82 protein-coding genes and 3 pseudogenes (1 of these 85 running past the window's edge) are annotated in these 115,343 nt (G+C 68.6%); 31 read left to right on the plus strand and 54 right to left on the minus strand.

Features of this window, described 5'->3' with window-relative positions; genetic code table 11:
- Positions 1-852: 852 nt before the first annotated feature.
- The 3 genes from ABZ919_RS32870 to ABZ919_RS32880 form a co-directional block, all read right to left on the minus strand.
- Positions 853-1,017 carry a hypothetical protein gene (locus ABZ919_RS32870; RefSeq protein WP_361254994.1) on the minus strand — a complete coding sequence of 55 codons (165 nt, stop codon included), beginning with the start codon at positions 1,015-1,017 and terminating at the stop codon, positions 853-855.
- 165 nt (positions 1,018-1,182) lie between these two features.
- Positions 1,183-2,910: a hypothetical protein gene (locus tag ABZ919_RS32875; protein ID WP_361254997.1), complete on the minus strand. Its 1,728-nt coding sequence runs from the start codon at positions 2,908-2,910 to the stop codon at positions 1,183-1,185.
- 27 nt (positions 2,911-2,937) lie between these two features.
- Positions 2,938-3,789, minus strand: coding sequence for a Swt1 family HEPN domain-containing protein (locus ABZ919_RS32880; RefSeq protein WP_361254999.1), 852 nt, complete (start codon positions 3,787-3,789; stop codon positions 2,938-2,940).
- 188 nt (positions 3,790-3,977) lie between these two features.
- Between ABZ919_RS32880 and ABZ919_RS32885 the strand changes: the two genes are divergently transcribed.
- Positions 3,978-4,154, plus strand: coding sequence for a hypothetical protein (locus ABZ919_RS32885; RefSeq protein WP_361255002.1), 177 nt, complete (start codon positions 3,978-3,980; stop codon positions 4,152-4,154).
- Positions 4,155-4,273: 119 nt separating this feature from the next.
- On the opposite strand, the gene ABZ919_RS32890 is transcribed toward ABZ919_RS32885, so the two are convergent.
- The 4 genes from ABZ919_RS32890 to ABZ919_RS32905 all read right to left on the minus strand — a co-directional run bounded on the left by ABZ919_RS32890 (position 4,274) and on the right by ABZ919_RS32905 (position 8,832).
- Entirely contained in the window at positions 4,274-5,068 is a 795-nt protein-coding gene (locus ABZ919_RS32890) for a hypothetical protein (protein WP_361255005.1), read from the minus strand.
- Entirely contained in the window at positions 5,065-5,898 is an 834-nt protein-coding gene (locus tag ABZ919_RS32895; RefSeq protein WP_361255008.1) for a hypothetical protein, read from the minus strand. The genes ABZ919_RS32890 and ABZ919_RS32895 overlap by 4 nt, the downstream gene beginning before the upstream one ends.
- Before the next feature lie 426 nt (positions 5,899-6,324).
- The gene (locus tag ABZ919_RS32900) at positions 6,325-6,945 is read right to left on the minus strand and encodes a hypothetical protein (protein WP_191878417.1); all 621 of its coding nucleotides are present in this window, start codon (positions 6,943-6,945) and stop codon (positions 6,325-6,327) included.
- Positions 6,946-8,832 carry a DnaB-like helicase C-terminal domain-containing protein gene (locus tag ABZ919_RS32905; RefSeq protein ID WP_361255011.1) on the minus strand — a complete coding sequence of 629 codons (1,887 nt, stop codon included), beginning with the start codon at positions 8,830-8,832 and terminating at the stop codon, positions 6,946-6,948.
- A gap of 2,067 nt (positions 8,833-10,899) precedes the next feature.
- Here ABZ919_RS32905 and ABZ919_RS32910 point away from each other — a divergent pair.
- Positions 10,900-12,882, plus strand: a complete 1,983-nt coding sequence (locus ABZ919_RS32910) for a hypothetical protein (protein WP_361255014.1) — start codon at positions 10,900-10,902, stop codon at positions 12,880-12,882.
- 101 nt (positions 12,883-12,983) lie between these two features.
- Complete coding sequence (locus ABZ919_RS32915) at positions 12,984-13,196, plus strand: hypothetical protein (protein ID WP_361255017.1); 213 nt, start codon at positions 12,984-12,986, stop codon at positions 13,194-13,196.
- Positions 13,197-13,269: 73 nt separating this feature from the next.
- On the opposite strand, the gene ABZ919_RS32920 is transcribed toward ABZ919_RS32915, so the two are convergent.
- The gene (locus tag ABZ919_RS32920) at positions 13,270-14,154 is read right to left on the minus strand and encodes a PIN domain-containing protein (protein WP_361255020.1); all 885 of its coding nucleotides are present in this window, start codon (positions 14,152-14,154) and stop codon (positions 13,270-13,272) included.
- 123 nt (positions 14,155-14,277) lie between these two features.
- Between ABZ919_RS32920 and ABZ919_RS32925 the strand changes: the two genes are divergently transcribed.
- On the plus strand, positions 14,278-14,868 hold the full coding sequence (locus ABZ919_RS32925; protein WP_361255023.1) for a hypothetical protein: 591 nt from the start codon (positions 14,278-14,280) through the stop codon (positions 14,866-14,868).
- Positions 14,869-15,000: 132 nt separating this feature from the next.
- Here ABZ919_RS32925 and ABZ919_RS32930 read toward each other — a convergent pair whose 3' ends face one another.
- Positions 15,001-15,954 carry a hypothetical protein gene (locus ABZ919_RS32930; protein WP_361255026.1) on the minus strand — a complete coding sequence of 318 codons (954 nt, stop codon included), beginning with the start codon at positions 15,952-15,954 and terminating at the stop codon, positions 15,001-15,003.
- Positions 15,955-16,499: 545 nt separating this feature from the next.
- Between ABZ919_RS32930 and ABZ919_RS32935 the strand changes: the two genes are divergently transcribed.
- On the plus strand, positions 16,500-17,609 hold the full coding sequence (locus ABZ919_RS32935; protein WP_361255029.1) for a three-Cys-motif partner protein TcmP: 1,110 nt from the start codon (positions 16,500-16,502) through the stop codon (positions 17,607-17,609).
- A gap of 47 nt (positions 17,610-17,656) precedes the next feature.
- Here ABZ919_RS32935 and ABZ919_RS32940 read toward each other — a convergent pair whose 3' ends face one another.
- The 5 genes from ABZ919_RS32940 to ABZ919_RS32960 form a co-directional block, all read right to left on the minus strand.
- Positions 17,657-18,415, minus strand: a complete 759-nt coding sequence (locus tag ABZ919_RS32940) for a phage Gp37/Gp68 family protein (protein WP_361255032.1) — start codon at positions 18,413-18,415, stop codon at positions 17,657-17,659.
- Between the two features lie 303 nt (positions 18,416-18,718).
- Entirely contained in the window at positions 18,719-20,083 is a 1,365-nt protein-coding gene (locus ABZ919_RS32945; RefSeq protein ID WP_361255034.1) for an AAA domain-containing protein, read from the minus strand.
- Entirely contained in the window at positions 20,080-21,582 is a 1,503-nt protein-coding gene (locus tag ABZ919_RS32950) for a hypothetical protein (RefSeq protein ID WP_361255037.1), read from the minus strand. The genes ABZ919_RS32945 and ABZ919_RS32950 overlap by 4 nt, the downstream gene beginning before the upstream one ends.
- On the minus strand, positions 21,579-22,724 hold the full coding sequence (locus tag ABZ919_RS32955) for a hypothetical protein (protein WP_361255040.1): 1,146 nt from the start codon (positions 22,722-22,724) through the stop codon (positions 21,579-21,581). Before ABZ919_RS32955 ends, ABZ919_RS32950 begins: the two co-directional genes overlap by 4 nt.
- Before the next feature lie 50 nt (positions 22,725-22,774).
- Complete coding sequence (locus ABZ919_RS32960) at positions 22,775-23,614, minus strand: hypothetical protein (protein ID WP_361255043.1); 840 nt, start codon at positions 23,612-23,614, stop codon at positions 22,775-22,777.
- Between the two features lie 433 nt (positions 23,615-24,047).
- On the opposite strand from ABZ919_RS32960, the gene ABZ919_RS32965 reads away from it, so the two are divergent.
- The 6 genes from ABZ919_RS32965 (at position 24,048) to ABZ919_RS32990 (ending at position 32,986) form a co-directional block, all read left to right on the plus strand.
- On the plus strand, positions 24,048-25,292 hold the full coding sequence (locus ABZ919_RS32965; RefSeq protein ID WP_361255045.1) for an exonuclease SbcCD subunit D: 1,245 nt from the start codon (positions 24,048-24,050) through the stop codon (positions 25,290-25,292).
- A complete protein-coding gene (locus ABZ919_RS32970; RefSeq protein ID WP_361255048.1) occupies positions 25,289-25,525 on the plus strand; it encodes an AAA family ATPase in 237 nt (78 codons plus the stop codon). Before ABZ919_RS32965 ends, ABZ919_RS32970 begins: the two co-directional genes overlap by 4 nt.
- Complete coding sequence (locus tag ABZ919_RS32975) at positions 25,522-28,734, plus strand: SMC family ATPase (RefSeq protein WP_361255051.1); 3,213 nt, start codon at positions 25,522-25,524, stop codon at positions 28,732-28,734. Before ABZ919_RS32970 ends, ABZ919_RS32975 begins: the two co-directional genes overlap by 4 nt.
- Positions 28,735-29,235: 501 nt before the next feature.
- The gene (locus ABZ919_RS32980) at positions 29,236-30,831 is read left to right on the plus strand and encodes a Mu transposase C-terminal domain-containing protein (protein ID WP_361255054.1); all 1,596 of its coding nucleotides are present in this window, start codon (positions 29,236-29,238) and stop codon (positions 30,829-30,831) included.
- Positions 30,828-31,601, plus strand: a complete 774-nt coding sequence (locus ABZ919_RS32985) for an ATP-binding protein (protein WP_361255057.1) — start codon at positions 30,828-30,830, stop codon at positions 31,599-31,601. The genes ABZ919_RS32980 and ABZ919_RS32985 overlap by 4 nt, the downstream gene beginning before the upstream one ends.
- A 122-nt stretch (positions 31,602-31,723) precedes the next feature.
- On the plus strand, positions 31,724-32,986 hold the full coding sequence (locus tag ABZ919_RS32990; RefSeq protein WP_361255060.1) for a hypothetical protein: 1,263 nt from the start codon (positions 31,724-31,726) through the stop codon (positions 32,984-32,986).
- Here the strand turns inward: ABZ919_RS32990 and ABZ919_RS32995 are convergent.
- The 5 genes from ABZ919_RS32995 to ABZ919_RS33015 are packed head-to-tail and all read right to left on the minus strand — an operon-like array spanning position 32,920 to position 39,776.
- A complete protein-coding gene (locus ABZ919_RS32995; RefSeq protein WP_361255063.1) occupies positions 32,920-34,338 on the minus strand; it encodes a Wadjet anti-phage system protein JetD domain-containing protein in 1,419 nt (472 codons plus the stop codon). The two genes, ABZ919_RS32990 and ABZ919_RS32995, sit on opposite strands and share 67 nt — an antisense overlap.
- Entirely contained in the window at positions 34,331-37,402 is a 3,072-nt protein-coding gene (locus ABZ919_RS33000; protein ID WP_361255066.1) for a hypothetical protein, read from the minus strand. The genes ABZ919_RS32995 and ABZ919_RS33000 overlap by 8 nt, the downstream gene beginning before the upstream one ends.
- Positions 37,399-38,049, minus strand: a complete 651-nt coding sequence (locus tag ABZ919_RS33005) for a hypothetical protein (RefSeq protein WP_319697809.1) — start codon at positions 38,047-38,049, stop codon at positions 37,399-37,401. Before ABZ919_RS33005 ends, ABZ919_RS33000 begins: the two co-directional genes overlap by 4 nt.
- A gap of 4 nt (positions 38,050-38,053) precedes the next feature.
- Positions 38,054-38,617: a hypothetical protein gene (locus ABZ919_RS33010; protein ID WP_361255069.1), complete on the minus strand. Its 564-nt coding sequence runs from the start codon at positions 38,615-38,617 to the stop codon at positions 38,054-38,056.
- Positions 38,610-39,776, minus strand: a complete 1,167-nt coding sequence (locus ABZ919_RS33015) for a hypothetical protein (RefSeq protein WP_361255071.1) — start codon at positions 39,774-39,776, stop codon at positions 38,610-38,612. The genes ABZ919_RS33010 and ABZ919_RS33015 overlap by 8 nt, the downstream gene beginning before the upstream one ends.
- A gap of 412 nt (positions 39,777-40,188) precedes the next feature.
- Between ABZ919_RS33015 and ABZ919_RS33020 the strand changes: the two genes are divergently transcribed.
- Entirely contained in the window at positions 40,189-40,497 is a 309-nt protein-coding gene (locus ABZ919_RS33020) for a hypothetical protein (protein ID WP_361255074.1), read from the plus strand.
- A 19-nt stretch (positions 40,498-40,516) separates the two neighbouring features.
- On the opposite strand, the gene ABZ919_RS33025 is transcribed toward ABZ919_RS33020, so the two are convergent.
- A complete protein-coding gene (locus ABZ919_RS33025; protein WP_361255077.1) occupies positions 40,517-41,098 on the minus strand; it encodes a hypothetical protein in 582 nt (193 codons plus the stop codon).
- A gap of 66 nt (positions 41,099-41,164) precedes the next feature.
- Entirely contained in the window at positions 41,165-41,557 is a 393-nt protein-coding gene (locus ABZ919_RS33030) for a hypothetical protein (RefSeq protein WP_361255080.1), read from the minus strand.
- Positions 41,558-41,720: 163 nt separating this feature from the next.
- Here ABZ919_RS33030 and ABZ919_RS33035 point away from each other — a divergent pair, with 163 nt between their 5' ends.
- From ABZ919_RS33035 to ABZ919_RS33060, 6 genes and pseudogenes are all read left to right on the plus strand, one after another.
- Positions 41,721-41,984 (plus strand): helix-turn-helix transcriptional regulator, encoded by a 264-nt coding sequence (locus ABZ919_RS33035; protein WP_361255083.1) that lies wholly within the window; start codon positions 41,721-41,723, stop codon positions 41,982-41,984.
- 160 nt (positions 41,985-42,144) lie between these two features.
- Positions 42,145-43,032, plus strand: coding sequence for a DUF6083 domain-containing protein (locus tag ABZ919_RS33040; RefSeq protein ID WP_361255086.1), 888 nt, complete (start codon positions 42,145-42,147; stop codon positions 43,030-43,032).
- A 650-nt stretch (positions 43,033-43,682) separates the two neighbouring features.
- Complete coding sequence (locus ABZ919_RS33045) at positions 43,683-45,638, plus strand: hypothetical protein (RefSeq protein ID WP_361255089.1); 1,956 nt, start codon at positions 43,683-43,685, stop codon at positions 45,636-45,638.
- Positions 45,635-46,048, plus strand: coding sequence for a hypothetical protein (locus ABZ919_RS33050; protein ID WP_361255092.1), 414 nt, complete (start codon positions 45,635-45,637; stop codon positions 46,046-46,048). Before ABZ919_RS33045 ends, ABZ919_RS33050 begins: the two co-directional genes overlap by 4 nt.
- Before the next feature lie 654 nt (positions 46,049-46,702).
- Positions 46,703-46,840 (plus strand): annotated as a pseudogene (locus ABZ919_RS33055) (IS5/IS1182 family transposase); the annotation flags it as partial.
- 248 nt (positions 46,841-47,088) lie between these two features.
- Positions 47,089-47,838 (plus strand): transposase family protein, encoded by a 750-nt coding sequence (locus ABZ919_RS33060; protein WP_361255094.1) that lies wholly within the window; start codon positions 47,089-47,091, stop codon positions 47,836-47,838.
- 22 nt (positions 47,839-47,860) lie between these two features.
- On the opposite strand, the gene ABZ919_RS33065 is transcribed toward ABZ919_RS33060, so the two are convergent.
- Positions 47,861-48,793 (minus strand): hypothetical protein, encoded by a 933-nt coding sequence (locus ABZ919_RS33065; protein ID WP_361255097.1) that lies wholly within the window; start codon positions 48,791-48,793, stop codon positions 47,861-47,863.
- A 104-nt stretch (positions 48,794-48,897) separates the two neighbouring features.
- Between ABZ919_RS33065 and ABZ919_RS33070 the strand changes: the two genes are divergently transcribed.
- Positions 48,898-49,035, plus strand: a complete 138-nt coding sequence (locus ABZ919_RS33070; protein WP_361255100.1) for a hypothetical protein — start codon at positions 48,898-48,900, stop codon at positions 49,033-49,035.
- Positions 49,036-49,137: 102 nt separating this feature from the next.
- On the opposite strand, the gene ABZ919_RS33075 is transcribed toward ABZ919_RS33070, so the two are convergent.
- The 8 genes from ABZ919_RS33075 to ABZ919_RS33110 all read right to left on the minus strand — a co-directional run bounded on the left by ABZ919_RS33075 (position 49,138) and on the right by ABZ919_RS33110 (position 61,269).
- Positions 49,138-49,491 carry a DEAD/DEAH box helicase family protein gene (locus ABZ919_RS33075; protein WP_361255103.1) on the minus strand — a complete coding sequence of 118 codons (354 nt, stop codon included), beginning with the start codon at positions 49,489-49,491 and terminating at the stop codon, positions 49,138-49,140.
- A gap of 119 nt (positions 49,492-49,610) precedes the next feature.
- Positions 49,611-50,645, minus strand: a complete 1,035-nt coding sequence (locus tag ABZ919_RS33080) for a hypothetical protein (RefSeq protein ID WP_361255106.1) — start codon at positions 50,643-50,645, stop codon at positions 49,611-49,613.
- Entirely contained in the window at positions 50,642-53,995 is a 3,354-nt protein-coding gene (locus ABZ919_RS33085; protein ID WP_361255109.1) for an SMC family ATPase, read from the minus strand. The genes ABZ919_RS33080 and ABZ919_RS33085 overlap by 4 nt, the downstream gene beginning before the upstream one ends.
- A gap of 38 nt (positions 53,996-54,033) precedes the next feature.
- The gene (locus ABZ919_RS33090; protein ID WP_361255112.1) at positions 54,034-55,203 is read right to left on the minus strand and encodes an exonuclease SbcCD subunit D C-terminal domain-containing protein; all 1,170 of its coding nucleotides are present in this window, start codon (positions 55,201-55,203) and stop codon (positions 54,034-54,036) included.
- Positions 55,204-55,279: 76 nt separating this feature from the next.
- Complete coding sequence (locus ABZ919_RS33095) at positions 55,280-57,022, minus strand: ATP-binding protein (protein WP_361255114.1); 1,743 nt, start codon at positions 57,020-57,022, stop codon at positions 55,280-55,282.
- Positions 57,023-57,825: 803 nt separating this feature from the next.
- The gene (locus ABZ919_RS33100) at positions 57,826-58,332 is read right to left on the minus strand and encodes a hypothetical protein (RefSeq protein WP_361255117.1); all 507 of its coding nucleotides are present in this window, start codon (positions 58,330-58,332) and stop codon (positions 57,826-57,828) included.
- A 103-nt stretch (positions 58,333-58,435) separates the two neighbouring features.
- A complete protein-coding gene (locus ABZ919_RS33105) occupies positions 58,436-58,807 on the minus strand; it encodes a hypothetical protein (RefSeq protein ID WP_361255120.1) in 372 nt (123 codons plus the stop codon).
- Positions 58,807-61,269: an AAA family ATPase gene (locus ABZ919_RS33110; protein ID WP_361255123.1), complete on the minus strand. Its 2,463-nt coding sequence runs from the start codon at positions 61,267-61,269 to the stop codon at positions 58,807-58,809. Before ABZ919_RS33110 ends, ABZ919_RS33105 begins: the two co-directional genes overlap by 1 nt.
- A gap of 488 nt (positions 61,270-61,757) precedes the next feature.
- Between ABZ919_RS33110 and ABZ919_RS33115 the strand changes: the two genes are divergently transcribed.
- Positions 61,758-64,541 (plus strand): ADP-ribosylglycohydrolase family protein, encoded by a 2,784-nt coding sequence (locus tag ABZ919_RS33115; RefSeq protein ID WP_361255126.1) that lies wholly within the window; start codon positions 61,758-61,760, stop codon positions 64,539-64,541.
- 109 nt (positions 64,542-64,650) lie between these two features.
- Here ABZ919_RS33115 and ABZ919_RS33120 read toward each other — a convergent pair whose 3' ends face one another.
- Both ABZ919_RS33120 and ABZ919_RS33125 read right to left on the minus strand, forming a co-directional pair.
- Entirely contained in the window at positions 64,651-66,282 is a 1,632-nt protein-coding gene (locus ABZ919_RS33120) for an RNase H family protein (protein ID WP_361255129.1), read from the minus strand.
- 174 nt (positions 66,283-66,456) lie between these two features.
- A complete protein-coding gene (locus ABZ919_RS33125) occupies positions 66,457-67,200 on the minus strand; it encodes a hypothetical protein (RefSeq protein ID WP_361255132.1) in 744 nt (247 codons plus the stop codon).
- A gap of 233 nt (positions 67,201-67,433) precedes the next feature.
- Here ABZ919_RS33125 and ABZ919_RS33130 point away from each other — a divergent pair, with 233 nt between their 5' ends.
- From ABZ919_RS33130 to ABZ919_RS33155, 6 genes are all read left to right on the plus strand, one after another.
- On the plus strand, positions 67,434-69,572 hold the full coding sequence (locus ABZ919_RS33130) for a hypothetical protein (protein WP_361255135.1): 2,139 nt from the start codon (positions 67,434-67,436) through the stop codon (positions 69,570-69,572).
- 17 nt (positions 69,573-69,589) lie between these two features.
- The gene (locus tag ABZ919_RS33135) at positions 69,590-71,212 is read left to right on the plus strand and encodes a class I SAM-dependent DNA methyltransferase (protein WP_361255138.1); all 1,623 of its coding nucleotides are present in this window, start codon (positions 69,590-69,592) and stop codon (positions 71,210-71,212) included.
- On the plus strand, positions 71,209-72,408 hold the full coding sequence (locus tag ABZ919_RS33140) for a restriction endonuclease subunit S (RefSeq protein ID WP_361255141.1): 1,200 nt from the start codon (positions 71,209-71,211) through the stop codon (positions 72,406-72,408). The genes ABZ919_RS33135 and ABZ919_RS33140 overlap by 4 nt, the downstream gene beginning before the upstream one ends.
- Positions 72,405-75,671 carry a type I restriction endonuclease subunit R gene (locus tag ABZ919_RS33145; RefSeq protein ID WP_361255144.1) on the plus strand — a complete coding sequence of 1,089 codons (3,267 nt, stop codon included), beginning with the start codon at positions 72,405-72,407 and terminating at the stop codon, positions 75,669-75,671. Before ABZ919_RS33140 ends, ABZ919_RS33145 begins: the two co-directional genes overlap by 4 nt.
- An 870-nt stretch (positions 75,672-76,541) precedes the next feature.
- The gene (locus tag ABZ919_RS33150) at positions 76,542-77,117 is read left to right on the plus strand and encodes a hypothetical protein (protein ID WP_361255147.1); all 576 of its coding nucleotides are present in this window, start codon (positions 76,542-76,544) and stop codon (positions 77,115-77,117) included.
- 153 nt (positions 77,118-77,270) lie between these two features.
- Entirely contained in the window at positions 77,271-78,581 is a 1,311-nt protein-coding gene (locus ABZ919_RS33155; protein WP_361255225.1) for a hypothetical protein, read from the plus strand.
- 413 nt (positions 78,582-78,994) lie between these two features.
- Here ABZ919_RS33155 and ABZ919_RS33160 read toward each other — a convergent pair whose 3' ends face one another.
- A complete protein-coding gene (locus tag ABZ919_RS33160) occupies positions 78,995-79,441 on the minus strand; it encodes a hypothetical protein (protein ID WP_361255150.1) in 447 nt (148 codons plus the stop codon).
- A gap of 27 nt (positions 79,442-79,468) precedes the next feature.
- On the minus strand, positions 79,469-80,104 hold the full coding sequence (locus ABZ919_RS33165; RefSeq protein ID WP_361255153.1) for a restriction endonuclease fold toxin-2 domain-containing protein: 636 nt from the start codon (positions 80,102-80,104) through the stop codon (positions 79,469-79,471).
- A 92-nt stretch (positions 80,105-80,196) separates the two neighbouring features.
- Here ABZ919_RS33165 and ABZ919_RS33170 point away from each other — a divergent pair, with 92 nt between their 5' ends.
- Both ABZ919_RS33170 and ABZ919_RS33175 read left to right on the plus strand, forming a co-directional pair.
- Positions 80,197-81,033 carry a hypothetical protein gene (locus ABZ919_RS33170; RefSeq protein WP_361255156.1) on the plus strand — a complete coding sequence of 279 codons (837 nt, stop codon included), beginning with the start codon at positions 80,197-80,199 and terminating at the stop codon, positions 81,031-81,033.
- A gap of 258 nt (positions 81,034-81,291) precedes the next feature.
- On the plus strand, positions 81,292-85,473 hold the full coding sequence (locus ABZ919_RS33175; RefSeq protein ID WP_361255159.1) for a hypothetical protein: 4,182 nt from the start codon (positions 81,292-81,294) through the stop codon (positions 85,471-85,473).
- Between the two features lie 6 nt (positions 85,474-85,479).
- Here the strand turns inward: ABZ919_RS33175 and ABZ919_RS33180 are convergent, their stop codons facing one another.
- The 7 genes from ABZ919_RS33180 to ABZ919_RS33210 all read right to left on the minus strand — a co-directional run bounded on the left by ABZ919_RS33180 (position 85,480) and on the right by ABZ919_RS33210 (position 96,958).
- Positions 85,480-85,629 carry a hypothetical protein gene (locus ABZ919_RS33180; protein WP_361255162.1) on the minus strand — a complete coding sequence of 50 codons (150 nt, stop codon included), beginning with the start codon at positions 85,627-85,629 and terminating at the stop codon, positions 85,480-85,482.
- A 222-nt stretch (positions 85,630-85,851) separates the two neighbouring features.
- Positions 85,852-86,352 carry an ATP-binding protein gene (locus ABZ919_RS33185; RefSeq protein ID WP_361255165.1) on the minus strand — a complete coding sequence of 167 codons (501 nt, stop codon included), beginning with the start codon at positions 86,350-86,352 and terminating at the stop codon, positions 85,852-85,854.
- Positions 86,353-86,775: 423 nt separating this feature from the next.
- Entirely contained in the window at positions 86,776-88,101 is a 1,326-nt protein-coding gene (locus ABZ919_RS33190; RefSeq protein WP_361255168.1) for a Wadjet anti-phage system protein JetD domain-containing protein, read from the minus strand.
- Positions 88,085-92,299, minus strand: a complete 4,215-nt coding sequence (locus ABZ919_RS33195) for a TIGR02680 family protein (protein ID WP_361255171.1) — start codon at positions 92,297-92,299, stop codon at positions 88,085-88,087. Before ABZ919_RS33195 ends, ABZ919_RS33190 begins: the two co-directional genes overlap by 17 nt.
- Complete coding sequence (locus ABZ919_RS33200; RefSeq protein WP_361255174.1) at positions 92,296-93,519, minus strand: TIGR02678 family protein; 1,224 nt, start codon at positions 93,517-93,519, stop codon at positions 92,296-92,298. Before ABZ919_RS33200 ends, ABZ919_RS33195 begins: the two co-directional genes overlap by 4 nt.
- Positions 93,516-95,042 (minus strand): TIGR02677 family protein, encoded by a 1,527-nt coding sequence (locus tag ABZ919_RS33205; RefSeq protein ID WP_361255177.1) that lies wholly within the window; start codon positions 95,040-95,042, stop codon positions 93,516-93,518. The genes ABZ919_RS33200 and ABZ919_RS33205 overlap by 4 nt, the downstream gene beginning before the upstream one ends.
- A gap of 446 nt (positions 95,043-95,488) precedes the next feature.
- A complete protein-coding gene (locus tag ABZ919_RS33210; RefSeq protein ID WP_361255179.1) occupies positions 95,489-96,958 on the minus strand; it encodes an AAA family ATPase in 1,470 nt (489 codons plus the stop codon).
- Between the two features lie 185 nt (positions 96,959-97,143).
- On the opposite strand from ABZ919_RS33210, the pseudogene ABZ919_RS33215 reads away from it, so the two are divergent.
- Positions 97,144-97,476 (plus strand): annotated as a pseudogene (locus ABZ919_RS33215) (XRE family transcriptional regulator); the annotation flags it as partial.
- Positions 97,477-97,959: 483 nt separating this feature from the next.
- On the opposite strand, the gene ABZ919_RS33220 reads toward ABZ919_RS33215, so the two are convergent.
- Positions 97,960-98,442 carry a hypothetical protein gene (locus ABZ919_RS33220; protein ID WP_361255182.1) on the minus strand — a complete coding sequence of 161 codons (483 nt, stop codon included), beginning with the start codon at positions 98,440-98,442 and terminating at the stop codon, positions 97,960-97,962.
- Positions 98,443-98,528: 86 nt separating this feature from the next.
- Here ABZ919_RS33220 and ABZ919_RS33225 point away from each other — a divergent pair, with 86 nt between their 5' ends.
- Positions 98,529-99,407, plus strand: coding sequence for a hypothetical protein (locus ABZ919_RS33225; RefSeq protein ID WP_361255185.1), 879 nt, complete (start codon positions 98,529-98,531; stop codon positions 99,405-99,407).
- A gap of 71 nt (positions 99,408-99,478) precedes the next feature.
- Here the strand turns inward: ABZ919_RS33225 and ABZ919_RS33230 are convergent, their stop codons facing one another.
- The 6 genes and pseudogenes from ABZ919_RS33230 to ABZ919_RS33255 all read right to left on the minus strand — a co-directional run bounded on the left by ABZ919_RS33230 (position 99,479) and on the right by ABZ919_RS33255 (position 108,212).
- On the minus strand, positions 99,479-100,309 hold the full coding sequence (locus ABZ919_RS33230; RefSeq protein WP_361255188.1) for a hypothetical protein: 831 nt from the start codon (positions 100,307-100,309) through the stop codon (positions 99,479-99,481).
- Positions 100,306-104,373: an AAA domain-containing protein gene (locus ABZ919_RS33235; protein ID WP_361255191.1), complete on the minus strand. Its 4,068-nt coding sequence runs from the start codon at positions 104,371-104,373 to the stop codon at positions 100,306-100,308. Before ABZ919_RS33235 ends, ABZ919_RS33230 begins: the two co-directional genes overlap by 4 nt.
- Positions 104,374-104,953: 580 nt before the next feature.
- Positions 104,954-106,423, minus strand: a complete 1,470-nt coding sequence (locus tag ABZ919_RS33240) for a UvrD-helicase domain-containing protein (RefSeq protein ID WP_361255194.1) — start codon at positions 106,421-106,423, stop codon at positions 104,954-104,956.
- Positions 106,420-106,900 (minus strand): annotated as a pseudogene (locus ABZ919_RS33245) (hypothetical protein). Before ABZ919_RS33245 ends, ABZ919_RS33240 begins: the two are co-directional and overlap by 4 nt.
- Complete coding sequence (locus ABZ919_RS33250; protein ID WP_361255197.1) at positions 106,897-107,772, minus strand: DUF6083 domain-containing protein; 876 nt, start codon at positions 107,770-107,772, stop codon at positions 106,897-106,899. Before ABZ919_RS33250 ends, ABZ919_RS33245 begins: the two are co-directional and overlap by 4 nt.
- A 176-nt stretch (positions 107,773-107,948) precedes the next feature.
- Complete coding sequence (locus ABZ919_RS33255) at positions 107,949-108,212, minus strand: helix-turn-helix transcriptional regulator (RefSeq protein ID WP_361255200.1); 264 nt, start codon at positions 108,210-108,212, stop codon at positions 107,949-107,951.
- Positions 108,213-108,386: 174 nt separating this feature from the next.
- Between ABZ919_RS33255 and ABZ919_RS33260 the strand changes: the two genes are divergently transcribed.
- The gene (locus ABZ919_RS33260) at positions 108,387-109,403 is read left to right on the plus strand and encodes a hypothetical protein (protein ID WP_361255203.1); all 1,017 of its coding nucleotides are present in this window, start codon (positions 108,387-108,389) and stop codon (positions 109,401-109,403) included.
- Positions 109,404-109,845: 442 nt separating this feature from the next.
- Here the strand turns inward: ABZ919_RS33260 and ABZ919_RS33265 are convergent, their stop codons facing one another.
- The 6 genes in view from ABZ919_RS33265 to casB are tightly spaced (at most 50 nt apart) and all read right to left on the minus strand, a layout consistent with a single transcriptional unit that may run on beyond the window.
- Positions 109,846-110,622 (minus strand): ATP-binding protein, encoded by a 777-nt coding sequence (locus ABZ919_RS33265; RefSeq protein WP_361255206.1) that lies wholly within the window; start codon positions 110,620-110,622, stop codon positions 109,846-109,848.
- A complete protein-coding gene (locus ABZ919_RS33270; protein WP_361255209.1) occupies positions 110,606-112,249 on the minus strand; it encodes a Mu transposase C-terminal domain-containing protein in 1,644 nt (547 codons plus the stop codon). Before ABZ919_RS33270 ends, ABZ919_RS33265 begins: the two co-directional genes overlap by 17 nt.
- 50 nt (positions 112,250-112,299) lie before the next feature.
- Positions 112,300-112,971, minus strand: coding sequence for a type I-E CRISPR-associated protein Cas6/Cse3/CasE (gene cas6e, locus ABZ919_RS33275; RefSeq protein WP_361255211.1), 672 nt, complete (start codon positions 112,969-112,971; stop codon positions 112,300-112,302).
- Positions 112,968-113,759 carry a type I-E CRISPR-associated protein Cas5/CasD gene (cas5e, locus tag ABZ919_RS33280; RefSeq protein WP_361255213.1) on the minus strand — a complete coding sequence of 264 codons (792 nt, stop codon included), beginning with the start codon at positions 113,757-113,759 and terminating at the stop codon, positions 112,968-112,970. The genes cas6e and cas5e overlap by 4 nt, the downstream gene beginning before the upstream one ends.
- Complete coding sequence (gene cas7e / locus ABZ919_RS33285; protein WP_361255215.1) at positions 113,756-114,958, minus strand: type I-E CRISPR-associated protein Cas7/Cse4/CasC; 1,203 nt, start codon at positions 114,956-114,958, stop codon at positions 113,756-113,758. Before cas7e ends, cas5e begins: the two co-directional genes overlap by 4 nt.
- Positions 114,958-115,343, minus strand: partial view of a type I-E CRISPR-associated protein Cse2/CasB gene (casB, locus tag ABZ919_RS33290; protein WP_361255218.1) — the 3' portion only. The gene runs 223 nt beyond the window's last position; the window shows 386 of its 609 coding nt (coding positions 224-609); its start codon lies beyond the right edge, outside the window — the gene reads right to left on this strand; it ends in the stop codon at positions 114,958-114,960. Before casB ends, cas7e begins: the two co-directional genes overlap by 1 nt.

A 115,343-nucleotide genomic window follows, 5' to 3' on the forward strand; every position in this document is an offset into this window, starting at 1 on the left:
CGCGCCGTCTCCTCCGGAGACATGACGCGCCGTCACTACGTGACGGAACGTTGCACCGTCGCTCCGCGACGATTTTGTAACGTCGCTCCGCGACGTTACAGGCTGGTAGGGAGGACGGGCGCCGGCCCTTCGTCACCGTTACATAATTGAAGTGCCGGCATCGTTTGGCTTTGGGTGCTCGTATTGAGTGCCCTGGCCTGCGAATATAATCTCTTGGGGCGCTCGAAGTCAGCTCCACCTTGCCACCAGTATGCGTTGAAGCGCCCTCCGGGCGCCCTTCCTACCTCCAATGTGTACCCACTTATGTAACGTTCTCGAAGATCGGTACACATTATGTAACGGCTACTCTTCGTGTTTGGAACAGTGGTCTGGACCTGTTGGGAAATTCGACGCCTGCAAGGGGCAGCTCCCAGAAGATCCTGCACTCGCCGAGAGAGTGCATTCACTCTCTTACATTTCCTGTTTTTGGGGGTGTTGGTTATTCTGTATCGATTCTCTCTGGACGGTGTTCTCCAAAGGGGTGAAATCGTTGTGTGTGAAGCAGAATATCAGGACCTAATTCGGGGCTCGTTTTTCGTGTGTGTGGGAGCTGGTGGGAGGCTTGTAGGACTTTTGTGTCTTCCGCCGGTTCGTCGCCGTGGTACCGCCCAACAGTGCTTTCAAGCAGTCTGGCGGTCGGCATGAGACGGCACCATCAGCCAGCCCCTGACCCCTGACCACGCTCGCGTCCCGGACGCGTTACTGGCCCGCGTCGACGAGTTCGTCGCGGGCCACGCCGAGCGACCGCCCCTTGTCGGCTTGGGCCGTGAGAAGCGCGGCCACCGCGGTGTCGCTCGCGAAGGCCGGTCCCAGCTAGGTGGCTGGAACCGGCGCCGGCTCCAGTTGCACGTCGCTCCCGAATGTCCGGGCCGCGTCGAAGAGGGTCTGGAGCGTGTGGATGCTTGCCACGTCGAACGCGCCGATGAAGGTGTTCCAGGTCTGAATGGCGGGGTCGTACTCGGACACGTGGCGCAGCACGGCCAGCTGCTCCTACCAACCGGAATCATCGGGGCGCGCCGCCCGGATCGTGACCTGGAGCAGCCAGCGGTCGTTGGGGGGCAGGGTCGGTAAGGAGGTCATGTTCCGACCGTAGAGCGTGCCTGTGACAACGGGAGCCACCGCGGCAGGCAGTCTGGTCTGGGGTCATACAGGCGCGACGGCTCCCTCTTCCTCTCGCGGCTCGCGTCCGGTGATCGTCTGGACTAGAACGAGAGCGGCCTGCAGGACCAGGGCGATGCGGTGGCGGGGCGGGCAATCGGCCAGGTCGTGGAGGACGTTGTTGCGCAGATTCATGCCTTCGTTCGGGTCGGCAAGCAGGAGGCGGAAGACGGTCGGCCACGGTGCTTCGAAGCCTGCGGCTTCCATGTCAGCGATGAGTGCGCCGAGTTGGCTGACCTGGCCGGGCCGCTCCCCTTGGGCATGTTGGATCACGGGGACGTCTGCGGCCCTGAGATGGCGGCGCAAGAGGCCTTCGATGCGGGTCAGGGAGAGGGCGATGGCGACGTCGTCGTCGTGTTCGAAGTAGGCCTGAAAGGCGCGGGCGAGACCGCGCATGCGCTCGTGCGGTGCCACGGGGGGACGGGTGAACAGGGCGAGCAGCTCGTCGATGGTGGGGGTGAAACGCTCCTGGATGCGGTCGAGCTGGGCTTCGGCAAGAAGGCCGTACACGTCCATGGCGAGGGTGCGAGTGTCGGTCCCGACAGGGCGTGTGGCGTCCTGCGTGGGGGGCGTGGTCACGACGGGACCGTTCATGTTGATCTTTGCTGTCGGTAGGCGCAGGAGTCCGCGGAGCGTGCCGTCCGGGAAGGGCGTGTCCGCTGTCTCGGGCAGCGTGGGAGCGTTCGCGGCGAGCGTCCACAGCGCCTCACTGAGGTCGTGTGCGGTGTCAACGGCCGCAAGGGCGGGAGCGAAGAAGTCGGCGGACACGTGTATCGGGATGCCGATCCGGGCCATATCGAGGTCCTCACGGTTGAGGCGCTGCTGCTGGCGGCGGATCTCCTCCAACGCCGCTGCGAGGCCCATCTTCTGGGCGTAAGCGGCGGCTTCCTCGAGACACATCAGCTGGGCCACACCGCCGAGCTGCTCGGCGCGGTCGGTGTAAGCGTCGACGATGCGCTCGTCGAGTCCACGCCGCTCGTCGTCGCCCGCAATACGCCGGAGGTCGGTCAGGAAGAACACGTGGTTGTGGAGGTCGGATCGGTACAGGTCCGCGGCCCGCTCCAGCAGCGGGCGCACCCTGTCGTGGTACTCCCGGTGTTCAAGCAGCGGCTCGGTCAACGCCGCAATGACTCCTGGGGCCGGCTCATCCCATCCCAGAGCGGTGTCGGACAGGGCGAGCATCTCGGTGACGACGTCCTCCAGTACTGGCTGTCGGGTCGTGACGGCCAGCTTGTATGCCGCGACGAGCGCATCGGCGGCCTGCATCCGGCCGATCGAGGCGAGTGGTTCTGATTCGTCCAGGAGTGCGGGGGCGGCTTGGCGGTACGCGTCGACTGCCGAGCGCAGGTGCTCGATCGGTCGCGCGCCATGACGTGCCTCCCACAACAGGTGGTGCAGGCGTGCCCGTACCGTCGGGTGGCCGGCGGCCTGCGCGTAAGCCGCCCAGACCTCACGTGCTTCATCCGGTATCTGGCCGAGTTCGCGCGGCCAGGGTTCAGGTCCGGCGCCTTGGTATTCGCCCTGGAGCGTGCCGTCGGGCCGGGTGAAGAAGAGCATCGCGGCGCGCAGCGCCTCCAAGTGCTGTCTCTGCGCCTCGGCCCAGGTGTGCCGGTCGGCCGCGGCCGCGAGTCCCTCGGCCACGACCGAGTGCGAGGGATAGGACGCCGACGCGGCGTCCAGCGCCGCGAGCACGGCACTGTGCACCTCTGTCATCTTTTTTCCTGCCTTCCGCCGTCGTCCTTATGACGCCTCGCGCTCGCAGTTCTCGCGGGGCAGGACGGTGTAGACGAACGATGCGCAGTGATCGAAACTCGCCAATCCGTTGACCCTGTGGTGAGGGCCGGAGCTCTCCATGTAGATGTGGATGTCGGTGCGGGCAGCGACGTCGAAGTCGCTGACGTGCCAGGTGAGCTCGACGTTGCATCCCGTGTGGCGGGAGAGTTCGGTCTCGTGATTTGGCAGCATCCACCAGGTGAGTTCGCGGCCCTGGGGATCGGTTCCGCGGCAGCGGAATGCCACAGTGTCGCCGGGGTGCAGGACCAGCCCGGTGCGCAGCAAGGTGCCGTGTTCCATCGGGTCCTGCGGGAAGTTGTCGATGCAGTTGCCGAAGCTGTCCGTGACGCTGTCGATGCGCGCGAAGAAGTCGCCGACGGGGTCCTGGCTGCTCATGTAGATGGTCACCTTGTTCCGCATCTCGCCCGCGATGCCGCTGAGGAGTTCTTCTTCGAAGGGCAGCAAGTCTCGGCTGTGTGCCACAGAGTTCCGCAGGGCCTCGAAGCGGCTGAGCAATCCCATGGTCTCGCTCCGGTCGCCCAGCGCGGGCTTGAAGTCCTCCCAGTGCTTCTTCAGAAGCGTGAGGACGTCGAAGAACTGGGCGTACGCCAACTCATTGCTCGGCACTGCGGCGACGCCCCGCCGCATACGGCGACCAGTCTCTTCGTCTCGGATCTCTCGCAGCCGCTCCACCTTCTCGGCGGTGAACACCTGGGAGACCCAGTCCTTGCCCAGCTTCCTCGTGAGCACCGTGGTGATGAGGTTCCTCAGCGCCTGCTCGCACGCCGCCAACGCTTCCGCCGGCGCCATCTGCGGCATTGCCTCGCCCCCTTCCTGCACAGGTCCCGGCAGGTCATCATCCCCGTCACTCACCGCGCACGTCACCGGGTTATCACCATGAGGAGTTCAGGCCAGGAGCCGTGCTACGAACCTCGCCGGCGCTGTCGCCTTCGCCGTCGACTACACCGTCTGCGCCCACTGCCAGCTCGGGTGAGTCGAGCAGCCCTATGGAGAAGTATCAGCGGTGCGGGATGGCCACCGCGGGCCTGGAGCACCCCGGCCTGTCCTGGCACGCCCTGGGCGGCCACTTCCAGGACTCCCGAGCCTTCTGGGCCGCTGTGGGCGCGGGCGTGTCGGGCAGGTATCAACAGCGCGACACCTGCCACCACACGCCCGACGGATGATCCCGACCAGGCCGCCCGGCCCGGGGAGGTTGCTGGCTGCCCTCCTTCGCCAGCGCCCCAGCACGCGTTGCGGTCGGTCATTTGGGGCGGCGCCGGCCGTCCAGCAGTGACGGCGTCGATCAACTGGGCCAGAACCACGTCACCCAGGCGGTCACAGCGGCTGCCGTCACAAGAGCGGCCGAAGCGGTCCACACGACCAACATCCACGGGAAGGCCCGCTGCGCCGTTTCGCCGATCTCGGCACGTGCTGATCCGCGTCGGTGCGCGACGGCAACGGGCGCAGTGACCGTCACGGAGGAGTTGTCGCCTGTGACGATGTTGATGTTCTGGAGTGCTTGAGCGACCTGGTCCGGTGTCGGGTCCTGTTGGCCGTGCGGCATGGCGGCTCGCAGCTCCCCGACCAGCTGGACCAGCCGGGTACGGACCTGGTCCAGGACCCCCTCCATGGCTGACGGGTGTACAGCCCAGTACAGCCTTAGCACCTGCCGGGGAGAGTTCTGGCTCATGAATACGGCTACTTCGGCAGCCAGAGCCGGAGCGAGTTGCACCGTCTGACCTGGCTGCCGGGCGATGAGCGACTCGATCTGGCCGACACTCTGCCCGAGGCGGAGAACGTCGCCCAGGCTCTCACGGGCGAAGTCCGGCAGGTCGAACATGCTGACCGGCTGTTCCCGGAACTGGAACCTCCCTGCGAGGCCGTCCATCACCAAGGGTGCCGAGATCCTGCGGTAGTCGGGGATCGGTACATCCGTGCCCTCGTAGCCCTGGAGTTCCCGCAGTGCCCAGGTGCGTAGCGGTTCGGAGTGGGCATGCCCGCCCAGGGCGATCACCTGGCGCAGGATCGGGGCGAGCGGGCGGCTCTCGTTGAGGACGTCGTCCTCCAGCCGATCCAGGCGGCTGCGGCTGAGTCTCACTTCGCCACGATCACGGTGGCGATGACGCCGGCGATCGCCGCGACTGCCGCGACGGCGGTCCAAATGACCGAGGTTCGGTGCCACCAGGGCTGGGGCGTCGCGGGCGCGGGTTCGTTGACGTTGGCGCTCGCGGTGCCGCCGCGGTCCGCCTTCGCGTGCGGGGCGGAGATGTGGAAGGTGGAGCCGTCACCTCCCGTGATGTTGAGGGCCTGTTGCGCGGCCGAGTCGATCTGGTTGGGGTTGGGGTTCGGCTGGCCGGCGGGCATGGCTGCTCTCACTTCCGCGACGAATTGGGTCAGACGGGTTCTGATGTGATCGAGGACGCCCTCGATGCTTGGTTTGGCGATCGCCCAGTACAGAGACGTGACGTTGGTGAACTCCTGACCGCTTTGCTGCTGCTGCCGTGTCATTGCCAGGGCGTACTCGGCTGATCCAGGTGGGCTGAGATGCACCGTCCTGTCGCTGGTGGCGATCAGAGCTTCGAGTTCCCGGACTCCTTGCCGGATCGGTGCGTTCTCCTCGATGCCGCGCTCACCAACGCCTTGGGGCAGCCGGTGAACACTGACCCGCTGGGTGTTGACCTGGTTGCTATAGCCCGGCAGGTTAACGACGAACTCCGCTTCGAGCGGTGCCGGCACCTTCCGGTAGGAGGGCAGCTCATCGGCCGCCGGGTACCCCTGCAGTTCCTTCAGGGCCCAGGCGCGCAGTTCCTCATGGTGAGCGTAGCCAGCCAGCAGGAGGCAGTGCCGGAGGGCAGAGGCGAGAGAGGCAGTGTCATCCAGTACGGCGCGCTCAAGCTGCTCCAGGCCCCGAACGTCGGAAGTCGTCACAGCGTCCAGTCTGCCCTGCCCCACTGACACCCCGGTCACCTTCGTCATGCCGCGACCCGAGGATGGCTGGCCTCTCGAGGTCGGTGGTCCCGGACGCGGCGCGAGGCCGGTTGCAGGCCCACTTCTTGAGGTCGCCGACGCGGTAGAGGAGTTCGGCGCCGCGCTTGTCGACCGGCTTGGGGAAGGTCCGGTCGTTGGCGTAGGCGTAGCGCAGGGCGGCTGGTGGTCGCGTGAGAATGACATGGCCCTTCGTCACTCATTTCAGCAACGAGTGAGCATCACCCGTCAGCGTCAACGACCAGGTCACCGCACTGCGCCACTGACGCCCCGACGACGACATGCGACCGCCGCTCCCCCGCAGACCATCAGTCTTACGGGGCGCCGAGCGCCGCTTTGGGCCGGTCAGGTCGGCTGCGGGCGGTCGTGTCAGGCGCCGATGCCGATGTAGGAGACGTAGGTGTAGGCGCCCCAGTCGGAGTCGAGTTCGGCAATGATGTCGTCCCAGAGGTCTTCCATGGTGTCCAGGTCGCCGGCGACGAGGGCGTCGACGGCGTCGTCCCAGATGTAGCGGACCTGCCGGTGTTGGATCCTCAGGTTGTCGCGGCGGCGTGGCTCGTCGACGGCGGCCTGGTTGACGGGGTGGATCTCGATGCGGGTGCCGCGGCCGTTGCGGTTGAGGTGCTGCTTGAGGGCGCCGGGATTGGTGAGCACGTTGTGGGCTCGCAGGTTCCAGTAGGCGGTGTCGATCGCTTCGAGGTTGGCCGGGCGCGGGCGCTGGGTGCCGCGGGTCCAGGCGCGGATCGTGGCGGGGGTAGCGGTGATGCCGGCGTCAGCCAGGGCTTGGGGGCCGCCTTTGGTGGTGGTGAGGTAGCGCATGCGGGCTTTCAGGCCACGGCGGGTGTCGACTGGGGATTTGATTCCGCCGTCGATGATCATGCGTTCGAGGGCGTCTTCGAGGGCGCGGGCGAGGGCGATTTTGCCGTGGACGTTTCCGGGGTCGCGGTCTGCGCCGTAGGTGCCGAAGTTCTTCCATCCGTCGGTCGACATCTATCGGGCGCTCTTCCTCGGCAGGGTGTACTGGTCTTTTTGTTTCATCTGGGTGGTGAGGCGGCCTTCGGTGAATACCGTGCGCCAGTCGCCAGCGACGTGAAGTTCGTCGGTGCCGCGGACGCGGACGACGGTCAGGCCGTTGCTGTGGGCCCGGTGGGACTTATACCAGAGGTTAGCGAATGCCTGGGAGCGGATGATGTGCATCCAGTCGGGTCGGCGGATGTCTCGGTTGACGCTTGATTCTCCGATGGTGGAGGTGAATTTCGAGTACATGGCTTTGATGTATTCGACGGTCACCGTGTCGTCGGCTTCGATGGCGTTTGCGCGGGCCTCGGTCAGAACGCGGCGGAATTTTTCCAGAAGGCCTTCGCTGGCGCCGGAGGTCCAGCGCTCGGTGATGTGCGGGGCCTCGCACAGGCCGAGGCGGGCGCAGCGGATGAGGAGGCGGATGGTGGCGTCGTCGAGGAGGACAGGGCCGTCTTCGCGGCGGTTGCCGATGGGATCGGGCAGGTGGGGGTGGTGCCAGGTGGGGCGGGCGGGGAGGCGGTAGATGCCGGAGCGCTTGGCGTCGAAGCCTCCGTTGGGGTCGTGGATCAAGGCGCCGATGGGCAGGTGGGTTTTGAAGGCGGACAGGAAGCTGGCGTTGGTGTCGAGGGCGTTCACGGTGATCGGAGGGTGGGTGCCGTTTTGTAGGGCCTCCATGAGGCGGGTGTTGGTCCAGTTGTGGCGGCCTTCCCAGATTTCGTCGGCGCCGCCTTTGGATTTCTTTCGGAGGAATTCGAGGGTTTCCGGGTAGACGGTGTGCTCGTAATTTCCGCCGACGCGGGTTGCTTCGAACAAGGCCATTGCGTTCGGTACGGCCTTTTTCACCAGGGCTTCGGTTGCGGCGGCGATGTCACCGTCGTGGTCGTGAAGGGCTTCGTCGATGGCGCGAGTGATCATGCCGGTGAAGTAGCTGTAGTCCCGGTTTGCGTAGCCGCCTTCAGACGGGGGTGGGGCGGTGCGGCGGGGCGATGGCCTGCGCGGGGCGGCGGTGTGGATTGTGGGGGCGGGGTCGGTGGGCGTTGGGTCTGGGGGCGGGCTGGTGGGGACTTGGAGAGGTGTCTGCGGGGTCTGTGCGAGGGTGTGCGGGGTCGCGGCCGGGGGTGGCATCTGTGGCGCTGAGGTGGGGGTGACCGCGCTGGTGTAGGGGGTGGTGGGGTCGGTGATGCGGGCGTGGGCGAGGTCGGCGTGGAGAGTGAGGGTGGCCTGCGGGCCTAGGTCGCGTTCGGTGATGGTGGCGTGGATCTGGTCGGCGTCGCGGGTCAGGGTGATGGTGACGTCGAGGCTGAGCGCGGCGATCAGGTGGGGGTCGTCGGTGTCGACGGCGGCGAGGACGGGGAGCTCGTGGGTGCGGGCCAGGTGTGCGAGGGCCTGGGCGGCGTCGGTGATCTGGGCTGGGCCGGACAGCGGCAGCCGGGGGTCTTCGGTGGTCTGGAGGCGGTCGACCACGACGAGGGCCAGGCCGGGCAGGTCCGGGACGCTCTCGGCGATCGCGCCGGTGGTCAGGTCGGTGCCGTCGTCGATGTACAGCGGCGCTTGGGCCAGGTCGTGGTGGAGGGCTGCGGTGTCGTCCTGCTCGGTGGGGGTGAGGCGGCCGGCTCGCAGGCGGCGGTAGTCGACGGGCAGGTGCGCGGCGACGATGCGTGCGGCGATGTCGGCTCGAGTGAGTCCGGAGGCGGCGTACAGGACGGGTTGGTGCTGGTCGAGGGCGCTGGTGCGTGCAGCGGCGGTGGCGATCAGGCTGGATCCGGCGCCTGGGGCGGCGGCAACGAGATAGAAGCGCCCGGGCTGCAGGCCGCCCAAGGCGTCGTCCAGGGTGCGGATGCCCGTCGACAGGCCCATCAGGGGTGTGGGTGTGGCGGTGTCACCGGTGGGGACGGTGATCGGGAGGACGGTGTCCAGGGCTTGCGCGAGTGCGGCCAGGCGCCGCGGGGTGCGCGGCGCAGTGATGGCCGGTGGGCCGCCGGCCGGGATGGCGGTCTCGTGGCCGGTACCGGGCATCGCGGGAGTGGGGGCCGGCGGGCCCGGCTCGGGCGGGGCCGAGGAAGGTGCCGGGAGGGCGGCCGGCGGTGTGACCGGGTGCTGGAGTGTTGGGGGGCCGGGGGTGGTGGGGGTGGGAGCGGTAGCGATAGGGGCTGGCGAGCCGGTGAGGGTGGTCGGCGGGGCCGGTGTGGCTGGGGTGGTACCGGGTGAGGCGGGGGGCGTATGGGCAGGTGCAGGCGTGTCTTGGGCTGGTGGCGCCGGTTCCGGCCGTGGTTCCGAGGGCGTGGTGGGTGCAGCGGCCGCTTCGGCCGGAGGAGTTGTCGGCGCGGATGCGAGGTCTTTGGCGGCCTCGGCTTCGGCTGTTGTGGTCGGGAGGGGGTTCTGGATTGGTTGCTGGCCCTCAAGGGGTGTTGTGGCGGAGACCGATGCTGCTGGTGCAGCCGGAGCCGCTGTGTCGGGTGCGGGCTCGGCTTGAAGTGCGGGCGGGGTGGGGGTGCCGTCCGCGGCTGCGGCGAGCAGGACGGCGACGGGGGTCTTGTGCCGGCACAGCACCTGGGGGTGGCCCTCGGCGCCGTACTGGATCAGATCCCCGAGCTTTTTGCGGGCGTCCACGAAGCTGTGGGTGGGGGCTTGGGTGAGGTCCCAGCCCAGTTCCGTTGCGTGGGCGGGGGTGGTGAGCAGTGCATGGTGCGGGCCACGTGTCAGGGGTGTGGGGTGCCCTTGGATGGCGGCGTTGATCAGCTGCTTAAGTGTGCTGCGGGCCTCGTGCAGCGTCGCCGGGCCGGTACGCGCCAGGGCGTGTGGCGTGTCCGCGTCAGGAGCGGTGGAGGTTGTTCCCGGCTCGTCCAACGGGCCTTCAACTGACTCGAGTTGACTGATCTCGCCGTGTCGGTGGCCGGCGTCTTCGGAGGCCGTCTTGGCCGCTGCGGATGGGGTGGGAGGTGTCGGGAAACTCAGGGGCCAGTTGCCCGCCCAGCGCGGAGCCTGGTCGGACGGCTCCGTCGAGGCTGCGGCCGGGGCAGTGTGGGCGGGGTTGCCCGGCACGGCAGCGCCGGAAGACGTCTCACCGGCGGTGCGGGATGAACGCGAGGACACTCGGGGACTCCAAGAGCAGAAGCGGCAAGCGGGTTGCGAGGGGGAAGGTCAGGCAGTCAGCTCGGCAGCGACCGCCTCTGCGAAACGACCGTGCCACCAAAATGTAACGCTGCCACCCAGTATAGCTGACGTTACATAATATTCGCTGGAATTGTGTAACGCCGAGGTTGGAGTCGCGGGTGATCACGGGGTCCGGTCCTGCCTCTGGAGGGTGACGACGGGTGAAGGACAGCAGGCCGTCAGCTCGGAGCCGTCAGGCGAGTGGCAACCCGCTCCATGGGGGGACAGGTTCTGTCATGGCCTTCAGCTGGGCGCGGAGGGCGGACTGCTCGACGGTCTGTGTTTGCCTTTCGGTCTCGTCCTCGGGCTCATCGTCAGGAGCGCACGCTGGAGACCCGGCCGCCCCCGAGCCGACGTGCGCGCTCGGGGCTGGGCCTTGGGCGGCCGCGCATAACCACTTCCCCACAAGCCGGGGCCACATGGTTGCTGCTCTAGCGGAAGGACAAAGTCCGGGATCCGGCATCAGGTTCTGCCGGCTCGCCCAGCGATGACGCTCAACTCCCTCTGACCGAAATGGAGTACGGAGTACAGCTATTACGCTAAGCTCACCGTTCATCGCGCCCCGTACGGGCACGGTTCGGGATCGCCAGGTCCGGCCAAGGCCGGAATCGTGCCCTGATGCCTCCGTACGCGGCCGGCCCAGGCGCAGGCCCGGCTACGGCCGGGATCCGATCTGGCCGGGAGCCCAGGAGTCACCCTGTGCGCCCTTCCATGTCACGGACCGGGCGGCACGTGCTGCTCCGGTCCTGCCGACCGAAGGTAGAAACTCAGATGGACAGCACGGCCAACATGGTCCTGCCCACGATCCCCGAGCGGGCCCCTACGGACGCCACCGAGCACCTGCAGAAGAACATCCGCGGCTGTCCTGCCGTCTCCCAGGCGGACTGGACTCCTGACGACGACGGCCGCGCGATCTTCGCCCGAGCATGCGTGGAACCGGGCGCAGTACGCCCGCTGTTTCCCGCGGACTTCGCCGGCACCGGGGAGGAACTGGGCTTCCTCAATGGCGGTGTACTGGCCGGTGTCCGACAGGTCCTCGCCCCCAGTACCCGTCTCTACACTCTCGATCTGCTACTCGTCTCCAATATCCGGGATCTGGAACAGAGCGACTACAGCGGTGCCGAGGAGATCCTCGGCGCACGGCCTTTCCCCGCTGCGACCGCACCGGCCAAGACCGCAGTTCTGGAGCTCCTGGCCTCCGGGCCGCAGGCGCTGGACTGGACTGCGGCGAGGCAGCGGTGGGCGCTCGAGCAGGTACGGCTCAGCATGTCGGGCCGCTCCATCGCGACGGTCACCACCGAAGGCCAGCGCCGACCAGCAGACGTGGCCCTGGCCCGCGTCGTGGACAGCTCCGGAAAGACCTTGGCACGAGGCCTGCTGGTGATCGACGGCCACGGCCGGGTCGCTGCCAAGCTGGACGCCCTGTGCCGGTTCTGCCAGGAAACCGATCTCCCCTATGACGTCCTGGCATTCACGACCCTGCCCGCCCAGGAGCAGATCCTCATTCTGGACCACCTCGGCGCGGCGGTACGCGCCGCGCGAGCCGCGCTGAACGAGACGGATACGTCGTCCGGCACCGTCGACTTCACCGTCCGGCACAAGGGCCGGGACCGGGAGGTCAGCATCCCGGCCAGGCTCGCTCTGGAGGCGGTGAACAGCTGGACCACCACGGCCTCCGTGGTGGTCGCCGGTTACCGGGAGCAGGACCGCGCGGACTTCTCCGCGTCCATCACCCGACGCTACGAGTCGATCCACAACGATGCCACCTCGCTGCCGGGCGGGACTGGGGCGGCGCGGCTCGCGGAGCAGGCCGTGGACCAACTCGCTGACGCCGGAGTCCTGGATGCCGTCCCCGGTTACGGCCGGAGGATCGCGCGGTACCTCAAGCTTCCCTCCGACCGCCCCGACGGACTAGAGCTGGAGTACCTGGCCCTGCTCGCGGTGTGGGCGTTCAGCCGGAGGACAGCCGCCGCCCAGCGTGTCTACGATGCCCTCGGCCTGAACGGTAGCGCCGGCAGCCCGCAGGTGCATAACAGGGGTGAGGTCGTCGCACACCTTGTGCGGCGTTGCCTGCCCCGCGCGAAGGCCGAGTACCACGCGGCCGCGGCGCAATCCTTGCTGGTCGGTTCCAGCAGCCTGCCCACGGAGCCTGTGCAGCGATCGTTCCACGAAGTGATCGACGACATCACCGGCAATCCGACGCCTCGGCTGCGGACGGCGGCTCTGGCCGAGGCGCGCGTCCGCACGCTGATCGCGGCAACCGCCAGCGGAATTCTGCAGGCCGCCTACGGCTCCCAGGCCAGCACCCGGCCGCGCGGCCAGGCCAGCGCCTTCGTCAACCGTATGCTCACCGACGGCGCCACCCCGCGAGCCGCATGGGGACGACGCCAAGCCGAAGCTATCGTCGCCACCTACTGGCAGTTCCAGGGTGCTGTCATCCCACCCCAGGTCGTCCAGGACAGCCCGCCGCCGAACGGCACCCGCTACGAGCCGGTCACCAAGAACGGCGAACCGGTGCCCGCCACCGACAAGTGGCTGCGCCATGCCTGGCACAACCGGCGCCCCGGGAAGATCATCACGAATGATCAGCACGAGACGAACATCTCGGAGCAGCTGGCCCTCGCTGATACGGCGCTGGCCGCCTACGCGCTCCACCTCGGCCCGACAGGCACCGTGACCCAGCAGTGGCTCGATGGCACCCGCAACCAGCTCTTCGACCTCACCGGCACCGTGAGCCGCCTGCGCGCCACCTGATCCCTGGCCACACCTCACCTCCGGCCCGGGTGTCTGCCGGCCGCACCGCCTTCCTGCGGCGCAGCGGCGGGCAGACACCCGGGCCGGACATCGGGCCACCGATGAGCACCATCGAGGAGCCACAGCCCGGCCAGACGCCCCCGGGACGACACGAACAAGCCCGGACCCGGCTGCGGCAGCTCGTGGGCAGCGGCGCCGCCATCGCCTGCGCTCTCTCGCCCGTACAACGGGCCACGGGCATCGCCCGCGGTGCCGTCGGCTCCCTGGGCGCCAGCGCGACCGGGTGGATTCTCCGGTGGATCCAGCAGCGCTGACCCGGCCCAGCTGATCGCGGAGCCCACCGCCATGGGTGGCCCGGGTCCCCCAGACCGGGGCCACCCATTTCCATCAAGGCGCCTCGAAGAACGGCAATCCGACGGCAGCGAGCTTCGTCTGAAGATTGATGTCTCTCGTGGCCACATAGACCGCAGAACCTGGGTGCCGGGACTGCAGCAACAAAGTGGAGGCCACGAAGCGGTCGTCCGGCACGTCCAGGTCGAGCCAGTTCGGCAGGGTGTCGCCCTTGGGTTCGATGTGCTCGAAGATGGCTTGCACGTCGCCGGCCACCCGTACGCCGCGAAGCACGTTGCCGTTGGTCCGTAGCCCCTTCAGGCGGCGGTCCGCCTTCTTCGCGGCGTCCCGGAGGTCCGGGGTGCGGCCGGCGAGCTTCTTGTCGTCCAGTTCCCGCAGCACCACCGGGAACAGGTGGACCATGTACCGCTTGCCGAGCACGGACGTGTAGATCGCCACATCGGGGTCATCGAGCAGCATGTTCGTGTCGACCGTGACGCGCACCGGCCATTCGTCCTCGGGCAAGAGTTCGCCCAGCTTCCGGAGCATGGCCACCGCTTCCTTGATCTTGTCGACGGCCCCTTCGATGGTGGCAGGAATGCTGGTGTCCCGGGGGCGCTCAAGCCAGCGCTGCAGCAGGGCAAGGCTCTTGTCGAGGCGTTTGGTGACCTCCGGTGTCGGGTGCGGGAACAGGAGCCGGAACAGCGGTTCCCATTCACGAACTCGCCCCAGCAGCTCCATCCTTCGGGCTTCGAGTTCGGGACTGCTGGGTACCCAGCCCCACTTCGGCGCTCCGAAGTGAACAATGCCGTTGGAGTGGCGGTTCGGATCAACGTTCCGAATCTGTGAGTCCGCGAGGACCTGCAGGAAGTCCGCTTCCATCAGGTCCAGGTCCGACCGGAGGCGATCCAGGTACGTCGGCGGGGCAGGTGTGGAGGCCATCTGCCGATGATGCCGCACGCCGCTGACAGGCCCCTCCCGTCAGCGCGTCGAGACGGCGACGGGCTGGTGCAGAAGCAGCGACGCTAACGCGCAAGACCGGCTACCCACGAGGCCCGCGGTGACTTGGGCGAACTGCGGGACGTCCTGAGCAAGCAGGACACGCTCCGGGACGCCAATGCCTTCAACTGGGCTTCTTTGTACAGGCGTCCGGAGCCTCGCGAGGGCGGTTTCCTGCTGGCCGACGCTCCCCGTCGCGGGCTGCTGGTCGAGTCGGACGGGACCGTCACTGGGGCCGCGTCGGCGACTGCGGAAATGCTGGGTTGGGCAATGGAGCGCTACTACGACGGCGGAGCGCGCAGGATCAGCGTGTTCGTGCTGACCGAGATCACGCTGGAGTACTTCCGCTTGGTCGACCGGCATGTGCTGCCGCTAGTCGACGGCTCATGGACACATCGGATCGTCGCCTCAGACTTCACCCAGTCGCCCGGACGCGTTCTCGCCGCCGGCGATGACCCGGCCTTCCCGTTCCAGGGTGTTCCGCAGCGGGCCACGAGCGACGACTGGAACCACAGTTGGCAGGCCCTAGGCGATCCGGAACGCGATGCCTACGAAGCACTACGCCACATCTATGCGCTCTTCGGCCTCGATGTCACCGTCAACCCGTTCGTCGACACGGACCGCGTGAGCACGGCCAAGCTGCTGGCGAAGAGGTAGCGGGCCTCCGGCCCCGGCCGCCCTGACCGGTTGGCGCACCGTGACGCCGGTGCCCGTTGAACCACGCGGTCCCAAGCCGAGGCCCGGGGATATGATGGTTGATCCCCGGGAGTTTCGGTGTTGCAGGCGCGTCTACTGGGTCAACGCGGCGAGGGCCTGCTCCGCCATCTGGACGCCCATCGTGGCCGCGATGGTGGTACCGGCCTCCAGGAGCTTGTCCTTGAGCTGGGTGGCGAACTGACGCAGGCGGCCCGGCTCAGGGTTCTCGGAGGTCGCCTCGGTGTGGAGGTCCTGGGCGACGCGCTCCAGCTCGGCTCGGTCCGCGTCGGACATGCCCAGGGTGGTGCTGACCTGGCCGATGTACCCGGCAAGCTGGGCGAACAGCGTCGGGTCGACGCCGTCGGTGTTGTTCTGGGTGAAGTGCTGCTGCTCGCCGATGATGACGCCCTTGGCGTTCGGCATGTAGTTGTTGTACGTGGTGCCGGGGCGGGGCTGATTGATGTGGTCCTGCACGCTTCCTCCTACCAGGGCGCAGCTGACGCCCTGGGGTGTGATGGCGACCGTAGCCGGGTCGGTGTCGATGTGGTGGATAAGGCCGTGCTCTGCCAGGTAGGCGAGCGCCTGGTGCAGCTCGTTCCCGCTGATCTCGGTTCCGGCGAAGTACGATCCGGGCGTCGCGAGGAACAGAGCCGGATCGACGGGCGTCTGGTCGCTGACGGTATCGAAGAGCCACCGCAGCAAGGCGTCCATCGTGTGCCGGATCCGGGCGGCACGGTCCTTCTGCAGGTCCTTCAGCTGACGCACGGCGACGCGGCCGGGGTCGGTGAGATGGACGTGGGTCTTGGCCCCTCCCATGACGCGGAGGATCTCTACCAAGCCGTGCTGCTCCAGCTGGAGAGCAAGGATGGCCGGATCTTCGTCCTCCAGCTGGAGCTCCTCAACGAACGGGGCGACATCGATGTACATCGACGGGGTCTGCTTCGCACAGCCGTCCAGCCACAGCAGCAGCCGGGCCAGATAGCCGCTGCTCTCGGTTACGTCACCGCCGGCGACTGCGCTGGCGGTGGCATCGAGCTGGGCAGACACGCGAGGAGGGTTTCGTCGTTGAGCGCGCTCCAGGCTCTTGTTGGTCTCCTTGACCAAGTTTCTCGCCCACTTGTCCAGCTCACGCTTGTTGATTCCGCTGCGGGCCACGTTGCCCTCCTGTCTCACGTGCCTCATGGCCAGCCTACGGAGGGGGACTGACAACGGGAGGGCCCGTGGATGGTCACGACGGGTCGGTGGTGCGGAGGGCGGTCGGGGCCCGGTTGCGTGCCCAGCGCCTGATGCTGGCGATCGCCAGCACGCCGGATCATGATCGTTTGTGGTGGGATGCGCGGCCGCGGGTGAGGCCACCAGCCCGGCGGCATCCCGGACAGGCCGTTTGACCGGGCACAGGGAGAGCATGTTGGTCTGTCCTGCCGCCCTCACGAACCACCGATCGGGGCATCGCCTGGTTTCGGTGTCTGCAGTGCACAAACGGGAACGGGCGGCTCGTACGTGCTCTTTACACCGAACCGGGTTGCTCTCACCATCAATGGCCTAGGGGTGCGGCTGGCACATGCCCGCCCATCGACCTGGAGGGGGCCGGGATGGGTGTGTTATGGAAGCTGGAACCGGCGACAGCCGCCAAACACCGCCTGTACCAGCGCTACCTGGATGCCTGGTGGCCCATTCTGCTGCAGACGTCCCAGCGCACTGGTTATGCCCGCCCCCGCGTCACGCTCCTTGACGCTTTCGCCGGTCCCGGCCGCTACCAGGACGGCGAGCCGGGCTCGCCCGTCTTCGTCCTCGAACGTCTGCTGAATCACAGCGCAGTCGACCGCATGCACCTCAGCCCTCGGCGCGTGCACCTGATCTTCATCGAGAAGGACCCTGCCCGGCACAAGCATCTGATGGGCGAACTCCACGCCCGCTTCGGGCCGTTGCGTGACCTGCCGGTCCACATCGAAGTCCAGCGCGGCGACGCCGGCACCGACAGCATGCCCCTGCTGACCCGGCTGGGTGCCTGGGGCCACCCCATCCTCGGCATCTTCGACAGCTGGGGCAGTGTCAATGTTCCGCTGGACGTGATGCGGCGCATCGCCCGCAATCCCTCCAGCGAGGTCGTCACCACCTTCGGCCCCAACTGGTTCAGCCGACGCGAGAACCTCAACCCGGACGTCCTCGACAAGGTCTTCGGCGGCCGGGCGTTCTGGACGCCCGCGGATGCTGAGCTGCGCCCCGACGAGCGGTGGCGCGTGTGGCTGTCGACCTACCGGGACGCTCTGCGCCGGTCGGGCTTCCCCTACCAGCTGCAGTTCGAACTCGTCCCCCGCACGGGACAGCCTCTCTACCTCGTCTTCGGTACCGGCAGCACGGCCGGCCTGAAAGCGATGAAGGACGCTATGTGGAAGGTCGACGACCGGGACGGCGAAAGTTTCCGCGACCCGCGCACGCGCGGGGCGATCCCGGACGGCCAGATCGACCTGTTCCAGGCGGCAGGACTCGCCGACACCGAACTTCTGGAGCTGGTCGCGCAGCGCCTGTCGATGGGACCGGCCACGGTGGAGACGGTGGGCGAGTGGCTGCTGGCCGAGACCTCGCGCTGGCTGCCCAAGCATGCGCTGCAAGCCATACGTGAGATGCGGCAAAACGGTCAGGTGACCCTGCTCTCCAGCGGGAAGCTCACGGCGAAGAGCCAGGTCAGCCTGCCCGCCTGAAATAGCATCCCTCTCGACAGTCCCTCCAAGGGCGCCTGCCGCGCGGATCACACGTGGACGCGTTCCTCGGGGTATTCACGAACCTGCAGAGCGGGCGGGAACTGGCTGATTTCCTTGTGCTCCTTGCCCCAACGGGACCCGAGCTGCTTCACGAACGCAGCGCAGCCGGACTGTCGGGACCTGGCCACCACGTCCGCCGCCCAGGCCAGGTCCATGGGGCGGGCCCCCAGTCCGGATTCGCCACCCACGATCACCCAGTCGATGCCGGTCAGGTCCAGGCCGCTCAGCGGGCCGAGCAACGGCTCGCACGACAAGAATCGCACCGCGGCCGGCACCTGGCGCAGATCCTCGATGCGAGGCAGTTCCTTCGCGCTCTCCACCGAGACCCCCATCCACAAATTCGTCGGCCACTCCAGCCGCCCGGCGATCTGCCGCAGGCGCCGGGCCCGCTTGGTGAGAACCTGGTACGTGTGCTGCGGAGTCTCAGCGATCACCTCGAAGACCTGCCGCACATAGTCGAGTGGCACCCGGGCATGGAACAGGTCGCTCATCGAGTTCACGAACACCGTCCGCGGGCTCTTCCACCCATACGGCACCCGCAGGGCGTCCGGATGCAGCGTGAGCCCGAAGCCCGGCCCGGACGTACGCGGATCACCGTCGGCCTGGTACTTGGCCGAGCCCATCGCCTTCAGCCGCTTCGCCAGCGTCAGCGCATAGCAGTGATCGCATCCGGCGGAGATGCGGTCGCAGCCCGTCGTCGGGTTCCACGTCGCCTCGGTCCACTCGATCGCGCTGCGGTCACTCACCGGCCGGCCCTCCATCCCCTCGAACCGCGCCTCGCCCCGGCGGCCCGGTCACAGTCGCTGCATCCCCAACGACGTGTCGCATCACCGGACACCGGCATCCAACCATCTGACCGGCGCGCAGTAGCCACTAATTCGATAATAGAACACTTGTCTTAATTTTCGGAGGTGGTAGGCCAGTGCAAACCAGCCTCCCTGCCGACGGTCAGCAAGCAGTTCCGGCTTGTTGACGGCGTTTCCCACGGCTGGAACCTGATGCACAGCGCCCGCAGCCCGGCCGACGCGCACGTTGCGGGCACGTGCTGCTCATCCGCGTCGGCGACCGGGCTGTGCCTGGGCGTGGATGGTGTGCTGAGCCATGTGGGCGAGGACTGCATGGTTGGCCTCCCAGCCGTCGGCAACCTTGGAGGCGGCTCCGGGGTGTACGGGGTCGTTGGAGGGGTGGGCGTCGAGGAGTTCGGCAATGCCGGCGCGGGCCACGACGATGCAGGCGTGGCGGTGTCGTGAGGTGAGGACGCACAGGCGGCCGGCTTCCAGGTGGAAGGCGGAGGCGTCGCCGCGGCCGGAGAGGGGGTGCAGGACGATGGTGACGCGGAATTCGCAGCCTTGCAGTCGGTTGGCGGTGTCGACGGTGACGCCGTGCAGTTGGGGGTACTGGCGGGCCAGGAGAGCGCGGATGTGGTGGGCCTGGCTGCGGTGGGCGGTACCGATGGCGATGTCGCCCGGCAGCAGGACGTGGCCTTCGGGGTTTTCCTCGCAGGTGGTGAGGGCGCGCCGGGCCAGCAGCCGCTCGGCGATGCCGAGGACGGCCTGGAAGGCTTCGATGTCGAGCTGGCCGGTGATGCGGGCCGGTAGTTCGAACAGTGCCCATCCGGTTCGGGCGGCGTGTTCGATGACCTCGTCGGTAGGGGTGCGCATGCCGGTGATGGGGAACGTGAGGGTGCGGTCGGCTTCACGGCTTCCGGTGTGGAAGGGCGTGAAGGGGTAGAAGGCGTCGCTGATCAGGGGGACGGCTGAGGGCGGCAGGCGCCAGGACACGGGCAGGGAGTGGACGGGCAGGTCGCGGTTGTTGGCGAGCAGGACGGCGACCGCGCTGTTCATGGGGTCATGGGACAGGCCTTGGAAACGGTCGGTCTCGACTGCGGAGAAGGGGTCGAGTTGGCCGGGATCTCCGACGAAGAGTGCCCGGTCGAAGAGGCCAGCGGTCCACAAAAGCATGTCGGAGCGCATCTGGTAGGCCTCGTCGATGATCGCCCATGGCCATCGGCGGTCGGTGACCGTGGCCCATTTCATGGCGGTTCCCACGATGACGTCGGCCGTCTTTTCGAGGGCTTCGATGCGGGTGCCGATACGGATGCCGGGATGTGCCTGCAGGTCGCCTGGGACTGTATGTTCCGTTCCAGTGAGCCGGGCGATGCGCAAATGCGGGTGGTGCCGGGCGAATCGCCGTACGAGATGGTCGACCTGGCTGTTGGTCTGGGCGATGACGGCGCAGGGGGCGCTGGATTGCGCGAGGGCGTCGGCGGCTCGGGCGACCAGGGTGGATTTGCCGGCGCCGGGCGGGGAGTCCACGACGAGTCCGCGGTGGGTGAGCGTGGGCAGTTGCTCCAGGATGGCGCGGGCGGCCGTGTCCATCTGCTGCTGCGGCGATGGCTGGTGGGAAGGTGTCACTGTTCTTCCTCGCCTTCGTCCTCGTCGCTGTCGGCCGGATGGTCGGCAGGAGGCCCGCCGTGGGTCCAGGGGGTCTGGTCTCGTGCGGGGAATTCCGGCATCCGGTAGTGGTCTGGTGCGATGGTGAACACGAGGAAGGCGCCGGATTCGGGCAGGACGGCGTGGTTGGGGCGGGTCACGGTGCCCATGCCGGCGGTGATCTCGAGTTCGACGAGGGTGTCGCCGTCGGCCGGAGTGACCTCGCAGATCTTGTAGCGGGCGTTTGGGTGGGTGTGGCAGGCCAGGAGCTGGCCGGGTTCCATGGGCACGGGGTCCGGGGTGGACACGGTGAGCCGGGGCCGCCATTGTGCTCGTCCGGTGGGTCCGCGCAGAGTGCGTTCCGGGTCGATAGTGGTGACGGGGCCGCCGAAGGCTTCGCCGGTGGTGCGCAGTTCTGCGCGTACGAAGGGATCGTCGGCGGCGCGTTCGGCGGCGAAGGCGGCGGCTGCGTGTTCCATGCGGGCCAGGCGGACGGCGGCGGCGACGGCGTAGTCGCGGGCCGGCCGGGGGCGTCCGTCCTGGGCCAGGTAGATGCATTCGTCGGTGAATGCGGTGCGTTCCTGGTCCCAGCGGCGTGCGGTGCCCTTGGCTTCGGGGAGGGCCTGCAGGAGCGCGTAGGCCTGCCACATCAATTCCCAGGTGGGCTGCATGTAGGTGGCCAGCAGGCGGTCGAGTTCTTGCAGAGTGCGGGTCTGCTCCTGCCCCTGGGACCGGTGCCGGGCGCGGGCGTAGGCGTCGAACAGGGGCGCCAGGTGGTCGTTGTCGAAGGCGGCGTCGGTGGCTGGTCCCGCCGGGCGGTAGGTGGCCGGGTCTTCTGCTGTGTGTGCGGCGTCGCGTCCCGAGGCTGCGTGGCGGGGTGGGTCGATCCAGGCCAGCAGGGTGGCGAGGTCCTCGTCCTCTAGGGGGCTTTGGCCGCTGATCCAGTGCATGCCGAGGAAGCTGGTCATGGGGATGAGGGCGGCTGAGCCGGGGAGGTCGGCGCGGTCGGTGAGATAGGTGAGCCAGTGTCCCAGGCGCTGGACGGCTCGGGAGTCGGGATTCTGGCCGTCGACGCTGCGGAATCTCAGGTCGTCTCCAAGGTCTTTCAGGTACTGCACGGTCTGGGGGTTGGGGACGAGGATCTGGGGGGCGTCGGTGTAGCGGCGGCGTGCCGGCTTGCTGGAGGTGGCGGGCAGGTGTTCGCTGTGCCGCTGGCAGGCGTCGATATATGCGGTGACGGCGTCTGCGAGGGTGGCGAGCATGGGGGCGGTGCTGCCTGAGGGCGGCGCGACCAGGAGCCGGGGGCGGTGCGGGTCGGTGCCCAGCATGACGGCCAGCGGTCGTGCGGCGGGGCCGGTCTGCTTCAGCGCCAGCAGCATCAGCGGCTGGTCGCTGAGGTGGAGGTGGCGCAGTTGGCTGGCGCGTTGGGCGTTGCCGGTGTGGGCGGCGCGCATCCGCAGGAGTGAGGTCAGAAGGCTCATGCGGTGTCCGTCTGGAGGTCTGCGTGGATGCGCTGTGCGTGGCGCAGGGCCTGGGTGATGTCTTTCTGGCCCCGTGAGGGGTGCAGGTGCCCGTCGGTGAGGGCCAGGGCCGTGGCGATGGCGTCGATTCCCGCGAGGTCGTCGTGGACTGCGGCGCCCAGGGCCGCGGTCCTGCCCTGGTTGCGGGCCTCGGTGCGGCAGTGGAAGGCCAGGTCGCAGTGGTGACGGCAGCCGGGGGTGTAGTACGGCCGCACAGTGGCGAGTGCGGCAACGAGTTCACCGCGGGGCCGGGTCGGTCTCTGGTCGGGGCCAGGCGCCAGGTCGAAGGTGGTGTTGGGGGGAAGCTTGTCCAGCAGTTCGGGCAGGCGCCTCAGTCTGCCGAGGTGGCGGCTCAGGTACTTGACCTGCTTGTGGGCGCTGAAGGGCGTGGCGGTGGGGTGGCGGGTGAAGTTGCGCGGGTTGACCAGGATCACGGTGTCGGAGACGCGGTCCGGCGGGAGGCCGTCACCAGCGAGGAGTTCACGCAGGGCCAGGACGTAGGCTGCGGCCTGGGTCAGCGCTGCGGTGGCCTTGATGGGATCGGGCTGTCCGTGGATGACGGGGAAGGATTTGATCTCCACGACGTGAAAGACGCCGTCGCGCTGGAAGGCGATGACGTCGGGCTCGAGGTAGACCTGGTGGCCGGCGACGGTTAGACACAGTACGGGGTGGTCGAGCAGGGTGCGAGGGTCGTCCGACCGGCGGTGTGCTGCGCTGAGGATGCGGGAGCGGGTGTGGGCGCGGCGTAGCTTCAGGGGGGACTTGTCGTCATCGCTGCCGACGCTGTTGACGTCCTCGTAGGACACCTCCGACAAGGTCAGGCCCAGGGCTTGGCGGAGCAGCGGCACCAGGGGTGCTCCGGCTTGGGCGGTGACCTGGCGTTCGAAGGCGATGCCGTAGTCGAGGGCGAGCTGGGATTTTCTCAGCGGCCGCGGGAGGCCTAGATGGGCGGCGAGGGCGTCTTTGTCGATGCCGGCCGCGTCCAGCAGGGAGCGGCGGTCGCAGCTCGGATTGGCGGTCAGTGCTGCCAGGGTGCGTGCATTGTGTGGGATGGGCGGCGCGGTTCCGCGTAATACGCCCAGTCGTGTGTCGAGCGAGCTCACTGTTTTCCTTGGCGGGACAGGGCACAGCCGTGCTGGTTGCAGGGATGGGTTTACGAAGTGCGGCGCAGGCGGGCGGTGTCGCGCAGGATATTGCCGAAGATCTGCTCCACGTCGCCGAGTTGCTCGCGTGCGCGGTGCGCCGCTTCGGCGCGGGTGTCGGCGTCGTCGTCGGCGTGGAGCTCCAGTTCTGCTGCGGCGGCCCGGCGCAGCGCGTCCAGGTCGAGCGGGCCCCGGGGGGTGTCGCCGTGGATGTTGCGGCTGTAGTGCAGCAGGAGCTGCTGGACGGGCTGCGGCATCCCGGTCTCGCCGGCGAGGTGTTCGGCGGCGTCCGCGAGCCGCAGGGCCGAGGTGAGGAAGTGGACTCGCTGGGTGAGCGGCCCCACCAGGCGCTGCTCCAGCGGCCAGGTGCTCAGGGCGAGCAACCCGCGGGCCGGTGAGAGCAGATCGGAGGTCAGCGCGGGGCAGATGTAGTAGGCGCGGCCGTAAGGCGCGGAGCGGAAGGAGCGTTCCTCGTCGCGGCGCAGGGTGGTCAGGCGCGCCGTGTTCAGCGGGCTGGAGAAGAACGCCTGGTGGACCTGGCTGAGCAGTTTCGGCGAGGCGGGGACGGTGAGGAGGGCCAGCGCCTGGTGGACCTGGTCGCGTACGGGCACGCCCTGGTTGGGCTCGGCGACTGCCAGCGCGGGCTGCGGCCGGACCTCTGGCTGGGCCTGTGGCTGGGCCGTGTCCGGGACATCACTGAGCCCGCACAGAACGTTCCAGGCGCCTCGAGTGCGCGCCAACTCCTCGCCCAGTAGTTTCACTTGGGCGCTGTCGTGTTGCGTGAGCGCCTGCCGGATCGCCTCTTGGAGCTGTTGCATGCGCTTCTCGAGAGCGACCAGATGCTCATCCATGCCCGCATGCTAGCAGCCACTCGGGGCTCCCAGCTTTATTCCAGGCATTACCCAGAGCCTGCGTCTGATGGACCTGGCCGCCCACGGGCACCTTGGTCGGGCCCGGTGACTGCCGGCACAGGCCCCGGCCGAGACCGTGCCCGGGACATCACTTAAGCCCGCACCGAACGTTCCAGACGAGTCGAGCGGATGTCAAATCCGTACCTGCGAGGCGAACTTGGAAAGTATCGTGTTTGCGTGAGCGCCTGCCGGACCTCCTCCTGCAGCTGTTGCATGCGCTTCTAGGGAGCGATCAGGTGCCCGTCCACGACGGGATAGCGACGACTGCTCGGGAACTCCAGTTTTTCTCCAGGGATTGTGGTGTACAGTCCCGGGCTCATAAGGCACCACTGGTGCCCTCCTACGCCTCGCTTCCAGAAGGGCGCATGAAGGCATGAGCAGACTGCTCCACACCTCCGACTGGCATTTGGGCCACGTCTTGCACGGGCATTCACGGGAGGAGGACTTCGATGCCGTCTTGGCCGAGATCGTGGCCATCGCCCAGGAGAGCCAGCCAGACCTGATCGTCCACAGCGGCGACCTGTTCCATTCTTCCCGTCCCACAGCTCGGGACCTGATCCGTGCCATGCGCACCCTGACCGAACTCGCCGCCATCGCCCCGACCGTGGTGGTGGCCGGCAACCACGACTCCCCCACGTACTTCGAGTTCCTCAACCTCGTCAGCGGCCCCTCCCTGGGCCGGGGCCTGTTCTTCGTCGACCGGCTCCGCCCCGCACACGACGGGGGCGTCTTCACCTTCGACGCCTGCGGTGGTGAGCAGCGAATCCGTCTGGCTGCCATGCCGTTCGTGCACCCGAACCGGTTCTGGCGGCGCGATTCCACCACCGGCACGTCGTATGCCGACTACACCGCGGCGATGCGCGGCCTGCAGCAGGAACTGACGGAGGCCCTGCACGAGGGGTACGACCCCGACCGGGACATCCTGCTGTTCACGGCCCATGTGTTCGTCAAAGGCGCCAGGACCTCCCCGAGCGAACGGGCCGTGGACGAGGCCTTCGAGACCCCTCCCGAGGATCTTCCGGTGGTGTCGTACGCCGCTCTCGGACACATCCACCGCCCGCAGGCCATCGAGGGCCTGAAGTTCGCCGCCCGCTACGCGGGCAGTCCGCTTGCCATGGACTTCGGTGAGGCCGACGAGACCAAGAGCGTCGTGATCGTCGACGCCGACCCGGGACGGCCTGTGCGGGTGCTGCCGCGCCGGCTCTCCAGTGGCCGGCGGCTGACCCACTTCACCGGGACCCTCGAGGAGCTGAAGGCCGCGGCCGACCAGTACGACGGGACCTTCCTCAAACCGGTGATCACCGGCGAGGAGCCCGACGGGCTCCTCAGCCAGAAGATCGCCGAGATCGTCCCGAACGCGATCCTCATCAACGCGGCCCCGGCGCGGGAAGCGGCCGCCAGCGCCGTCCTGGACGGTGACCTGGGCGACGAGCCGGAACTCCCCGACGCGTTCCGGGCCTACCTGGCACGTGAGGGAGTGGACGCAGATGCCGCGGAGTCGACCGTCACCGCATTCCTCCACCTGCTCAACGAACTCGACGACGAGACGCTGACCCCGGTCCCGGCCGAGGAACAGCTGCGCGCCGCGCTGGAAAACCCCTGGAAGGAGGCATCATGAGGCCCTTGCAGCTCACCCTCACAGAGGTGCGCAGTTACCCCGGCGCCTGCACCATCGACGTCACCGGCAAGCATCTGCCTGGCAGCGCCGGAGATACCGGAGCGGGCAAGTCCGCCGTCCTCGAGGCGATCGCTTTCGCACTGTACGGGGCGCGCCCATGGCCGAAGGACAGCAGGGGCTTTGAGGAACTGCCGCGCACCGCGCTGGAAGACACCGGGATGGAGGCACCGTGAAGCCCTTGCGGCTCACCCTCACGGGAGTGCGCAGCTACGCCGGCACCTGCAGCATCGACTTCACCGGCAAGCGCCTGCTCGCCATCCTGGGCAACACCGGCGTGGGCAAGTCCACCATTCTCGAGGCGATCATCTTCGCCTTGTACGGGACGTGTTCGTGGTCCAAGGACCCCAAGGCCGCCTACGAGCTGATCGGCAAGGGATGCCCCAGCATGGACGTGGCGTTCGAGTTCTCGGCGAACGGCCGCGAGTGGAGTGTGCGCCGCACCCTGCATGCGGAAGGCAAGAAGGGGCCACAGGCCGTGCTCGAGCCCCTGGCCGAAGACAGCGCCGACTTGCGGGTCGACGGCAAGGCCGCGGTGACGCAGGCGGTGACCCGGATCATCGGGCTGGACTGGGACGGCTTTGTCAGCACGGTCCTGCTGCGCCAGGGGAAGTTCGACGCCCTCCTCAAGGCCCCCAGGGCCATGCGTGCTGACATCCTGCGGCACATCTTCGGCATCAACGAGCTCGAGCGTGTACGCAAGCGGGCCAGCGTGCGACTGGAGCGCCTGAATACGCAGATCACCGAGGGAACCAGGGCCCGCGCGATTCTCCTGCCGGATCCTCATGCTGCCGCTTCCCAGGCGCTGCTGGATCTGGAACGCACCCGGGGTATCGCGGCCCGTCGGCGCGAGCGACTGGATGCGCTGCGCGCCGCCCAGAGCCGGGCTGTCGAGCACAAGCATCGCAAGACGGGCTTGGATAAAGCGGCGCGGCTGCTGCGTGAGCGTGCTGTTGCGGATGCGAGCATCACGTTGGCCGCGCTGGCGCGGAAGAAGAGGGACCTCGATGCCGAGGCAGCAGAACAGGAGACCACCGGACGCGACCTGACCGCGAAACTGGAGGCGGCGCAGGGCGCACTGGATACGGCCGCACAGGCCGGTGACACGCTCCGATCCCTGTCCAGCGCGTTCGCTGTCCTGTCCCGCCTGCCGGAGCGTGCAGCCGGCCTGGACGCCGTCGAGCAGCGGCTGAAGCAGGAGCAGCTTCAGCACGACGAGCACGAACAGGAGCACGCGCAGGCACGGCAGGAACTAGAAGAGCACGAGCAGCGCAAGGCAGCCCTCGTCGAGGCCGCCGGCCGGGCCGAGCGCATGGTGAGCGAGGCACGCACGCACACCGACCAGATCCAGGAGGCCGTCCGGGCAGCGCTGCAGGAGGCCAACGCCGCGGCCGGGCATCTGCAGACGCAGCGCACGACGCTCGAGATGGTGGAGGAACAGCGCGGCCACAGCGCCGGCCTGGAGAGCGAGCTGAAGAAGCTGCGCGGCGCTTTGGAAGCAGCCCAGGACGGCCTCGCTGCGCTGCAGCGCAGGGAGGCCGCTCACGCGGCGGGTGCCGGTCTGGCGCCCGGGGACGCCTGCACGGTGTGCACCCGGCCCGTCCCTAACAACTTCACTCCCCCGCCGCTGTTGCACGGCAAGGCGCTTGCTCAGGCCAGACGCAAGGTCACCACACGCTCGAACGCCGTTGAAGCGGCAGTGGAGGCCAAGGCCGAGGCGGCCGCCCAGCTGAAGGGAACCGAGCGCAAGGTCGAACGGCACCGCCGCGGACACCTGGCCGCCCGTGAGCGCATGGACGCGGCGCTGCTCCAGGTGCAGGAGCTGGTGGACGCGGTGCACCCGGCCGGTGCTCCTGCCACCGCCACCGCCCTGGACACGCTGGGCCGGCAGGCGACGGCTCAGGCGCATGCCCTTGCCAAGGGCGAACCAGTAGGCCGGGCGGAGATCACCGGTGCGGTCAAAGGACTTACCCAGCCGCTGCGCGACGCGGAGGGTGAGGCCCTCGCGGCACACACGAGCGCCCAGGCGGACCTGGGGGCGGCGCAGACCGAGCACGAGGCGGCCCAGGCCGAGCTCAAACGCCAGCGCGGCCGCTTGCAGCGTGAACGCAAACGGCTGGACAAGACCCGGCTGCAGTACGAAACCGAGCTGGCAAGTCTGCTGACGGAGGTCGGCGAACTGCCGCCGTCCATCCGCCCCACCCAGTCCTCCCCGTCACGACTGCCCTCCCTGCAGGACATCGCCTCCGCTAAGGAGGCGGCAGGCCAGCGCCTCGAACGGCTCGATCAGAGGACACGGGAGCGTGACGACGCCCGGCAGGCCCTCACGCTGCACAGCGAAAACCTGCAGGCCCTGGACGCACGCCGCCGGCGCACGGTTGAGACCCCCGCCCGCAATCTCATCAAGCAGCTGGAGCGCTGGGCGGACACGGCCACCGATGCCGCAGGCCTTCTCGAGGCCGAGGCATCCCCCGACCTGCCTCCCGTCCCGGACGCCGGCGACCTGGCCGCCGTCGACACCTACTGCATGGCCCTCGCCTCGCTGCATCAGCGTCTGACCGGCACCCTCGGGCAGGCCGCCCAGCACGCCGCCGACGAGGTCCGCGCATTCGAAAAGGAGCTGATCCGCCAAGCTGGCGCCACCGCCGACGAGACCGACCAGGACCCCGGCTTCTCAGTGCCTGCGAAGAGCGACCTGCTCGCCCCCGCCGTTCTCGACCCGCTCAGCCGCAAGACAATCCAAGCCGAAGCCGCGCACGACAAGGCCAAGTCCGACCTGAGCACCGCACAGTCCCAAATCCCCTACGCCGACGCGCTGGGCACCGCCCTCGAAGCCGCCAACCAGCAGGCCGCGGTGTGGAAGAGCGTGAGCGACCAGCTCACCGACGGGAAGTTCCTCACCTATCTCACCGATCAGCGCACCCATTCGCTGCTCAGGCACGGCAGCAGGATCCTCCGGCAGATCTCCATGGGTGACTACGCGTTCACCGAGGACTTCCAGATCCTTGAACGCGCCACCAATCACGCGCGCGACCCGGAGACCCTCTCCGGCGGAGAGACTTTCCAGACCTCCCTCGCGCTGGCGCTGGCGCTCGTCGAACTCCACAACACCAGCCACAACAAGCTGGAAAGCCTGTTCCTGGACGAAGGCTTCGGCTCGCTGGACAACACCCGCCTGGGCGACACTCTCGCCGTCCTGAGCGACAGCGTGGCCCAGGACACGAGGGTCATCGTCATCAGCCACCTGTACCCGGTGGCCGAGGTCGTCGACGACGTCCTGCTCGTCAACAAGACCGACCAGGGCTCCATGGCCGCCTGGCTCACACCGCAACAACACACCTCAGTCATCCACGACGGGATCCGGCGCCTGCTGGAAAACACCTGAGCAGTACCAGTACCAAACCGGGCACCACAGTCGCCGAGAAGCCCATCTCCCGGCCCCCGAACAGCCTCTTCGGGCGCCGGCGGCTCACCCGTGCGGTGACCGGCGGGCCCGGCGCTTCCTTCCCGGCGCATCACAGGCGCCCCTGCATGCCCACGGCCGGCACTCACAAGAACTGGCTCAGCGCCGACCGCAGCCGTCCACCCGACGGCACCGCAGCAGAACGGCCGGTGCCGGGTCATCCCCGGTATCCCGGCGCACGAGTGCTCCCTGGAGCAGCCGGGCCGTCGAGGAACACGCCCCCCTTCCCAGCGAAGTTGCTGACGCTCGCACCCGGCGCGGGCTGACGGCTCCGTCGTGCCCGCCTCCCCTGGCATGACACCGCGTCACGGCCCTGGCGACGGCCCACGCCCGCAACGTCCTGCCCGGACACCGCCAACACCCCCAGGATGCATGGAACTTGTAGCCCTTCCGCGATTCGTATCCATGTAAGGAGCAGACCGCATGAATGACTCTTCAGCCGGCACACAGGGTGTCGGCAAAGCGGTTTTCACCGCCCGCTCGGGGCGGCTGGCCGCGCTGCCGCGGTTGCTGTCGCTGGACCAGAGCGGTGAGCTGACCAGCGCGCACGTGAAGCTGGTCGCCACGGCCGTGGGCCGCTCGGAGCGGGCGGTGTGGCGATGGGTCGCCACGGCGCGCGCCACCGGCCGCGTCGACGCGGCGTCCCGGACACGGTTCAGTGTCACCCCGGAGATCCGGCGGCTGCTGGCGCTGTGGGGAGGCAACGCCTCCGCCGTGCACCGCGAGCTTAAGCAGCGGGCCCTGGCCGATCCCCGGCTGCCTGCGGCCCCGTCCCTGTCGACGATCCACCGGGCGCTGCGCCGGGACCTGACGCTTGGGGAGCGGGCCGGGCTCGCCAAGGGGGAGGCCGCCCGGCGGGCCTTCGACGTGTTCGCACAGCGCCCTCCCGCGCACCGCAACGCCGCCTGGGAGGGCGACCACAAGTGTGTGCCCGTGCGGGTGCTGCTCGAAGAGCAGCTCGTGCAGCCCTGGGTGACCTGGTTCATCGACTGCCACACCAAAGTCATCACGGGGGTGGCCGTGACGCCTCATGCGCCCAGCGCGGATGCGGTGCTGGCGGCCCTGCGGATGGCCCTGGACCGTGCCGAGCCCTTCGGCCCGGCCGGCGGCCTGCCGGGACTGATCCGGGTGGACCGCGGCAAGGAGTTCCTGTGTGCCACCGTGGCCTCGGCCCTGGGCGCCTTCGCCGTTCCCGTCGTCGATCTCCCGGCCTACAGCCCGCATTTGAAGGGCACCATCGAGGCGCTCAACGGTGCGGTCGAGGAGATGCTGTTCGTCTCCATGCCGCGCTACGTGCACCGGCAGACGCTCACCGGCGGCCGCACCGCGGATCCGGACGAGCCCGCGCTCTCCTTCGAGGCGTTCGTGGAGCTGCTGCTGAAGTGGGTGCACTGGTGGAACACCGAGCACCAGCCCAGGGGGCTGGGCGGTCGCACCCCGATGGAGGCCTGGTCTTGCGACCCCACTCCCCTGCACGACGTTGCCGCTGAGCAGCTGGCCCGTTTCGGGCTCGAGGACGACGGACGCACCCGCACCATTACCACGCAGGGCGTGCGGTGGCGCAACCGCCACAACATCGCCCCCTGGATGGTCGGCCAGGCCGGCGTCCGCGTCGCGGTGCGCCACCTGCCCCACCACGACATGACCATCGAGGTCTTCGGCCTGGACGGCGTATACCTGGGCAGCGCTGTCCTGGCCGAGGCGGCCAGCGAGGAGCAGGTCCGCAAGGTCCGCACAGCCCGCACCGCCAAGGCGCGGCGGCTTCGCGCGGACATGAAGGCCGCTGCACGGCTGCGTCGCGAGCGCTTCGAGGCCGTCACCACCGCCACCCCGCCCGAGCGTCTGGGTGCGCTGACCGAGGCGGAGGCCGAGGCAGAACTGGCCGAATCGGACGCCACGAACCTGCGGCGGGCCGATCCCGGCTACATCCCGCACCAGCCCGTCCCGGACGGCTGGGCCCGCCCGATCCCACCGGCCACGGACGGGCCGGAAGACGACACCCCAGAGGAGAAGGCGTGAGCGGCGACATGGGCTACGGCAGGCTGCCCGCAGAGGACGAGGACCACTTCCACCGCCTCGATGCACATCTGGTGGCCACCGACTCGCTCATGACGACACTGGACGACGTCCAGGCGACGATCGACGCCAAGGCCATGATGGTCGCCTACGGAGCGGCCGGATACGGCAAGACCATGTCGGTGAACTCGGCGCTGCGCAAGATCGCCCCCGACAACACCTACCGCCTGGAGCTGCGCTCGGGGCCAACGCCCCGCGACATCCGCCACGGACTGTTTCACGCCCTGGGGCTGCCCGGGGAACCGCCGACCCGGCCGATCGAATTCGACACGCTCCTAAAGGAGACGTTGTCGCAGACGTTCCGCGTGCTGGTGTGCGACGAGGCGCAGTGGATGGGCCGCAGTTCGTTCGAGTACTGGCGCCACCTGTGGGACGACCGCAACACCGACATCACGGTGATCTTCGCCGGCGGCAACGGCTGCTACAAGGTCCTCAAGCGCGAACCGATGCTGGCGTCACGGATCTTCATCTGGCAGAAGTTCACGCGCATGCCCGAGGCCGAGGTCGTCGCCACCCTGCCGGCGTTCCACTCCCTGTGGGCCGGGGTGGACCCCCAGATGATCCGCAACATCGACCGGGCCGCGGCGCACGGCAACTTCCGCAACTGGGCCACCATCACCAAGCACATGCTCAACGGCATGAAGAAGAAGAGCCTGACCGAAGTCAAGCAGGACCTCGTCAACTGGGTGTACAGCAAGCTGGGCGGCATGTAGCAGCGGCCGCGAGGCGCGGCGGCCCGGCGGACCCGGGCCGCTGCCACAACCTTGCGCGCCGTACGGACCGGCCTGGCGCCTGGCCGATACGGGGCGGTGTGGCGGGGCGCGGCCGGGAGGAAATGGTGGCACTGGTGTACAGCGACGTGACAATCGTGGTGGACGAGCAGGACGACCTGTTCTACACCCGGGCGGCGCTGCAGGCGCACCGGCCCAGGGAAGGCCGCATCACCGTGCAGCCGACGCCGGCCAGCTCCAGCCCGGCCGCGCTGGCGCACGACATGCTGTATGCGCTGGGCAAGCGGCTGGCCCCCGGGCCCCACTCCCCCGATGTGTGGCTGGACTCGGTGAACGCGGCCTGGCTCGCCGCGGCTGCCTGGGGTGTCGCGATGGGGGTGCGGCACGTTGTGGTCCCCCGGGCCCATCTGCTGACCCTCCGGCGGATCGACCAACTGCTCGCCTGGCGCGAGTCGACGGGAGCTCAGCTGACCCTGCTGTGGCAGAAGCCGCCGCGCGGACTGCCGCCGTCGCTGGCCCGCGTGGAGCGCCGCATCAGCGGCCGGGACCAGTTCGAGGCGCTCCTCGCCGAGCCGGGACCGATACCCGCGCGCCCGTCCTTCCCTCCCGCTCTCCAGGCGATGACAGGACCGGCGGCGATGGCGACGGCTGCGAGGCAGGCGCCCGCCCCACAGCCGCGCGGGACCGAAGCAGCGTCGACGAGGCCCGGGCGGCAGGCTCCCCCTTGTGCCGGTGCGTTGGCCACGGCGCAGCTGGTCCAGGCCGTCCCTGCCCTCGAGATCGCGCCCGAGGAGGCCGCCGCTCTGGCCGCTCTCGCGCACCCACTCATCGCTGGAGCGCTGAGTGTGCTGGCCTTCACCCAGACCGGCCTGGGCAGCCTGCGCTTCACCCGCGACCTCGACATCTCCGGCGACGTCTGCGTCATCAAGCTCCACGGGGCTGGCCATCGGCACTGCCCTTTGCATGCCGTGCCTGCCTGGGCACGCCCGCTGCTGGCCGGCGCCCGCGCCCACCACCGTCTGATGGCCCACTCGCCCAGGGAGGACGTGTTCTCCCCTGTCATGCTGGCCGAAGCCCGGCATCTGCGCGCGCACGCCGGACGTCTGCCTCAGCTCGACTTGTCCCTGCTCGCCGGCATCTCGTCCCTTGAGCCGTGCGCAGCGAGGCACTCGCCCTGCGCCAAAGACGCGGCAGCGTGTTTATGCCGTGTTTGCATCAGGCCACCGGCTGGAGCAGGAAGGCCGGGGCCGGGCACGCCCAGTCCGAACCTACCTGCTGGCCGCTACCCGCTTCTGGGAGGTCAGGAACTGCCGGACACATGCACGGCTTTCAGCAGACCGGGGAGTGCGGGGAGGACTTCGTTGTAGAGCGTCTCCTGTTCGCAGCCGTGCCCGTCGGTCCGGGCGATCTCTTCAGCCAGGTCGCGCAGGGCCTCGATGCCGTCGCACGCCAGCTGGGCGGCGAGCTTGCGGTTCTCCTTCAGTTTCGTGGGCTCCTGGCGGTACTTGGTGCCGCCCCGGTAGAGGTCGACGGTCATCGCGACGGGTGTGACGGGCCGCCCGATGCGGTCGGCGAGGTTGCCGATGATGCGGATGCCGTGGGCGTCGAGGTCGCCCCATGCCGCGAGGGGCAGGCCGTCGAGGCCGCGGAGGAATTCGGCCAGGCCGTCGGTCGCATAGCCCTTGCCCCAGATGCACAGCCAGGTGTCGGCGATCTCCGGGATCTTGCAGACCTGTTCGAAGGTGTCCTCGTTCTCGACCAGGAAGACGCCTCGGGCGTCGCAGGAGATCATGCCGAGGGCGCGGACACCGCGGGCGGGAAGCGCGAGCCAGGGGCGGCAGGCTGCCGCGTCGGCGATAACGGTACCGACGCGCCACTGCAGGGGGCCGCGGATGCGTAGTTCGGTGTCGGCCTTGTCGACGGCCTGATCGAAGGGGATGCCGATCAGGTTGGAGAAGGCCTGCTGCCGGGCGGGGGTCCAGGCGCTCTTGGTGTCGCGCAGGCTGCGTCCGGCGAGCTCCTTCGCGGTGATCTTGCGTGGTGCGCCTTGAGCGGGCCACCAGACGCCGGCGGCCCGGATGGCGATCTCGTATACGCGCCAGTCCTCGGCCCTGGTGGCGGTGCCTTCGGGGATCTTCAGGACCCGGCCGGGCGGCGTCGTGGCCAGCAGAGCGTGCTCATGGGCGAGCTCAGGGATGCCGGACATGATGTCGAGGAGCTCGCGGTGCAGGTCCTCAGGATGCTGGCGGCCCTGGAGTTCGGCGAGTTTGTCCTCGGCGAGTTCGGCCCATGACCGGGTCAGGGTCCATGAGCGCGGACTGTAGCCGGTGGCGTTGACGACGTCGCAGCGCAGGATGACGGCGCCACAGCGGATGAGGTCGGCCACGATCTGCCAGGCGTTGTCGCCGAGGTCGGCCTGGATGGTGGGCCAGCGTTTGGCGGTCTTGGTCTGCAGGACTTTGATCAGTTGTCGGGTGGTCAGGGTGGGTGGCGGGTCGTAGGGGCTGACGGGGTGGTCGGCGACAAGGTCGACCTGCCGGGGGCTGACGCGTCGTCGGCGGTCTCGGGGGACGCGCACGTGGATGGTGTCGTCGCTGTCCTTGGTGATCCGCGGCAGGGTGACGGCGGTGATGCCTGGCGGCAGGTTGCGCAGGGGAACGGCCTCGCGGCCGTGTGCCTCGCCGATGAGGAGAGGAGGTCGGGGAGTGAGGTCAGGCATGGGAGCGTCCTGCGGTGATCCAGTCTTCGGTGAGTTGGGTGCGGGCGCCGTTGCTGTCGAAGGCCCATGCGCTGGTGGGCTGGTTGATGATGTCGGCTGCTGATGCGTGGACGAACCACAGCAGTTCCCCACAGACGTCGGCGGCGTCGGCGAGGACGCTGTCCTGGCAGGTGCCGAGGATGGTCAGGTGCTGGTCGCGTGCGACGTCGCGCAGGGCAGCGAGCATGTCCTTGCGGTTGACTTCCCCGAGGCTGTTGCCGAGTTCGTCCAGGATCAGGACTCTGCCCTGGGTGTGAGAGTCGGCCAGGAGCGCCGCGAGGACGAGCAGGATGGCGTGCACCTTGACCTGAGCGCTGTTGGCGTTTTCTCGGTAGGAGACGTATCCGCCGCTGCGGGAGCGTTTCCATCGTGGGATGACCTGCCACTGCCAGTCCCCGGCGCCCTGGGGACGGATGCTGATGTGCTCGAGTTTGGCTCCGTGGCCGTCGCTGCGCAGGTCGAGGTCGTGGAATGCGGCGCTGATCTGAGCGAAGAGGCCGTCGAGGTGCTTTTCGATCATGTCCTGGAGGGTTTCCAGGTTGCGGGCGCTGGTGGTGACGCCGTCGGTGAGTTCTGCGATGGCCTGCTGCCGGGCGTGCTGGTCGTGGGTGATGCGCGCTGCGGCGACCTCGTCTTGGTCCCGATGGCCGGCGAGGCGGTTGTCCAGCGGGGCTGCTACGTCGGCGAAGGTGAGGGAGGGGAGGCCGGCGGGATCGGTGTCGGCGAAGGACTGCATCATTTCCTGGCCCGTGCGGAGGTCTTGGCTGACGTCCGCGCCTGAGGTGCCGTCAACGCCGTAGTGCTCGTAGGCCCGGCGCAGTTGGTCTTCCGATTGTCGGCGCAGGGCTGCCGGCCGGGAGGAACGGGTCTGGTCCGATGTCTGGTCCAGGAGGCGGGTGGCGTCTTCGAGGGTTGCGCCCCACTGCTGCTGCCACTGGGATGCGGCGACCTGCTCGCGCTGGCGTTCGAGGGCGGCCAGGTTGCGCTGGCGTTCCTTCAGCGCCTTGCTGGCCGCTTCCAGGGTGAGCTTTGCGCTGGTGAGGAGCTGCTTGTGGGAGGCGTGCCGGGCCACGGCCTCCTGCCAGACCTGCTGGAACTCCTGCTCGTCGCGGGCGGCGTTGGCGGAGCGGCTGGCAAGGTCGTCGATCTTGGCCTGGAGGTCGTTCTCCTGGGTGCCAAGGTGTGCGAGTTCTTCAGCCGCCTGGGCGGCTGCGTGCAGGGTCTGGGCCAGGGTGAGGGCAGCGGTGGCCGCGGTCATGGCTTCGGTGGCCTCGGTGCAGGCTTGTTCTGCGGCTGCGAGGTTGGCGCGGGCCTGTCGGAGTTGGGCTTTGCGTCCGGCCAGGGCGGTGGGGAAGCCGCCCGTCACGGTCAGCGCCAGTGCCTGGTCACGGACGGCCAAGCCGTCGGACGAGGGAATCAGGCGCTGTTGGAGGGTGGCGAGGAAGCGGGTCACGTTCAGGGTGCTGTGAATGCCCTCGGGCAGGGCTTTCTGCCCGGTGTCGGAGGAGATGATCTGGGCGCCGGGCAGAGCGGCATGCAGCAGGCGCCGGGCTGTGTCTTCGTGCTCGGGTTCGACGACGATCGCGTCCTGCCAGGGGGCGAGGCGCGGTTCCCACTCCGGGCGTACGGCCTCGTCTACGTTGAGCTGGTCGAGCAGGCCGTGCGCACGGATGCGGTGTTCGCCCAGCAGATCGATGGCGCGGCCGGCTTGACCGCTGCGGCCCTGCTCGACGTCGTGCAGGTGGGTGCGGGCATGGGTGACGGCGATCTCGGCCTCGTCGCATTGCAGCTCTGCCTTGGCGTGCTCGCGTTGGCGTTGGTCCAGGCGGGCGGCCGTGGCGGTGCAGTCGCTGCCGTCCCAGCCCTGCGCCGCAGGCAGCAGGGTGGCCCGCCGGTTCCGCAGCATCGCCTGCTGCGTAGTCAACTCCGTCATTTTCCTGGACAGTTCGCCGACAAGTTGTCGTGCGTCGGACCATGCCTGGTGGGCTGCGCCTCTTTGGGTGGCAAGTTCTTCGGCGGAGCCGAGCGAGTTCAGACGGTCCTCGGCGTCCTGCATCAGGACCGCGGCTGTCTCGGCGGCCTGCCTCTCCTCCTCCATGAGCGCGGCAACGCGCTGGTCATTGTGGTGGGCGTCGCGGTAGGAGGCCGCGAGGTAGCGGTGCCATGCCTCGCGGCCGCGCTGGAGGGCGAGGCGGGCGGCCTCGCGGGCGCGCACACCGCTCATCACCTGTTCTTCGGCGAGCAGTGCCTGGCTGTGCTCGGTCTGGGCCTTCTCGAGGCTGATCCGATGCTGCAGGGCCTGGCCGCGCAGGTCGTCTTCCTCCTCCAGCAGGGGGGTCATGCCTGACAGGGCGATCAGGGACCGGCCGATGTCGTGGGGCTCCATCTCGGTCAGCTGCTGGCTGAGCAGTGAGGGCACGGGCGGGCGCAGGGCGGTGTCGAGGTAGGTGAGGCATCGCGGGGCGGTGCCGTAGAGCTTCTCGGCCATGGCGCGGGCGGACAGGAGCTGGCGGGTGCCCAGTTCGCGCCACAGGGCGTCGGCCTGGATGCTGCGCTCGTGATCGGTGGGGGCGTCGGCGACGTGCAGGCCTTCGGTCCAGTTGGCCTGCAGGTAGGGGGTGGTGGTCGCGATGCGGACCCATACGGTCAGGGGGTTCGCGGCCGGTTCGTCGGGGTGGGCGAAGACGCCGACGATGTAGCCGTGGGTGACCGGGGAAGCCTGGTGAGCCTGGTCGACGCCTGCTGCGTCGGGGCGGAACAGGATGCCGCTGGCGTGCCGACCCCCGTTGGTCTCCAGGCGCCACTGCGGATCGGCCAGCAGCAGGGAGACCGCGATGAGGAAGCTGGTCTTGCCGGAGCCGTTCGAGTCGTCTTTGGGGCCGAGACCGGAGACGGCGATGAAGGTCTCCGGGACGATCGGGACGGCGTGTGCCGTGAGCCGGGCGATGTCGAAGGCCTGGACAGCGATGAGCTGGCGGTCGCCGACGATGCCCCGGGAGGGGTCGGAGGTGGGCGGGGTGGTCATGATCTGTCGTGCTCCTCGTGATCAAGAGCAGTGGCCGTCGGCGCGGTGGGGTGGGCGCGGCGCCGGCGGATCGATTCGGAGAGAGCGCTGTCGGGATCGGCGAGCAGGATCAGCTGTTCGAACAGTTCGGCGCCCACAGCCGCCGTCAGCCGCAGAAACTGGTGGCCCAGGACGTAGCCCGTTCTGGTCCGGCGGACCAGGTCAGCGTCGGTGAGGCGCTGCAGCGCGCTGGTGAGAACGACGTCGGACACCTGGCAGCCCTTGAGCTGGTCCCTGGGCACGGGGGTGCCCTGGGTCCACAGCTGCTCGGGCAGGGCGGTGCCGGACGCTCGGGGAATGGCGACGCTGAACAGAAGGATCAAGGTGAGGACGGCGCGGTCGTCTCGCGGCAGGACTCCGATTCCTTCGTGCGCCAGACGTTGTCTGATCTCGTCGGTGTAACCGGAGAGGTAGCCGCCGCCGACCGCGAGCAGGGTGCGTCCGGATGCGGCCAGAACCTGTTCCACCACGATGCGCAGCGGGATCTCGGCGAGGGCACGGAAGTGGACGGACGGTACGGGGATCACGGCGGTCTCCACGGCGCAGACCGCCGCTCGGACGTCGGCCCGCCGGTTGTGGGACAGGGCTTGCAGTGCCGGTACGTCCACGGGCTCACCCCTTCCTCGGAGCGGGCAGGATGTCGTAGCCGTTGCGCAGTTCGGCCACATCGCGCTCGGACCACAGCGCGACCATGGGTCCGAGGCGGATCATGCCGTCGCCGACGTCTGCCGCGAGGTGTCCGCATGCGCGCAGGAACCGCAGGGCCGTCAGGAAGTGCCCGGTCTGCCCCAGCACGGCCGCCCCGTCGCGGGGCGCGAGGGTGTCCTGGAGAGGAGTCAGGGCGGCGAGGACGTCCTGCTGTGCGGCGGGTTGTCCCGGGTACAGCGGCTGGCAGGGGTCAGGCCAGCAGTGGCGGATGCAGCAGGCCAGCGTGAGCAGGCGGACGGTCGAGGCGGTTCGGTGGACGTCGTTGTCGCCCAGCGCGCCACTTGCCGGTTCCACATCGGGAGCCCAGCCGGTCATCAGCTCCTGGGTCCCGTCGGGGGTGACGACATCGACCAGCCGGCGCTCCACATCGTCGGCGGCGCAGCGCAGCTGGGTGAGTTCTGCGCGGTCCGCCGGGACAGGGACCGTGCGCAGGGCTCGGGCCCGTGCCAGCAGGTAGGGGTCACTCATGGGGGCTCTGCGGTGCGGCTTCGGTGTCGTCGTTCATGTCTTGTGGGCTGTCGGGAATGCGGTACACGGTCACCGGCGAGGCGTAGGTGACCGGCCCTGCGGCGTCCACGATGACCTCGCGGGAGATGTCGAGCATGAGCGGGATGGCGGGGTCGGCTGCGGCGCGCAGCATGTCGACCAGGTGCTTGACCGCTGCCTGCCAGGGCAGGGCACGCAGGCGGGCGGTGACGTCGGCTTCGTCCTTTCCGGCCATGAGTAGGGTCACGGTGGCCTCTCGCCGCTGCCGTGCGAGCGCGGCTTTGGCGCGTGCGGTCTCGACCGGATCCGGGCCGGGCGGCTGCGTCGGGGGGCGCGGCAGGCGCTGCCGCGGCGGCGGGGGCTGGTGGTCGGCTGCAGCGGTGAGGATCTGGCCCGTGGTGATCTGGACGTGGGGCGGATCGAAGACGGTCGTGGCGAACACCTGCGCGAGCGTTTCCGTGGAGGAGCGAAGGGCCGCAGTCAGGTACTGCTCGGGTAGGAGCATGCTGAAGTCGCGCCGGGTGGTGGCTTGTTGCATGAGCCGGTCGTGGAACTCGTGGACGGCTCCTGTGTAGCGCAGGGCTTCCCGGATCAGGCGGGTGCCGCCGGAACGCAGTGCGGGGTACTGCTCGGCGACGGCATGGACGAGGTGTTTCGCTTCCTCGAGCGATGTGGTGTGGGCGTGGTGGTGACGTTGGCCGAGCAGTTCTTCGATGGGCCTGGTGCGCACCAGCCGCAGCAGGTGGTTGGTGTAGTTCGCAAGGCTCCGCCGGGCCTGGGCGATCTTGGCGGCCAGTTGTTTCTCGGTCAGGGAGCCGTTCAGAAGGCCTTCGCGGGCCCGGTCCAGCAGCATGGTGATCTCCTGGACACCGCCGGCCTCCCCCAGGCGCTCGTACACCAGCAGTGCGGCACCGCTGGTCGGGTTGAACACATACCGCTGGTCGTATGACTTGCCGTGCAGCGACTCCAGCAGACGAAGTTTGATGAAGATCCGGAATCTTGAATCGAACTCGTCGGCGGAGGCCACCGCGGCGCAGGCCTGGGCTATCTCCCTGCGGCTCAGGCCGTGTTCGGAGCCGAAGTCGCCGAACACGTCCCGGACGGCCTCGGCGATGCGCAGTGCCACCGGATCGCGTGTCACTGCGCTCGGTGCAGCAGCGACCGGTGCCACGAATGGCGGTATGTGCTCTAGACCCTCCGCGTCGTCCTCCTGCTGCACGGAGAACAAGTCAGGCTGATCCGGCAAGTCCCCCTCCGCCCCCGCATCACGCGCGTCCCTGCTCCAGCATGACCGCTACCGGGCTCAAAGGGCCTGGAAACCACAAAACTTGTCTTTATCCATCCCCAGCCCCAGCCGCAGCAGTGAGCGTGTGTCAGGCGCATCGGGCTCGCCGAGGTCTCTATCGTCCGTCTCGCTGGAGCGGGGCCTCGCGTCGAGCCGGCCGCCATGTACGCGAGTATCAACGACTGCGGCATCGCCGCTGGCACCGTCAGCGCCGATCCCGCCGGCATGCTCGCCCCTCAGCGCAACCGCCTCGGTCCGCCAGCGGGAGTTGCTGCTGCGCACCGACCTGCGGGTCCTCAAGGCTGAGGTCCTGGCGGCCATCCTCGTCGGGCTCATGCAGCTGGCCGGGCGCGCACGCCGCGGCGGCACCCCCGTCGAGCTCTACCTGGTCGGAAGCGCGGACGGAGCGCCCGCCGGCTCGCCGAACCGCCGCGCGCTCACCTGCGCCAGCGCCCCTCTCGAAGCTGCCGAGTTCGTCGCCGGTCTCTACGAAGAGCTCGGCTTCGACGCGGTCGACGCGAGTCCGCGCAGCGAATGGCCGCTTGCCCCCGTCCCGCGTAGCCCGCTATCCCGGTGACCCAGGAGCAGCTGTTCGCCTACCTCGCGACGGCCAGGCGCGCGGCCTGAGGATCGGCCCACCGGCAGGTCCAGTGCAGGTCCCCGGAGTCCGGGCAGGCCTGCCATGACCTGACCAGTCCGGTCTGGGCCAGCCGGTCGAGCATGTCGGGCAGCTCCGTGGGGTGCGTTCCGCAGGCGCGCGTCATCTGGTCGAGTTCGGTCAGGCCGGAGCCGGTTTCGGGATCGGTATGTGCCGCGAGGTAGACGACGGCTAGTTGCAGCAGTGACCCGGTGGCCTCTGCCCCGGCCGGGGAGCCGGCGCGCAGCGCCCAGTCCGCAGCCTGCACACGGTCGGGGCGGGCTGGGGCCTGGCCGAGCACTGTGATGTCGAGCAGTTCTGCGACGACCTCGCCGGCGGAGCATGCGGGGGCGATACGCAGCCATCGCGCGCGCTCCAACTCGTGCCACGGACCGGGGCCGTTGAGACGGAGACTGCGCGGGATGCCCTGGGGCAGCCGGACGTGCATGGTGGTGTTCATGCGCAGGGCGCACTGCAGAGCGAGCAGGCGTGCGGCGGGCGAGACACCTGGCGGAAGTGCGGCGGCCAGGTAGTTGAGCATTTCGCGTACGCGGGCCTGCTCACCCGGGCCTCTGGCGCGCCGCTTTCGCCGCCGAGCGGTGGACGGTTACGGCGACGTGCGGGCGGGGGTGGTGTCGGGCACGACGGCGGCCTGGGCGGTCGCGGCGGCGCAGGTACTGCAGGCGTCGACGAGTCGCCATACTCGTCCGCCGCGTTCACAGGCGAGGAGAAGGCGGATGGGGCCGTCGCAGCCGCGGTGACGGGGGTGCCAGCGGCAGCCGCGTTCATGGCACTGGCAGATCCCCAGGTGGGGCGGGAGGATGTCGCTGCGTGCGTGGCGTGCGAGGTGGGTGAGGGCGGCCGAGCGGGCGGAGGCCGCGGCGACCTGTCCGCTGGCGTGCGGGCATTGCGGGCAGACCAGGACGAGCCCGCCGGGGTGCGAGCGCAGTTCCACGGTCCAGGCGCGTGGCGTCGCCGGGCATGTTGTGCGCTGCCTCATGGGCGCGTGTTCCTCCCTGTGCTTGCGCGCCGGGCCCATCAGGGGCTGTGGGCGGCCACTCACCATAGGGCAGATCTCTGCCCTATCGCTGGCGCCGCGACCTGCAGAATTAGGGCAGAGATCTGCACTGACAGGGCAGGGGTCTGCCCCGTCGGATGGACGGGTGACGATCTTGCCGCCCGATCCGGACCTCAACGCGCTGCGCTTGGAACTAGCGCGCCTGCGGGCCGTGCGCGGATGGACCTATGACGAGCTTGCCGCCCGCAGCGGCCTGGCCAGGCGCACTCTCATCGAAATCGAGCAGGGGCGCACTATCGGCACCTTGAAGACCTGGCACGCCCTTGCTCACGCCCTGGACACCCCGCTCGACGAGCTCTTCAGCACGCTGTGCCAAGGGCACGATCTGCCCGGGCCGAGCGAAGGCTGACACCTGGTTCTCGCGGCCGCTGCGGATCACTCAAACCAGCGAGACGGTTTCGAACGCCCAATCGGCCTTTCGCACTCCTGTTGCACCGTGTGCGGCCGGGTAGGTGACCTGGCGGCTGTGCTGCCGTGGATGCGGCGTGTTGGCTGGCAGGTTCGCGCGCATGCGCTCCACACCTCCCGCCTCCCGCCACTGGGACGGCAGCCCGGTCATCGCCCACCGCATGCGCCGCTCCCTGCAGGTCTGCCCTGATGGCGTCAGCCGACTGCTGCGCTGCGGCCAAGGCGGCCGGTGCCGCGACTGCGGCAACCGGATCGAGTGGTACCACCGCAGCACTGAGCGGGCCGTCCGTCTCCATCCCCAGGAACTGCCGACCGCCCAGGTGCCCGCGGTGTGCCGCTGGCACGTAAGCTCCGGCGTGGCCCACCCGGCCGGAGACGGCAGCAGCTGGTGCCGTCTGCCCCACGCCGTCGTCTGCCCCGCCCGGGACACGCCCCCCACTCCCCCCGAACTCGCCGGACTGCGCCGGTCTCTGGCCGTGAACACCCGCTGCTTGATCGACGCCGGCGCCTTCACCCCTCCCCCGGCTTCGCCGGACGGCCCTGTGTCCCAACAGGCCGTCTGCCGACCGACCCGGCCCATCGTGCAGTTGCTGTATCTCCGCTACCTCGCCTCCCGGCCGGTGGAGGAGATCCAGTGCGTCGCGCAGACCCGGCGCCGCGATCGCTGCACCAGCCCGCTGCTCACCCCCGGCGCTCCGGCCGGCGTCTGGGCGCTGGTCCCGGCCACCGCATCAAGCGGTCAACTGGCTCTGCTCGCTGAGGTCATGGCGGTCTACGACCTCAACCATGTCCCCTACGCCGAGCAGCTGCGCTGGCGCGCGCAGCGCTGCCCGCAGCACGCCGCCGCACCTACGGCCGCCGACCTGGCGGTGGCCGACTGGGAGCCCTTCGACCCGCTGCGCCACCACGAGCACATCCACACCCGCCTGCCCACCACTACCCGACGCCCCCGGCCTGCGGACCGCGCACAGCAGGCGGCCCGGCCGTGACGTCGCACCACGCCGTCGAGATCCTGTTGACCCGGCCGCCGCTCCGGGTGAACTCCCGCCAGGCGCGCTGCGGTGTGTGCCTGGCCGCGAGTGCGGACCGCACCCGGCTGATGGCGGTCTGCAGCGCCCGCAGTCCCGGTGGCGCCCTGCACGCGCTGCAGCGCCGGCTGGGCGCACGCCTGCCGATCGATGTCCTGACCACGCACTACCCCGACCGGCACGGCCATGTCCTGCTCAACGTCGCCCTGCCCCCAGCAGGCCGTCCAAGCGGGAGTGTCGCGCCCCGACGGGCCGTTAGGCGGGGACAGACAGGTCACAACCGGCCAGGCCGGCAATTCGCAATTCCCCTGCGTCGCAGGCCTGGACGGGTGTATGTTCCTGCCCATCGCCGCCGCCGAGGGCGGCCTGCTGCGCAGCCGGTGGAGACCGCGGTCTCCACCGACAAGGTCCGAGTACGCCGCCCGTACCTCACGGGGCGGGTACCTGGATCCGCCTCCAGGCCACCGGAGCGACGCCGGGTCAGCCCAGCGACGGACCGCGGTCCTCACCGGGGCGGGCACGGGTGCGTTGCGCTTCGATGGCGCTCTGCTCGCGTACGCCGATCACCGGCCGCGAGCCCAACTCGCGCCGGCCCATCTGATTGAGGCCATGTGAGCACCATCGAAACCCCCGATGACCTGCCCGACATCCAGGTCATCGACATCCGCTCCGGCGACCGTTCCACGCCGTTCGAGCACCGCGTCGTACCGGTCAGCCAGACCGCCAAGGCGATCAAGGCCCTCGAAAAGGACCGGCCTGGCGTCCAGCTCACTGACGACGCCATTCTCCGGATCGCGTATAGCGCGGTTGAGCCGGATCTCCTCGCCGATCTCCGCCCGGAGCTCCGCCGCGTCGAGACCGGCTGGCTGACCGTCATCAACTACCGCGCGTACACCCTGATGCTGTCCCCCGCGGTCGAAAACGACCGGCTCCTCGACGAGGTCCACTACGCGGCCGACCCGAACACCGTGGCCCGACAGCAGGTCCTGTCCATGCCCACCGCGCACGAGACCGACGCCGCCCTCATCTACACCGACCCCATGGAGGCCCTCCTCGACTCCGTCGACCGGGCGTCCAAGAAGGTGAGGGACCAGAACAAGCAGGAAGTCGGCCGGCGCATCGTGGAGCGCCCTCTGACGGCCGTCCCCGTCGTCTTCCTCAACCCCGGGCGCCACCCCGCCGGAGACCTGGGTCTTGTCGACGGCAACAGCCGCTGGGGGTCCTGCACCGCCTGCATCCCGGCCCCGACCGGCCTGATCGGCCCGGCCAAGGACAAGGAGCGCCCCCCGCTGCTCCCGTCGTACCTCATGAGCCTCCCCCTCACCGACCGGCGCAACTTCGTCCGGGAGGTCATCAAGAAGGCATACCGCGACATCAAGGCCGCCACCGGCACGAGCAAGGCCGCCCGCGCTAAGCGCGACCAGGCCGCCGCGCTCCTCAACGCCATGACCGTCCCCGTGGAGGTCGTCATCGGCTACACCGACGACGACCCGAGCATGGGCATGCAGCGCTTCCCCGCCGCGCTCCGCTCGCTGCTGATGCGCATGAACGTCGGGGTGAAGGAGTTCGCGGAGGCCTCGAAGAACGGCATCACCGCCGAGGAGACCGTCACCGCCCTGTTCGACGCCGGCGAGCTCGGCGACAATGCCCAGGCCGTCAAGGACGTCCTCCTCGGCCGCGTCGACATCACCGACCCCATGAAAACCCTCGGCCTCAGTGCCCTCCGCGACCTTCGGTTCGCGCTCATCGCGCAGCAGCTCACCCGCAAGGAGCCCAGGCTGAACGCGATCACGGCCGCCAAGCTCGACAAGCGCAGCCTTCAGCTCGCCGGCCGCAGCGGCCTGGTCACCGAGCTAGGCCTGCGCTCGTACTCCACCTCCCTCGGAGAGGGCATCAGGCCCGTGCGCACCGCGCTGGAGAGCGGCTGCCTTTGGAAGGACCTCGTCGACCACGAGTGGGTCGTCGAGAACGTCGACAACGACCAGGCCGTGGACGACCTCCTCCAGCGCGCTGACAACCGCGACATCCCCGCCAAGCTGCTCCTCGGCGTGCTCGCCATGGTCACCCTCGTTACCAGCGGGAACCTCCTCGCCCCCGGCGGTTCCGCCGAGCAGATCGTCAATCACACGGTCATGCGTGCCGGCGTCGGGGCGGTCGTCAAGGCCGTCCTCGAAAAGGAGGAAGGACCGCAGGTCCTCGCCGACGCCGTCAAGCGGATCCGGAGCGGTCTGCGCCCGCGCTGGTGGGCCGACGGACGTCTGGTCGAGCACGACGACTGGAAGGGCAGCGATTTCAACGCCCACCTGCGTTTCGCCGCCCTCCACGGGTTCAACCCCGAGGGCGGGACGAGCGGGCTGTCCAGCACCGCTCGCGAGGAGAGGGCCCTCACGGACTTCCAGGCGTCCCTCACCGTGGCCGCCAACCGCCTCGACGACCTGATCAAGCTGCGCAAGAAGAACGGCACCACCGACCAGCTCTCCTGGGAGACCGTCGAAGCCTCCGTCAAGCAGATCCGTCTCATGGACAGGGCCCTCCTCCGCATGTCCGAGGAGGAGCCGCTCGGATGACCGACACCGTCTGGACCGGCGTCGTCGCCATCACCGACACCCGGTACGCCATGCTCGTCCAGCTCGCCGGCCAGTGGCTCGTCGAGGAACGGCCCGAGCCAGTCCCCATCGGCGAGAACTCCGGGCACGAGGACAAGGCCATTTACGTCGTGGTCAACCGGGAGGGCCTCGCCTGCTACTGCGGAAGGACCGCTCCGCGCCGAATGCTTACCCGGGGAGCCGCCGCGACCAGGCTCCACCAGCACGTCAGCCGCACCAGGTCGAAGAAAGAGGAATGGGCCGAGTACTGGGTGATTCCGTTGAGCAGCACCACCCCTGACCACGTCGTCTCCAACCTGGAGAGAACCGTGGCCGCCCGCCTGGGCATCCCCCTCCTGCACCGGGCGCGCATCCCGCGCCGGCGCACCTGACCTCCCGCCGACGCCCGAAGCACACCTGGGCCCCGCACCCTCCCCCGGTGCGGGGCCCACGCGCTGCGCCAGGTGTGCCGGACTCGTGACGCGGCTGTTCCCCGGGCGCCGCCCGCCCGGCGGGTGCCGACTTCGGTCAGGGCGAGCTGGCGGAGCTGATGCTCCGCACCGCTTTGCGGACCTGGGACGACCCCCGCCGCCCGAACGCCGCGACCATCTTCCGGCAGCGATGGGCCCGCGACCTCTACCTTGCCGCCTCAACCTGACGTCACCCGAGCAGACCAGCACCGGGCTCGCGGCCCGGCCCACCCGCTCAGCTTCGGCGCGTCGCCCCGCACCCGCGGGGATAGCTCCCTGGTGGCGATCCCCGCCGAGATGCGCTCCCCGTCGTCCCCGCACCCGCGGGGATAGCTCTTTGCCGTTGCAGTCGCGGGTGCGTTCGGGCGGGTCGTCTCCGTACCTTGGGCATCCGAACACCACGGCCGCGACCCGGTACACCGTGGGCTGCCAGGTCGGCTGCGATGCAGCGTCATACTGTGAGCTCTTTCAGCGTGGCCACTGATCGGGTGACGGGTCGGTGTCCCACAACGCACGAGGCTCCCGTGCCGTTGAGAGAGGTGTTCGACGTCTCAACTCATCAGCGCAGGAGCCTCGTTGGTTCCCTATCCTGCCGCACTCGACCTGCCTCACGCCCTCGTCGAGTGGGTAACCATGCTCATCGTCACCCGTGAGGGTGACCGACGCTGCAAGCTCCCGCCTCACCAGCGTGCTCTCGTCGCCCTGGTCTACCTGCTGGGCTGTCCGGACTGTTTATGCAGGTGAGGAGCCTCACCGGACAGCCGGACAGCCGGACAGCCAGATTGAAGGTGGGTGTAGCTCGCCTGGAGGGAAGGGATCCGGAGGGCAACGAGTTCTGCCTTCACTGAGGTCTTTCAGCGGGGCCACTGATCAGGTGACGGGACCGGTGCCAGCAACGCACGAGGCTCCCGTGCCGTTGGGGGAGGTGTTCGACGTCTCAACCCACAGGCACAGGAGCCCCGTTGGTTCCGTATTCTGCCGCACTCGATCTGCCTCACGGCCTGGTCGAGTGGGTAACCATGCTCATCGTCACCCGCGAGGGTGACCGCCGCTGCAAGCTCCCACCGCACCAGCGTGCCCTGGTCGGCCTGGTGTACCTGCGCCGGCACGACACCCTCGCCCAGCTCGCGGCCGGGTTCGGCATATCCGTCGGCACCGCTCACGCCTACACGACAGCCGTCGTCGACCTGCTCGCCGACCGCGCCCCCGGCCTGCTGCGCGCCTTGCGCGAGGCGGAACCGGACTACGTCCTGCTCGACGGCACCCTGGCGGAGTGCGACCGGGTCGGCGACAGCCGGGCCGACTTCTCCCACAAGCACCGCAGGCACGGGGTGAACGTGCAGGTGGTGACCGACCCGGTCGGGCAGCTGCTGTGGATCTCGCCTGCTCTGCCCGGCCGCGCCCATGATCTGACCGCGGCCCGCGCCCACCGGATCATCCGGATCTGCGAGCGCCAGGGCGTTCCCATCCTCGCCGACCGCGCCTACATGGGAGCTGGCCCATGGGTGACGACACCCATCAGGCGCCCGCCGGGCCGTGACCTCACGCCGACCCAGCAAACCGTCAATCGCGCTCTGTCCGCGGCACGGGCACCGGTCGAGCGCAGCGTCGCATGCTTGAAGTCCTGGCGCATCTTCCGCCGATCCCGGTGCAGCCCGAATCGAATGTCGTCAATCTCCGCGGCCGTCCTCACTCTGGAGCGGCAGCGCTGAAAGACCTCTGTGGGTCGCGTCTTCACCAGGGCGGCTCTTCCTGGCTGCGGAAGGGCGACTGGTTTTCGTAAATCCACATCTTGGGACTGCAGATGAAGCGAGGATGCTGCTCCTCATAGGGCACATCGGTCCAGACGTCGGGGTTCGCGGCAAAGGCCCGACACAGGCCGAGCTGGGAGTCCTCGTCCAGCTCATCCGGGGCCACAATGATGAACTCGTCGCCCATCCGATTCATGGTGAACGCGGTGATGTAGTCCAGGTGGTCGGAGAACACTTCCAAAAGTCGTCGGGCGTCGGGCCACTTGTCGAACGGCGGAGTCGGAAGGGTGACGTACTCGATGAACCCGTGGCTTCGGGCGACGAACGCCTGGAACTTGCTCCAGTCGTTGCCCTCGAGCAGCATCGCAAGGTACGACCCGAGGTCGCCGTCGTCATCATCCAGGATGTTCGAGCTGTTGTAGAGGAGGCATGACCGGAAGTGGTCGACGACTTTCTGCAGGCGGATGATGCTGACACGTAGGAGTGCGTAGGTCTGTGGCGACAGTGCGCGGTTGTGGGCGAGGACGTTGCGGATCTCGCGGATCTCGTCGAAGTCTCTCGCGATCGCCTGCTGATCGTGCCCTGCCAAGTGGTGAACGTCGCCCGCGATCTGCGGGTCGGTCAGCATGCACAGGAGCTGGCCGATGTCGGACTGCCAGATGAGGTCACCGCTGGTCTCGGCGTCAAGGTGCAGGCGCTGGCGGCTTCTCTCAGCGAGGCGCTCGAGGTTCTTGCGCAGTTTCGGGTCCAGGTGCTGGTGCCACGGGGCTCCATAGGCGCGCATCCAGGAAGCCAGGCAGAGTCTGCGCAGCCACCCTTCCAAGGTGTAGATGTCTCGGTAGGCTTGCTGGTTGATCCGCGGTACCAAGAACTCGCCGTCGAATTCGAGGTCCAGCTGCTGCTCGAAGTCCACCATCCCTGCCTCTTCCCCCCAGCCGCTCCCCCGGGCTGATGGCGCCATTGTTCCAGGACGTCCTGGCAGCTGCCGACGCTGCTGTCGTGAAGGTGGCCGGTCGGGGTGTGACCCCAGTCATCATCCGCCGCGTAGAGGCGGCGATCGGCGAGGATCCGCTTCGCGTCGTTGGCGATCGCCCACTTCTTGTCGGCACGGCCCGCGATTCGGTGCGCCTCGTCCATGATGGCCAGGTCGAACAATGACACGGTGTACTTCGTGCTGCGGGTCTGCTCGATTTTGTCCAGAGTCGTAGGTGCAAATGACCGTCGCCGGGATCTGGTCCTGCTCCTCCCCCACGACCGACATCAGGGCGGCCAGTGTGTGCGGGTTGGTGGTCGAGTCGACGCGTGCGGCCGCGAGTCCTCGTGGCCGGCGGTGTCCATCGAGGAGACGATCACCACGTGCTCGCCGTGGCCGTCTCGACGCCACGCCAGAGCGGTCTGGGCTGCCAAGTCCAGCGTGGGCACGACGAACAGCACGAGTTTGGCGTCGAGTTCGTCCGCCACCCGGATGGACACCACCGTCTTACCGGTTCCTGTCGCTGCCACGAGAAGCCCTCGCGTCCCGGGGCGCCTCAGGTGTCGGACTGCCCGTTGAACCGCCTTGAGTTGATGTGGAAAACGGGCGCTTCTTAGGGCCGCCGGGTGGGGGCGTCTCAACCAGCGTCATACAGGCAACCTCAACACAGGGGGCGCGGCGGTATCGGTGTCCAGGGCTGTCTGGGACATCCTGGCAAATTGATGCTGCAGCGCGAAGCGGAAATGCGAGGAACTGCGGCTCAGCTCAGCGCTGCCACGCGTAGGGCCCTGCTGAGCAGGGCAGGGTTGCCCAGGCGGCGGCGCAGTTCCCTCTCCAGCCCGGCGACCGGCACCAGGTTCTGGGGGGCCCGGGCGTCTTTGTACTCGCAACTGGCGTACCGCGGCAGTACCAGTTGCGAGAGGTTGGCCAAGGCGATCGCCTCCGGGGCGGGGATGTCGGCGGCGCATTCCAGCCGTACTATTCCGGCCCACGGGGCGCCGGGCGTACACGGTAGGCGTAGGTACCAGGCGTGCCGGTCCCAGGAGGTGCCCATCAAGAACACCGGGGTGCGCTCGCCGGCGGCCAGGGCGCTGACCATCGCGTGCAGGTCGGGCGGCAGGTAGGCGGTGCGGTGGGACTTGATGAGCCCCAGCGCTCGCGGCAGATGGGTGCGGCCGCGCAGCGGACCGTCCACCACCAGCAGGTCCGAGCCGGCGGCGACGCCGTGGCCGGCCAGGGCAGTGCGGGCGTTGGCGGCGACGAGAATTTCAAGGTCGCCGAGTCGGCGTTGCAGCGCCGCAGAGAGCAGCACTGCAAGGTTTTCTTCCTGGTCGTCAAAGGTGATGTTGGCCTGGTAGGTACCGGCCGTGGTGGGCACGTCGACGGCGTTGGTGGCGGTGGTGAACAGGCCTCGCCGGGATTCGATGGTCAGCAGGTGCGCGCCACGGTCGGGGCAGCAGCACACGGTGCCCGCCGCATAGGAGGCGCACAGTGCCATCTGGGCGTCGTCGGCGCGGTTGATGGCGCTTGGGGCCGGTTCGGCGGCCAGGGGCTGCTCGATCCAGATGCGGGCCTCGACGCGGCGTACGCCATCGACGAACAGTACTGCGCCGGGGTCGGGCACGTGGGAGGTCGAGATGGGCTTCCAGTCGGCCGGGGCGAGTTCGAGGTCGGGGATGACTTTGGCGGTCGAGGCCCCGATGGTGTTCTCGGCGTTTTCGACGCTGGAGCCGTAGGTGGGGTCCCAGCCGTCGACATGGAATCGCATCCGGGCCGCATGTGCCGTGCTTGTCATGTGCCTTCCCGGGTGACGACGGAAGTGTGGGGGTCGCGGTGTACCTGGAAGCGGACCGGTACCCGTTCGGCGAGCCCGGTGACGTGGGTGATCACCCCGACCATCCGCTCCCCTTGGGCGAGATTCTCCAGGGTGTCGGCGACCATCTCGAGCGAGTCGGGATCAAGGGTGCCGAATCCTTCGTCGAGGAATATGGACTCGAGCTTCGTCGCGCCGCCCATGCCGGCCAGCTGGTCGGACAGGGCCAACGCCAGTGACAGGCTGGCCTGGAAGGTTTCGCCGCCGGACAGGGTGCGAACCGAGCGTTGTGAGTCGGCGTCGGAGTGGTCGATGACGTAGAACTCGCCTTTGTGGTGGCTGAGGTCGAATCGGTCACCCGACAACCGGCGCAGCGACTGCGAGGCACCCGCGACCAGGGTGTCGAGGGCTGAATCGGCCAGCCACTGCGGGAACTTGTTGGACCGCATCAGCCTGGCCAGCTCGGCGGCCACCTGTTGCTGGGTGCGGGCGCTGTCGATCTTGTCCTGTATGGCGGCGGCGTCGGCGAGGCTGCGCTGGATCATCTCTACCCGGCCCCGGGCCCGCTCGGCTGCGACCGCTACCACCCGGGGGGCCTGGGCGGCGCGCCCAGGACCGTCGCCGAGGTCTTGGGGATCCAGGTCGTGGTCGCGCAGCAGACCCTCCAGTTGGCCCAGGAGCTGCTCGGCTTCGCTGTGTGCGGTGTGGGCGTCGGCTTGCGCGCGCAGGGTGTCGGCCTGCCGGTCGTCGGCCGCGCGGGTGGCCCAGGCGGCCAGGCTGGCCCAGGCGGCGGCGAGGTCGTCGGTGTCCAGGCTCGGCGGTTTAAGGGCCGCCACCGCGTCCCGGGCAGCGGTCAGCTCGGACCAGGCGGTCGCGGTGCGAGCCTGCCACTGCTGCTGTTCGGCCTCCGCCGCCTTGAGTGCCTCGCGTGTCTGGCTTGCCTCGGCTGTGGCGGTCTCCACGGCCGCTTCGAGGCGGTCGCATTCCTCCAGTAGGCCCGGCAGTGCATCTGTGGGCGGCGCCTGGTCCAGCAGCGTCTGCAGTTCACTCAGGCGGTCGGTCAGGGTGCTCTGCGCGTGGTCGGCGGCTGCCCTCTGCTGGACGGCGGTGGTGTGGACGCTGTGGGCGGTGGCGTGTGCTTGCTCGGCTGCTTCCAGCGTGGCGGTCGCGTCCTGGTGGGCCTGATGGCAGGTGGCGGCCTCGGCCTGGGCGGCTGAGAGGTCGTTTTCCACCGTGGATCTCTGGGCCTGGGCCCACGCTTCCAGGTCGGACCAGGCGGAGGTCACGTCATGGGTGTCGACGGCGGGCGGGTCGAGTTCGCCCAGGGCGCCCAGCTGCGTGTGGAGGTCGCTGCGGGTGCGATCGATCTCCCTTTGCAGCGTGGCGACGGCCGCAGTGGCGGAGGTGTGCGCGGCTTCGGCCTCCTGTACCGCGGCACGTGCCTGCTGCTCGGCGGCGACCAACTGGTCACGGGCTGCAGCGCGTTCGTCAAGATGGGCGCGGTCGGCGTCGCAGTCGCGTTCGGTGTCGGCAGGACGATCGGGCAACAGCGTGCCCAGCCGCTCATCGAGCAGGGTGCGCCGCTGGGTCAGGGTGTCCGCGGCGCGCTGCTTGGCGGCAACCGTCGTGGTGGCGGCCTGATGCTGGGAAAGCAGGTCACGGTGTTCGCGGACCGCAGCGTCACGCGCGGCCTGGGCGGCGGCCAGGGCCGGGTCGGACAGCGGCGGCGGGAGGATGGTGACGCTCTGCTCGCAGACCGGGCAGGCGTGGCCCACCTGGAGCTGAGGGCGTAGCTGGGCGGCACCGGCGAGGGTGCGGGCTTCCTCGAGGGCGGCCGTGGCCGCGTCGAGACGCACCTGCGCGCCGGTGACCGCACTGTCGGCCTGGGCGACTGCCTCCACGGCGTCATCCAGCTCGCTGGTGGCGTCGGTGAGGGAGCTGGTGACGTGGAGGAGCTGGTCGAGTACCTCGCGCGCCTCGGTGAGCCGGCTGCCGTCGCCGGCGGCGGTGAGCGCGGAAGCGGCCTGGTTGTGCCGGTCGCGAGCCGCGGCCAGCTGGGTGGCGGCGGCGTCGGCCTGCCGTGCCAGAGCCGCTGCCCGGCTGGTCAGATCACTGGCACCGTGGGGGGCTTGGACGGGAGCCAGCATCTGTTGGCGACGCTGCAAAGCCGCGTACGCCTGTTGTACCCGGTCGCGGCGGCCACGGGTCTCCTCGGCGGTGCGGCGAGCCTCGGTGACGGCGTCTGCCAGCGCCCGTAGCCGCTCCTCGCTCTGCGCCAGCTCTTGGCGGGCACGCTGCGCAGCCGCGATGACTGCGTCGCGGCGCCCGACCAAGCCGGCCTTCTCGGTGTAGCGGTCGCGGGCAATGTTGAGGACAGCGCGCTGCGGGCCGGATTGGGCAGCTTTGGTGGCGTCGGCCAGGGTCTGGGCGGCCGCGTCGGCGGCGTCGCGGGCCTTGTGGGCGGCTGTCTGGGCCTCCACGGCACGGCGCTGCAGCTCTCCGATGCCGTCTGGGGCGCGGAGGGGAGTGAGCCGGGCGAGTTCGGTGCGCAGAGTGGCGACACGTGCGTGGGCATCGCTGGCGCGGGAGTGTGCCTCGGCGACGCGGGGCACGAGCTGGTCGACGGTGGCGGCCAGCTGTCCCAGTGCCGAGAGGCGTGCCTGGGCGTCGGCCTCGGCTTGCGGGGTAGCGTCGGCGTGCCGGCTCAGCTGGTCGGTGAGGACCTCGATCTCCTTGGCTGCTTCAGCCGCCTGGGCGCCGGCGCGTTTGCCGATGCCTTCGTAGTGGGCGGCTCCGAGCAGCTTGAGCAGGATCTGCTGCCGGTCGCGGGCGTTGGCGGACAGGAAGCGGGCGAAGTCGCCCTGGGGCAGGACGACGCACTGGCAGAAGTCGTCGAAGGACAGGCCGAGCAACTGCTCGATGGCGGCGTTGAGTTCCTTGATTTCTCCGGCCAGTACTTCCGGCTGTGGCCCGTCTGCGTCGGTGACGACCGCCGTGGGGTCGGCGAACTTCACCAGGCTGACGGTCTTTTGCTGGATCTGTTGGCCGACGCGGCGGACTTCGCGGGCGACTTGGTAGCGCTGGGATGCGACGTCGAAGGTGAGCGAGACCGTGCAGCGGTTGCTCGTGGGGGCGAGCGCGTAGGCGATGGCGTTGCTGCGGCCCCACCGGTAGGCCGAGCCGTACAGGGCGAAGGTCAGGGCGTCGAGAACGGTGGACTTGCCTGACCCGGTAGGGCCGACGAGGGCGAAGTAGTCGGCGTCGGTGAAGTCGACCACGGTGGGAGCGCGGAAACCGGCGAAGCCGTTGAGCTCCAGGCGAACGGGACGCATGTTGAGGGATTCCTTTAGCGGGTGTCAGGGCCGCTGGGTCAGGAGCGGGCGGTCGAGCGGGTCAGGTCGTCGTGCAGGTGGTTGAACAGGGCCGTGACCCGGTCGTCGCTGACGCCGACGCTGTGGCAGTAGTCGGAGAACAGTTGCGCAGGCGTCTTGGTCGGCTGGTGGGTGGCGATGCCCGCCGTGGCGCCGGTGCTCGCGTGGTCGGGGTGGATGCGGATCTCGAGGGCGTTGGGGAGGGCTTCCAGCAGGTCGTCGCGCATGCCGGCGTAGGCGGGCTGGGTGATCACGAGCCGGAGGTAATCCTCGCCGTAGACGGCGGGGTCGGCGGTGAGCTGGGCGACGGTCCCCTCCATGGTGCGCAGCCTGCGGCCGGCAGTGACCGGGATGTCGGTGATCTTCGCGGGGGTGCCGGGAGAGGCTTCGACGAGGCAGACCACGTGGGTGTTGTTCTGCTCGCCGAAGTCGATCGCATAGGGGGATCCGCTGTAGTGCACCGGGCAGGCGGCCGGGATCGTCTGCCGGCGGTGCAGGTGACCCAGGGCCACGTAGTGCGCTTCGACGGGGAAGATAGCGGCGGGCACGTGGTATTCCATGATCGATTGGGCTGCCCGCTCGCCGCCGCCGAAGACGCCGCCGGTGCACGTCAGGTGGGCCATGACGATGTTGACGGCGTCGGAGGTGAAAGCCCCTGTCAGGTTGTCCAGGACATCTCGGATGAGCTGGTCGTAGGCGCCGACGTTCTGCGATGGGGTGTTGGCGATGATCTCCGCGGCGCGGACGGCGTAGCGCTGGGAGAGAAACGGCAGAACGGCGACGTTGACGCGCTCGTTGGTGGACTTGGCGCGGAAGCTGTGCACGCCGCCCTTTGCGGCCGGGCGGGCCTGGCCATAGACATGGATGCCGGCGATGTCCATCAGCGGCTTGTAGGCCTCGAGTGTGGCACCGTGGTCGTGGTTGCCGGCGATCAGGACGACCTCGATGTCCTGCTTGGCCAGTTGCAGCAGGGTGCGCACGACAAGCCTTTGGGCGTCCGCGGTGGGCGCGGCGTTCTCGTAGAGGTCGCCGGCGATGAGGACGGCATCGACGTCGTTGCCGACGGCTATCTGGGTGATCTCACGCAGTACGCCTGCCTGCTCCTCGAGCCGGTTACGGCCCTTGAGGGTCTTGCCGACATGCCAGTCGGAGGTGTGGAGAAACTTCACCGGGTCGGTCCTTTTCGAATGGCTGAAGCAGCGCAGCGGGTTGCGTCAGGCGTGATCAAAAGCGCGTCGGCGGACGTCAGAAGGGCGGCTCGTCGATGGCCCCGTCGTCGGGATCGTCGAACCACGAGTCGCTCTGGGTCTGGGGCAACTTGCTGAACGGGTCCGGTCGCGCCGCACCACCGGCGTTCGAGTCAGCAGGCGAGGTGCCGGTAGTGAAGGTGGGATCGGCGACCTCGGAGAGGCGGGTGGCCCAGGCGGGGAAGGGGAATTCGACGGCCAGCGGCACCGGGATCTCGGGCTGGGAGACGAACATGGTGCCAGGCTTGGCGAGGGTGGCGCGCTGCCGCTGCGAGGCGGGCAGGAAGCCGTACTCAGGGCGGCCGGCCTCGGCGGGGTCGAGCCGGCCGACGATCTTGATCGAGGAGTTCGACACGATGCGCCGTTCCACCTCGGAGGCGGTCTGCTGAGCGCCGATGAGGATGATGCCGAGCGAGCGGCCGCGTTCGGCGATGTCGAGCAGGACGTCCTTGATCGGGGAGGAGCCCTCGCGCGGCGCGTACTTGTTCAGCTCATCGATCATCGTGAACAGCAGCCCGCCCGGACCGGCTTGCTCCTTGCGGTCGGTCTCCGCGGCGAGCACGACACCCACGACGAACCGTTGCGCCCGCTCCGGCAGGTTGTGCAGGTCCACCACGGTGACCTGCTGCCCCGAGGTGTCGATGGAGTGCGCGATGGGACGGTCGGTGACCATGCTCAGGTCGCCACGAAGCAGGGGGCCCAGCGGCCTTTGGGACGACCGCAGCCGCCGCACGAACGCGTTGACGGTACCCATCCCCACAGCCGGCCCCGCCCAGTGGGCGCGAGTGGCCTCGTCGGTGACCTTCTCGCAGATGAACGCGATCATCTCCGCCCAGGTGCGGATGGTGGCTCCGTCGATGGCGACCGCGCCGTCGTTCCCTGCGGCCTGGGCCTCGCGGTACAGCCTGCTGGTGACCTGGTGCACGACGATCGTGTACTGGTTCTTCTCGTCTTCGACGTCGGCGAACACGTACGGGAGCAGTTCGCGTTCGCAGAACTCCGCAAGCGTCCACCAGAACGCGGTCACCCCGCTGGTCCGGCCGGTGACGTGGGGGCGGCCGGTGGTATCACCAGGCAGCGGCGGCGCGTAGAAGCCGGCGGAGGCAAAGGGGCGAGCGGGCAGGCCGAGCCGCGCGTACGCGGCGCGCAGCGTCTCGTCGAGGCGGGCGTTGGGCTGGTCGACGAACAGCAGGTCCTCGCCCTTGACCGAGAAGATCAAGGCCTTGGCGTTGACCGCGCGGGCTCCCAGGGCACCCGAGGTGAACAGCGAGTGCAGCAGGAACAGCGCGAAGCTGGTCTTGGTCGCCACCCCGGAGATGCCCGAGATCGACACGTGGGCGCCTCGGGTACCGTCGAGGAACTCGAGGTTGAGATAGATCGCTTCGCCGTCACGACCGATGCCGGCGGGGATCCGCGCGTCCATCTTGTCGAAGTACAAGGCGGCGTCCCGGTCAGCACCCGCGGCCCGAATCGCGACTGCGCCGGGGCGTGGCGGGACGTAGCACTCGGGCTCGACGCGGGTGGTGGTGACCTCGGCGATCTCCTGCACGGTCGCCGGCAAGATCCCGTCCGCAATGAGGAACACATCCGAGCCGAACGCGGCGCCCTCGTGGCGGGCGACCACCTCCGTCACCACGCCTGAGGTGACGACCTCGCCGTAGCCGGGGATCTGCCGACGGGTGCTGACCACGTCGTCGAGCTGCAGGTACGCGTCGGGGGAAAGGGCGACGTGGAACTTCAACGGCGTGGAGTCCTCGGTGCCTGCAACCTTCCCGACCTCCTGCTCGACACCGCCACTGGGGGGCAGGCCTCCAGGCGGCTGCTGACTCGTCAGGGGCGCTGAACCGCGGCCTGAGGTAGTGCTGTCGACGCCAGGGGTTTCGGAGTCGGTGTCGGTCATCGGCGGTCCTGTGCCTATCTCATCGTGCGTCGGGGCGGCCCTGGCGGCTGGCGGTGGACACCGTACGCCGGGGCGCCGAAACTACTGGGCAGTTCCACAGATTGCCGGGACTCCTAAGGTTCCCAGTCCCGACGGGCACGGGGGCGGCTTACCCTGCAGATGCGCAACCCGGCCAAGGCCAGTACCTGTCAGTCCCGCCCACCGGTCCCTCTGGCTCTTTGGTTGCAACTCGTTGCGTGCCACGGCCGGCGAACTTCCCTCACCGAAGCACTCCGCCATCGACGCCGGGCCACCCACGCGTTGGCCGAAGGCACGTCGCTGATCGCCGACGGGTGATGTCGTGGTCGGTCTATCCGCGCCACAGGGCACAGGCGGATGGCGTCGACGAGAAGCGGTCCCGCCGCTGTCGCTCTCCCCGACCGCAGCATGGATGGCCGAGCCGAAGTCGGCCTACAGACGTACGGCCTGACCCGCTCGTTCTGCCGAGCGCAGCCGAAGAGTAGGAAGTTTTCGGCACACAGACATGCCAGATACATTCACACCCCCGGCGTGCTGGGCCCGCACCACGAACGGCACAGGCGGTGAATAACCGCCTCAAGCACCCCACCCGCACGCGGTCTGCGCGCATCCTACACACGATCCCTTCACCATGCACACACATTTCGCAACCTCTCGCCGCCGCCCCGGGAAGCCACAGCCCGCCTCGACGAACTGCGCCGCCGGGCCAGCCAGAAGTGATCGCAACTGCTCTCGATGACAGGCTGCCGCCGCAGGAGGACCTCGCCAGGGGCGTCGGGAAGGGCGTCGGACCACTTGCGGGCCTGTTCGGTGGTCCACAGCACGACGACGGTGTCGCGAGTGCTGACATCGGAAACGGCACGCCGGCCGATGTACCAGGTTTCGGGCTCCCCGTCTGGCCCGTCCTGCACGTCTACGCGGCTGACGACCAGCGAAGCGTTGCCGAGACCACCGTAGGCCGCGGCTCTTTCTTCGGCGTCGATCCGGTTGGCGACGCTGTCCTTGCCACTGGCGGAGGCGAGGGCGACCGACCCCCCAGTCCGTTCGGCCAGCCGCTCGGCGCAGCAGTCGTACGCGCGGTCCACTGCGTTCTGCTCCACGGCGATGATGTCGCCGCGTGTGGTGGTGCTCACATGCATCCCCTCCCTTGCGGCACCCAGAGAGGTGCCGCGCCGGGCATATGCCCGGCCCCAGCGAAAGAACCATCAGACACAGGGATCAGCTGTTGATGGGTAGTCAGGGAGTCAAAGCCTGGACCAGTTCGCAGACCTCAGTCCGCCATCCGCGGACCTGGTCGCGGGTGGGACCGATCTCGTACTGGTGGTAGTGGCACCCCAGGCAGAGGTGCGACCAGACGGCGCCGGTCCGACGGGCGGTCTCCGCCGCCGTGTAGCAGCGCAGGCAGAGCATCTTGGCCCGCATGGTGGTGCCGGCGAGCCCCGGCACCGCAGCCTCGAGCGTGCGGTCGACGGCGATCTCCAGAGCCGTCCGCAGCGCGAGGGCGGCTCCGCGGTGACGGCCGGTCGATGTCGCTTCGACACGGAGACCGGAAAGCAGCCGGTCCGCCGTCAACAGGAGCTCTTCGACAGAGGTCCTCGAGGTGCTCATCACGCGGTCACCTCCGGCTTGCGCACCTTCTGCGCGAGCTCCTTGACCTCGTCCACGAAGCGGTGAGGGTCGGTGATCCGTGCCCCAGGGGTGTGGGCTCCGCTCTGGCACTGCTTGAGGAGGTCCACCGCACGCGGTCCGCAGCGGGCGCGCAGCTCTCGGTAGACGTCGTCGGTCCGCTCGATATCGCCGAAGAGGGCCAGCGCGGCGACCTTCATGAGCTTGTCGGCGTCGGTCACGGCGGCCTGCAACGCGTGCTCGGGGCCGCCGGAGCGGTGGTGCCGGATCCAGGCGGCCTCGATGAAGGCGTTCTCCAGGGCGATCCGGCACAGACTGGGCAGCACATGGGTCCGTGCCGCCTCCGGCAGGTCCGCGGTGCTGGCGACGGCTCTGGCGTCGTCGAGTGCCTGCCGGACCGGGTCAGTCACCGGTCTGACCTTCACCTTGGACGACTCGCCCCGCTCCACCTCGAACACCGTCACCGGCAGTTCCTGGCTGGTGAACGCACGCTGGAGCCGGGTGTCGTGGGTGAACACGACGACCTGCCGGTGCTCGCCGAGTTCGTGCAGGACCTGGGCGAGTCCGTTGACCTTGGCGGGGTCCATGGACTGCACAGGGTCGTCGATCACGACGAAGCCGAACGGGCTGTCGGCGGCGGCGGCCCGGGGCAGGAACAGGGACAGCGCGAGGGAGTGCTGCTCGCCCTGGCTCATGACGCTGAGCGCCGAGGCCTTCTCGCCGTCGACGGAGACGTCCATGACGAGCTTGCGGACGACGGCCTTCTCGCTTCCTTGCAGGCTCACTGTCTTCAGGTCGATGTTGCTCTCCTGGCGAAGCCGCTCCCAGATCCGCTGCGAGTGGCTGGTGAAGCCCTCCATGCGCTGCTCCCGCAGCTCGGTGGAGAGCGCCTTCAGCCAGGCACGGGCCTTCTTGATGTGGCTCAGCCGGGGCTTACCCTCTTCCGCCGTACGGGCCCTCCGCACCCAGCCTGCCAAGCGCGTGACCAGCTGGCGCCAGCGCTCGTCGCGCTTCTCCAGCTCCCTGGCGGCGTTCTCCTTCACCGCGGCGCAGGCATCGGCCAGAGTCACGGCGGCCTCGTAGGCGCGTCCGAGGAGCTCGCGCGGGTCACTGATCGTCTGGCAGGCGAGCCAGGCGTCCCACGGATCGGTCAGAGCGGCAGGGATCCGCTGGGGCTTCTGCACCAGGCGCTGCACCACCAGCGCAGCCGACCGCAGTTCGCTGTGCGCGTCCTCGGCGGCCTTCGCCTCCTGCCGGAGTACGGTGATCTGGGCGCTGGCACGAGCGGCCCACTCCTCGTCGAGGAGCAGGTCCGCCCCACACACGGGGCAGCCCTCCTCATCGGGGTGGCGGTTGCTGTGGTCCAGGGCCTTCTCAAGGAGGTCGGCGCGCTGGAGGGCGTCCTCGGCACCGGTCATGCGTACGTCTTCGACGCCGGCGAGCGCCTCGCGCAGCCTCTCCACTGCTGCGCCCACCTGCTCCATGTCGGGTCCCCGCAGGTCGACCGCGGCGCGCAGTTCGGCGAGAAGGCCGTCGTCGGCTGCAGGCAGGCCGACCACCAGCGCCTCGAGGGCCTCGAAGTCGGGGCGCCCCGTGGTGTCTATGGCCACGAGCGCCTGTATCGCACGGTCGTCGTCCTCCAGCGCGTAGAGCCCCTCCTTGAGCTCCGGCACCTCGTCCTTGGCCACCTTGACCGCGTCGTTGAGTTCCTTCTCCTGCTGCCGGAGGCGGTTGTCGGCAGCGCTGATGTGCCCCAGGCCGAGGATCGTGGCGATGGCGTCGTACATCTGGGAGGGCTTGCCACTGATCATGCGGCCGAGATCGACGTACGACAGGAAGGGGCGGTAGTCCGTCAGGGCCTGCTTCCACCAGTCCGCCTGGTCGACGGGGATGCGGCCGTGTCCGGGCCGCCTGAGCTCACCCTCGGTGTCGCCGAAGTCCTCGCCCCTCCAGGTGCGGGTGAGCGTGCTCCGGCCGGTGTCGCCTTCGACGGCGAGCTTGACCTCGATCTCCGGCTTGGCGCCGTCGTGAAGATTGCGCCAGTTGCTCGTACGCGTCGCGTCCTGCCCCTGCCAGCGCATGTTCGTGCCGGTGAAGGCCGTCTCGACGGCCTCGGCGATGCTGGACTTGCCGGAGCCGTTGCGGCCCACCACGAGGGTGACGCCGGGCCGGGGGCTGAGGTTCAGCCAGGCGCGGGGGCCGATACCGCGGAACCCGGCGACGGAGACGGAGTCGAGGTAGATCCGGCCTACGGCAGACCGCTCCTGGGTCGCACCCTCACCCAGGGCTTCCCGCAGGAGTTCCTTCACCGGCTCGCTGAGCGCTGCTTGAGCCAGGCGGGACTCCACCTGCTCGGCGATGGAGGCCGGCGGAAGGGCCGGGTCCGGTGAGGTAGGAGCGGTGGAATGGTGGGTGTGCTGCCTTCGCGGTTCCGTCGAGGTCATGAGGTGTCTCCAGTTTCCGGTGCTGGTGCGGAGAGGTTGGGACACCGGCGCTCGGTCGAGTGGATCGTGGCTACTGCGGCCGATATGCCGACGAGACGAAACCGTAGGAGCAATGGGGTCTTCATTACCTCGTGTGACGTGATAACCCTGGTTATCACGTCGGCCAAGTCAATGGTGAGTTCGTGGAGTCACCCGGAGAATCGCGCCGTGCTGTTCAAGAGTGGGCGTCTTCGTCACGCGGGTACCGCGACGGGTCCTGGTTGCCGGGCGTCACCCGGGCAGGCACTTCGTATCGTCTCATTGACGATAAGGCTGGTGCGATGCCAAGCTGCCGGGGCGTCAATCTGTCGAGCAGTAGTCCTCTTTCGGCATTTCACCGTGCCGGTGCCATCCCGGTTGCTCCGCCAGGGGTTGCTGCTTGTACGCCGTTGCCCGCCCGCCGCCCGCCCGGCCCGCCCTCCGCGCGCCGCCGCACGATACGGAGTCCCATGGCCCACGCCCGCGCCCCGCAACCCCACCTGAACGCCCAAGCCACCGACCGGGCCGCCGGCGTACTGCTCGGCGCGGCCGTCGGCGACGCGTTGGGAGTGCCCTACGAGTTCAAGGCGACGTTGCGCGACGACCAGCAGCCGCTGATGATCGGCGGCGGCCTGGGACCGTACAAGCCCGGCGAGTACTCCGACGACACCCAAATGCAGGTCTGCATCGCCGAGGTCGCGGCCAGCGGAGCGGATCTACGCACCCCGGAGGCCCTCGACGCAATCGCCGCCAACTTCCAGGGATGGCTGAGCGGCGGCGCCAGCGACGTCGGCTCCCAGACCCGCACCGTCCTGGGCGCCGCCCGCCGCGCCCCCGGAGCCCCGGGGGCGGCGCTGCTCGACGCCGCCCGCCTCTTCACCGCAGCCAACGAACGCAGCGCCGGGAACGGCTCGTTGATGCGCACCGGCATAGTCGCCCTCGGTCATCTCGGCGACGCCTTCGAGATGGCCGAGGCCGCCACCGCGGTCAGCGCGCTCACCCACCCGGACCCCGACTGCGCCGACGCCTGCGTACTGTGGTGCTCCGGCATCCGCACCGCGGTGCTGCACGGGACTTTCGACGGCGTGCACGCCGGCCTTGACCTCCTCCCCGCGGAGCGCCGGGAGGTGTGGGCGCGGCGACTGGACGAGGCGGAGGCCAATCCGCCGCACCACTTCGCCAACAACGGCTGGGTCGTCCACGCGCTCCAGGCCGCCTGGTCGGCGATCACCCGCACTGCCGTCCCCGAGTTGAGCCCCGCCGAGCACAGTTTCCCCGCGCAGCACTTCGGCCTCGCCTTGGAGGCGGCGGTGCGGGCAGGGACGGACACCGACACCGTCGCGGCGATCGCGGGCGCCCTGCTCGGCGCGCGCTGGGGCTGCTCCGGCATCCCACTCGAGTGGCAGCAGGCCGTCAACGGCTGGCCCGGCCTCACCGGCGCCGACCTGGTCCGACTGGCGGCGCTCACCGCGCGCGGCGGGAGGGACGATGCCGCGGGCTGGCCCTCGGCCGCGCGCATGCCCGTCTCGTCCTCCACCCCCCACGGCTTCGCCGTGCCCCACCCCCACGATCCCGGAGTGATCCTCGGCAACCTGGCTCTGGCCCAGGGCAGCGAGCCGGTCCCTGTCGACGCCGTAGTCTCACTGTGCCGCATCGGCACGGACCCGATCCTCGCCGGTGCCGACGTCGAGCACGTCCGCGTCTGGTTGGTGGACAGCCAGGGGGAGAACGCCAACCTCCACTACGTACTGGACCAGGCCGCCCGCACGGTCCAGCGGCTGCGCCTCACCGGCAAGCGGGTCCTGCTCCACTGCGTGGCCGGGCAAAGCCGCACCCCGGCCGTCGCCGCCCTCTACAGCCACCTGGCCACCGGCACTGACTCCAAGACCGCACTGTCCGACCTGCGCGAGGTACTGGTGCACGGCTGGCAACTGTCGGCGCACGCCGAGATGCACGACGCGGTGCACGAGCTGACCAACGTGCCCGGTGACGGGCCGCCGACCGGTCCAGGCGTACCAACGGCTGACCCGATCACGGCCGCGCCGGTACGGGCCCACGACACCCCACCCCGGGAACGCGAGGAGGCACGTGGCGAGCGGATGCAGGAGGAGGTGGACCTCGGCCGTGACACGGAGCCGGAGCAGCGAGGCAAGGTCTTGATGGGGAAAGGGGCGCAGTCCCGGGTGCGCGGGATGATGCTCGGCCTGGCGCTGGGGGACACCCTGGGCGCAGCCCGGGGCAAGCTGCCGGGAGAGGGCACGCTGCGGGCGGGCGTCAGCACCCAGTTGGCCTGCTTCACCGCCGAGGGCACGATCCGCGCATGGGTGCGCGGCAGGCACAAGGGCGTCTGCCATCCGCCGTCGGTGGTGTGGCACGCCTATTGTCGGTGGGCGGCCCTGCAGGGGATCGAGGTCGAACGGATGCGGCAGCGCTGGGTCCACGGCGACGAGCTGTGGCCGGACGGCTGGCTAGCCCAGGTGCCCATGCTGGCCGAACGGCGCGGTTCAGCACCGGCGACCGTGGCGGCCCTGTCCAAGACCGAGCAGGGAAACATGGGGGTACCGACGACCAGCCGCGGCTGCCACGCACTCACCCGCACCCTTCCTGTCGCCGTGGTCGGCGCTGCCCACGGCTCGGGGCAGTCAGTCCAGTTGGCCCGGGAGATCGCCGCTTTCACCCACGGCGATCCGGCCGCGCAGTCCGCCGCAGCCCATGTGGCGGTGCTGGTCGGCCACTGCCTGACCAGCACGCCCGAGACGCAGGACTCTCTGTTCGCCTACCAGTCGCAGGTGCAGCAAGCCCTGATGGACGGCATTCATGCTCTTCGTGCTGTCGACTCCGACCTGACCGCCGCCGAGCACGAGCGGCTCATCGGGGCGCTACGGCAGGCCGACGACCACCCCGCAGACGCGGGACGCCTCGCAGAGCTCGCACCGGACGCCACCGCGCCCTCGGCACTGCTCGGCGGCCTGTATGTCGCCTCCTCCTTCCCCCACCGGGACCAAGTGCACGCCGCGCTACGCTTCGCCGCCGGGGCGCCGGACGGCGACTCGGTCGCTTGCGTGACCGGTGCGCTGCTCGGAGCGGCACACGGCGCCGAGGCACTGCCCATCGATCTGATCAGCCGCCACGAACTGGCCTGGGTCCTCGACACCCTGGCCCGCGACCTCGTCACCGAACTCATCGACTCCGCCAGCAGCGACGGGTTCGACGGCTGGGACGACCATTGGTGGGACCGCTACCCCGGCTGGTGACCCGTTGGCTCCTCGGGGACTGGGGCCAGAGACCAGCTCGCGGGTCGACGTAGCATGACGAGGACCACAACGGAGTGGCCCGGACCACTCCCAGCTCTGGCCCCAGGGATCAGGCAGCGACCGAGAGCGGGCGATGCTCGGAGCCGAGCGAGCGCAGAATCCGCGCTTCCTCCTTGCGGGCCGCGGAGGGAGAGATACGGCCGGCGGCGCGACGGAGGGTGAGACCGGCGAGGGCATCGGCGGTTTCGTTGAGGTCATGTCCGATGTGCCCCTTGAGCCAGCGGACCTGGACGCGGTGGCGGTGGCGCAGCAGGCGGTCCATGAGGTGCCTGCCCTCCGGGAAGAGGAGGGTGCGATGGGCCGCCGCCGGGTCTGCGCTGTCCAGGGCTGCATTCGCTGCCTCGACTGCCTCGGTACTGTCGCACAGGAGGACTATGGGCGCTTCCTCGTGGCGGTCGAGGAGGCTGAGAGCAGCCGCGCAGATGCCGATCACTTCGGCTTCTCCACTGCTTGAGGCCATGGAGTCGCCGCAGCCGGTCGTCCCGTCTTCGGCAGCCCAGCCATAGCCGCACAGCGCGGACTCGTCGCCGACCGCGGCGTCGGCGACAGCCACGACGGCGGTGTCGGGAAGGTCGGCGAGCACGGCGTAACGGTCTCTGTCGGCCGGGGCCGTTGCCGTCGAACCTTCACTGCCGTTGTCCTCGCCCGTCTCGGTGGGAGAGTCCTCGGTGAGGACGGTGGCGAGAGCGCGGTGGCACTGCGGGCAGCCGTCGATCCGTTCAGCGCAGTCTGCCCGGTGCCCGGCGGTCAGCTCCCGCACTCTGTGCCACGACTGGGGCTCGTCGGCGGCGAAACGTTCGAGAGCTGCGGCGCGACACTGTGCGATGAGCTCCGCGAAAGGCCCCGTGGCCGTGCATGCCTGCATCCGGTCACGGAGATCCGCGACCCGGAGTTTGGCCTCGCGGGCACGGGCAGCGAGAACAGCGGCGTCCTGGTAGGCGTCCTCCAGGGCGTCGAGCCGCGGGCCCCGGGCGAAGAGAGGGCAGGCGAGTACGTCCCGTTCGGCCTGGCCGATGGCGTAGCGGCCCCAGGCCAGCGCGGAACGGGCATGTCGGCTCCACCGTTCGACCACCGTCTCGTGCAGGAGGTACGGGTTCTCTTCCTCCCGCGCGTCGCGAAGGAGGGCCTGGACGAAGGCGTCGTCGTGGCAGTCCTCCAGTTCGCGCACCGGTGCTGGCAGTTCGCTGCCTGCCGATCTCTGGTCCCAAGCCCACCGGGCGAGTTCGCTCTCCGGCTCCTGCGGCGTGCCCTCCGGTAGCCCCCTGTCGCGGAGTTCCTCGCGCAGGGCCGAGGCGTAGGCATCGGGGTACGCGGAGCGCGCCACCCGCAGCTCCAGCATGTCCATCGGCCGGGAGGGACCGGCGAGGCGGCGGGCACGCTGCTCCTTACAGACGGCCTCCGCGCGCGAGCGGGCCCGGCGCACCTTGTGCGCGTGCTCTCGCAGCCGTCGCAGCCGCTCTGGCGGCTGGGCTGAGAGCTCCGCGCGCCTGACGTCCCCACGAGCGAGGACGTCAGCGTGGGCGAGAGCGATGGCGATGGGGCCGGCGAGTGAAGCGTGTTCCAAGGCTGCGGCCGTCTCAGCAGCGCAGATCCCGTTCATGCGCGCGAGGACGGCTTCCTGCAGGGCGGTGAAGTCCTCGGAGAAGCGACGGACCAACTCCGTGTGCCCGGTGATCGTCACAATGGCCTTCCAGGTCGCGAGTGGTGTCGAGTGGGACCGTGCGCGTTGTGTGACCGGCGTGTGCGGGCAACCCGTGGGCGCAGGCTCGGGTGCACCCGATGCGGCGAAGGCGTGAGGCCCCAAATCGCGTGCGGATGTTGAGGGCGCCCAGAAGGGCCCCACCGGCGGCCGGGGCTACTGCACCTGGCCGGTGAAGACGGCCGTGCGGTACCAGCCGGAGCCAGAGGTGTCGGCCGGCGTGATCTCGATCTGGGCGCTCTTGGCGGTCTTGGCGAACACGCACGCCTCTTTCCAGGTCTGTGACTTGCCCGGCAGCAGGTGGGTGTCCGGCGTGCCGTTGAGGCCCGCCTCCGTGTCGGAGATCTCGTCGGCGCCGTTGGGGCAGGACAAGCTGACCATGCTCAGGTCGAGCGGGGACTTGGAGCCGTTCTGCATGGTGACGGAGAAGGCCAGATAGGCCTTGCCGGACGGGAAGGCGTACTCGCCGGAGGTGCCCCGGCTGAAGTCGCTCAGGTGCGCCTGGACGCCGTTGGTCCACTTGGCGGTCTTGTCCAGCGCGACGGTGATGGTGTCACCGTTGGAGTCGTCCTGGGCGCTCTGGGTGTCCTGCGAGGCGCTGACGGTGGCCGTCGGCGACGCGGGGTCGGTCTGGGTGCCGCCGATGGAGGAGCAGGCGCTCAGGGAACAGCCCACGGCCATCGCCGCCACGGCGAGGACAGTCTTGCGCGTGCGGGTCGTGGGCTCTGCGATCAGCGCGACGAGTGTTGCAGCTCCGCGGGTGAGCCGCGCTCTGCGCCGCGACGGCTTCTTCCCGGCCTGCGGCTGAGCGTAGGCAGGGGGCGTCTGCGGCGGCACGGCACCCCAGCCGGATCCGTCGGGCTGCTGGGGAGTGGACGGCATCGAAGGCGTACTGATCACGGCAGGGGACCTCCAGGTCTTCGTGCACCGGGCACGCCGGTGTGTGGCAACGCCGGCAAAGGTGCCCTGCATCGGTCATGGAGGTTGCAATGGACAGTGATAACCGGGGTTATCAGGCCTTCGTCATATTGGTTCGCTCGAAGGCTGTAAAGTGCTGGAACCTGCCGTCGAGCCGGGCGTTCCGCCTCGGACTCAGCAGGACAACGGGGTGAGATAAAGGGGGGCGGGGCTCGATGACCACTGCGCATGAAGCCGTATCGCCCATCGTGCCCGAGATGCCGGCCTGGCGGATCACTTACGCCGAAATCGCCTCCCTCGCTCAGGTTCAGCGGCCCGTGCCCACCACGTGGAGCCGCAGGCACCCGGACTTTCCGGCGCCCGTCGCCCACGAGGACGGGCGGCCCCTGTTTGACGCACGCGCGGTCGTGGACTGGCTGACGACGACGGGCCGCGGCAAGGCGGACCCCCGCCATCTGCGGGCCGAACTGGCACTGCACACCCTGGCCGCCTTGCGGACGCCCGCCCTGCCCGCCGCCGTCCTCGTGGGGGCGCTGACGGCGTTGATCTGCCTGCGCCACCAGCTCGACGCCCCAATCTCGGGCCAGAGCTGGGACGCGGTCCTCGCCCAGGCTGCCGACCTCGATCCCGAGGACACGTTCCTGTCGACCGAGTTGCGTGCAGTGCCGGACCCGGTTCGCGCCGGACCGGGGCTCGCCGTCCTCGCCGACGAGCTGACCGAGGCTGCCTACACACCTGCCGAGGCCTTCGACTGGGTCCTCGAGGCCCGCCGCCGCCTCGGCTTCCACGACCTTGCTGCCGACGAGCCCACCCCGGCGGTGGTACGCGCCCTCGCGGCCCTGTCCGGCGTCAACACCCTCGACGAGGGCTCCGTCATCGCCACCCCGCACGCCCGCTCCGGTGACCTCCTCGCCGCCCTGCACGCCCAGGCCGCCGAGGACTCCGGCCACACCTACCTCGCCTGCGACCCCGACCCGGCACGGGTCCGCCTGGTACGCCGCCGGATGCTCGTCCGCGGAGTGAACGAGTTCGACCTCGGCATCACCGAGGGACAGGACCTGCCCGTCGACGACTGGGGCTACCCCCATCTGCTGGTCTGCGTCCTCCCTTACGAAGCGGCGGAGACCCGCAGCCCGCAGGCTGTCCTGGAACGGGTGCAGGCGCTCACCGACTACCTCGGCGACGGCTCGACGGCCATCGTCCTCGGCCCCGCCGACGTGCTGGTCCGCCCGCTGCCCCGGCACGGCGAGGCCGACCGCCTGCGCCGCTCCTTCCTCCGGGACGGCCTGCTCAAGGCAGCCGTCAGCCTCCCCGACGGTGCTTTCCCCTACCGCCCGGGCTACCGCACCGCCGTGTGGGTGCTGGCTCGCACACCGGCGGAAAACCGTACGGGCCTGGTGTTCCTCTCCGACTACTCCGCGCAGCCGCTCACCGACCCGGTCCTCGACGCGCTCGCCGAGGACATCACCATCTGGCGCGCCTCCGACTGGCGCGGCGACCGCCGGCACGAACCCCGCCATGCGGTAATCGTCCCCGCCAAGGACCTCGACGACCGGCCCGGTGCCGCCTTCACGACCCAGCACCGCCCGACCACGGCCCGCTACACCCGCGGCGTCATCGAGCGTCCGGCCCGCATCAGCGACCTGGAACAGCGCCTGACGGAGCTCTACGAGCAGGCCCGGCAGCGCGCCGACCTGCGTGAGACGCTGGGCGCTCGGGCCGTGCTGCGCCCCGAAGACCAGCCGGTACGGCGCACCACCGTGCGCCGGCTCCTCGCCGAGCGCCGCCTGCGCCGGCGCCCCGGCCACCGCATCGCCGAGGAACACCTCTCGGCCGAAGGCCACTACACGGTACTCACCCCCGACGAGGTCCTCGGTACCGCCCGCCCGGGCAGCCGTCGCATCGACCGCGGAGTGTTCCTCACCGGCTACGAACACGCCCAGTTCACCGAGCCGGGCGACATCGTCGTCACCACGAGCCCCCGCTTCGGCGCGTACGTCGACGAAGCCGGCCTATCCCTCGTGGCCGCCCCAGCCCGCGTCCTGCGGGTCCACCCCGATGCTGACCCGCCGGTCCTGCCTCGGGTCCTCGCGGCGCTGCTGCGGGCGGCGGCCACCGAGTACAGGCGCACCAGCGGCGCGGTGCGGGCCTCGCGGGGTATCGAAGACCTACTCATCCCCGACCTGAGTCGGGACGAGGCCGAGCGCTTCGACACCGTGCTCGCCGAACTCGACAGACGCGCGACCCTCCTGCGGGAACAGTCCGCCGCCCTCGACGACCTGGCCCGCACCACCGCCGCCGGCATCGCCGACGGCACCCTCACCCTCCAGGACCTCACCGGCACCGACGACTGAAGGAGACGCTCCACCCCATGATTCCCGGCCAGAAGAAACCCACCGACCAGGCGGAGCTGTTCAGCGCCTCCACCGCCAAGGAGATCCAGGACATCCTGTGGAAGGCCGCGGACAAGCTCCGCGGCTCCATCGATGCAGCGCAGTACAAGGAGTTCGTCCTCGGCCTGATCTTCCTCAAATACGTCTCCGACGCATTCGAGGAGCGCCGCGCCGAGCTGGCCAAGGAGCTGTCCGAGGACGGCATCGACGAGGACCGCCTGGACGAGTTCCTGGAGGACCGCGACGAGTACACCGGCGCGCACGTCTTCTGGGTGCCGGAGACCGCCCGCTGGTCGTGGATCGCCACCCACGCCAAGAGCCAGGGCGTCGGCAAGCTCCTCGACGACGCGATGGACGCCATCATGCGGGAGAACGCAGCTCTGACCGGCGTCCTCCCGAAGATCTTCAACCGGGACAACGTCGACCAGAAGCGCCTCGGCGAACTCGTCGACCTCATCAGCGACGCCCGCTTCGGCGGCAGCGAGGACAAGCCCGCGCAGGACGTGCTCGGCGAGGTCTACGAGTACTTCCTCGGCAACTTCGCCCGCGCCGAGGGCAAGCGAGGCGGCGAGTTCTACACCCCCCGGTCCGTCGTCCAGCTGATCGTGGAGATCCTCGAGCCGTACGAGGGACGGGTCTACGACCCGGCGTGCGGCTCGGGCGGCATGTTCGTCCAGGCGGCCAAGTTCATCGAGGCCCACCGGGGCCGCGGCCACAAGGACGACATCGCGGTCTACGGCCAGGAACTCAACGAGCGCACCTGGCGCCTGGGCAAGATGAACCTCGCCATCCACGGCATCGACGGCAACCTCGCCCCCCGTTGGGGTGACACGTTCGCCGACGACAAGCACCCGGACCTCAAGGCCGACTTCGTCATGGCCAACCCCCCGTTCAACATCAAAGATTGGGCGAGGGACGAGAGCGACCCCAGGTGGAAGTACGGGGTACCGCCGAAGAACAACGCCAACTACGCCTGGCTCCAGCACATGATCTCCAAGCTGGGCGAGAAGGGCACGGCCGGCATCGTCCTGGCCAACGGCTCCATGAGCTCGCAGCAGAGCGGCGAGGGCGAGATCCGGCAGGCGCTGGTGGAGGCCGACCTGGTGGCATGCATGGTGGCTCTGCCTCCCCAGCTGTTCCGCACGACACAAATCCCAGCATGTCTGTGGTTTCTGGCCAAGGACAAGTCCCCGCAGGGCGCACGGCGGCTGGACGACCGGCGCGGCGAGATCCTCTTCATCGACGCGCGGGATATGGGCAAGATGGTCGACCGGACAGAGCGCGTGCTGACGGAGGCCGACCTCGCGAAGATCGCCGGGGCGTACCACGCGTGGCGTGGTACGGCATCGGCACGCGAGGAAGAGCTGACGTACGAGGACGAGCCCGGGTTCTGCCTCTCGGCTGACCTCGCGACGGTCCGGGAGCACGGGCACGTGCTGACGCCGGGGCGGTACGTGGGCGCCGTCGAAGCGGACGAGGAGGACGTGGAGGCGGTGACGGAGAGGATCGCCGAGCTTACGGACGAGCTGTACGAGCTCTTCGACAGGTCATCGGAGCTGGAGAAGACGGTCCGGGAGCAACTGCGAGGTGTTGGCAAGTGAGCTGGCCCAACGCATCGATCTCTGAACTGTGCAGTCGTGTCACTAGTGGTGGGACCCCGCGACGCTCAAACTCGGATTATTACGTAACCGAAGGAATTCCATGGGTTAAGACGCAGGAACTGAACGACAATCGACTGGAGGATACGTCTGAACATATTTCGCAAAGCGCAATCGAAGAATCTTCGGCAAAGCTTCTCCCTGGGGGAGCGATTCTCGTCGCAATGTACGGGGCGACGGCTGGGAAGCTCGGCGTGCTGGGCCGCCCAATGGCCTGCAATCAAGCGTGTTGCGCGCTTATCGTCAATCCTTCTGTAGCTGACTCGCGCTTCTTGTTTTACGCCTTGCTCAATTCGCGGGAGCAGTTGAAGGGGCTCGCAAACGGTGCGGCCCAGCAAAACCTCAGTGCGCGAGTAATCAAAGAATTTAGGATCTCTAACCCTCCCGTGGAGGCGCAGCGGCGAATCGGGAACCTGCTCGGGGCGTTGGATGACAAGATTGCCGTCAATGAGCGCATCGCAGCCACTTCACTTGAGCTTGGAGTGGCGCTTTACCGTCAGAAATCTACATTTGCTGAATGGAGATCCCTGCCTCTGGGGAGCGCGGCACGTTGGCACTCAGGTGGCACGCCAAAAACAAGCATTCCCGAGTACTGGAACGGTGATATCCCTTGGATCTCTGCCGCCAGTCTAAAGAGCCCATGGATTCGAGATTCGGACCGATCCGTGACCAAATTGGGGGCTCGAAATGGCACTAGAATTGCTGCGCCTAACTCCATCCTCTTTGTTGTGCGGGGGATGAGTCTTAAGAACGAATTTCGAGTAGGAATTGCTCAGCGTGAGATTACGTTCGGTCAGGATTGCAAGGCCCTTGTGGCGAATCCTGGGATCGATTCCACCACCCTGTTTCTCGCTGTTAAGTCAAGGGCGCAAGAAATCCTTCAAATGGTCGACTTGGCAGGGCACGGAACAGGCAGGCTCGCTACTGATCGTCTAGCAGCGCTAACCGTGAAATTGCCGCCAGAAGGCCTAGCCACATCAAAGTTCGCCGAAGTGGTGCACCCGCTTATCGATCGGGCCAGCCGTGCAGATCTCGAATGCAAGAGCTTGGCCGACCTCCGCGACACCCTCCTCCCGCAGCTCATGTCCGGTCGGCTTCGTGTCAAGGACGCCGAGAAGATTGCCGAGGACCACACGTGACGCACGATAACGAAAGCGGAAGAAACGAGCACCACCGCCCCCTGGAGGCCGACTGGGAGCTGCTCGCCCTCGACGAGCTGGGCGAGCTGGCCTGGTTGCCCGCCTCCGGCAACGAGTTCGCCCCCGGCTCCGGGCACCGCAAGTCGTGGGACGACCTGATCCTCTACCCGGACCTCCGCGAGGCGATCGAGCGGCTCAACCCTGGGCTGCCCCCGGACGCCGTCCGTGATGCCATCGCCACCGCTGTGACCCCGGCTTCGCAGGACACGTACGAGGAGAACCGCACCGCGCACACGTACCTGACGGCCGGCATCCGCTCCGTTACGTACACCGACTCCTTCGGCGCCGAGCACAACCCGACCATCCGACTCATCGACCTGGCTGATCCGGAAGCGAACACCTACCGCGCTCTGAAGCAGGTCACCGTCATCGATGGCGAGAAGAACCGCCGCTTCGACGTCGTCCTGTACGTCAACGGCCTCCCGCTCGCCGTAATGGAGTTGAAGCGCGCCGGCGACGAGGACGCCACGCTCCAGGATGCGCACTCCCAGGTCGCCCGGTACGTGAAGGAGTTCCCAACCGCCTTCCGCTACAACGCCGTCGTCCTGCTCTCCGACGGCATCACGGCGAAGTACGGCACGCCCTTCACTCCCTACGAGCACTTCGCGCCCTGGAACACGGACGAGTCCGGCGCCCGCGTCGACCCGTTCGACGCGGAGGGGATGGCCGACTCGGGCCAGAACCTGGCGCTGCACGGCCTGTTCACCCAGCTGCGGTTCCTCTCCCTCCTCCAGTCCTTCATCAACTTCGTCCCGTCGAAGCGGATGAAGCGCATCGCGAAGCCGCACCAGTACCACGCGGTGACCCGCGCCGTGGAGGCCGTCCGGCAGGCCGCCACCACCGACGGGAAGGCCGGCGTCGTCTGGCACACCCAGGGCTCGGGCAAGTCCGAGGAGATGGTGCTCACCACGACGATGGTGATGCGCGACCCGGCGCTGCTGAACCCGACCGTCGTCGTCATCACCGACCGCAACGACCTCGACGACCAGCTGTACTCCACCTTCCTGGAGAGCGAGATCCTCCCGGAGGCACCGAAGCAGATCCTCACCCGCGCCGAACTCCGCGAGGAACTGGCCGCCAAGCGGACCGGCGGCGTCCTCTTCACCACCCTCCAGAAGTTCAACAGGACCAAGGAAGAGAAGGAGTCGGGGGCCGACCACCCGCTGCTCTCCGACCGGCGCAACATCGTGGTCGTCGTCGACGAGGCCCACCGCAGCCACTACGACAACCTCGACGGCTACGCCCGCCATCTGCGCGACGCCCTCCCGCACGCTACGCTCCTCGCCTTCACCGGTACGCCGATCTCCGAGGCCGACCGCAACACCCGCGAGGTCTTCGGCGACTACATCGACGTCTATGACCTCAAGCGGGCCGCTGACGACGGCGCGACCGTGAAGGTCTTCCACGAGGGCCGCGTCATCCAGCTCGTCCTAGACGAGGACGTCGACCCGACGAAGATCGACGAGGAGGCCGACCGCATCACCGACGGCCTTGATGACACCGAGCGCCGCCGGGTCGAGCAGGCCGTCGCCACGATGAACGCCATGTACGGCGCGCCCGCCCGCATCAGGGACCTCGCCCAGGACCTGGTGACGCACTGGGAGGCACGGCGCGAGCGGATGCAGCCCTTCGTCGGTGTTTCCGAGGAGGGTGGGGCGACCGGCAAGGCGATGGTCGTGTGCGCGACCCGCGAGATCTGCGTCCGGGTCTACGACGCCCTGCGTGAGCTGCGGCCGGAGTGGCACAGCGACGAGGTCGACAAAGGCGCCATGAAGATCGTCTTCTCCTCGGACTCCCGGAAGGACGCCGACCACCTGCGCGCCCACGCCCTGCGCGACAGCCAGCGCAAGGCGGTCATCAACCGGGCCAAGGACCCCGACGACGAGCTTGAGCTGCTCATCGTCAACAACATGCTCCTGACCGGCTTCGACGCGCCGCCGGTTCACACGATGTACCTTGACCGACCGCTCAAGGGTGCCAACCTGATGCAGGCTTTGGCCCGCGTCAACCGCCGCTTCCGCGGCAAGGAGGACGGCCTGCTCGTCGGCTACGCGCCGCTCACCGAGAACCTGCAGAAGGCGATCGCCGAATACACCGACGCCGACCAGCAGGACCGCACGCTTGGCCAGGACCTCGACCGCGCCCTGGACGAGCTGCGCAACGAGTACGACATCCTCACCGACATCCTGCGCGGCTCCGACTGGCGGGCGCGCCTGACCCAGCCGACCAAGACGGCCTTCATAGACGCCGCCCTGAAGACGGCCAACTACCTGCGGGACCCGCGTACTCCGGGCAACGACCCGGAAAAGCTCGATGACCCCCGCCAGACCCTCGGCCGGCGCTTCCGCGAGCACGCTCACCGCCTGGAGCGCTTCTACGCGTTGTCCGGCAGCGCCACGAACATCGGTGAGCGCTTCCCGGACCACCCGTCCTGGCGCCGGGACATCCAGTTCTTCGTCGAGGTCCGGGCGTACATGGCCAAGCTCGACGCGATGGACCGCGAGGCCCGCGGACTGCCTGTCGCCCGCGACGTCGAGCTGTACCTCCAGCAGCTGACCTCGTCGGTCGTCGAGACCGGCGGGATAACGGACCTGTTCGCCGAGGCCGGTCTGGAGATCGCCGACCTGACGCACCTCAACGACGCCCTTGTCGCCAAGCTGCAGAACAGCGAGACCCCGCATCTGGCGGCGGAGGCGCTGCGGCGGCTCGTCGAGAAGAAGATGCGCGAGGTGACGCGGCACAACATCGTTCGTCGCACGACGTTCTCCGAGCAGCTGCAGGACCTCATGCTCCGGTATATGCGTCAGCAGTACACGAGCGCTGAGCTCATCGCCAAGCTGGTCGAGATGGCCAAGCAGGTCGTCGAAGACGCCAGGCGCGGCGAGAAGTTCGACCCGCCGCTGAACTGGCGCGAGCTCGCCTTCTACGACGCGGTGGCCGACCACGGCACGGCGCGGGAGCTCATGGGCGACGAAGTCCTGGCCGGCATCGCCCGCGAGCTCGTCGCGGAGGTCCGCAAGAAGCTCAAGCCCGACTGGATCGCCCGCGAACCGGTCCGAGCCGGTCTTCGCAGCGCCATCAAGCGCCTGCTGGCCCGCCACAACTACCCGCCGGACCGGCGTCCGGAGGCCGTCAACCTGGTACTGAAGCAGATGGAGCATTTCGCCAACGAGTGGTCCACAAACGGCGTCGCAGAGAGCTGATAAGGCTCGGGGCAGTCAACGTGTGGTCGGCTCAGTTGGGGTGTGGCGGCGTGGCTGCCGCTCCGCTTTTCTGAGCCGAGCACACTGCCTCACTCAGGCTGGTGGCGGGGCTGGAGAGCAGGCAGGATCAACGGTATTTGCATCACGGTCGACCTGACGTACGCGTAAGGGTTTCGCCTGGCCTCGGCCACCTTATAGTTCACGGATGTGGCATCAATGGTAAGTAGAGGGCATTCCTTGGCTACCCAGAAGAAGCTGCTGGGTCGGAAGATTGTCAAGAGCTACGTCTCACGAGACGGGATGCAGCAGTTCCGACTCGAAGCGCCGGCTTCCTTTACGTGTGTGCGATGTACTGAAACCAAGAGCGCCCTGCTTGTGACCGTCCGGGGTGGTTTCGCAACCGACCTTCTATGCAATGACTGCTACGGATGGCTGAAAATACATCGGGGTGGTGTCACAGCTGACGACCCTTCGGTGGAGCAGGCGCCTGTTGACGTGCAGATCGAAACGGGGGGTACAGACTGGGGGATGCCGCACAGCATTCAGACAGGACTTACTGTCTCCTGGCATTTCACAACACGATCGGCACACCTGGTGGACCGGTGGTGTCCTATTCCTGACGAGGTGAGTCGAAGACTCCCCATGATGACTCCCCCGATGAAGGTCGAATTTTTCACGGGGCTGGAGAACCTCGATTCTGCTCCTGGTCACCCTGCCCAACCTCAAACGGTCGATGGTCATGGTCGTCTGGCGGGGGTCAACTGGCCGGTGTGCACAGTCCCTGGTGTTCGTGTGAGGGCCCGCTGGGACTTGCGAGAGCACATTCGGATCGGCTTCGAGCTGCTCACCGCACCCGTTGTCGTGGGAGGCATGGTGATTCGCCATGACTACGACCCCAGGGCTATGACCCGGGACCTTGCCGCCGTTGACGCGCGCGTCAGTCATGGCGAGATGGCGGTTCTGCTCACCCTTCGCGAGCTTGGGCTGCTGGACATTCATGGGAATGCGGTTCTTCCCGAGGAAGCACTGGTTCGCAACACGATGGAGCGCTTCCCCGAAGGGCTGTCCAAGGTAGCCATCGAAGTCGCAATCATCACGCTTTTGTCTCGAGGGGAACTGACTCGAAGGTCCGGAAGTGTAGATGAGCTGGGGTACCTTCGCTATCCAGCTTCGTCGAGCGGCCGCCTCATTGACCTTCTCGTCTGGGAGCCAGCCCCCCGTCTGGCTACGAGGGAGGAGCTCAGGGCTGATGACGTGAGGTTGGGACTGACAATCAAAGCTCACTCGGTAGCTGGGCACCTTATGCGTATAGGGCATCTCGGCAAGGAGGCCACCCCAGAGGCGAGGGACGCATACCGGGAAGACCACCTCCGCGCCGGCCTGGTCGGTTCTCACGAGCTACCCAAGGGTTACACGTACGTTCGCGCCCACGAGCGTGGCATATAGCCGGTCATTGCGGACTGTGTCGCTGCTGAGGGGCATCCTTCCATTGCCGGAACGGCAGTTCACGGGCAAACGCCCGTAGTTGAATACATAAGGTTCATGCTGTTCGTGTCGGACGTCAGCCGCAGGCTGTCGCTGGAAAACGAGGGGGAGACGATGACCGACGACCGCGAGGCGATCGTTCCGGTGTGGACGCTGGCGACCGGTGACGTCTGGGTGCCCGCATTGGCCGGAGACGGGCCGATGACGGCTGAGCGCTTGGCGGAACTGCGCGGTGTACTGGCTGCCCTGGCTGACGAGCCGATCGCCACACTTGAGGTACACCCGCTGTCCACCGAGCTCGACCGCGGCCGAGGCATCCCGCTCGATGCCGCGAGTCCTCTGGCGCAGCACCTGTCGCAGCTCATCATGCAATCGGCGAAGAATTCCTCTGTGGCGGCCAAGGCGACCGCCACCGGCGAAAATCTGTATCGCATGGTGGTTCCGGCGAAGACTGCCGCCCTGCTCGGGCAGGGCATCGTCCGCTTGATGGCGGCGAGGGGGGTGGCCAATGGCATCCGCGGCGCATTTGTGAACTCGAAGGGCGCGATCGTCGACGCGGCGTCGTTCGTGCCCGTCGGTAAAGCGGCAGCGGCGGGCGCAGCCGGTGGAGCCGGTGCGACAGCCGGCGTCGCGGTCGCCGGCGGCGCGGCGCTGACCGTGGCCGCGCCGCTCGTGCTCATGGCCGTAGCGGTGGGGGTGAGCGCGCATGCCGACCGCCAGCGCCAGCAGGCCATTGCACGCATCACGGAGCTGCTGGAGCAGTTGCACGACCAGAAGCTCGATGACGAGCGCAGCGAACTCGATGGCTGCCGCGATGCCATCGACAAGGCCACCGCTATCCTGCTCGACCAGGGCAAACTTGGTGTCTCGCTGGGACTGGACTCGGCGGTGCATGCCATCGGCAAGGCGCTGGCCGCCGCTGACCGGCGCCTCTCCAAGTGGAAGAACGCACTTGACGCGCTGCCCGAAGGCAAGGCTGTCGTGATCGACACGCTGACCAAGTCGTTCCCCGGCGTCGACGACGACGGCGGCACGTTCCGCACCCACTTGGAACTCGCTGACTTGGCCATTGCGCTGAAGCGTCGGGTCATCGTTCTGCAGGCCGTCGATCACGCCCAGAGCGACCCCGGCAACCCGTTCGAGAATTTCGCCCGCGCACTCAAGGCCGACCAGCAGCGCCTCGAGGAACTGGAGTCGAGCATCGCCGCTGTCCTGGAACGCCTGTCGGCACTGGAGTTGACGCGCCCGGACGGTTGGTGGCCCGTCTTCACGACCGGTGAAGTCGATCACCTGATGCGCGCGGCACACCGGATTCGCAAGTTGGGCGACGGCGTCATGGTCAACAGCCGCGCGACAGATGTGGCGATCGAGATTGCCCGCAACAAGGACGGCTCAGTGGTCGTTTTCCCCGCACAGCGCGCGTAAACGCAGGCGGGCTCGCCTCGCCCTGGTCCTACCGCAGCCGGACCAGGGCGAGACTCGTCGGCGTCCTCCGCCTTTCCGCGGGCGGCATGTGCGGTGCGCGCCGCCCGCGACGTCAGGTTGCGCTCACAGCGTCGGAGCCGTCATGGATCGCACCGTTCACCGGACTGAGGCCGCGCTGCTTTGGCAAGTTGGTGACCGCACTGCGCCGCGAGCAAGCCGATCCCGGACAGCGGGGACGGCCGTAAAGTCTGCCTCCGGGCGACCGAGTTGACATTGGCTCGCTTACCGGTCGGCTGCAGCGGCACTCCGGCCGAGGCGCGCCGTCCTCGGGCGCACCAGTCGCATCCACGCCATGGCGACCGGGGGCGATTGGTGGTGGTGGGCGCGTCTGCGGCGACCGCATTGCGGGGCTGTCAGTCGAGGCCGCCGGTCTCTTCGATGTGCTGGACGAGTGCTGCCACGATGCGTGGGCGGGTGGCATCGGGGACGAGGGTGGGTTCCATGCCTTCCTCGATTCCCCAGTCCGTGTTGAACATGACGGGGACCTCATCGGGTGCCACGTTGTTCCGGAGCCACAGGGCGACCCGGGCCGCCAAGTGGGCGTTGCACTCCCGGACGGCCACGCCCTCGGGTTCCAGGCTGGCAAAGCCTTCCAGGGTCTCGTCGTCGAAGGTGATCCCGAAGATCATCGATGAGCCGCGGACCGGGCCGTCTCCTTCGTCATCGATACGGATGAATGTATCCGGATTCCGCTCACGCAGCCGTGCCTCGAATCCCTCGTAGGTCAGGCCCCAGCTCTGCCCGCGCGGTGGGGTGAAGACGAACAGGGTGCGCAGTTCCGCGATCTCTTCCGGTTCCATAGCGGTACTTTCCTGGGGATGGGCTGGTCAGGGGACGTAGCGGGCGTGGCCTTTGACGCCGTAGGCCGCCATCATGATGCGCCAGTACTGGACGGCATCCTGGTTGTTGGTGACCGTCTCGACTCCCCGCATCTCCTTGTTACGTGGGTCGTTGAGCGCGGCCGCGTACTTGCGGAGTTCCAGGCGGTCATCCTTGTAGAGGAAGTCTCTGTCGCCGGTCGCGTGGTTCTTGCGGAGGTCTTCCAGCGAGCGGTAGCACCGTTGGTTCGGCTTGTTCACGTATTTTGCCTCGACGGCCATCCCGTCGAGGTTGCGGAATCCGTCGACCATCAGCGTGTTGGACGGACTGATCCCTGCTGGGATTGGTACCTCGAACTCCGGGAAGCCCGCCACGCGCCTCTGGTAGGCCTGCTCGGCCGGCCTGCCGCCGGAGATGTCGCCCTTGCGCAGTGAGTCGAGCCAGGTCTGGAAGTTCTGCCCCTGGCTGGGCGTGAGCTGCGGGAACCGCGGGTCGGGAGGAATCGCCGGGGGGATCGGCTGAATGTGCGGAGTGGTGGAGGGCAGGGGACGGTAAGCGGCTGGGACCAGTGTCGGGACGCGGATCAGGGGGCCGAGGAACGGCGGGAGGTTGGGAAAGAGTCCGCCGTTGTCCGGCTGCGGCATCTTGACTCGGGACCCTGACCGGGCCCGACTGGCTGTCCGGTGACCACCGCCAGGTGGAGGTGCGGTGGGCACCGGCCCGGACCGTACCGCCCGTGGACCGGGACGCGGAGGTCGTTTTCCTCGACAGCGATCAGCAGGCCACAGCCTCCTACCCGGCCACGCTGAGTCATCTGGGGCGCGGCAGCATCGGCCGCTCCGTTGATGTCGAACTGCCCGGCGGCAGAATGCAGTTGATGATCCCCGACACGGCTGGCGAGCCGGCCTCGCTGCGCTACGCCTACGACCTGCACCGCCTGGAGCCGGCCGCCGCCGTACGCGTACTGAAGATGCACCAGCGCTTCGCGGCCGGAGGCCGGTTCCAGGTCCGCGCCGACGGCCACAACATCACAGGCGGCGACCTGCCGCCCCAGCCCGCCGCGGTGCTGGACCTGGCCAAGCAACTGCACCTGTACGTCGAGGATCTGGAGATGGTGCAGCGCCACTGCGAGCAGTACTTCCTCGTCCCCAGCAACCTCGCCGCGAGCGAGCGGATAGCCCTGCGTGCCGCGCGGCTGCTGATCGACGGGCACTGCGTCATCTCACCGTTCGTGCTCAGCGTCCACTGCACACTCGACGGCCATGACTCCCCCACCCTGCGGACGCTCCTCGAGAGCGGACCCCAACCGGTGCACGGCGTGTGCCGTTTCGCCCTCACCGTCGCCGGACGCCATCTCGAACTGGGCCCGGTGGTCTTCTTCCACCCCCGCGCCGTCACCGAGGACGGCCCCCGGCTGACGGCCGCCCTCGACGCCGGACAGGCCGCCGGTATGCGGCTGGCCCTGCGGCCCGCCGACGGCGAACACTTCCGGCTCCTGCTGCAGTCCCGGGTGCCCGCCACCGAACCGTCCCCCGTACCGCTGGACCTTGCCGGCTTCCCCGAACCCCGCTGACGAAGCCGCGGCCGCATGCGTGCACTCCCCCACGCCGCCCCGCCCGATCATTCAGGGGCCCGGAGCCCCCGTCCTGACCAGGCGGGCCCGGCTGCGGCACGAGGTGCTGACGGAGCACGCCTCGGTGTTCCACGTTCCACCGCCGGGGCCAGGCAGCGGCCGGAGCCGCGGATGACGGCGATATGACGTAAGCCAGGAAGCCAGTCGGTTAGCCTTCCACGGCGGTATGACCTCCTTCTGCCATTTCACGGGGGAACCATGCATCACCCGGACATCGACTTCTCGCGTATCCGGTCGGCCGGGGCTGAGGGACAGCGGTCCGGCTTCGAGCAGTTCGTCTGCGAGCTCGCGGCCGAGGACCCGCCGCAGGATGGTGCCGTGTTCGTCAGTCTCGCCGGTGCCGGCGGCGATGGCGGAGTCGAGTGCTTCTGGACCCTCGCCGACGACACAGAAGTCGGCTGGCAGGCGAAGTACTGGACACGGCATAGGGACGTCGACAAGGCCCAGCTCGACGACTCCGTGCGTACCGCCCTGGAACAACACCCGAAGCTAGTCAAGTACCTCATCGCTATCCCGGTCGATCCCACCGGCCCCCGGAAGGGAAAAGGCAAGTCGCTGCACGAGAAGATCTACGATCCGGGCGGTTGGCTCAGCGGCTGGCAGAGCGCGGCGTCCCAGCGCGGCATGCAGGTCACCTTCCGGGTGGAATGGGCCACGAATCTCATCACACGCTTCCGGGATATCGACATCAATGGTGCGCGGACGCGCTACTGGTTCGACGCCGAGATCCTGGCCGGCCGGTGGTGGCAGGACCGGCTGGAGGAAGCCGTCCAGGCCGCCCGGCCTCGCTACCTTCCCGCGCTGAACGTGCCGGTACCGACAACGCAGGCGCTGGCCGCTGTATGCGGCGACTCCGAGGTAGCCGTAGCCCTCGAAAGCGACATCAAAAGTCTTCGGCACCTCACGGATAACGTGCGCCGGGATCCCTTGGGGACAGAAACCGCAGGGGCCCCCGTTGGGGTCGACTTCGATCCCGCTCGGCAAAGCCTCGCCCTCCTCATCGACACGCTCACCCAGTGGAAAAAGGATCCCTCACTTGATGCGGTAGCCCACCTGCGCGAGGCCTTGGCCGCTGCCCAGCAGCAGGTCGCCTCGGCGGAACAAGCCGAAACCGCCGCCCTAGATGCGCAGTTCGGACCCCGCTGGGACACCCCGTCCTGGCGCCAAATGCAAGCCGAGTACATGGTCTCCCTGCCGGCAACCGCCGTCGATGCGCTGCGCCAGCTCAAGGAGGCGCTCACCGAGCTGGCCTCTCGCGTGCATGCGCTGGCCGGCCTGCGCTCCGCTCGCGCGGTGCTGCTGACGAGCGAAGCCGGACAAGGAAAGACCTTCGTCACCCTCGATGCCGTCCAGCGCCGCCTTGAGCGCGGCCTTTTGGGCGTGTTCCTACATGGTCGTCCGTTCCGTCAGGGCGACATCTTGCAGCAGATCCGCGAACGTCTGGGGCTACCGCAGGACCTCAGCGGGGACGACGTGCTCGCCCTGCTGGACCAGGCGGGCCGGACCTCCGGCGACCCTGTCCTCGTCGTGATCGACGCACTCAACGAGTCCCGGCCACGGACCGTGTGGCAGGACCAGATCGACACCCTCATCACCAAGATCAACCGCTATGCGCATCTGCGGGTCGTCTTCACCCTGAGATCGCACTACCGCTCGCAGGTCCTGCCGGAGGACCTGGAACTGACGGAGATCATCCATCATGGTTTTGCAGGCGTGGAGCACGACGCGCTGCAGGAGTACGCCGACTACTTCCATCTGGAGCCCCCGGCTGCCCCGCCGGTGCAGACAGAGTTCAGCAGCCCGCTGTTTCTGCGGCTGCTGTGCGAGGCCCTCAACCGCCAGGGACGCCGCTCGCTCAACGAGACATCCATGGGGCTGGATGTCCTGGCCGCTCTCCTGCTCGAGCAGATCAACCGGCGCATCAGTAAGCAGCTGGGCGCCGTGGAAGCGGACCAGATCGTCCATCAGGCCATGGATGCGTTTGCCCAGGCCCTGAGCTCCGCCGGGCAGCCCTGGCTCGACCGTCCGCAGGCCAACGCCCTGATGCGCAGCATCTGGGCCGATCAGCAGGCGGAGACGTCCCTCCTGGATGCGCTGGTCGGTGAAGGCCTGCTAGCTGAAGACACCGACTCCGAGGCCGCGGGGCTGCAGCGTCATGTCGTAGCCATGGCCTTCGAACGGCTGGGTCAGCACCTCGTGGTCAACGCAGCCACCAAAACACTCACCACCGCGGCGGACGTCCGCCAGGCGCTGGCATCCGGAAGCCTGCGTGACCTGCTGGGCTTGAACGCTCTGGTCGACCCCGGCCTGCTGGAAGCCCTCTCCGTCATCCTGGGAGACCGGGACATGGAGCTGACCGACTTCGCCGACGAAGTCGGCGACGAGCAGTCTCTGACGGCCGTCGTGGCCGGCCTTGCCTGGCGTGACCAGAGCAGTATCACCCCCCGCACCGCCCAGGCCGTCCTGGACTCGCTCGCCACCCCGGCGTTTCCTGAGGCCCTGGACATGCTCTTCCGGCTCTCCCCACGGCCCGATCATCCACTCAATGCCGAGTTCCTTCACCAGTCGCTAGCCGGCCGGTCCATGGCGGACGTCGACTCGCTCCTGACCCCCTGGCTGCACCACACGCGCGACACCGGCGGCGCAGCGCACCGGCTGATCTCCTGGGCCCGGCACGCGGACGTGACGCGCACAACGCCCCGAACCTGCAAGCTGTGGGTGATGGCACTGCTGTGGTGTACCAGCTGCTCTGATCGGCGCGTGCGGGACGACGCCACCGTGGCGGCCGCACGTCTACTCATCCAGTATCCGGAGCAGATTCCGGCCGTGCTGCAACAGATGACGGACGCCGACGACGACTGGATCCTTGAACGGGCCTGCTACGCCGCCTACACCGCCTTGCTGCGCGCCGGGTCAGCCACAGCCTGGAATGGCGCAGCCCACGCCGTGTGGGAGATGGTGTTCTCACCAGCACCGCGCGCCAACGCCGTCTTGCGTGATGTGGCCCGCAGCATCATCAGCCGCGCACGGGAGCACGGCGCCCTGGCCGACGGCATCGACATCGAGCGGACCCGTCCGCCCTACGCCACACCGTGGCCGATCACCTGGCCCACCGCCGCTGACACCCAGCTCTACAAGGACGCCTCGGCGCGCTGCCCCAAGCTGCGCTTCAGCTGCACCGCGGACGACTTCTTCACCTACGTCATCACTCCCGCAGTGCGGGACTACCCCGACCTCGACCCGGCAGCCATCGCACGCCGCGTCGTCACGGACGTCATCGGCCTCGGCTACGACCCGGCCCTGCACGCCGACTTCGACCAAGAAATGCTGGACACGTACGGCGGCGGACGCAGCAAACCGAAATGGATCGAACGGATCGGCAAGAAGTACCAGTGGATCGCCTTCGCTCGTCTCCTTGGACGCATCGGCGACCATGTACCGCGCCGACGCGACCGCTGGGACCCGCCCGAACCCGCCATTCCCGGCCCCGAGGCGAGCCACCTGCACCAAATGGACCCGACCATGTGCGACGCCCGCCCCAATGAAGCAGCACCGCCACGCTCCCACGTCCCCGCATACGACTGGGCGGGTTTCAACCGGGCGGCATCACCGGCCGACTGGATCGCCGAAAACGGTGACCTGCCCGAGGTGCCCGTGCTCATCACCAGCGAGGGCACCCCGCGGATGGTCCTCTCCGGCAACTACGAGTGGAGGCTGGATGCAGACCCAAAGAACGACCGGCCGTCTCTGTGGGTGCACATGATGTCCCGGTTTGTCACGACGGCGGATCTCCCGGCGTTGCGTGAAGAACTGAACGGCACGGACCTCACCGACATCATCGCCCGCATCAGCGGGGCCATGTTCACCGACGGGTTCGTAGGCGAATACCCCTTCGGGCAGCACTTCGCAGCCGAACTCCACGTCAAGGACCACGAGCACGAGGAGCCGTTCGGCGTTCCCACGACCCCGACCACGTACGACATCCTGGGCGAATACGAGTACTCCCCCGTTCCCACCGTGAGCCTGCTCGCCCCCGCCCCCGATCTGTTCGGATCGGCGCCCGGTACGCTGCGCTGGGACGGCCGCTGCGCCTGGCGCGACGACGACGGCAACGCCGTTGCCGTCGTCCGCCGGGTCTTCGGCGGCGGCCAAAACGAACTCACCATTGACCACGCCTGGCTGGCGGACTGGCTTAAGCAGCGCGAGCTGACGATCATCTGGCTGGAGACCATCGGCAAGGACATCCTGCGAACCCGCCTCGCCAACGGCCACTACGGACGTCTGTTGAGCACGCGCGTCCGCTACCAGCACCCCGACGGGACGATCGCCCACCTGCCGCTCGTCTTCGAACGCATCTCCCCCGACTCCTTCGAGCAGTGATACGCCTCAACGCCGCACTTCTCCATCGACGTTGAAGCAGAAGGTGCCGCCATACCGGACCGTTTTCTCCAAAGGGCCGTCGGGCACCTTCAAGAAGCTGATCTTCGCCGCCGACGGCCCGAAACCGCAGATCATGCTGCGCGACGCGGTGAACAACGACGTGAAGATCGTCCGTCACGCCGACACCTGCCTGGTCTTCACCGATCCCCTGCCGCCGCACGGGCTCACCCGGCGGCAGAGGGTCGCCTGGTGGACGAACAATCACCGGCCCGGACGCCGACGAGAAGAGTGCCGCCGACACCCTCTACCGGCGCCTTTACCGGTCAGTGGACTCACCGCCCGAACGACTCCTCATGATCACCTACTGTGCTCTGGTGCTCAGCCATCCAGGCGGTGTGGTCGCGGTCGCAGTAGGGGACGACGGCCGCCTGACGGTCCTTGTCCTTGGCGGCGGTGCCGTACACGTGGTGGGGTGGCCATGAGGCTGGCGGGCACATCGATGACCAGGAAGCTTGTGGCGCCGTCGGGCGTGGACAGGATGGTGAAGTCGATGTCGGGCAGGTAGGGCTGGACGTGGTTGCGGATCCACTGCGCGTCCTGCTGGGTGTTGACCCGGCAGGGGTCGATGCCGACCGGCCTGGTGTCCTGGTCGGTGACACCGTAGATGAGCAGTCCGCCGCGGGTGTTGGCCATCGAGGTGACGTCCTTGGCCAGCTCGTTCCACTGGCCGTCCCACGGGGGCTGCGGCAGGTGTTCCTTCCAGTCCAGGTCGTCGGACTCGGTAAGACGGTTCTCGGCAGCCTTCTTGACTATGTCGAAGGTGAGCGGGCCGGGCGGGGTGCCAAGGTGCTCGTGCAGTCGCGTCCCAAAACGGGCCATGTCCGGCACCCTACGGTGCAGCACTGATACCGTCGCCAGCCCGCCCTCGTCACGACGCTTGCTGCCAGATGCGGGACCCAGAGACGACTTTCACGGAGCGGTCGGTCATGCCGCTGGCCTCGGCCAGGGCCCCGAGTCCGTGAGGGCCGGCGGCCGTGGATGTCCTGGCCATAGGACATGAGATGGCGGATCTCATTGTCGATGGTCTCGCCTGCGGCGGGGAATCGCCGAGACCAATCAGCAGAGGGCCTGCCTGGAGCTCATCACACCGAGCTCCAAGCATGAATCCGTAGTTATCAAGCGCCTGTTCGGCCTCTTCGAAGGCATCTGGGCGGTCAGGTGTTGCACCGCTTCTTGAGGAACTTCGGCTGAAGGTGCGATAGCAGTCGCGATGCACGGTCATCTCCACCGGTCCCGCATTGGTCAGCTGGTCTTCGGATTGGCCCTTGGCTGCCAGGGGGCTTGAGCGCGGGCACGCGCCGCGGCGGATGTACCGATGTATTGCTGCAGCCAGCCGTGCAGGTGGGGCAGAACATGCTCATGTAGTCCTTCTTGTTCACAGCGGCGCCCGCTGTTGCGGGCAATTGCTCGGGCCAGAGGGCGGAACGCTTCTGGTGCCGTGCGGGTCTGTCGTTCTGCGTGTTCGCGCCATCCGTCGAGCGCCGTGCGGTCTTCTTCGAGCATGTAGCCCGTCTGATAGAGCTGTTCGCTCATTGCGACAGGGACGATCGTGCGACCGGACTTGTTACTGAGGTTGACAATGATGTCGATGCCCGGTGGGTCGAGGTCACCCCATGCTGCCAGGGGTATGTCGGGCAGATGGGACAGGAACAGGGCCAGGGCATCGGAGGCGTAGCCTTCCATCCAGATGCACAGCCATTGCTCGGGGACGCTGGTGCGGCTGAGGGCCTGGAAGGTCTCCTGATTCTCGATGAGGAGGACGCCCTCGGCCTGGATGTCCAGGGTTCCTTGGGTGGCGGCTGCCCTGCCAGGCAGGTCGACGAATGGGCGCGCGGCGGAGACGTCAGCAACCAGGCTCTGCAGCTTCCAGCTGGCCGGGCCGAGCATGCGGATGCCGGTGTCGGCCGTGTAGACGGCGTCGGAGAACGGCAGGCCGACGAGATGGCTGAAGGCGGTTTTGGTGGCGTCGGTCCAGCGTTTGCTGCCGCCCAGGGCGCGCACAGCCAGCTCGCGTTCGCCGAACTTCCAGTTGCGGGCGCGTCCTTGGAACCATTCCGCGGCGGCGGTCAGGGCGGTGGCATACGTAACCCAGGTGCGGGTTTGAGTGAGTGAGTCTTGGGGCGGTAGCCATGAGGCGGGCTCAGAAAGGGCGGTAAGCAGTTTGAGCTCGTTGGCGAGTTCGGGGATCGGGCTGATGCGGACGGCCAGGGTGGAGCGGGCACGTTGGATGTCGGCCTTCTTGACGATGCGGCGGTAGCGGGCACGTCCCCGGTTGGTGTGCAGGGGTCCGCCGACCGCAATGAGCAGTTGGCGCAGGGGCAGTACGTAGGCGCCGTTGAGCAGGGCGGTGTTGGCTCGGTCGAGGCGGATGGCGGACCCGCTGAGGCTGCTGGTTCCAAACAGGTCGACGAGATCGGCACGCTGTCTTGGGGTCATCGTGAGGCTCATTTTGCGGTCGAGCTGTCCGCCGTTGGCGATGCGGCGGCGGGCTGCTTCACAGAAGGCGCGGCCGCCGGGACTGTCGGCCCAGCGTGCCAGTGCCTCGGGCAGCTCAGGCCTCTTCGTCATCGGTGTCCTCTTCGTCGGCGCCGTCGTCGTCGGCGTACTCCTCGTCGAGGAGATCCTCGTCGTCGTCTTCCCAGTCGAGGCCGGCTTCGGCGGTGGCGTCTTGGCGCAACGCGGGGTCGGGCAGGGCATGGCGCTCGGCGCCGTCCCACAGGATGGGCGTGGTCAGGACTCCAGGGAGTCCCTTGTGCCGGAAGAGCTGGTAGGTGGCGACCTTGGGGACCTCTTTGTGGAATCCCCATTCGTCGTGGCTGGCAAGGACGAAGTCCAGGTCGAGATGGGTGAGCAGGGCCATGCAGCGGCCACGCATCTCGGCGTCGATGCCGGCGAAGGCTTCGTCGAGGTAGATGGGGCGCGGCGCAGTGGGGGCGGCACCTGCGTAGTGGGCTGCGGCCGCGACGAAGAGGGGCAGTTGCAGGGCGGCGGCCTGCTCGCCGCCGGAACCGCGGCGGTGTTTTTGGTCGCTCTGGTCTGTCCACTTCTGGGCGGGGCCAGCCTTGTGGCGGATGCGGATGCGGCTCCAGGCGCGGTAGTCCAGGGCTTCCTTGAGGTGGGTGCGCCAGTCGGCGCTGGTCTCGCTCTGGCGTGCGTGCTCGACTCGGTCGACGAGGAAGTGGATGAGTTGTTCACGGGCTCCGTCGGCGAGGTGCTCGGTGGACTGGCCGTCCAGGGCTTTGAGGGCCGCCAGGACTCCCGGGTCCTGTTTCGGGTCTGGCTCCCAGATGAGCTGGAGGAGGTGCCCGGAGGACGTGGGTACCTTTTTCAGCAGGGTGTTCATCCGCTCGATGAGGCTGGCTGCCTCGGCGCGGCGGCGGCGCAGGTGGTCTCCGAGGCGTCCCAGCAGTACCTCGGTGAACAGTTCTCGTTCTTCGTCGCCGAGGAATCCCTGCCGGCTGTGGATTTCATTGGCCATGATGTCCTGTGCCTGGGGGACGCTGTGGCTCTGCCCGTTGTGCAACAGGGTGACCAGAAACAGCGTGCCGTCGTACTGGGCGCGTGGGCGCCAGTCGGGCCCGGTGAGTCTGTTCTGCAGGAGCCGGTATGCGCTGTCGGCGTCGGTGCGGGCTTCGTTGCGGGCGGTGTCGCTGCACGGTTCGGCGGCCAGTTGGTCGATGGTGACGCGTGCCTGTGCGTGCACGGCCTCGTCGTCCTGTCCTGCGATGGTGTTCACTGCTGCCAGGGCGAGGTAGCCGTGGGTTTCCAGACGACGGTAGTCCTTCACTGCTGCGCGGAAGGCGGAGTTGGCCTCGTCGTACTCCTGGCGGGCGCCTGTGACGGCCTGGTTCAGGGCGCCGACGTGCTCGGAGATCTTCTTGCCCTCTTCGTGGTTGCGGTCCAGGCCGGCGGCCGTGGTGTCGCGTTCGTGGGTGGCGGTCCGGAGTTCGGCCAGAACCTTGTCCACGCTGGCGCCGGTGTGCCGCTGACGGACCTCGAGCCGCTCCTGAAGGTCGGTGTGGGCGGTGCGGGCCTGTGTCACTTCGCTCTCGCGGTCACCCAGCTGTTTCTGGGCCGTGGTCAGGCGCCGGGTGCAACGGGCGGCGGCCTCGGTGCGTCGCAGGTGCTCCTGTGCCAGGTAGAACAGCTCGGTGAGACTGGTGGTGTAGAGGCTCAGGGCATGCTGCTCCTTCTGGATGGCCTGCGCGTCGGGCTGAATGCCGCGGGGGGAGGCGAAGTCGTCCAGGATCCTCTGGGTCGCCTGCCAGGCGTCGTGCCGGGCCTGCTGTTCTTCCCTGGTCTGGTGCATGTCCTGGTCAAGTTGCTTGAGCGCGGCACGCGCACCGTCTCTGGCCTTCCGGGCTTCGCGCACGGTGTGGTCTTTGTTGCGCGTCTCCCTGCGTTCGGCGTCCAGGTCGTCACGGCGGCGGCGCGTGCCGGCGATACCGGTGTCCGCGGCGGTGAGTTGGCTGTGGAGCTCGCCGAGTTCGTGGTCCAGTACGGCCAGACGCCGTTGGCGCTCCGCTGCGCGGGCCGTGGCGCCGATGTAGGCCGCGGTCGTTCCCTGCGTGCGGCCGTGGACCGGGCCGATGTGCCAGGTTCCGTCCGTGCCGATGTTCGCCCGGTGGCCGCCCTCGGGGCCGTCCAGGGCGATGGAGGCGAGAAGGTCCTGGATCACCGCGGCCGGGACAAGGGGGTGCTCGACGGGGCGTAGGACGTTGGCCAGAGACCGCTCCGGGCGGCCGGTGGGCCCGGGAGCCGGCAGGATGGCCTCGAGAGTGTCGGCGGACAGGGCGCGGCCTTCTCCGGTGACCCAGGCGTCGAGGATCCCGGATGCGAGGAGGGCTGCTTCCAGGTCGGCCTGCTGCTGTAGTGGCAGGCTCGGGTGGAACTCCAGGAGCTTCCACAGCGGAGCGCCGTCGTCGAGGTCGGGTGTACGCGTGCGGCGTGGGGTGAGCGGGTGGGGCGGTGGTGCGTCCCTCTGCGCGGCAACGTGATCGCGTTCTTCGCTGACTTCCTGATGGCGGCGTTGCAGTTCTTTGCGGGCGGCTTGCTGGTGGGCAAGGATGTCGGCCAGGGCCGTTTCGACGTGCTGGCCGTGCGCGGTGACCAGCTCGGCCAGGGTGGGTCCGGTGTCGTCGCCGAAGGCCGGAACGGCGGCGGTCAGGTCGGCGAGCTGTGGTTCGCTCAGGCGTAGTTGTTGGCATCGCTCGGCCCAGTCCACGAGGAAGGCCTGCAGCTGGCGGATCTGCTGCTGGAGATGTGCTTCGTGGTGGTCGCTGGTGGTCTTGGCCTCGTCGAGGCGTTCGAGCATGCGGGCGCAGGCTTCTTGGGCGGCGTCGCCTTTCTCGCGGGCCTGGGTCACGTCGGCGGCAAGGGTGGCGGCGCGGGCAAGGAGCCGCTCGCGTGCCTGAACATGGCTGGTGAGCGTGCTGCGGGCCTGCTGGGGCTTTGTGCGCAGCTGGTCGCGGTGCTCATGGTGCACGACGTGGAGTGCGGTGTCTGCCGCGCGGCTGTCCACGGCCTGCTCGGCCGTCTCCAGCTGGTCGGCGGCTGTCTGCAGGGCTTCTTGTTCCGCTTGGAGTTCATCGTCGGCGGTGTCGCGGTCTGCGAGAGCTTGGGCGTGACGGGATGTCGCCTGCTCCAGCAGCAGTTCAGCTTGGGTCTTTTGTTCTTGGAGAGCTTTGAGCAGCCCGTGCTCCTCCATCTCCGGTCTGGAGTTGAGCTCTTTGATCTGTGCGTCGAGGGCTTTGAGACGCTGGTCCAGCTGTTGGCGCAGGTCTTCGTGCGTGCTTGCCCGCCGGCGGGCGGAGGCGAGGTCGCTCTCCTTGGTGTGCTGATTGTGGGCTGCGCCGGCGCGGGCTTTGCCGCTCGTCACCAGATTGCGGGCTTCGTGGTGCACGACGCGTCGGGCCAGCCGGCGGTAGGCGGACAGGAACGCGTCCACATGCTGTTTGTCCTCAGTGTGGGCTTTGAGGTCTTCGCGTTCGCGGGCAAGCTCGTCGAACTTCCCGGCGAGGTCTTCCAGGAGCAGTCCACTGACCGGCGGCAGGCCGTCCCTCAGGAGCAGGCTGAGCTTGTCTGTCGTCAAGTCTTCGCTCAGCTTGGGCCTGCGCAGCGTCAGCAGGAGCTCCACCAGGGAGGCGAGGCGGCCGGCCGAGAAGCCGAACAGTTGCCTGGCCAGGGCCATGCGGTAGTCCTTGGCGGACGTGTGGACCTCGTCCTCGCCCAGGATGGCTGTCAGTTCGGCCTGGTTGTGGGGTCGGCGGTTGGGCCCGTAGAGGGAGAGGTCCGCACCGACGCGCTGCGGGGTGGTGAAGAACCACTTGCTGCGCAGGCCGTCCTTCTTCGTCTCCAGCGCGCGCATGCCGATGCCCACGGTCAGGAATTCGTGCTCTCCGGCATTGGTGACACGTCCGTATTCGGTCCACACATAGCTGATCCGCTGGGCGTGCCCGCCGTAGAGCAGGTTGTCCCGCATGGGGCGGGCTGCGTTCCCGAAGGGATCCAGGCGGCGGGCCTGGAGAATGCCGTCGAGTAGCAGCGGGCTGGTGACTTCCAGTGCCTTGGTCTTGCCGCTTCCGTTGTGGCCGCGCAGGATCAGTCTTCCTCCGTAGAAGTGGAAGATCTGTTCCTCGTACTCCCAGATGCCGATCAGTCCCATGCGCAGCGGCTGGAAGCGGTGCCGTTCGGGGATCGGCAGTTCGTTGTGGAGGAGTTGCTGAAGGGCCGGGTCGGTCACGGCCTCGTCGGTCTCTTGCGTCATTGCTCTTCGCTGGTGGTCGGCTGCTGCAGGTCGTGTGTGCCAAAGAGCATCAGGTCATCGCCCACGGGGCGCAGGCCCTGGCCGGCGGGGGCGCGGAAGCGGGCGAGCGCGGGCCGGCACTGGATACCGCCCTGGACGGGTGTGATGAGGCCCAGCTGGCTGAGGAGGTGCAGGCTGGCGTCGAGTACGCGGGGGGTGTCGATGGGCTGGCCGTTGATGTTCGCTACCAGCTTGCTCAATTGCTCGGTGAGCTGGGCGGCGAGGTCGTCGAGTTGAGTATGGGAGACGAAGGTGCGGCGAGGTTGGCTGCTCGCGATGTGCATGCACAGCTGGTCGGCCATCGCCAGCGCGGCGAAGGAGGCGGCGCTGGACTTGGGGAACTCGATGTCGGAGAGCTCTTCGTCGATCACGGCGGCGCCTTCGGCGCGCACCTCCACGCGGGTGTCCAGGCCCAGCCGCACCGCGGTGAACAGGTCGTCGCCGTGATCGCGGACGACGTCGCGCTGCGCGCTGGGCAGGTCGTCCCAGTGGACGACGGGCTCGTCGACCAGGCGGCGCATGAGCGTGTGCCGCAGGCCTTCCTCGGGTGTGCCGCCGTGGGTGGGGCCGATGTCGAGAAGCGCTTGGGGGCCATCTGCCTGAGACGGTGGGACGGGGCTGGCCAGCATCAGGGCGGCGGTGCGGTGGTCCACGTCGTACAGGGCGTCTCCGGTGCCGGCGATGTACTCCTTCTCGTTGCTGCGGGAGGTGGTGCTCTCGCCGCCCACTGCAGCGAGTACGCCCTGCTCGGTTAGCAGCCGCACCATGGCGACCAGGTCGACGCGTTCCCGGTGGTGGGTGGCGTCGAAGCGGCGCAACCGGCTGTGCGCGCTGGTGAGGGCTGTGATCTTTGTGGTGAGTTCGCTGAGGACGGTCTGTTTCCCGCATTCTCCTAGCACGGCCAGGATCAGGCAGTAGAGGGCGCATTGGCGGGCGGTGGGGGCGGGATGGCCGTGCGGGTCGGTTGAGGCCGGCACTTTGAACAGGCGCAGGCGGTCCCGTTCGACGTGCAGCCGCCATCCCAGGTGGCGGTCGAACCAGGCACGCAGTTCGGCCTGGTGGCGGCGGGCCAGGTCCAGAGTGCGGATGTGCCGGCCGCGGCGGTGCAGCAGGGGGCGCATGAGCAGGGCTCTGATGACCGTGCTGCGCTCGTGGGCGGCGTTCGGGTCCCGCTGGTTCATACCGCTCTCCCGGTCAGGCTGACGGTCAGTTCCATGTCGGCGATCCGTATCCGTCCGCCGCGCATCGTCACGTAAGCCGGTGACACGTGCGGGGCCGGGCGCAGGGTGATGGCCAGCCGGCCGTCGCTGGTGGTTGCGCGGCGCGCGCCCTTGCTGTCCTTGGGTGTGGACAGCGCACAGTCCAGGCAGCGCAGCAAGACGTCGGCTTCGGCGTCGTCGAGCTGGCCCAGGTCGGACAGGAGGATGCTGCCGCGGTCGGCGAGTGCTTGTTCCGCGGTGGTCTCGAGGTGTTGCTGTTTGCCGAGCTCGGCGGCCAGGAGTCGCTTGGTGTGGCGGGGGGATCTGATGCGGGGTGCGGGTCCGGGCCGGGCCCGTGGTCCTGCGGCTCGGTAGGCGGCCGAGATGGGGGCGGGCGGGCTGTCCCACCAGCTGGCTTCGGCAAGCACGTCGACGTCGTCGTCGAGGAGGCGGGCATGGCCGAGGTGACGGGTGCTGTACATACCGAAGGCGGTGCGCCACAGGGCCGACACGCCGCTCCGACCGTTGTCGTCGTCCACGGCGTCAAACCAAGTGGCGAGCGCGACGAGATCGGCGGTGCGGTCGACGCGCCGAAACCGCTGCTCGTTGATCTGCCGGATGGTCAGCAGGATCTGGTTGACCGCGTCCGAGGCGCGGTCCTGGAGTGTCTGGGCGATGGGCTGGCGGTCTGGGCCTTCGAAGAACCAGCTGCGTACGCCCGACCATTGTTGGCGAAGGCGGTCGGTGTCGCGGGCGATGATGTCTTCTTTGGCGACGCCCAGCTGCGGGGCAGGGTCCAGGGCGGCGATGGACTGCAGGTGGCCTGTGATTCCGGCGGCTTCGGCGCGGTCGATGTAGCCGGAGATCAGCGGTCCGTTGCGACTGAGTGCCAAAATGAAGGTCTGCAGGTAGTCGACGACCACATGCTTGTAGGCGACGAATGCTTCCACGTCGAGCTTTTCACCGACCGCGAGGGAGCGGTTGAGTCCCTGTACGAAGAGTTTGGCGTTCTCGGTGAGTTGGGTGAAGCCGCCGGCCAGACGACCGAGGGCACGGTTGGCGCCGGCCAGATCGGGGGGTGCCGCCTCCACGGCAGTGACCAGGATGGAGAGCGCATCGAGGACCTCGGGCAGCATGGTGGACTGCAGCGCGCCGGTCGCTCCGAGTTCGTGGTCGATCGCGGTCAGGGTGCGATGGAGCTGGGCGCCCGCGGGGGTGAGCTGGTACAGGAAGTCTTTGCGGATGAACTCCTGTGGTGTGCTGCTGCGCCGCAGATTGTAGATGCGGTCGACGTTGCCCCAGGTCCGGAGTTTGTCCAGGAGCCCTTCGATGGGCGGCATGTCGGCGAGCAGGGCGGGGGCGGAGGAAAGCCGTTTGGCTACCTCTGCTCCGATATCGGCGGTGGGCAGGTGCACGCCCAGGCGGGCCTCCTCCTCGAGCAGCACGTCCAGGGTCAGCCGGTAGAAGACGGCCCGGTCGTCCGTCATGTAGCTGACGAGGGGCATCTGATGGGCGAAGCCATATAAAGAGGTCATGGATCCTGAGCAGGACGAAGTCGGGCTGGCGCGCAGGGTGTTTCCCCCGACGCACAGCGATGAAGCCGTGAACTATGTGGCATCACAGATAATATGGGCGAAGAATATCTTCGGGTCAGTGTTTCACTGGATGTGAGGGCAGTTACACCGATCTCGGCTGCGACGCGGCTCAGGCCTGCTGTAGCGACCGTGTGTATAGGGAGTGAAGCTTCCCCAGCGGGCCGACGGTTCAGCCAACGGTTGGCCATGGCGGTGAGGACCATGGAGCCGACTGTTGCCCTGCCCGCTGCAGGAAGGACTCCATGTGAGGTTCGCCGTCTACCCTAGGCGGCCTGACAATCCGCTGCCGCCATGATTCCGACGAAGATCACCAGTACGATCGTCAGGGAGGACGTAGCAGCCACTGCGCGCTTGGGCTACCGGCGGTCGCCGACCTGGGCGCGTACAAAGTCGATCAGAGAAGAGAATTCCGCAGGATCGTGCGCCTGCACGTAGGCGCGGCACGCGTCGCTGGCGACTGCCGTCTCTTCCAGCATCAGTCGGTCCGCGAGGGCCTTGGCGTAGTCGTGATGGTCGGCGACACCGGCGAGGGCTTCGGAGACATCCACGTTGAAAGGCTCATTCGCGAAATACTCCTTGACCGCAGGGTGGCGGAAGACTTCTTTCTCCGGCGGCAGGCTGCCGGGCAGGGTCATGACGCCGCCGGTTCCGTCATGGGGCATGTCCCCGTCGCTCAGACCCACTGCACGCCGTTTCGCGTCTGTCAGCAGCTGGACCGCAGCGGGGATCTCCTGGCCGCCGCCGATCTGCAGGAAGCTGCAGCCTGACAGCAGATCCGGGTCCGCTAGCCGGAAGATCCAGCTGGTCAGGCAGCGTGCGAAGGCGTCCTCCACGCAGATCGTGATGCCGTCGGGGGTGCGGCCTTCCTTCTGCAGGTGCGAGTCGATCTGGTACGTGCTCAGACCGTGCGTGGCCGTCACGTCGCCTGAAGCTGTGCGTCGTAGGTAGACGACTGATTCCCGGCCCAACTGTCCCAGGGTTGCGGAGCTGTGGGTAGTCAGGATGATCTGGTGGCCACGCCGGAGAGCGACGTCGACGAGATATTGAGCGAGCCTCACCTGAGCATCGCCGTGCAGCGATGTCTCCGGCTCCTCCAAGAGGATCAGGCTCCTGGGCGGCGCCGTCTCCAGGGTGTTGACCATGTAGACGACGCGGCCTTCCCCAAAACCCATGTGGTTTTCGGAGTAGGTCCGCCCGCTCCGGCTCGCCATAGCGAGTTTAGAGGACTTAGTGGTGGTGCTGACATCGGCGAATCCCAGTTGCTCGTAGGGCAGTCCAAGGATGCGTGCCATGTGTGCGGCAGCCTGCGCATCCAGTTGTCGGGTCTCCCCCAGCACCAGTGTGCGGGCCCCGTAAACGGAGAGATCACGCCGCTCGACTTTGGGGATGAACTGGGTGAAGCCCAGGTAGTACGTTGCGCGGTCAGGCTGGCGTTTGTAGCCCGACCATTCCTTGGTAGCCCGCTTTACGGTCAACTGCTGCGGTGCTGCGGATCCTTCAGTCGCATACGAGTAATGGGCCTCGGCATCGGCGGTGAACGGCTCCGGGTCTGCAACGGACACGGGAAAGAAGTGAGCGACGTAGTAGCGCGACCAGGTGTGGCCGGCTGGCTGGCGGAACGCGCACGCAGCGAGCTGGGCGAGAGTGCTCTTCCCCGTGCCGTTCAACCCGGAAAGGGCGGTGATCGGGGAATTGAACGACAGCGTGAGGTCCGGAACCCCCCGAAAGCCCCGGACCCTCATCGACAGCAGCATCGCCCCGAAGTTCACATAGCACGCATTTGTGAACTTCTTTCCCAGCTTGCGCACGCGATCGTCATGACTCATTCACACATCATCCCAGGTCCGGTGTCCTCCTCCTTCGGTAGGCCGGTCTCTGCGTGTGCCAGGACCCGGGGCCGCCCTCACAGGCAACGAAGCGGGCGCGGTGCGTGAGCGGCTGCTACCCGCACGCCGAGGGTGCAGCGTTCTCAAGACCGCCAACCTCGCCCGCTACATCAAGACCGGCGAGGGTGCGCACGCGCTGGCAGCCGCAGATCCGAGCCAAGGCGAAAGAGGCCGCAGCCACCACGACCGGCATCATGATCGATGTCCAGGCCCGGTTCGGCTACACCGCCGCCCCCGGCAGCACCGACCAGGCCCGCGTGCGCCACCTCACCCTCGCCCTGCCGCCCCACCACGCCGCCCGCCTCCTTCAAGCCCAGGAAGCCGGTGTCGATGAGGACGACCTCCGGCAGATCGCCGCCGAGGCCCTGGGCGAGGTGCACTTCCGCGACAACGGTCGCCGCGCCCACGGCCTCGAAGTGGAACTCAACGACCTCGTCGACCTCCAGTTCGAGCTGTAACCGGCCGGGAAGGCAGGGTCCTCGTCGTCCAGGCTGTCTTTCGTCAGTTCGCTCCACTGCTGCTCGCGGGCCAGTCACGCGTCCTTGTCCTGCCAGGCCACGCGGAGTTTGGGCCGGCGGCACCCACTCCTGCCAGCCTTCCGCTTCCTCCGCGACGAAGCGCACTTTGACCCGCACCGGGCGTTGCGTGCCCATCTTCAGGACCTCGACTTCTGCGGCGGGTCCGTGGCGTGGCGCCACCCGGTGCGCCCACCGCTCCCCCACGCCCACAGGCCCTCTTCTCCTGGCCAACGCCTTGCCACTATCCTGCTCCTGATCACACGGCATGAGGGTGAGCTCCATCAGACCTGCGCCCCCGTAGCGGCGGAAGAAGAGCCAAGTCGAACGTGTTCCCGCCCGTTGGCCAAGGGTCTTTGATGCCGGCGCGGACTTCGGGCCCGGATGCTCGATTCCAGGAAGAGCGCTCTGTGGGGCCCGTCGGGGTCAGGCAGCGCGCTCGTAGGTGGTGCCGGTCCCGAAGACGTCGTCGAAGGGTAAGGCCCGCTGGCTACTGACCAGGTGGTAGGCGCCGTTGGTGGGGTGGAGGGTGTGGAAGCTGTTGTAGAGGACTTCCGCGGGTGTCAGGACATGGAGGTCGCCCAGGACGTAGTACAGCGGCACTGGCGCGTGCACGCCCATGAATTGCAGGCCTGCCGGGGCGCAGTTGTGGGAGATGGCGTAGTTGCGGGAGGTGGTGCTGGGCATGCGCGATTTGGCGTCTATGGTGACGAGTTCGCTGCCGCGGGCTGCGATGAGGTCGGGGAAGTAGCGCAATGCCGAGGGTGTGTGGCGCAGGGCTTGCTGGATGGGTGCCGGGTAGGTGCCCTGTCCGCAGGGGTGGACGGTCCAGCCGCGTGCTTCGAGTGCGTTTTTGACGGTGTGTTCGTTCTGGTCTCCGATGGTCTTTCGTGCCAGCCAGTCGGTCACTGCTGTGCCTCCTCGTCCGCAGCTCTCTTAGCGTGGTACGAAGTGCCACTGTTTTGTATTACCACCGTAGCGGCTATGATGCCGCCATGACGGAGTACGTTGACCCACGTTTTCGTCCCACGCTGTGGCCCGGATCCGCCATTCCGGTCCCACCCCTGACGCGGCGCATCAAGGACGTGCGCGTCAAGGACGACTGGATCCTGTGGACCCCGGCCCCCTTCGACGACCGCCCGGCCGTGGAACTGCCCGAGGACTTCTATCTGCGCGAGCTGATGGAGCTGCGGGCCGACGACCTCGAGGGGGCAGCCCGGATGATGGCAGCCTACGGACCCCTCTTCGGCGCCGACCGGGACGATCTGTCCTTCGACAACGAGGAGGTGTACTACAAGGTGCAGGACATCCCCGAAGCCGACAGCGAGCAGCAGCCCTACCCATTCGGTGTACACCGCGATCTGGTGGCCATCTACGTGCGGACCGCGCAGGACGCGATCACGACATGGCTGGCCTGCCAGCGTGAGGGCGGCCTCGAAGAACTCGTCCGACCGCACGTCACCGAGGAGACGCTGAGCGACCTGCGATCACAGACCCAGCACCGCGAGCAGCCCTGGCCGCAGTCGCTCGAGGAGCTGCAGGAGGTCCTCATCGACGCCGAACTCGCCTCGCTGGAGGAGGTGTTGAACCGGGCTCTGGGGCGTTTCAGTATCGGCATCGGTGATCTCTCCGACCGTTACCCCACTGTCTACTCGGTGGCGTTCCTGCAGCTGTACAACCACCTCGTGGAAGGTGCCACCGTCCACCACTGTGCCAACGAAAGATGCGGCCGCGCCTTCGTCCGTCAGCGCGGCCGCGCCGCATACCGGCAGCACCGCACCACCGGAGTGAAGTACTGCTCCCGCGAATGCGCCCGCGCCCAGGCGCAACGCGAACTGCGTCGGCGCCGCAAGCAAGAGGCCGGCAATCCCTGAGCGGGCTCGCCAGGCCGCCGCATTCGCCTGGTCGCTCGACGCATAGCGGTGCACACGACGCAGCCGAAGCGCTAGCGACTGGTCTCGAGGTCGTTGAGGACGGCGAGGACCGGGCCCCAGCACATGCCGACGGTGTCGCGGTCGGGTGTGACGCCTCGTTCTTGTTGTTGGCGCAGGTGGACGAAGTTTCGGTAGTCACGGACGATCTTCATGAAGTCGTGGGCGTCCATCTGGATCCAGCCGCGGGACCGGGCGGTGTCGAGCAGCAGGGAGAAGCTGGTCCGTTCGGGAGGCACGAGCTTGCCGTTGGGCAGGACGAAGCCTTGCAGCAGGGTGGGGTCGCGGTGGGTGAGGACGTCCAGGAGCAGCGCTTCGACGAAGCTGCCGATGCCGATGAGGGTGAGGCCGTAGGCGCCGTGCTGTTCGCAGATCTGGGTTTCGGTGACGCGTTCCATGAGTTGCTGGAGGAAGGCTTCGCTGCTGACGAGGGGGCGTATGCGGGCTTCGAGGTCGTCGGGGATGGTGAAGACGGTGGTGTGGCCGTCGGTGCCGGGCTGGCCCAGGACGGGGCGTCCGGAGACGTAGGTGACGGTGAGCTGTTCGGGGGCGAGGTGGGTGTTGAGTGTCTGGCGGACGAGGTCGGCGGAGGCGAGGCCGTCGTCGTATTCGAGTGGGTCGCAGATGCGGCACAGCAGCCGGCTGACGGCGGCCACATCGTCGGTGCTGGTGAGGATGTCGGTGAGCCAGGGGATGCGGGGTGAGCCGTCGTACTCGGCAGGGCTTGGCCATCCGGCGCGTTGGAGGAGTTGGGTGAGCTGGTAGCCGCGGCGTTCGAAGGGGCCGTCGATGTCGACGATGAGGCGGGCGACGCGTTCGAGGGTGAGGGGGTCGAGGGGTTTCACTGTGGGGTCTCCCTGTCTGCCGTGTGCTGGGCCTGTTCGAGGGCGCGGGTGAGGCGTTCGACGATGACGCGGCCGCGTTTTTTGAAGCCCAGTTCGGTGATGGCCTGGTTGATGCGGGTGTCGCGGTCGAGTTGGAATCCGTCGCTCAGCAGCCAGGACGCCAGGGCCAGCAGGTCGGCGTCGGAGTAGTCGCCGATGCGGTCCGCGGCGGGCAGGGCGGGGCGGGGGCGGCGGGCGGCTGCTGCCGGAGGCGGGGGTGCTGCCGGGGCGGGCGTGGGGGCGGGATCGGCGGGGGTTTCGTCGGCTTGTTGTACGGCGTCACGCCAGGTGGCAAGGAGGCGGTCGATTTCGGTGTTGGGGTTGGTGAACCAGTCGGCGGCCCAAATGCGGTGGAAGCGCCAGCCGAGTCGTTCCAGGTGTGCCTGGCGCAGGCGGTCGCGGTCTCGGGCGCTGGGGGCACTGTGGTAGCGCTCGCCGTCGGTTTCGACGGCGAGGATCATCTGGCCGGGGCGTTCGGGGTGGCCGAGGGCGAAGTCGATGCGGTAGCCGGACACGCCCCACTGCGGTGTGACGGGGACGTTGGCGGCTTCGAGGGTGGCGAGGACCTGTTGTTCGAAGCCGTTGAGGTTCCAGTCGGTGCGTGCGGTTCCGGTGCGCTGGAGGTCTCCTCCGTGGGAGCAGTACTCGAGGAAGGCGCGCAGCAGTTCGGGGCCGCGGTTGCGGGTGTTTTTGAGTTTGCCGGGGTCGAAGTCGTGGTGGGTGAAGGAAGTGACGACGGTCATCGACTGGCGGGCGCGGGTGATGGCGACGTTCAGGCGGCGCTCTCCGCCGTCGTTGTTGAGCGGGCCGAAGGACAGGGAGAGCCGGCCGTTGGCGGCTTTGCCGTAGCCGATGCTGAGGATGATGGCGTCGCGTTCGTCGCCCTGGACCTGTTCGAGGTTCTTGGTGAAGAAGCGGCGCCGGGGTCCGGTGTCGGGGCTGAAGAACTCCTGGAGTTCGGGGTGGTCTTGGAGGGCGTGGCGCAGGGCGAGGTTGATGCGGTCGGCGTGGCGTTGGCCCATGGTGATGACGCCGAGGCTGAGATGGGGGGTGTGGGTGGCGTGGTCGAGGGCCAGTTCGACGACTCGTTCGACTTCCTCGGGGACGGAGCCGCTCTGGCCGGGCTGGGCGTGACCGTCGACGGTCTCGAGGCGGATGGGGCTGGTGAGGGTGGTGCCGGGGAAGGTGACGAGCCGGTCGTCGTAGATGGTGTGGTTGGAGAAGGCGATCAGGCGTTCGTCGCGGCTGCGGTAGTGCCATTTCAGGGTGTGGACGTGGGGCAGGCGGCTGCAGAGCATGTCCAGCAGTGACTCGTAGGCGGCTGGTGGCGCAGAGTCGTCGAGGTCGTCGTCGGTGTCCTCTTGTGTGCCGCTGAGGACTCGCTGGAAGAAGGTGGTGGGCGGGAGTTGGTGGGGGTCTCCGGCGACGATGACCTGCTGGGCGCGCATGATGGAGGTCATCGCGTCGTGCGGCAGGACCTGGCTGGCCTCGTCGAAGATGACGACGTCGAACAGGCGGGTGGCGGGCAGGACACGGCTGACGACGAGGGGCGACATGGCCCAGCACGGCTTGGCGGCCAGCAGCACGTCAGGGGCTTTCTCGACGAGTCTGCGCAGCGAGAGGTGCCGGGACTTGCGGCGGGCTTGGGTGCGCACCAGGGTGTTCTGGTCGGGGTGGGCGTCGCGGACCTTGCGGAGCCGGACGGCGACCTCGTAGCGGACCCGGCCGGGGTTGCTGTCGCGGTGGATGAGGTCGTTGCGGCGGAACTGCTCGACAACGTGGTCGTGTTCGAGGCGAGTGAAGGAGCGCAGGTAGGCGGAGCGCATGTGTGCCTCCTCCAGCACCGATGACCACCACAGGTAGTCGAAGGTGGCCACCGCTGTGTCGGGGTCGGCGTCCTTGTGTGCCAGCTCGTCGAGGAGGCCGCCGAGCCCGGCCGCTCCGAGGCGGTCGGTGAGCTGGTTGAGTTCGGGCATGCGCAGCAGGGTGTCGCGGTCGCCGTCGAGGCGCTGAATGGTTTTGTCTACGTCGTCGGCAGGAGCGGTCTGCCAGCCGTCCCAGCGCACGCACAGGGCTATCGCGGCCAGACGGCTCTGCAGATCCGTGAACGCGGTCAGGGCGCGAGTGAGTCCGGGGACAGTCCAGGGGGTCGCATTGCCGGTCACAGACAGCGTCTGCCAGCGAGTGTGCTGGTCGGCCGCCTGGAGGAGGGCGGCGTGCAGCGCGGGGCGTTCGCGCAGACCGTCCTTGGTCAGGCCACGCGCTTTTTTGATCAGTTTCCGGCGGTTCCACCAGCTGATGTCCTGATCGTGCTCCTTGCGCCATGCGCGGCTCGCGGTGGCGGCGATGAGATCGTCCAGGCCGGGGGCGAAGACGGCTGCTTCGAAGCGGGCCAGTGTCGCGGTGACGTCCTGCAGCAGGGTGAGTAGGACCTGCCATCCCTGGAGGTCATCGGCCGGGCGCAGGCCTGCGGTGTCCACCAGGCGGGCAAGGGTGCGGCGGGTGTCGCTCAGTGCTGTGCCGGTGAGCTGGTCGAGGCCGGCCACCACGGCGCGCAGTTCGTCCTCGGTGCGGGCCTGGGTGTGGGACCAGGGGGATTCACCGCGGCGGATGGTCAGTCCTTTCTTGGCGACGAAGGTCCGCAGATCCTGCTCGGTCCGGCGATGGTGCTCGCCGTGGAGGTGGCGCAGTGCGGAGCCGCGCAGACGCAGGCGGGTGTGGTGGGATGACGGGCAGCCCATCAGGTGGGTGATCGCCTGGTGAGGGCTCACCTGCCAGGGATCGAGCGGCTGATGGAACTCCTGTATGTGCCGGAGGGTTTCCTCGCGGTAGTGGGCCAGGCCGGTGTGCAGGTCACCCGGGCGGGGTGGGGCTTGCTGGCCGGCTCGTTCCAGGGCGTCGTGCAGTTGCTGAGCGATCTGACGGCGGCTGAGTTTGTTCCCGTGGAGGTCGAAGACCAAGCCATCCAGGTCCACGGTGGCGAGGCTGTCGGTGACGGCTTCGATCGCGGCGCGTTTCTCGGCGACGAACAGGACGCGTTTACCCAGAGCCGAGAAGGTGGCGATCAGGTTGGCGATGGTCTGACTCTTGCCCGTTCCCGGCGGCCCTTCGATCACCAGGTGGGAGCCGGACAGAGCGGCGCTGATCGCTTTCTGCTGGGAGGCGTCCGCATCGAGAACGAGGTACTCCGACTGGGGCGGGATGTCGTCAGCGCTGGCCGGAGCACGAGTGCCGGTGTCCTCGGCCAGGGCACGGTTTGCTTCCTGGTCACCGGCCAGAGCGGCGATAACCGGGTGGCTGGCCAGCAGTTCGGTGGCGTTGCGCAGGTCCTGGACCATGGGCAGCCGATCGAAGCTGAAGACGCCCGCCACAATGCGTTCTTCCAGTTCGGCCGTCAGGTTGCTGCGTACAAGAGCGGCCTCGAGGATCCCGTATGCGAGGTGGATGCGGTCGTCGGGATCGGCGCACTCCTCCAGTGCGGTGGACACCTTGTCGGCGAGCGCTTCCATGTCGCCGTCCATGCCGTACTGACGGCTGAGCGCGTACAGCAGCACCGGGTTGATCTCCGCCTCGCCGACTACCTCAAGGACGAAGTCGTTCTCGGACGCGGTGCGCGGCTGGATGGCCAGAGGCTGCAGAAGCAGCGGGGCGCGCAGCGCCGACACAGGGGTACTCCCGCGCGTGGGCGGCGGTTCGACGCGCAACAGGCCAAGAGCCAGACGCCCGGCCTCGATGCCCTGTTCCTCATCGAGCTCCACCATCCTGCGACGCAGGCTCCGTGCCCGGGTGCAGGCAGCACTATGGTCGGTGGTATCGGGAAACAGGCTGTTCAGGCGGGTTTTGCGGCCGGCCAGGAGCGAGGTCAGCGCCTGCGGATGAGCGTCGGTGACATCCATCGACGCGGTCTTGGTGTCCTTTAAGTGGAGCAGCGTGTTGTAGGGCCCGAAGTCGACCAGAGCATCGGCCCACCGTTGTGCCTCAGCGGCCACTTTCTCCTGACGAGCGTGCCGCGCTATGCCATGCACGTGTCACTCCTTGGCTGGTGCGTGCGCCGAACCCGGCCCACCGCGCACCGGAGCCCGCCCCTGCAGGCGAACAGGTCAACGTATGAAGCCCAAGGCACCTTCAGGCAGGGGGCGTTGGAGCGCGAATAGGGTGTGAAAGAAGCGTATACGGCGCACCAGGGGCGCCCGGAAGACCGAGCTCCGTTCCCTCGCCGCCCGCCGTCGGCCGATCCGTGGCCGGCAAGAGGACTTCCACCAAGGCCGTCGCGGGACCAACGGCACCGGGCCCGGTCCAGCCTCTGCCGGACATGGCGACGGACCCGGTGCAGCCGCGCGGATGGCTCGATGCGAAGCGGCACAGCGATCGTCAACGGCTACGCCGGACCGGTCCGGCTCCAACCCCGCTCCACTCGGGCGGAGGATCGGGCGCCTGGTCCTGGACGGGAGACTGAGACGGGCCAACATCTGGTTACCCCGCAAGCGTGTCACCCTCGTCGCGCGCTCCCGCCACAGCTTCCAACTCCCCGCTGACGACGGTCTTCGGACGATCTTGAGCTGGACTCGCATCACTCATACGGCCACGCTCTTCCTGGAGGGCCGTTCAGGCGAGTGGGGTGCCGTCGAGGTAGTGGTTGATCCATGACAGACCGCCCAGGTCGAGACGCTGGCGTGTGCGAGTGACCGCTACATAGGCCAGGCGGGCTTCGGCATCGTCGATGGGGTCGGGGGGCCTCGTGGTGCTTGTCTGTTCGTCGGTCGTGCCGTCGTCGGATCGGGCGAAGTCATCTGCGATGAGCACGCGGGGCCATTCGCGTCCTTTCGCCTTGTGGGCGGTGGAAACGGTGACCTGGGCGTGCTGTTCGGGTGCGAGGTGGGCGAGGGCGGTGAGGATGGCGTCGGGGCCGTGGGTGTCGATGAGGTTGACCAGGGGCTGCAGGTCGCGGCCGGCCGGGTCGTGGGCGGCGTAGTCCTGCAGGTCGCCCCAGCAGGAGAAGAGGATCAGTTCGGGGTGGTGGACGTGGCGGCCTTCTTTCAGGTCGCGGGCCGCGAGGGCCAGGGCCTGCAGGCTGTCGCCTCCGCCGGCGAGGGCGACCTGGTGTCCGGCGTTCATGAGGGTCATGACGTGGGCCATGGCGCCCATGTTGGTGCGGCACAGCACGGCGTCCGGCCGGCTGACGGGACCGAGTTCGGTGGGCACGGCGGGAGTGCCGGTCAGGCGGATGGGAGCGTCGGCCAGGCGTAGCCAGCGGTTGGCCTCCGCGGCGAGGTCGGGGCCGAAGCGGAAGGACTGGGACAGGGTCAGGTGGGTGCCGTCGAAGCCGGTCATGATGTCCTTGGCGCCGCGCCACTGGTAGATGGCCTGGGCGGAGTCACCGACCATGACCAGTTGGGCGTGGTCGCGCTGATTGAGGAAGATCTGTTCGACGACGGGGTTGGTGTCCTGGGCTTCGTCCAGGAGCAGGAAGTCGGCGTCGATGCGGGGGCGGGTGAGGGCCCAGATCTTCAGGTAGTGGTCGTGCTCGAAGCGGACAGCCCCGTCATCCGGGTGCTGCAGGTCGGTCCAGGCTTTGCGGGCGAACGGCACGATGTGGGCGGCGAGTTCGGCGTGGAGGTCGGGATCTTCCAGGCCGCGCAGTGGGGGCACGTGGTGGGGGGTGACGGCCTCGTCGGCGGTGTGGCAGAAGCGGGCGACGGTACGCAGAGTGGCGTTGGACAGGGCCCTCTGCGTCACCTCGCGCTCGCCGAGGTGCAGGTGCTTGGTGATGCCGAGGGCCTGGCCGGTCTGCCAGGCCGGGCGGCGAGGCGCGTTCAGGCGGCGGGTGTAGCGGTGGCCGACGGCTGCGTAGGCGAGTGCGTGGGCGGTTTTGCACTGGACGGTGGTCGGGAAGCGGGTGCGGGCGTCCTGGGCGACGGCCCGGTTGTAGGCGAGGTAGCGGCCGCGGCGTGTGGTGGCGTGGGCGAGAAGGGCGAGGGTGGTGGTCTTGCCGGTGCCCGCGCCGGCCTGCAGGGCCAGGTGGTCGCCGGTGTGGAAGGCGTCGGCGGCGGCGGTCTGTTCGTCAGTCGGGTTCATGCGGGGGCTGCTCCGGAGATGCGGGCAAGGGCGTGGCCGACGGCTGCCAGCAGGTGTGCGGGTGTGGTGCCGGCGAGGAGGTGCTGCACGGCGTGGTTGAGCCGGTCGGCCTCATGACTGGCGTGCTGGGCCAGCGCGCGGTGCAGGGCCAACTTCACGAAGTGTTCGGGGCTCTGCCCTGCTTCATGAGCGGCCTGGCGGATCGTGGCATGGACGGCGGGGGGGGAAGCCGAGGTTGAGCAGGACCTGTCCGCTCGCGTCCGGGTAGTGGGTGGTGATCACGTCCGCGGGAAGCCGTGTGGCCAGGTGCTTGCGTAGCCGGTGTGCGGCACGGCCGGGGGTTTTGGCGTGTACGAGAGTCATGAGGCGGCTGCTGTCGTGGTTGGCTGCGAGCGGCCAGTCGTGGCTGGCACGACGCAGCTCGGCCGTTGTCAGGGGCCGTGTCAGCACGATTTCCAGGGCGTGGTGCGCCGTCACCGGCCCCCCAGCCCGCGTGCCGGGGTGTGCGGCAGGCGGGTGCGGATATGCGCCGCGTGCAGAAGGGGGTCGAAGACCTGCCAGTCGGCAAGGGCGAGATCCGGGGCGGTTCCGGTGGCGTGGGCGGGGCAGTGCTGGGCGCGCCAGCGCAGTTGGTCGGTGTAGGGCAGGTGGCTGAGGTCGTAGACGGCCATCGTGGTGTCGGGGAGGCTGAGTTGGCCGTGGTGGGGGCCGGTGGGCAGGAGTCTCCAGCGGCCTGCCAGGTGGCCGGGAGCGAGGACGGGGTGGGTGCAGCGACGTCGTTCGCGGGTCTGGGCGACGCAGCGGATGTCTTCGAGGGGACTGTGGCCGAGGTAGCTGACGAGGAGGATCCGGACGATGGGGAGGGTGGGCTGTCCGGCCTCGCCAGCTGTCTCAGCAGCCGCGGCCTGGGAGGGAGGTTGGGGTTGGGGGGTGAAGGCGCCGGCGTCGATGAGACGGCGGGAGTGGACAGCGAGGTCGCGGCGCAGAGCGCTGAGCCGGGTGTGTCCGGTGTGGGAGCGGGGCGGCTGACTGGGGCAGAGGACAGCGTGGGGGATGCGGCACCATGCGCTGCCGTCGTCGTGGGGGTGGGCGATGCCGCCGCCGATGTGCCAGCGGGAGGACGCGGGGGTGCCGACGACGGCGACTTCCGTAGGGTGCAGGGCGATGGGGCGGTCGTCGTGGCGGGGGTACCAGTCGATGCGGTTGCCGCAGTGGCGGCAGCGGCCGCTCTGCCCAGCGCGTAGGAGCCGGCTGGGGCTGGTCGGGGTGATCTGCAGAGCGCGGCGGCGGGGGACGTGGCGGGGGCTGCCGTCCCAGTGGCGGTCTGCGGGCAGGGGGTGGGGGCGCATGGCGGTGACCGTGCCAGGTGACGCGCCGAGGGTCGGGGGCGGCTTTCGGTGATGTCACACGATCAGCCCCACCCATGAGAACGGCCGCCCGAGGCATAGATCAATCGTTCGATGCCGTCCCGCCCGGGCGGGTGATTCTTTCCGCGGCCGGTGAGCGGGGTGGCGGTGCGGCCGGGTCAGGGCTGAGGCGTGCCCGGGACGGGGTGTCCCTCGCACAGGGCGGTGAGGAAGCGTTCGATGGGGACGTCGAAGGCGTGGGCCAGTGCGTGCCAGGTGGTGATGTTCCCGGTGCTGCGGCCGTGTTCGAGGTCGATGAGGGTGCGACGGGCCAGCCCGCTGCGTTCGGCGAGTTCGTCGTAGGTCCATCCGCGTTCGCCCCGCAGCCGCACGAGTTCGACGCGCAGCGCGTTGAGGTTGGGGTCGGGCGGGATGATCGTCACCCCACCATCCGACGGTGCAGACCTCTGCCCCGTCAGTGCGGGTTTCTGCACTTTCTTCCCGGGGAGGAGCGCGCGACTCTGGTGCAGGGATCTGCACTACCGTGCGTCCGGCCGGAACGCCTGACCAAAGCGTTCCGGCCCTACGGCACGTGCAGACGGGAGGACGGTCGGCCGATGAGGCTCGGCGGTGCCGCGGTGCGGCGCATCTGGACGGTGGAACTTCACCCGCGGGCAGGCGGGCCCAACCTGGTCTGCGCCCAGTGCACCGCCCGCACGCCCGCATGCGCGGCCGCCTCCGCGCGCTCCGCCGCCCTGGCCCATCTGGCCTGCCACGCACGCGCCGACGCACTGCCCGGGCACCTGCGCACCTGCCAATGCCGGGCCCAGGGCTGCCACTGGCATCCACGCCACCGCGGCTGTGCCGGCCCTGTTCTGCTCGCCCTCACCCAGGGGCGCGGCGGCCGCGCCTGGCGGCTGGCCGACGCCTGTGCGGCCTGCGCGGCCGCGACCAGCCACACTGCCGTCGTCCCCGACACTCAGCTCGGCAGTCCCCACTCCCCCGCCGCGCCGGTGCCCGCACGTGGCCCGCGCCGGCTCGGGGCCGAGGAACGCCTGCGAGTGCGGGAGACGCTCACCTACCTCGCCGCCGCTCTGCCTCAGTTCACCTCCCCCGCCGCCCGCCTCCTCGCCGTCCAGTGCGCGCTGCGCGCCGATACCCGCGGTCGCACCCGCCTGCCTGCGGGCCTGCTGCGTGGCATGCGTCTGCGCGGGCGCAGGGAAGTCTGGGAGGAACTCGCCCAGGGAGCCTGGCTCAAGTGCCCCAACCTCAGGGCTGCGCCAGTGGAGGTAGAACTGCTCGACGCCACCGTTCTGGACCAGATCCCCGGCAGGCGGGCGCGCTGCCGCGCCGCCCAGTGGGCGCTTCGGCCTGCGCCATTGCATCTGCCCAGAGCTTCACCGCCTGCGCTGAGGCTGATCGCTCTGATTCTCGCCACGCACATCACCGGCCCTGCCCCACGCGCCGTCGACATGGAGGTGCTCACCCGCCTCAGCGGCCACTCTCGGCAGCAGATCGCCGAGTTGCTCGACCGACTGGTCGCTCTACGGGTGCTGACGGCATGGCGTCAGCACCGGGACACCGAGGATGTTCTGTGTGAGTACTCGTCTGCAGCGGGACGATCCCTCCCATGAGCGAGCCGCCGTAGGAGTCGTGCAGCAGCCGGCGCGTGGTGAAGTCCCCTTGGTCCAGGACCCACCGGCCAGATCGTGTGGCACCCATTTCCCACGCCCCCAACTCCCGTCGCATGCTGCCGCTGTCACGTTAATTGCCACCTGTGACAGCCCGAGGGGCGGACAGGCGGCCGCGCTGTCACCGGGGCAGTCTGACGTGAGGCGGCGGTATGTCGGACGGGGTGCTCGGGTCTGATCTGGCCAGCGTCGCTCTGCTCCCGCTGCCGGCGTCATGGTGCCGCATGTGAGCCATCGTCCTGGCACCGGTGAATGCAGCAGTGCTGCCTCCGGCGCCTGGTCGTGTCTGCGACAGGGCGGCCGTCCGCAGGGGCGACTGAGCCTCGAAGGCCGGGCGGAATGCACTTCGTTGCCCGGCCGGGGCGCGCTCGGGCGGCCTGCACGGTCAGCTGCGGATGCTGCTGTCGAGAAAGCTGAGGATCATACGCACGGTGTCGCGGCTGAACCAGGCGGTTGTGGGGTGCTGCTCGAGGATGTCCTGGATGTGGAAGGTGACCTTGGCCCAGTTGCGGAAGTTGCCGTGGCAGGCGGCGTCGTTGATCCACATCAGGTCGTCGGAGGCGACGTTCTGCCACAGGGCGTGGTACGAAGGCATCAGGGCCACGACTTCCTCGGGGGTGAGCGGCTGGTACTGCTGGTAGATCGGGATGCGGGAGAAGAGGCCGGAGCAGCTGCGGATGCGCTGGAGGCAGTTGTCTCCGCCAGCGAGGATGATGGTCAGCTGGGTGCGCTTGTTCTCCCAGAGGGTCTGCAGGTACTCCAGGGATTTCTTGGTCAGGCCCTGGGCTTCGTCGCAGACCAGGACGCGGGGCTGCTCGGCGAAGACCTGCAGGAGGAGTTGGTCGAGTTCGTCGCCTTTGGGTGGCTCGCCGGGCAGCGCGAGTGCGCGGAAGAGGGCCTTGCGCAGGGTTACGAGCGGGGCTCCCCTGTGGCATTCGAGCCAGAGGGTGTTGTCGGGGGCGAGGTCTCGCAGGCTGGTGTTGAGGGCGAAGGTCTTGCCGAGCCCGACGTCGCCGTGGATGCAGAACAGGGCTTGGGCCTTGATGATGGTGGTGAGGTGACGTTGGGTCACAAGTGAGGCGGTTGTCGGCAGGTTGGTGGCTCCAGCCAGACCGAGGTAGTGGTCGTTGGCTGGGGCGGTGGTGTCAATTGTGTGGTTCATCGGTGGGCTCCTCGGGCGGGCTGGACAGGGGTGCGGGGTTCCAGGAGGCAGTGGGGTCGGGCAGTGGCGGGAGCAGGGGGGCAGTGGAGCCGGGGCGGCTTTCGGTGGGGTTTTGGGTGTTGTTCCAGGTGGTGGTGGGGTCGGGCAGCGGGATGAGGTCGGGGCGTGCTTCGCTGGCGAGTTCGTCCTGACGGTGGCCGTCGAGGAGTGCGGCCGCCTGCTCCTGGGTCATGTCGCTGACCGGGCGGGGGGTGGTGGGGACGGTGTCGGCCTCCAGGCGTTCCTCGCGCTGGCGGTTCGCCTTGTCCAGGGCGGTGCGCAGACGGTTGGCTTCGCGTTCGGCGGCACGCCGTACCGCACGCCGCTCTTGGGGGCTGGCCTCGTTTTGCAGGACGGCCGGGCCGAGGTAGGTACCGTCCTTGGCGTCGAAGAGTTCGACGGTGCGTTCCTGGCGGGGCATGTAGCGCAGTACGACTTTGGTGCCAGCGCGGCCCTGCATGTAGGGGGCGAGGTAGTGGCGTTTGCCCCAGTGGACGCCGTCTGAGTTGATCGTCAGGGGGGTGGGGTGGGTTTCGAGGGTGAAGAGGAGGTCTTCGGGGTCGGGGTCGTAGATGGGGGTGAGGTCCTCGCGCCACAGCTCGTAGGGGGTGCGGTTGTCGCGGGTGCGGATGCGGTGCTCGTAATTCCACTCGTGGACCCATTCGAGGAGGATGCGAATGAATGCCTCGTAGGTCAGCAGGCGTTCATCAGGGTCCTTTTTGGTGCGCCGGCTGGTTCGGGGAGCGTGGACGAAGCCGGGAAGGCCGGGGAAAAGCATTGTTTTGACGGCGCGGTTGAGGGCTTCGACGGTTCCCTTGAGCTCTGGGTGCCTGGGGGGCAAGTCGACGAGGCGGACACCGAGGATCCTGAAGGCGGTTTCGACGGTGTCGCTCAGGAAGTCTTTGCCTCTGTCGACGCGGACCAGGCCGGGGCTGCCTCCGAAGGGGCCGTGGTCGCCTCCTCGCAGGACGGCGGACCGGATGGCGAGGAGGATGTTCTCCCGGCTGGGGGTCTGTGCGGAGACGGACAGGCCGCAGATGGCGTCGCTGGCGCAGTCGATGAACCAGGTGATCCAGGGTTTGCAGCGGTTCCCGTTGACGTTGATCCAGACGCTTGCTTCGACGTGGTCGCCTTCCCAGGCCTGGTTGCGGTGTCCGATGTCGCGGGTGAAGTGGACGTCGAATTTGCGGCGTTCTCTCTCGCCGCCGCGCAGGCCGGCGAGGAAGCCGGGGGTGTAGGCGGTGGTGACGGCGCGGTGGAAGGTGGCGTAGGAGACGGGGTTGTCTCCCAGGTGGCCTCTTTTACGCAAGTTCCGGTAGGCGGCGGCGATGTTGCCGCAGAAGAGGGCGACTGCGTCGCGCATCACCTGGGTGAGGGTGAAGGAGTCGGGGCGTAGGGGGGTGTAGCGGTTGTTGTGCTGGGCGGCGTTGTCCATCCACCGGCGGACGCTGCGCGGGTGGACTCCGAAAGTCTCTGCGACGGTGGTGATGTGGTCGGTGGTGAGGCTGTTCTGCTGGGCGAGGAACATGAGCCTGCTGACGGCTGCCCGGCGCATTCTGGTGTCACGCAGCGGCTGCTCGATGGTCACGAGGTGTCCTTCCGAGGGGACGGCTCTGCCTGCATGTGGTGGCGTGGGGGTCAGGCGGGGGCGAGGCTGAGCAGGCCGGCACCGTAGGACTGGGCGCGGCCGATGCCGCGGCAGATGCTCTGGGCGAGCAGGCGTGGGTCGGTGATGTGGGCGTGCCCGTCGAACTGGATGAGCTGGTGGTGGAGTCCGGGCTGGTGGGGGGTGTGCGGGGAGCGTTCGAAGGTGCGGGGGGTGAGGCTGATGTCGGTGAGGGCGAGGCCGGACTGGTTGGCTCTGCGCTGCCACCACTGGGCGGCGTCGTGGCCGTGCAGGGCGGTGGGGGTGCCGCGGCTGTGCCGGATGCGTCCGTCGGGTCGTCGGCCGCAGGGGGTACCGGGGAGGTGGCGGACGGGAACGGCAGTGATGCGGTAGCGCACGTGCTGGCCGGCGGTGAGGGTGTGCAGGACGGGGGTGAGGTCGCGGGCTGCAAGGAGTGTTCCGTAGCGGGCGGGCAGGCCGGCCAGGTCGGGTGGCTGGGTGGTCTGGACGAGCAGGGTGGGATGGTCGTGGTCGGTGTCGAGGCGGAAGAGGAGTCCGGCGTCGCGGCGGGGGTGGGGGCTGGGGGTGCCGGGGGTCAGGCGCATGAGGGTTTTGTGGAGTTGGACGCGGTCGGCGAGGCCTCGGCGTACGGCGTGGTGGTCCGGGTTGAGCCGGATGCAGGTGAGGGTGGCAGTGGGGGTCATGGCTGCTCCGGGTGCATGTAGGCGGCGAGGGATGGCAAGGGGTTGGGGCCGGCGTACAGGGCGGCGGGCAGGGGGATGCGGGTGCGCCACACGCTGCGTGGGTGATGACGCCGTTGGCCGGGGGTGAAGTCGACGGGCTGGTCGCACAGTTCGTACTGGTCGATGGCGGTCGACGGGTCCGGTGGGGGGTCTTCGTGGATGAAGTCGACGTTGACGGTGGTGGTGTGAGGGCGGGGCGGGCGGGCGAGGCTGAGCGGGGTGCGGCGGGTGAGTTCGTCCATGGGGTCGGTGACGGCGGTGGCCAGGACGAGGGGTTCGGTGGGGACACAGGTGCGGCGGCCGAGGTAGGGGGCGTTGGCGGGGTGGCGGAGGTGGCCGGCGATGGTCTGCAGGAGGGGGGTGGGGCCGGTGACGGCGACGGTGAAGACCGCGTCGGCGAGGTAGTGGCGGTGGGAGACGAGGGTGGATTCCGCCTCGGGGCGCTGGGGGCCGCCGCTGGTGGACAGTTGCCTGTGGCGGGGGTGGCCGCCGCCGACGGTGTGGAAGTCGGTGTGGGGGGTGCCGGGCCGGTCGATGCGGATGAAGAATCCCAGGTCCTGGTAGCGGGGTTGGCCGGGCAGGTCGGTGAAGGGGGTGAGGGCGTGGTGGGGTTCGCGTCCGGCGCAGTTGGCGAACATGCCGATCAGGGCGGAGCGGGTGGGGTGGGGGGCGGTGTCGCGGTCGTGGAAGGCGGCGCTGGTGCCGAAGGCTGCCAGGGGGCCCGCGAGGCGCAGCAGCAGGGCGCTCATGCGGCAGCCGTCGCTGGCTCGCCGCCGGTGATGTTGGCGGCCGCGTTGGCGAGGGCTGCGGCGATGAGGGCGTCGAAGCTCTCGTGGCGGGTGCCGAGGTGGGCTGCGTCGCTGCTCTGGGCGGTGGCGTAGCCGTGGCCGACGAGGTCGCTGGTTCCGGTCAGCTGGTGCGTGATGCCGGCGCATGTGTCCAGGGCGTGGTAGCTGGGGGTGAGGTAGCCGCCGCGGGGGGCGGCTTGCACGGGTTGTTCGAAGGCGCTGGCGTAGTTGACGGGGCGGCCGTCGCGGACGGCGTAGGCGACCAGGTCGGGCACGGTGTGGGGGGCGGTGGAGGTCTGCTTGGCGGGGAGCACGGTCATGATGGCCGCGCGCATGAACAGGCCGACCAGGTACAGGACTTGGTCTTGGTCGCCGTCGAGTTTGCGGGTCAGGTCGGTGAGGTTGACGGTGGTGAACCGGTAGAACACTCCGCTGGTCAGGAACGTGGTGTCCATGAAGGCGCTGCCGCGGTCACCCGGGTCGAGCCAGTCGTCCACCGCGGTCACGAAATCCGGCTGCAGATCGCTCTTGTGTGTGGTGAGGGCGGGGGCGGTCTGCACGGCGCTGGGGACGTCGGCGTCCGTCAGGCCGGCGAGCATGCGGCCGAAGAGGTGGATGGTGGCGGTGGGCCGGCTCAGGCAGGCGGCCACCTTGTCGGTGGGCAGCAGGGCAGGCGGTTTGCTGCGGCCGGGCTTGGTGTCCTCGCCGTCGTCGGGCTCCTTGTTCCGGAGGCGGGCCAGGCCCTTCCCCAGGGCTGCGCGGTGTGCGGTGCACAGTTCGGCGAGGTCCTCGACGCTGGAGTCGGCGGCGACCAGGAGCATGGCGTTGGTGCGGTGGCCGTTCTTGGGGTCGGTGTCCAGTCCTTTGGCGGTGGCGGAGCGGGCGATCTGCCCGGCGGCGAAGTGGGCCAGGTCCTCGGGCCAGCCTGCCGCGCGCAGCTCCTCGGCGACACGCGGGGGCAGGTAGCGGGTGCGGGTGGCGGGTTCTTCGAGCGTGTCCTCGAGTGCCAGGCGCTGCGGGCGTCGTTGGGTCTGGGCGGGGACCATGATGCGTTTGGCGTTGCCGACGGTCATGGTCTTGGGCACGTTGTGTTGGTCCCGGTTCAGGCAGGACGGCGGCCGGTGCTCGAGGAGGTGGAGGTCGAGGTAGCGGGTGTGCATCACAGCTCCAGGAGGGTGTCGGGGACGGTCAGGTAGAAGGAGTGGCGCCAGCGGCCGGCGACGTCCAGCGGGTCGAAGTCCCACTGGGCGAGGTCTTCGAGCAGCACGGCGAAGTCGCATTCCCGGCCGAGGTGGAGCAGCCGCTGGATGGTGTGGGGCAGCCGGGTGTGCAGCAGGTCGGCAGAGAGCACGCCCATCACTTCCACTTCGCGCTGCCAGCCTGCGGCGGTGCGGGGGTGCGCGCGGGCGGCGTCGGCCAGGGTGCGGCCGAGGTTGGAGCGCAGCGCCCAGTTGTCCGGCGGTGACGGTTCAACACCTTCCGGGGGGTCGTCTGCGGCGGGGGGTGCCGGCGGGGTGGAGGGGGTTGTCTCGGTCCAGTCCGGGA

Origin of the sequence: Streptomyces sp. NPDC046759, assembly GCF_040645475.1 — a bacterium.
GTDB lineage: Bacteria > Actinomycetota > Actinomycetes > Streptomycetales > Streptomycetaceae > Streptomyces.

What these genes read in the sequence shown, in the direction of transcription:
- ABZ919_RS33150 (WP_361255147.1), top strand. Translation starts at nt 76,542, where the DNA reads ATGGTGATTCGCCATGACTACGACCCCAGGGCTATGACCCGGGACCTT.
- ABZ919_RS33260 (WP_361255203.1), top strand. Translation starts at nt 108,387, where the DNA reads ATGAGGCTCGGCGGTGCCGCGGTGCGGCGCATCTGGACGGTGGAACTT.
- ABZ919_RS33025 (WP_361255077.1), bottom strand. Translation starts at nt 41,098, where the DNA reads ATGCTCAACTACCTGGCCGCCGCACTTCCGCCAGGTGTCTCGCCCGCC.
- ABZ919_RS32970 (WP_361255048.1), top strand. Translation starts at nt 25,289, where the DNA reads ATGAGGCCCTTGCAGCTCACCCTCACAGAGGTGCGCAGTTACCCCGGC.
- ABZ919_RS33210 (WP_361255179.1), bottom strand. Translation starts at nt 96,958, where the DNA reads ATGAGTCATGACGATCGCGTGCGCAAGCTGGGAAAGAAGTTCACAAAT.
- ABZ919_RS33065 (WP_361255097.1), bottom strand. Translation starts at nt 48,793, where the DNA reads ATGGTGGACTTCGAGCAGCAGCTGGACCTCGAATTCGACGGCGAGTTC.
- ABZ919_RS32905 (WP_361255011.1), bottom strand. Translation starts at nt 8,832, where the DNA reads ATGGGCCTGTCGACGGGCATCCGCACCCTGGACGACGCCTTGGGCGGC.
- ABZ919_RS33155 (WP_361255225.1), top strand. Translation starts at nt 77,271, where the DNA reads ATGACCGACGACCGCGAGGCGATCGTTCCGGTGTGGACGCTGGCGACC.
- ABZ919_RS32875 (WP_361254997.1), bottom strand. Translation starts at nt 2,910, where the DNA reads ATGACAGAGGTGCACAGTGCCGTGCTCGCGGCGCTGGACGCCGCGTCG.
- ABZ919_RS32995 (WP_361255063.1), bottom strand. Translation starts at nt 34,338, where the DNA reads ATGCCTGACCTCACTCCCCGACCTCCTCTCCTCATCGGCGAGGCACAC.
- ABZ919_RS33050 (WP_361255092.1), top strand. Translation starts at nt 45,635, where the DNA reads ATGACCGACACCGTCTGGACCGGCGTCGTCGCCATCACCGACACCCGG.
- ABZ919_RS33130 (WP_361255135.1), top strand. Translation starts at nt 67,434, where the DNA reads ATGACCACTGCGCATGAAGCCGTATCGCCCATCGTGCCCGAGATGCCG.
- cas6e (WP_361255211.1), bottom strand. Translation starts at nt 112,971, where the DNA reads ATGACCCCCACTGCCACCCTCACCTGCATCCGGCTCAACCCGGACCAC.
- ABZ919_RS33225 (WP_361255185.1), top strand. Translation starts at nt 98,529, where the DNA reads ATGACGGAGTACGTTGACCCACGTTTTCGTCCCACGCTGTGGCCCGGA.
- ABZ919_RS32990 (WP_361255060.1), top strand. Translation starts at nt 31,724, where the DNA reads ATGGTGGCACTGGTGTACAGCGACGTGACAATCGTGGTGGACGAGCAG.
- ABZ919_RS32885 (WP_361255002.1), top strand. Translation starts at nt 3,978, where the DNA reads ATGGAGAAGTATCAGCGGTGCGGGATGGCCACCGCGGGCCTGGAGCAC.
- ABZ919_RS33030 (WP_361255080.1), bottom strand. Translation starts at nt 41,557, where the DNA reads ATGAGGCAGCGCACAACATGCCCGGCGACGCCACGCGCCTGGACCGTG.
- ABZ919_RS33115 (WP_361255126.1), top strand. Translation starts at nt 61,758, where the DNA reads ATGGCCCACGCCCGCGCCCCGCAACCCCACCTGAACGCCCAAGCCACC.
- ABZ919_RS32900 (WP_191878417.1), bottom strand. Translation starts at nt 6,945, where the DNA reads ATGTCGACCGACGGATGGAAGAACTTCGGCACCTACGGCGCAGACCGC.
- ABZ919_RS32935 (WP_361255029.1), top strand. Translation starts at nt 16,500, where the DNA reads ATGGGTGTGTTATGGAAGCTGGAACCGGCGACAGCCGCCAAACACCGC.
- ABZ919_RS33250 (WP_361255197.1), bottom strand. Translation starts at nt 107,772, where the DNA reads ATGCGCCCCCACCCCCTGCCCGCAGACCGCCACTGGGACGGCAGCCCC.
- ABZ919_RS32965 (WP_361255045.1), top strand. Translation starts at nt 24,048, where the DNA reads ATGAGCAGACTGCTCCACACCTCCGACTGGCATTTGGGCCACGTCTTG.
- ABZ919_RS33195 (WP_361255171.1), bottom strand. Translation starts at nt 92,299, where the DNA reads ATGACGCAAGAGACCGACGAGGCCGTGACCGACCCGGCCCTTCAGCAA.
- ABZ919_RS33110 (WP_361255123.1), bottom strand. Translation starts at nt 61,269, where the DNA reads ATGACCTCGACGGAACCGCGAAGGCAGCACACCCACCATTCCACCGCT.
- ABZ919_RS33085 (WP_361255109.1), bottom strand. Translation starts at nt 53,995, where the DNA reads ATGCGTCCCGTTCGCCTGGAGCTCAACGGCTTCGCCGGTTTCCGCGCT.
- ABZ919_RS32910 (WP_361255014.1), top strand. Translation starts at nt 10,900, where the DNA reads ATGGACAGCACGGCCAACATGGTCCTGCCCACGATCCCCGAGCGGGCC.
- ABZ919_RS33240 (WP_361255194.1), bottom strand. Translation starts at nt 106,423, where the DNA reads ATGAACCCGACTGACGAACAGACCGCCGCCGCCGACGCCTTCCACACC.
- ABZ919_RS33165 (WP_361255153.1), bottom strand. Translation starts at nt 80,104, where the DNA reads ATGCCGCAGCCGGACAACGGCGGACTCTTTCCCAACCTCCCGCCGTTC.
- ABZ919_RS33190 (WP_361255168.1), bottom strand. Translation starts at nt 88,101, where the DNA reads ATGACGAAGAGGCCTGAGCTGCCCGAGGCACTGGCACGCTGGGCCGAC.
- ABZ919_RS32980 (WP_361255054.1), top strand. Translation starts at nt 29,236, where the DNA reads ATGAATGACTCTTCAGCCGGCACACAGGGTGTCGGCAAAGCGGTTTTC.
- ABZ919_RS32920 (WP_361255020.1), bottom strand. Translation starts at nt 14,154, where the DNA reads ATGGCCTCCACACCTGCCCCGCCGACGTACCTGGATCGCCTCCGGTCG.
- ABZ919_RS33040 (WP_361255086.1), top strand. Translation starts at nt 42,145, where the DNA reads ATGCGCTCCACACCTCCCGCCTCCCGCCACTGGGACGGCAGCCCGGTC.
- ABZ919_RS32880 (WP_361254999.1), bottom strand. Translation starts at nt 3,789, where the DNA reads ATGCCGCAGATGGCGCCGGCGGAAGCGTTGGCGGCGTGCGAGCAGGCG.
- ABZ919_RS33105 (WP_361255120.1), bottom strand. Translation starts at nt 58,807, where the DNA reads ATGAGCACCTCGAGGACCTCTGTCGAAGAGCTCCTGTTGACGGCGGAC.
- ABZ919_RS33160 (WP_361255150.1), bottom strand. Translation starts at nt 79,441, where the DNA reads ATGGAACCGGAAGAGATCGCGGAACTGCGCACCCTGTTCGTCTTCACC.
- ABZ919_RS33010 (WP_361255069.1), bottom strand. Translation starts at nt 38,617, where the DNA reads ATGAGTGACCCCTACCTGCTGGCACGGGCCCGAGCCCTGCGCACGGTC.
- ABZ919_RS32915 (WP_361255017.1), top strand. Translation starts at nt 12,984, where the DNA reads ATGAGCACCATCGAGGAGCCACAGCCCGGCCAGACGCCCCCGGGACGA.
- ABZ919_RS33200 (WP_361255174.1), bottom strand. Translation starts at nt 93,519, where the DNA reads ATGAACCAGCGGGACCCGAACGCCGCCCACGAGCGCAGCACGGTCATC.
- ABZ919_RS33265 (WP_361255206.1), bottom strand. Translation starts at nt 110,622, where the DNA reads ATGAACCACACAATTGACACCACCGCCCCAGCCAACGACCACTACCTC.
- ABZ919_RS33205 (WP_361255177.1), bottom strand. Translation starts at nt 95,042, where the DNA reads ATGCCCCTCGTCAGCTACATGACGGACGACCGGGCCGTCTTCTACCGG.
- ABZ919_RS32950 (WP_361255037.1), bottom strand. Translation starts at nt 21,582, where the DNA reads ATGAGCCTTCTGACCTCACTCCTGCGGATGCGCGCCGCCCACACCGGC.
- cas5e (WP_361255213.1), bottom strand. Translation starts at nt 113,759, where the DNA reads ATGAGCGCCCTGCTGCTGCGCCTCGCGGGCCCCCTGGCAGCCTTCGGC.
- ABZ919_RS32960 (WP_361255043.1), bottom strand. Translation starts at nt 23,614, where the DNA reads ATGGATGAGCATCTGGTCGCTCTCGAGAAGCGCATGCAACAGCTCCAA.
- ABZ919_RS33175 (WP_361255159.1), top strand. Translation starts at nt 81,292, where the DNA reads ATGCATCACCCGGACATCGACTTCTCGCGTATCCGGTCGGCCGGGGCT.
- ABZ919_RS33135 (WP_361255138.1), top strand. Translation starts at nt 69,590, where the DNA reads ATGATTCCCGGCCAGAAGAAACCCACCGACCAGGCGGAGCTGTTCAGC.
- cas7e (WP_361255215.1), bottom strand. Translation starts at nt 114,958, where the DNA reads ATGCACACCCGCTACCTCGACCTCCACCTCCTCGAGCACCGGCCGCCG.
- ABZ919_RS33080 (WP_361255106.1), bottom strand. Translation starts at nt 50,645, where the DNA reads ATGACAAGCACGGCACATGCGGCCCGGATGCGATTCCATGTCGACGGC.
- ABZ919_RS33000 (WP_361255066.1), bottom strand. Translation starts at nt 37,402, where the DNA reads ATGACCACCCCGCCCACCTCCGACCCCTCCCGGGGCATCGTCGGCGAC.
- ABZ919_RS33185 (WP_361255165.1), bottom strand. Translation starts at nt 86,352, where the DNA reads ATGGCCCGTTTTGGGACGCGACTGCACGAGCACCTTGGCACCCCGCCC.